Annotated in this window: 91 protein-coding genes and 2 pseudogenes (1 of these 93 running past the window's edge); 44 read left to right on the plus strand and 49 right to left on the minus strand. The window is 71.6% G+C overall.

Annotated features, from left to right (window positions below):
• From efeU to EMA17_RS25105, 4 genes are all read right to left on the minus strand, one after another.
• Positions 1–814 (minus strand): iron uptake transporter permease EfeU (efeU, locus tag EMA17_RS25090; protein WP_148112331.1); only part of this gene is annotated, 814 nt, incomplete at its 3' end.
• A gap of 224 nt (positions 815–1,038) precedes the next feature.
• Positions 1,039–2,319 carry a ribonuclease D gene (locus EMA17_RS25095; protein ID WP_126639393.1) on the minus strand — a complete coding sequence of 427 codons (1,281 nt, stop codon included), beginning with the start codon at positions 2,317–2,319 and terminating at the stop codon, positions 1,039–1,041.
• Positions 2,320–2,564: 245 nt separating this feature from the next.
• Positions 2,565–3,233 carry a response regulator transcription factor gene (locus EMA17_RS25100; RefSeq protein ID WP_078974877.1) on the minus strand — a complete coding sequence of 223 codons (669 nt, stop codon included), beginning with the start codon at positions 3,231–3,233 and terminating at the stop codon, positions 2,565–2,567.
• 179 nt (positions 3,234–3,412) lie between these two features.
• The gene (locus EMA17_RS25105; RefSeq protein WP_126639394.1) at positions 3,413–4,009 is read right to left on the minus strand and encodes a DUF3000 domain-containing protein; all 597 of its coding nucleotides are present in this window, start codon (positions 4,007–4,009) and stop codon (positions 3,413–3,415) included.
• Between the two features lie 92 nt (positions 4,010–4,101).
• Here EMA17_RS25105 and hemE point away from each other — a divergent pair, with 92 nt between their 5' ends.
• From hemE to hemQ, 3 genes are all read left to right on the plus strand, one after another.
• Entirely contained in the window at positions 4,102–5,166 is a 1,065-nt protein-coding gene (gene hemE, locus EMA17_RS25110; protein ID WP_126639395.1) for a uroporphyrinogen decarboxylase, read from the plus strand.
• A gap of 592 nt (positions 5,167–5,758) precedes the next feature.
• Positions 5,759–7,195, plus strand: coding sequence for a protoporphyrinogen oxidase (gene hemG / locus EMA17_RS25115; protein WP_126639606.1), 1,437 nt, complete (start codon positions 5,759–5,761; stop codon positions 7,193–7,195).
• 30 nt (positions 7,196–7,225) lie between these two features.
• A complete protein-coding gene (gene hemQ / locus EMA17_RS25120; RefSeq protein WP_246126881.1) occupies positions 7,226–8,023 on the plus strand; it encodes a hydrogen peroxide-dependent heme synthase in 798 nt (265 codons plus the stop codon).
• Positions 8,024–8,600: 577 nt separating this feature from the next.
• On the opposite strand, the pseudogene EMA17_RS25130 reads toward hemQ, so the two are convergent.
• The 6 genes and pseudogenes from EMA17_RS25130 to EMA17_RS25155 form a co-directional block, all read right to left on the minus strand.
• Positions 8,601–9,805 (minus strand): annotated as a pseudogene (locus tag EMA17_RS25130) (MbnB/TglH/ChrH family RiPP precursor modification enzyme).
• 129 nt (positions 9,806–9,934) lie between these two features.
• Positions 9,935–10,810, minus strand: a complete 876-nt coding sequence (locus EMA17_RS25135; RefSeq protein ID WP_126639396.1) for a TIGR04222 domain-containing membrane protein — start codon at positions 10,808–10,810, stop codon at positions 9,935–9,937.
• A gap of 133 nt (positions 10,811–10,943) precedes the next feature.
• Positions 10,944–11,354: a peptide-methionine (R)-S-oxide reductase MsrB gene (gene msrB / locus EMA17_RS25140; protein WP_126639397.1), complete on the minus strand. Its 411-nt coding sequence runs from the start codon at positions 11,352–11,354 to the stop codon at positions 10,944–10,946.
• 70 nt (positions 11,355–11,424) lie between these two features.
• Entirely contained in the window at positions 11,425–12,849 is a 1,425-nt protein-coding gene (gene murC / locus EMA17_RS25145) for a UDP-N-acetylmuramate--L-alanine ligase (RefSeq protein WP_126639398.1), read from the minus strand.
• A 59-nt stretch (positions 12,850–12,908) separates the two neighbouring features.
• Positions 12,909–13,385: an indole-3-glycerol phosphate synthase gene (locus EMA17_RS25150; RefSeq protein WP_126639399.1), complete on the minus strand. Its 477-nt coding sequence runs from the start codon at positions 13,383–13,385 to the stop codon at positions 12,909–12,911.
• A 123-nt stretch (positions 13,386–13,508) separates the two neighbouring features.
• Positions 13,509–14,249: a dihydrofolate reductase family protein gene (locus tag EMA17_RS25155; RefSeq protein WP_126639400.1), complete on the minus strand. Its 741-nt coding sequence runs from the start codon at positions 14,247–14,249 to the stop codon at positions 13,509–13,511.
• A gap of 31 nt (positions 14,250–14,280) precedes the next feature.
• Here EMA17_RS25155 and zapE point away from each other — a divergent pair, with 31 nt between their 5' ends.
• Together zapE and EMA17_RS54270 are read left to right on the plus strand one after the other, a co-directional pair.
• Positions 14,281–15,321, plus strand: coding sequence for a cell division protein ZapE (gene zapE / locus EMA17_RS25160; protein WP_126639608.1), 1,041 nt, complete (start codon positions 14,281–14,283; stop codon positions 15,319–15,321).
• A gap of 824 nt (positions 15,322–16,145) precedes the next feature.
• Positions 16,146–17,018 (plus strand): PPK2 family polyphosphate kinase, encoded by an 873-nt coding sequence (locus tag EMA17_RS54270; RefSeq protein WP_246126901.1) that lies wholly within the window; start codon positions 16,146–16,148, stop codon positions 17,016–17,018.
• Between the two features lie 51 nt (positions 17,019–17,069).
• Here the strand turns inward: EMA17_RS54270 and treZ are convergent, their stop codons facing one another.
• The 4 genes from treZ to EMA17_RS25185 form a co-directional block, all read right to left on the minus strand.
• Positions 17,070–18,830 carry a malto-oligosyltrehalose trehalohydrolase gene (gene treZ / locus EMA17_RS25170; protein ID WP_126639402.1) on the minus strand — a complete coding sequence of 587 codons (1,761 nt, stop codon included), beginning with the start codon at positions 18,828–18,830 and terminating at the stop codon, positions 17,070–17,072.
• Between the two features lie 68 nt (positions 18,831–18,898).
• Positions 18,899–21,190, minus strand: a complete 2,292-nt coding sequence (treY, locus tag EMA17_RS25175) for a malto-oligosyltrehalose synthase (RefSeq protein WP_126639403.1) — start codon at positions 21,188–21,190, stop codon at positions 18,899–18,901.
• A gap of 75 nt (positions 21,191–21,265) precedes the next feature.
• Positions 21,266–23,380 carry a glycogen debranching protein GlgX gene (gene glgX, locus EMA17_RS25180; protein WP_126639609.1) on the minus strand — a complete coding sequence of 705 codons (2,115 nt, stop codon included), beginning with the start codon at positions 23,378–23,380 and terminating at the stop codon, positions 21,266–21,268.
• Between the two features lie 185 nt (positions 23,381–23,565).
• On the minus strand, positions 23,566–23,769 hold the full coding sequence (locus EMA17_RS25185) for a hypothetical protein (protein WP_126639404.1): 204 nt from the start codon (positions 23,767–23,769) through the stop codon (positions 23,566–23,568).
• Positions 23,770–24,078: 309 nt separating this feature from the next.
• Here EMA17_RS25185 and EMA17_RS25190 point away from each other — a divergent pair, with 309 nt between their 5' ends.
• Entirely contained in the window at positions 24,079–25,497 is a 1,419-nt protein-coding gene (locus tag EMA17_RS25190) for a DUF5919 domain-containing protein (protein ID WP_126639405.1), read from the plus strand.
• A 15-nt stretch (positions 25,498–25,512) separates the two neighbouring features.
• Here EMA17_RS25190 and EMA17_RS25195 read toward each other — a convergent pair whose 3' ends face one another.
• From EMA17_RS25195 to EMA17_RS56045, 11 genes and pseudogenes are all read right to left on the minus strand, one after another.
• On the minus strand, positions 25,513–26,400 hold the full coding sequence (locus tag EMA17_RS25195) for a phosphotransferase enzyme family protein (protein WP_246126882.1): 888 nt from the start codon (positions 26,398–26,400) through the stop codon (positions 25,513–25,515).
• 24 nt (positions 26,401–26,424) lie between these two features.
• Complete coding sequence (locus EMA17_RS25200; protein WP_126639406.1) at positions 26,425–27,162, minus strand: sirohydrochlorin chelatase; 738 nt, start codon at positions 27,160–27,162, stop codon at positions 26,425–26,427.
• Positions 27,163–27,172: 10 nt separating this feature from the next.
• Positions 27,173–28,090 carry an ABC transporter permease gene (locus EMA17_RS25205; protein ID WP_126639407.1) on the minus strand — a complete coding sequence of 306 codons (918 nt, stop codon included), beginning with the start codon at positions 28,088–28,090 and terminating at the stop codon, positions 27,173–27,175.
• Positions 28,077–28,874 (minus strand): ABC transporter ATP-binding protein, encoded by a 798-nt coding sequence (locus EMA17_RS25210; protein WP_126639408.1) that lies wholly within the window; start codon positions 28,872–28,874, stop codon positions 28,077–28,079. Before EMA17_RS25210 ends, EMA17_RS25205 begins: the two co-directional genes overlap by 14 nt.
• Positions 28,875–28,956: 82 nt before the next feature.
• Positions 28,957–30,018 carry an ABC transporter substrate-binding protein gene (locus EMA17_RS25215; protein ID WP_126639611.1) on the minus strand — a complete coding sequence of 354 codons (1,062 nt, stop codon included), beginning with the start codon at positions 30,016–30,018 and terminating at the stop codon, positions 28,957–28,959.
• Positions 30,019–30,235: 217 nt separating this feature from the next.
• The gene (locus EMA17_RS25220; RefSeq protein WP_126639409.1) at positions 30,236–31,582 is read right to left on the minus strand and encodes a sulfate adenylyltransferase subunit 1; all 1,347 of its coding nucleotides are present in this window, start codon (positions 31,580–31,582) and stop codon (positions 30,236–30,238) included.
• Positions 31,583–31,584: 2 nt separating this feature from the next.
• Complete coding sequence (gene cysD / locus EMA17_RS25225; RefSeq protein ID WP_126639410.1) at positions 31,585–32,511, minus strand: sulfate adenylyltransferase subunit CysD; 927 nt, start codon at positions 32,509–32,511, stop codon at positions 31,585–31,587.
• Positions 32,512–32,566: 55 nt separating this feature from the next.
• On the minus strand, positions 32,567–33,265 hold the full coding sequence (locus EMA17_RS25230; RefSeq protein ID WP_126639411.1) for a phosphoadenylyl-sulfate reductase: 699 nt from the start codon (positions 33,263–33,265) through the stop codon (positions 32,567–32,569).
• 71 nt (positions 33,266–33,336) lie between these two features.
• A pseudogene (locus EMA17_RS25235) lies at positions 33,337–33,540 on the minus strand (hypothetical protein); the annotation flags it as partial.
• A complete protein-coding gene (locus EMA17_RS25240; protein ID WP_126639413.1) occupies positions 33,537–35,234 on the minus strand; it encodes a nitrite/sulfite reductase in 1,698 nt (565 codons plus the stop codon). The gene EMA17_RS25240 and the pseudogene EMA17_RS25235, both read right to left, overlap by 4 nt.
• A gap of 133 nt (positions 35,235–35,367) precedes the next feature.
• Positions 35,368–35,451: a putative leader peptide gene (locus EMA17_RS56045; protein ID WP_355541009.1), complete on the minus strand. Its 84-nt coding sequence runs from the start codon at positions 35,449–35,451 to the stop codon at positions 35,368–35,370.
• 227 nt (positions 35,452–35,678) lie between these two features.
• Between EMA17_RS56045 and EMA17_RS25245 the strand changes: the two genes are divergently transcribed.
• The 3 genes from EMA17_RS25245 (at position 35,679) to rsgA (ending at position 39,020) form a co-directional block, all read left to right on the plus strand.
• Complete coding sequence (locus EMA17_RS25245; protein ID WP_126639414.1) at positions 35,679–36,209, plus strand: MarR family winged helix-turn-helix transcriptional regulator; 531 nt, start codon at positions 35,679–35,681, stop codon at positions 36,207–36,209.
• 111 nt (positions 36,210–36,320) lie between these two features.
• Positions 36,321–37,688 carry a YihY/virulence factor BrkB family protein gene (locus EMA17_RS25250; protein ID WP_246126883.1) on the plus strand — a complete coding sequence of 456 codons (1,368 nt, stop codon included), beginning with the start codon at positions 36,321–36,323 and terminating at the stop codon, positions 37,686–37,688.
• A 240-nt stretch (positions 37,689–37,928) separates the two neighbouring features.
• Positions 37,929–39,020, plus strand: a complete 1,092-nt coding sequence (gene rsgA / locus EMA17_RS25255; RefSeq protein WP_218043020.1) for a ribosome small subunit-dependent GTPase A — start codon at positions 37,929–37,931, stop codon at positions 39,018–39,020.
• Between the two features lie 40 nt (positions 39,021–39,060).
• On the opposite strand, the gene yidD is transcribed toward rsgA, so the two are convergent.
• Positions 39,061–39,747, minus strand: coding sequence for a membrane protein insertion efficiency factor YidD (gene yidD / locus EMA17_RS54275; protein ID WP_246126884.1), 687 nt, complete (start codon positions 39,745–39,747; stop codon positions 39,061–39,063).
• Between the two features lie 101 nt (positions 39,748–39,848).
• Here yidD and EMA17_RS25270 point away from each other — a divergent pair, with 101 nt between their 5' ends.
• On the plus strand, positions 39,849–41,030 hold the full coding sequence (locus tag EMA17_RS25270; RefSeq protein ID WP_126639415.1) for an acyl-CoA dehydrogenase family protein: 1,182 nt from the start codon (positions 39,849–39,851) through the stop codon (positions 41,028–41,030).
• A 28-nt stretch (positions 41,031–41,058) separates the two neighbouring features.
• Here EMA17_RS25270 and EMA17_RS25275 read toward each other — a convergent pair whose 3' ends face one another.
• A complete protein-coding gene (locus tag EMA17_RS25275; protein ID WP_160161540.1) occupies positions 41,059–41,562 on the minus strand; it encodes an ATP-binding protein in 504 nt (167 codons plus the stop codon).
• Positions 41,563–41,810: 248 nt separating this feature from the next.
• Positions 41,811–42,233 (minus strand): alternative ribosome rescue aminoacyl-tRNA hydrolase ArfB, encoded by a 423-nt coding sequence (gene arfB, locus EMA17_RS25280; RefSeq protein ID WP_126639417.1) that lies wholly within the window; start codon positions 42,231–42,233, stop codon positions 41,811–41,813.
• Positions 42,234–42,338: 105 nt separating this feature from the next.
• Between arfB and EMA17_RS25285 the strand changes: the two genes are divergently transcribed.
• Positions 42,339–44,348 carry a S9 family peptidase gene (locus tag EMA17_RS25285; RefSeq protein ID WP_126639418.1) on the plus strand — a complete coding sequence of 670 codons (2,010 nt, stop codon included), beginning with the start codon at positions 42,339–42,341 and terminating at the stop codon, positions 44,346–44,348.
• Between the two features lie 73 nt (positions 44,349–44,421).
• Here the strand turns inward: EMA17_RS25285 and EMA17_RS25290 are convergent, their stop codons facing one another.
• Positions 44,422–49,239 carry an FG-GAP-like repeat-containing protein gene (locus EMA17_RS25290; RefSeq protein WP_126639419.1) on the minus strand — a complete coding sequence of 1,606 codons (4,818 nt, stop codon included), beginning with the start codon at positions 49,237–49,239 and terminating at the stop codon, positions 44,422–44,424.
• A gap of 481 nt (positions 49,240–49,720) precedes the next feature.
• Here EMA17_RS25290 and EMA17_RS25295 point away from each other — a divergent pair, with 481 nt between their 5' ends.
• The 8 genes from EMA17_RS25295 to EMA17_RS25330 all read left to right on the plus strand — a co-directional run bounded on the left by EMA17_RS25295 (position 49,721) and on the right by EMA17_RS25330 (position 62,534).
• Positions 49,721–56,827, plus strand: coding sequence for an RHS repeat-associated core domain-containing protein (locus EMA17_RS25295; RefSeq protein ID WP_126639420.1), 7,107 nt, complete (start codon positions 49,721–49,723; stop codon positions 56,825–56,827).
• 80 nt (positions 56,828–56,907) lie between these two features.
• Positions 56,908–57,492 carry a hypothetical protein gene (locus EMA17_RS25300; protein WP_126639421.1) on the plus strand — a complete coding sequence of 195 codons (585 nt, stop codon included), beginning with the start codon at positions 56,908–56,910 and terminating at the stop codon, positions 57,490–57,492.
• 295 nt (positions 57,493–57,787) lie between these two features.
• Positions 57,788–58,090 carry an urease subunit gamma gene (locus tag EMA17_RS25305; RefSeq protein ID WP_126639422.1) on the plus strand — a complete coding sequence of 101 codons (303 nt, stop codon included), beginning with the start codon at positions 57,788–57,790 and terminating at the stop codon, positions 58,088–58,090.
• A 32-nt stretch (positions 58,091–58,122) separates the two neighbouring features.
• A complete protein-coding gene (locus EMA17_RS25310) occupies positions 58,123–58,497 on the plus strand; it encodes an urease subunit beta (RefSeq protein ID WP_126639615.1) in 375 nt (124 codons plus the stop codon).
• Positions 58,494–60,215, plus strand: coding sequence for an urease subunit alpha (locus EMA17_RS25315; protein ID WP_126639423.1), 1,722 nt, complete (start codon positions 58,494–58,496; stop codon positions 60,213–60,215). Before EMA17_RS25310 ends, EMA17_RS25315 begins: the two co-directional genes overlap by 4 nt.
• A gap of 126 nt (positions 60,216–60,341) precedes the next feature.
• Positions 60,342–61,031 carry an urease accessory protein UreF gene (locus EMA17_RS25320; RefSeq protein WP_126639424.1) on the plus strand — a complete coding sequence of 230 codons (690 nt, stop codon included), beginning with the start codon at positions 60,342–60,344 and terminating at the stop codon, positions 61,029–61,031.
• Positions 61,021–61,737 (plus strand): urease accessory protein UreG, encoded by a 717-nt coding sequence (gene ureG, locus EMA17_RS25325; protein WP_126639425.1) that lies wholly within the window; start codon positions 61,021–61,023, stop codon positions 61,735–61,737. The genes EMA17_RS25320 and ureG overlap by 11 nt, the downstream gene beginning before the upstream one ends.
• Positions 61,734–62,534, plus strand: a complete 801-nt coding sequence (locus EMA17_RS25330) for an urease accessory protein UreD (RefSeq protein ID WP_160161541.1) — start codon at positions 61,734–61,736, stop codon at positions 62,532–62,534. The genes ureG and EMA17_RS25330 overlap by 4 nt, the downstream gene beginning before the upstream one ends.
• Here EMA17_RS25330 and EMA17_RS25335 read toward each other — a convergent pair.
• Both EMA17_RS25335 and EMA17_RS25345 read right to left on the minus strand, forming a co-directional pair.
• Positions 62,450–63,982 (minus strand): outer membrane protein assembly factor BamB family protein, encoded by a 1,533-nt coding sequence (locus EMA17_RS25335; protein ID WP_126639427.1) that lies wholly within the window; start codon positions 63,980–63,982, stop codon positions 62,450–62,452. The two genes, EMA17_RS25330 and EMA17_RS25335, sit on opposite strands and share 85 nt — an antisense overlap.
• Positions 63,983–64,346: 364 nt before the next feature.
• A complete protein-coding gene (locus EMA17_RS25345; protein WP_126639428.1) occupies positions 64,347–65,513 on the minus strand; it encodes an aromatic ring-hydroxylating oxygenase subunit alpha in 1,167 nt (388 codons plus the stop codon).
• Positions 65,514–65,668: 155 nt separating this feature from the next.
• Between EMA17_RS25345 and EMA17_RS25350 the strand changes: the two genes are divergently transcribed.
• Entirely contained in the window at positions 65,669–66,664 is a 996-nt protein-coding gene (locus EMA17_RS25350) for an alpha/beta hydrolase (protein ID WP_160161542.1), read from the plus strand.
• 34 nt (positions 66,665–66,698) lie between these two features.
• Here EMA17_RS25350 and EMA17_RS25355 read toward each other — a convergent pair whose 3' ends face one another.
• Positions 66,699–67,100 carry an ATP-binding protein gene (locus EMA17_RS25355; protein WP_126639430.1) on the minus strand — a complete coding sequence of 134 codons (402 nt, stop codon included), beginning with the start codon at positions 67,098–67,100 and terminating at the stop codon, positions 66,699–66,701.
• Positions 67,101–67,360: 260 nt separating this feature from the next.
• Here EMA17_RS25355 and EMA17_RS25360 point away from each other — a divergent pair, with 260 nt between their 5' ends.
• The 3 genes from EMA17_RS25360 to EMA17_RS25370 all read left to right on the plus strand — a co-directional run bounded on the left by EMA17_RS25360 (position 67,361) and on the right by EMA17_RS25370 (position 72,066).
• On the plus strand, positions 67,361–68,230 hold the full coding sequence (locus EMA17_RS25360; protein ID WP_078979138.1) for a helix-turn-helix domain-containing protein: 870 nt from the start codon (positions 67,361–67,363) through the stop codon (positions 68,228–68,230).
• On the plus strand, positions 68,227–68,496 hold the full coding sequence (locus tag EMA17_RS25365; RefSeq protein WP_246126885.1) for a DUF397 domain-containing protein: 270 nt from the start codon (positions 68,227–68,229) through the stop codon (positions 68,494–68,496). Before EMA17_RS25360 ends, EMA17_RS25365 begins: the two co-directional genes overlap by 4 nt.
• Before the next feature lie 276 nt (positions 68,497–68,772).
• A complete protein-coding gene (locus EMA17_RS25370; protein WP_218043021.1) occupies positions 68,773–72,066 on the plus strand; it encodes an AfsR/SARP family transcriptional regulator in 3,294 nt (1,097 codons plus the stop codon).
• On the opposite strand, the gene EMA17_RS25375 is transcribed toward EMA17_RS25370, so the two are convergent.
• Together EMA17_RS25375 and EMA17_RS25380 are read right to left on the minus strand one after the other, a co-directional pair.
• Complete coding sequence (locus EMA17_RS25375; protein ID WP_126639432.1) at positions 72,026–72,865, minus strand: ABC transporter permease; 840 nt, start codon at positions 72,863–72,865, stop codon at positions 72,026–72,028. The two genes, EMA17_RS25370 and EMA17_RS25375, sit on opposite strands and share 41 nt — an antisense overlap.
• A gap of 97 nt (positions 72,866–72,962) precedes the next feature.
• A complete protein-coding gene (locus EMA17_RS25380; protein ID WP_126639433.1) occupies positions 72,963–73,952 on the minus strand; it encodes an ATP-binding cassette domain-containing protein in 990 nt (329 codons plus the stop codon).
• A gap of 503 nt (positions 73,953–74,455) precedes the next feature.
• Between EMA17_RS25380 and EMA17_RS25385 the strand changes: the two genes are divergently transcribed.
• From EMA17_RS25385 to EMA17_RS25415, 7 genes are read left to right on the plus strand one after another with little or no spacing between them, the layout of a single operon-like run.
• Positions 74,456–75,766: a GlnX family signal transduction membrane protein gene (locus EMA17_RS25385; RefSeq protein WP_126639434.1), complete on the plus strand. Its 1,311-nt coding sequence runs from the start codon at positions 74,456–74,458 to the stop codon at positions 75,764–75,766.
• Positions 75,763–76,776, plus strand: a complete 1,014-nt coding sequence (locus EMA17_RS25390) for a glutamate ABC transporter substrate-binding protein (protein ID WP_126639435.1) — start codon at positions 75,763–75,765, stop codon at positions 76,774–76,776. The genes EMA17_RS25385 and EMA17_RS25390 overlap by 4 nt, the downstream gene beginning before the upstream one ends.
• Positions 76,773–78,047: a hypothetical protein gene (locus EMA17_RS25395; RefSeq protein WP_126639436.1), complete on the plus strand. Its 1,275-nt coding sequence runs from the start codon at positions 76,773–76,775 to the stop codon at positions 78,045–78,047. Before EMA17_RS25390 ends, EMA17_RS25395 begins: the two co-directional genes overlap by 4 nt.
• On the plus strand, positions 78,044–80,329 hold the full coding sequence (locus EMA17_RS25400; protein ID WP_126639437.1) for a serine/threonine-protein kinase: 2,286 nt from the start codon (positions 78,044–78,046) through the stop codon (positions 80,327–80,329). Before EMA17_RS25395 ends, EMA17_RS25400 begins: the two co-directional genes overlap by 4 nt.
• A gap of 5 nt (positions 80,330–80,334) precedes the next feature.
• A complete protein-coding gene (locus EMA17_RS25405; protein WP_246126886.1) occupies positions 80,335–81,582 on the plus strand; it encodes a PP2C family protein-serine/threonine phosphatase in 1,248 nt (415 codons plus the stop codon).
• Between the two features lie 25 nt (positions 81,583–81,607).
• On the plus strand, positions 81,608–82,906 hold the full coding sequence (locus EMA17_RS25410; RefSeq protein ID WP_126639438.1) for a VWA domain-containing protein: 1,299 nt from the start codon (positions 81,608–81,610) through the stop codon (positions 82,904–82,906).
• A 56-nt stretch (positions 82,907–82,962) separates the two neighbouring features.
• A complete protein-coding gene (locus EMA17_RS25415) occupies positions 82,963–83,673 on the plus strand; it encodes an FHA domain-containing protein (protein ID WP_126639439.1) in 711 nt (236 codons plus the stop codon).
• 48 nt (positions 83,674–83,721) lie between these two features.
• Here the strand turns inward: EMA17_RS25415 and EMA17_RS25420 are convergent, their stop codons facing one another.
• The 8 genes from EMA17_RS25420 to EMA17_RS25455 all read right to left on the minus strand — a co-directional run bounded on the left by EMA17_RS25420 (position 83,722) and on the right by EMA17_RS25455 (position 94,341).
• Complete coding sequence (locus tag EMA17_RS25420; RefSeq protein WP_126639440.1) at positions 83,722–84,429, minus strand: ABC transporter ATP-binding protein; 708 nt, start codon at positions 84,427–84,429, stop codon at positions 83,722–83,724.
• A gap of 4 nt (positions 84,430–84,433) precedes the next feature.
• Positions 84,434–86,359: a branched-chain amino acid ABC transporter ATP-binding protein/permease gene (locus EMA17_RS54280; protein ID WP_126639618.1), complete on the minus strand. Its 1,926-nt coding sequence runs from the start codon at positions 86,357–86,359 to the stop codon at positions 84,434–84,436.
• The gene (locus EMA17_RS25430; RefSeq protein ID WP_126639441.1) at positions 86,356–87,231 is read right to left on the minus strand and encodes a branched-chain amino acid ABC transporter permease; all 876 of its coding nucleotides are present in this window, start codon (positions 87,229–87,231) and stop codon (positions 86,356–86,358) included. Before EMA17_RS25430 ends, EMA17_RS54280 begins: the two co-directional genes overlap by 4 nt.
• Before the next feature lie 30 nt (positions 87,232–87,261).
• Positions 87,262–88,476 (minus strand): ABC transporter substrate-binding protein, encoded by a 1,215-nt coding sequence (locus EMA17_RS25435; RefSeq protein WP_126639442.1) that lies wholly within the window; start codon positions 88,474–88,476, stop codon positions 87,262–87,264.
• Between the two features lie 80 nt (positions 88,477–88,556).
• Positions 88,557–88,982, minus strand: a complete 426-nt coding sequence (locus tag EMA17_RS25440) for a roadblock/LC7 domain-containing protein (protein WP_126639443.1) — start codon at positions 88,980–88,982, stop codon at positions 88,557–88,559.
• The gene (locus EMA17_RS25445; protein ID WP_126639444.1) at positions 88,979–91,588 is read right to left on the minus strand and encodes a sensor histidine kinase; all 2,610 of its coding nucleotides are present in this window, start codon (positions 91,586–91,588) and stop codon (positions 88,979–88,981) included. The genes EMA17_RS25440 and EMA17_RS25445 overlap by 4 nt, the downstream gene beginning before the upstream one ends.
• A gap of 804 nt (positions 91,589–92,392) precedes the next feature.
• Complete coding sequence (locus EMA17_RS25450; protein ID WP_160161544.1) at positions 92,393–93,631, minus strand: MFS transporter; 1,239 nt, start codon at positions 93,629–93,631, stop codon at positions 92,393–92,395.
• Positions 93,628–94,341 carry a DsbA family oxidoreductase gene (locus tag EMA17_RS25455; RefSeq protein ID WP_126639446.1) on the minus strand — a complete coding sequence of 238 codons (714 nt, stop codon included), beginning with the start codon at positions 94,339–94,341 and terminating at the stop codon, positions 93,628–93,630. The genes EMA17_RS25450 and EMA17_RS25455 overlap by 4 nt, the downstream gene beginning before the upstream one ends.
• Before the next feature lie 290 nt (positions 94,342–94,631).
• Here EMA17_RS25455 and EMA17_RS51955 point away from each other — a divergent pair, with 290 nt between their 5' ends.
• From EMA17_RS51955 to EMA17_RS25480, 5 genes are all read left to right on the plus strand, one after another.
• Positions 94,632–95,171, plus strand: coding sequence for a TIGR03086 family metal-binding protein (locus EMA17_RS51955; protein WP_160161545.1), 540 nt, complete (start codon positions 94,632–94,634; stop codon positions 95,169–95,171).
• A gap of 139 nt (positions 95,172–95,310) precedes the next feature.
• Complete coding sequence (locus EMA17_RS25465; protein ID WP_126639448.1) at positions 95,311–96,246, plus strand: MBL fold metallo-hydrolase; 936 nt, start codon at positions 95,311–95,313, stop codon at positions 96,244–96,246.
• A gap of 531 nt (positions 96,247–96,777) precedes the next feature.
• Positions 96,778–97,566, plus strand: a complete 789-nt coding sequence (locus tag EMA17_RS25470) for a CoA transferase subunit A (RefSeq protein WP_126639449.1) — start codon at positions 96,778–96,780, stop codon at positions 97,564–97,566.
• Entirely contained in the window at positions 97,563–98,192 is a 630-nt protein-coding gene (locus EMA17_RS25475) for a CoA transferase subunit B (RefSeq protein WP_126639450.1), read from the plus strand. The genes EMA17_RS25470 and EMA17_RS25475 overlap by 4 nt, the downstream gene beginning before the upstream one ends.
• A 120-nt stretch (positions 98,193–98,312) precedes the next feature.
• Positions 98,313–99,287, plus strand: coding sequence for a fumarylacetoacetate hydrolase family protein (locus tag EMA17_RS25480; RefSeq protein WP_126639451.1), 975 nt, complete (start codon positions 98,313–98,315; stop codon positions 99,285–99,287).
• 53 nt (positions 99,288–99,340) lie between these two features.
• Here EMA17_RS25480 and EMA17_RS25485 read toward each other — a convergent pair whose 3' ends face one another.
• From EMA17_RS25485 to EMA17_RS25495, 3 genes are all read right to left on the minus strand, one after another.
• The gene (locus tag EMA17_RS25485; protein ID WP_126639452.1) at positions 99,341–99,985 is read right to left on the minus strand and encodes a response regulator; all 645 of its coding nucleotides are present in this window, start codon (positions 99,983–99,985) and stop codon (positions 99,341–99,343) included.
• Positions 99,973–101,253, minus strand: coding sequence for a sensor histidine kinase (locus EMA17_RS25490; RefSeq protein WP_160161546.1), 1,281 nt, complete (start codon positions 101,251–101,253; stop codon positions 99,973–99,975). The genes EMA17_RS25485 and EMA17_RS25490 overlap by 13 nt, the downstream gene beginning before the upstream one ends.
• 139 nt (positions 101,254–101,392) lie before the next feature.
• A complete protein-coding gene (locus tag EMA17_RS25495) occupies positions 101,393–102,589 on the minus strand; it encodes an MFS transporter (RefSeq protein WP_246126887.1) in 1,197 nt (398 codons plus the stop codon).
• A gap of 63 nt (positions 102,590–102,652) precedes the next feature.
• Here EMA17_RS25495 and EMA17_RS25500 point away from each other — a divergent pair, with 63 nt between their 5' ends.
• Positions 102,653–103,114, plus strand: coding sequence for a winged helix-turn-helix transcriptional regulator (locus EMA17_RS25500; RefSeq protein WP_126639454.1), 462 nt, complete (start codon positions 102,653–102,655; stop codon positions 103,112–103,114).
• 19 nt (positions 103,115–103,133) lie between these two features.
• On the opposite strand, the gene EMA17_RS25505 is transcribed toward EMA17_RS25500, so the two are convergent.
• From EMA17_RS25505 to EMA17_RS25515, 3 genes are all read right to left on the minus strand, one after another.
• Positions 103,134–103,700, minus strand: a complete 567-nt coding sequence (locus tag EMA17_RS25505) for a hypothetical protein (RefSeq protein WP_126639455.1) — start codon at positions 103,698–103,700, stop codon at positions 103,134–103,136.
• Between the two features lie 150 nt (positions 103,701–103,850).
• Entirely contained in the window at positions 103,851–104,204 is a 354-nt protein-coding gene (locus EMA17_RS25510; RefSeq protein WP_126639456.1) for an avidin-fold protein, read from the minus strand.
• 132 nt (positions 104,205–104,336) lie between these two features.
• A complete protein-coding gene (locus EMA17_RS25515) occupies positions 104,337–104,930 on the minus strand; it encodes a hypothetical protein (protein ID WP_126639457.1) in 594 nt (197 codons plus the stop codon).
• Between the two features lie 252 nt (positions 104,931–105,182).
• Here EMA17_RS25515 and EMA17_RS25520 point away from each other — a divergent pair, with 252 nt between their 5' ends.
• The 7 genes from EMA17_RS25520 to EMA17_RS25550 all read left to right on the plus strand — a co-directional run bounded on the left by EMA17_RS25520 (position 105,183) and on the right by EMA17_RS25550 (position 114,165).
• A complete protein-coding gene (locus tag EMA17_RS25520; protein ID WP_126639458.1) occupies positions 105,183–105,719 on the plus strand; it encodes a GNAT family N-acetyltransferase in 537 nt (178 codons plus the stop codon).
• Positions 105,720–105,902: 183 nt separating this feature from the next.
• The gene (locus EMA17_RS25525) at positions 105,903–107,009 is read left to right on the plus strand and encodes an alcohol dehydrogenase catalytic domain-containing protein (RefSeq protein WP_126639459.1); all 1,107 of its coding nucleotides are present in this window, start codon (positions 105,903–105,905) and stop codon (positions 107,007–107,009) included.
• Between the two features lie 100 nt (positions 107,010–107,109).
• Positions 107,110–108,060, plus strand: coding sequence for a cyclase family protein (locus EMA17_RS25530; protein ID WP_126639460.1), 951 nt, complete (start codon positions 107,110–107,112; stop codon positions 108,058–108,060).
• 334 nt (positions 108,061–108,394) lie between these two features.
• Positions 108,395–108,877 (plus strand): MarR family winged helix-turn-helix transcriptional regulator, encoded by a 483-nt coding sequence (locus tag EMA17_RS25535; RefSeq protein ID WP_160161547.1) that lies wholly within the window; start codon positions 108,395–108,397, stop codon positions 108,875–108,877.
• A gap of 168 nt (positions 108,878–109,045) precedes the next feature.
• Positions 109,046–109,900 (plus strand): enoyl-CoA hydratase/isomerase family protein, encoded by an 855-nt coding sequence (locus EMA17_RS25540; protein WP_218043022.1) that lies wholly within the window; start codon positions 109,046–109,048, stop codon positions 109,898–109,900.
• A gap of 50 nt (positions 109,901–109,950) precedes the next feature.
• A complete protein-coding gene (locus EMA17_RS25545) occupies positions 109,951–110,976 on the plus strand; it encodes a TIGR03617 family F420-dependent LLM class oxidoreductase (protein ID WP_126639462.1) in 1,026 nt (341 codons plus the stop codon).
• 1,518 nt (positions 110,977–112,494) lie between these two features.
• Positions 112,495–114,165 carry an MFS transporter gene (locus EMA17_RS25550; RefSeq protein ID WP_126639463.1) on the plus strand — a complete coding sequence of 557 codons (1,671 nt, stop codon included), beginning with the start codon at positions 112,495–112,497 and terminating at the stop codon, positions 114,163–114,165.
• Positions 114,166–114,312: 147 nt separating this feature from the next.
• Here EMA17_RS25550 and cysC read toward each other — a convergent pair whose 3' ends face one another.
• Complete coding sequence (gene cysC, locus EMA17_RS25555) at positions 114,313–114,906, minus strand: adenylyl-sulfate kinase (protein ID WP_126639464.1); 594 nt, start codon at positions 114,904–114,906, stop codon at positions 114,313–114,315.
• A gap of 250 nt (positions 114,907–115,156) precedes the next feature.
• Between cysC and EMA17_RS25560 the strand changes: the two genes are divergently transcribed.
• A protein-coding gene (locus EMA17_RS25560; RefSeq protein WP_126639465.1) for a sulfotransferase family protein crosses the window boundary here: on the plus strand, positions 115,157–115,343 show its 5' portion. Its footprint extends 1,103 nt past the window's final position; the window shows 187 of its 1,290 coding nt (coding positions 1–187); the start codon lies at positions 115,157–115,159; its stop codon lies beyond the right edge, outside the window.

Here is a 115,343-nt window from a genome sequence, read left to right on the forward strand (position 1 = left end):
AAGCCTTCTTCGGGCCGCCCTTGGGGAGGAGGAGGAAGAGTGCCATGACGGGGATCAGGTACAGGAGCCAGACGGTGGTCTGGAGGACGGTGGGGTCGGGTTGGAAGTTGAGGATGCCCTTGAGGAGGGTGCCGTACCAGGTGTCGGGCGGGATGGTGTCGCTGATGTCGAAGGCCCGGTCGTTCAGGCCGGGGAGGTAGTCGGCCTCCTGGAGGTCGTGGACGCCGTAGGCGAGTACGCCGGCGGCGACGACGACGAGTCCGGCGCCGGTCCAGAGGAAGAATCTGGCGAGGTTGATCCGGACGGCGCCGGCGTAGAAGAGGTATCCGAGCACGACGGCGGTGGCCAGGCCCAGGGCGACGCCGACCATCGGTTCGGTGTTCTCGCCGGTGGAGCGGGCGGTGCCCCACACGATGACCGCGGTCTCCAGGCCCTCCCGACCCACCGACAGGAACGCGGTGAGCACCAGCGCACCGGTGCCCATCGCCAGCGCGTGGTCCAGCCTCCCCTGCAACTCCGCCTTCAACGCGTGCGAGGTGCGCCGCATCCAGAAGATCATCCAGGTGACCAGGAGCACGGCCAGGACGGAGAGCGAGCCGCCGAACATCTCCTGCTGCTTGAACGTCATCTCGGCCGAGGTCAGCTCGAGGGTGGCCTCCAGCGCGACGCTGAGCGCGACGGCCGCGCCGATCCCGAGCCAGACGGCGGGCAGCGCGTCCCGGCGGTCGCTCTTGACGAGATAGGCGATCAGGATGCTGACCACGAGGGCCGCTTCCAGCCCCTCGCGCAGACCTATCAGGTAGTTGGCGAACACAGGCCACCCCGCAGGCTCGAACACATGGTGAGAAATTAGGCGAGCCTAACCAAACCATTCGGAGGGATCCGGCGTCAATGCGGACAAAGCAAAGCTCGGGTAAGGCGGTACGGGCGGCCGGCGGCGGCTCGCCGGTCGCCTGCGGGCACCCGAAAGCGCGCCGCGCCGGCACCGATTCGCGCGGCTCGCGGCAGTTGCTCCCAGGCCCCGGTTCCGGTGTGTGACTAGGCCCCGGCCGTGCCGTTGGCGGCGTGTGCGGCCAGGCGCAGGAACGCGCCGGACAGGGCCGGCGCGGTGAGCGCGATCTGCCAGGGCCGGGCGCCGAACACGCGCAGTACGTCGCCGACCGCGTCCGCGGTGGGGGCCGACGGCGGCGCCCAGGCCAACCGGCGTACGTAGTCCGGCGCGAGCAGGTTCTCGGTGGGCAGCGTGTGCTCGTCCGCGATGGCCGCGACCGCCGTCTTGGCGGCGGTCAGCCGCTCCGCGGCGGCCGGGTCCTTGTCGGTCCACGCGCGTGCCGGCGGCGGGCCCTCGTGCGGCAGCGTGGACATCGGCAGCTCGACCTCGGGCAGCGCCCTGGCCTGCTCGATCGCGGCCAGCCACACCCCGGCCTGGCGTCGGCTGTCCCGGCCCGTGAAGCCGGGCAGCGCGAGCAGGGCGGCCACCGACGCGGGCCCGGCCAGCGCGGCCTCGACGATCGCGGTGTCCGGGATGACCCGACCCGGCGAGACGTCCTTCTGGCGGGCGACGGTGTCCCGCGCCTGCCACAACGAGCGCACGATGGCCAACTGCCGGCGGCGGCGCACCCGGTGCAGGCCCGACGTGCGGCGCCACGGGTCGACCCGGGGGGCGGGCGGCGGCGCGGCGGCGATCGCGGCGAACTCCTGCAGCGCCCAGTCGAGCTTGCCCTGCTCGGTCAGCGTCGCCTCGAGCTCGTTGCGCAACTCGATCAGCACCTCGACGTCCAACGCCGCGTAGCGCAGCCAGGGCTCGGGCAGCGGACGGGTGGACCAGTCCACCGCCGAGTGCCCCTTCTCCAGCGAGAAGCCGAGCACGGTCTCCACCATCGCGCCCAGGCCCACCCGGGGGAAGGCGGCCAGCCGGCCCGCCAGCTCGGTGTCGAAGATGCGCCGCGGGACCATGCCGACCTCGGCCAGGCAGGGCAGGTCCTGGGAGGCGGCGTGCAGGACCCATTCGGCGTCGACGATCGCGGCGCCGAGCGCGGACAGGTCGGGGCAGGCCGCCGGGTCGACCAGGGCGCTGCCCGCGCCGGCCCGGCGCAGTTGGATCAGATACGCGCGTTGCCCGTAGCGATAGCCCGACGCCCGTTCGGCGTCGACGGCGACCGGTCCCGCTCCGGCGGCGAAGGCGGCGACGGTCTCGGCGAGCGCCTCCGGGTCCGCCACGACCGGCGGAACGCCCTCGCGAGGTGCCAGGAGCGGGACCGGCGCCGGGGGGACCGGCGCCGGAAGTTCGGATGAGGTTTCGAAGGAGGCGTCGGTCACCCCACCAAAATAACCCGCCCGCCCGGCCGACCGGGCAGGTCCCCGCCAAGGTGGGCGCGCCACGGCGGGTGTAGGGCGGTCGGAACCGCACGAAATCGCGCGCGGAAGCGGAAAGCCGGCTCCCGGAAAAGCCGAATCCCGGCGGGTGGGTTCACCCGCCGGGATTCGGCTGTACCTGATGGTGTGTCACCTGATGAGGTGTCCTGATGCTCCGCCGGCCCGGGGCCGGTCGATGCCGACCGGGGTCAGCTGATGATGCCCGCCCGCAACGCGAGGGCCACCATGCCGGCCCGGTCGCCCGTGCCCATCTTGCGGGCGATGCGGGCGAGATGGCTCTTGACCGTCAGCGCCGACAGGCCCATCGCCTGGCCGATCGCCTTGTTGGACCGGCCCTCCGCGACGAGGCGCAGGACCTCGATCTCGCGCGCCGAAAGCTCCCGGACGCCGGAGCCGGGCTCCGTCCCGCGCTGTTCCGACGGACGCATGCGGTTTGCCTGGGGCATCCCGTGGTGCATTCCGGCTTGCCGTGCGTGTCCAGGGTTCAGTCCCGCTCGCGCGCCGGTCACGACGTAGCCCCGAACACCCGCGGCAAGCGCGGAGCGAACGGCACCGATGTCGTCGGCTGCGGAGAGTGCCAGGCCGTTCGGCCACCCGGACGCGCGCATCTCGGTGAGAAGCGTGAGTCCGGAGCCGTCCGGCAGGTGCACGTCGGCGACACACAGGTCGCGCGGCGTGCCGGCGCGGGAGCGAGCCTCGGCGATGGTCGACGCCCCGACGACGTCGCGTACACCGAGGGCCCACAGGTGGCGGATGACGGCGTCGCGAACCCGGGGGTCCGCGACGACGACCATCGCCGTGGGCTTGGAAGGACGATAGGCAAGCAGGTTTGCAGGGTGATCGAGAAGTACCGACACCGGGCCTCCTGCGCAGTGATCGCGATTCCCGAAGAAGCGGCCCGACCAGCTACTCCTTCGGGGTGGTCACCCTGTCCTTCGGCACATATGGCGTCGGGCTTTAGAGGAAGATCCAAATCCGTTATGCGACGTTGACCCGGGTGTGTGACCCGGAGGTCTCGCGATGGTGATCCGGCGTGTCAGGAACCGGGTCGCGAGGGCCGGCGCGGTATGGCGACGACGCCCTCCCCGGCCGCCACCGGCGGCAAACCGGCACAGGTGCACAGCAGTTCGGTCCACGCCAGCAGATGCGGCAACAACTCGTCGTCGGCCGGCGTCCACGACGCCCTGACCTCGATCTCGGTGCGGGCGATCTGTCCGGAGAGTCCGCCGAAGCCCTGGGAGGTGCTGCGGCTGACCGTGCCGCTGGGGGCCCGATAGGTCGCGCCGACCGCGTACAGCGACTCGGTCAGCCAGGTCCAGCCGACCTCGGGCAGCAGCGGGTCCATCGCCAGTTCCGGTTCGAGTTCGGCGCGGGTCATGGTGACCACGCGGAACGTGCCCTCCCACGCCTCGTGGCCCGCCGGGTCGTGCAGCAGCACGATCCGGCCGCCGGCGAGTTCGTCCTCGTCCTCGCCGAGCGCGACCTCGGCGGTGAACGCGGCGGAGTACGGCGCCAGGCCGCGCGGCCGGGCCATCTCGTCCAGCACGATCTCCGGACGCAGGACCGCGGCCCGCCATCCGGCCAGTGCCTGCCGGAACTCCTCGGGCTCCTCGGTCTCGCCGACTCCTGCCATGCCTGGCAGCCTAGGCCGCGTCGGGGGGGTCGGGCCCGGGCGACGCGCCGGGCGGGGTGCTCCGTCTGGGCCGCCCGCGTGCGTCTGGGACGATGGCGGATGTGACCGAAACGAGCCTTCCGCACGCCACCGTCCGCGACTCGGCCTTCCTGCGCGCCTGCCGGCGCGAACCCGTCCCGCACACCCCGGTGTGGTTCATGCGTCAGGCGGGCCGTTCGCTGCCCGAGTACCGCAAGCTGCGTGAGGGCACCGCGATGCTCGAGTCGTGCATGCGGCCGGACCTGGTCACCGAGATCACGCTGCAGCCGGTGCGCCGGCACGGGGTGGACGCGGCGATCTTCTTCAGCGACATCGTGGTCCCGCTCAAGGCGATCGGGGTCGACCTCGACATCAAGCCCGGTGTCGGTCCGGTGGTGGCGAACCCGATCCGCTCGCGCGCCGACCTCGCGCAGTTGCGCGACCTCACGCCCGACGACGTGCCGTACATCACCGAGGCGGTCGGCCGACTCGTCGACGAGCTGGGCGGCACGCCGCTGATCGGCTTCGCCGGTGCGCCGTTCACCCTCGCGAGCTACCTGGTCGAGGGCGGGCCGTCGAAGAACCACGAGCGCACCAAGGCGCTGATGTACGGCGACCCGCAGCTGTGGGCCGACCTGGTGGACCGGCTCGCGGAGATCACGTCGGCGTTCCTGAAGGTACAGATCGAGGCGGGGGCGTCGGCGATCCAGCTGTTCGACTCGTGGGCCGGGGCGCTGTCCGCGGCGGACTACCGGGCGTCGGTGTTGCCGGCGAGCACGAAGGTGTTGGCGTCGGTCGAGCACTACGGCGTGCCGCGGATCCACTTCGGGGTGGGCACCGGCGAGTTGCTGCGCATGTTCGGCGAGGCCGGGGCGGACGTGGTGGGCGTCGACTGGCGCATCCCGCTGGACGAGGCGGCGCGGCGGGTGGGGCCGGGGCGGGCGCTGCAGGGGAACTTGGACTCGGCGGTGGTGTTCGCGCCGTGGGAGGCGGTTCGGGCCAAGGCGGACGAGGTGTTGGCGGCGGGGCGTGGTGCGGAGGGGCACATCTTCAATTTGGGGCATGGGGTGTTGCCGAATACGGATCCCGAGGTGCTCACGCGCCTGGTGGCGCACGTCCATGCGGCGAGCGCTCGGTAGGTCGGCTTTTTTGGCCTCAAGCGCCGGCCGGGCTGGGGGTTTGCGGTCGGGCCGGCTCGGGGGGTGGGTGGCTTGGCGTCGTCGGCGGGGTTGATGTGGTTTCTGGTCGGGCCGGCGTTGGCGTTCGGTCGGGTTGGGGTGGCCTCAAACGCCGGCCGGGCTGAATCGGGTGGGCTGACTTGATCGGCTGGGTTCGTCGGGTCGGTCGGATTGGTCGGGCTGACTCGGCCGGGCTCGGTCGGGTCGGGTTGGGCGGGCTGACTCGGTTGGGTCGGGTTGGCCAGCTCGGTCGGGTTGGCAGGGCTGGGTTGGACGGGCTCGGTCGGGTCGGGCGGGCTGACTGGGTTGGGTCAGGTTGGCCGGGTTCGGGTCGGCTGGGTCGGGCGGGCTGGGCTGGGCTGGCCGGGCTGGGTCGGTTTGGTTGGGTCGGGCGGGCTGGGCTGGGTCGGGCGGGCTGGGCTGGGTTGGCCGGGCTGGGTTGGTTTGGGTGGGGTGGGGTGGTTGGGGTGGAATTGGTGGGGTGGGGGGATTCGGGTTTGGGTGTCGGGTTGGGGTGGCTTGTGGGAGAGGGTGTGACGTGGGTGGTTCGGTGATGGCCGGCGGGCGGCATGTGGTTGTCGTGGGTGGTGGGATCGCCGGGTTGACGGCCGCTTGGGTTTTGCTGCGGGACGGGGATCCCGGGCTCACCGTCACCGTGCTCGAGGGGGCTTCCCGGGTCGGGGGGAAGCTGCGTGCCGGGAGCATCGCGGGGGTCGCGGTCGACGAGGGTGCGGAGTCGATGTTGGCTCGGCGTTCCGAGGCGGTCGAACTGGCTCGTGAGGTCGGGTTGGGCGACGATCTTCAGCCCCCGGCCACCGCGGGTGCGTCGTTGTGGACGCGTGGCGCCCTGCGGCCGATGCCGCGCGGGCATGTGATGGGTGTGCCGGGCGACCTGGAGCCGCTGGCGGCGAGCGGGGTGTTGTCGCCCGCGGGCCTGGCCCGGATCCCGCTGGACCACGCGCTGGCGCCGCACCGGTACGAGGACGACGTCTCGGTCGGCCGCTACGTCGCCGAACGGCTCGGCCACGAGGTGGTGGACCGGCTGGTCGAACCGCTGCTCGGCGGGGTGTACGCGGGCAACGCCTACGACATCTCGCTCGCCGCCGCCGTTCCGCAACTGTTGCCGATCGCCCGCTCCGGCGGCTCGTTGGTGGCGGGGGTGCGCGCCCTGCTCGACGCCGCCGCCGAGCGGCCCGCGGGGCCGGTGTTCATGGGGGTGCGCGGCGGTGTCGGGCGATTGCCGCTCGCGGTCGCCGGCGCCGTGGTGGCCGGTGGGCGCGGCAGCATCCGGACCCGGACCACGGTGCGCGAACTGGAGCGCACGCCGACCGGCTGGCGGCTGATCACCGGGCCGACCAACGCCCCCGTCCCGATCGAGGCGGACGCCGTGGTGCTCGCGGTACCGGCCGCGCCCGCGGCCCGCCTCCTGCGCCCGCACTCGACGGTCGCGGCGGTCGAGCTGTCCTCGATCGAATACGCGGGAATGGCGCTGGTGACCCTCGCGTTCCGGCGCGCCGACCTGGCGTCGATGCCCGCCGGAACCGGGTTCCTGGTGCCGCCGGTGGACGGCCGGCGGATCAAGGCGAGCACGTTCGCGTCGAACAAGTGGGGCTGGCTCGCCGAGTCGGATCCGGACCTGTTCGTGCTGCGCACCTCGCTCGGCCGGGCCGGCGAGGAGGCGGTGCTCCAGCGCGAGGACGCCGAACTGGTCGCCGACTCGCTCGACGACCTGCGCGAGGCGGTCGGACTGGCCGCCGAGCCGATCGATACCCGGGTCACCCGCTGGGGTGGCGGGCTGCCCCAGTACGCGGTCGGCCACCTCGGTCGGATCGCCTGCGTGCGGGACGCGGTCGAGCGGTTGCCGCGCCTGGCGGTGTGCGGCGCGGTGTACGAGGGCGTCGGCATCCCGGCGTGTGTGGCGAGCGCGTCCAAGGCCGCGGCCGAGGTGCTGGCGCAGCTCGCCGGGCCGTACGCGCGCCCCGTGCACTGAGCGCGCGGACGAGCCAGGCAGAATCGGACCATGACGCAAAGCACCTCGGAGAACACCCCGGAACCGGTCGACGCCGCCGCAGCGGTGGTCGACGCCGCCCTCAACGCCGACGGCCCCGAGTCCGCGGGCGAATCCGCTCCGGTCCGGCGCAAGGCCCGCGACCTCAACCAGGTGATCAGGTACACGATGTGGTCGGTCTTCCGGCTCCGTGAGCCGCTGCCGGGTGCGCGGGCCGGGCTGGCGGGCGAGGTGGAGCAGTTGTTCGAGCAGCTGCTCGACAAGGACGTGGTGGTGCGCGGCACCTACGACGTCTCCGGCCTGCGCGCCGACGCGGACCTGATGATCTGGTGGCACGCGGAGGACTCGGACGCGCTCCAGGAGGCGTACAACCGCTTCCGGCGCACCGGCCTGGGCCGGCTGCTGGAGCCGGTGTGGTCGAACATGGCGCTGCACCGTCCGGCCGAGTTCAACAAGAGCCACATCCCGGCCTTCCTGGCCGAGGAGACCCCGCGCGACTACGTCGCGGTGTATCCGTTCGTGCGTTCGTACGAGTGGTATCTGCTCGAGGACGACGAGCGCCGCCGGCTGCTCGCCGAGCACGGGCGGATGGCGCGCGGCTACCCGGACGTGCGGGCCAACACGGTGCCGTCGTTCGCGCTGGGCGACTACGAGTGGATCCTCGCCTTCGAGGCGGACGAGCTGCACCGCATCGTCGACCTGATGCGGCACCTGCGCGGCTCGGAGACGCGCCGCCACGTGCGCGAGGAGGTGCCGTTCTACACCGGCCGCCGGCACCCGGTCGCCGAACTGCTCGCCGGCCTGGCCTGAGCCCGCGCCCCGGTCGGTCGGGCAGCGGGCGAGCGATCGCTCCGACCGACCGAGGGTGCGGTGTCGAACTCGAATCCGGGTCGGACTCGAACCTAGGTCGAACTCGAACAGGATGATCCGCTCGAGCAGGACGATCCGCTCGAACACGATGAGCCGCTCGAACACGACGACCCGCAGGACGATCCGCTCGAACAGGACGACCCGCCCGAACCCGAGGAGTCGCCGCCTCCGCCCGAGGCGCAGGACCAGCCGGTGCCGCACCAGGTGTGGTGGCCGTGCCAGTGGTGATGGTGGTCGTGCGGGTCGTGACCCTGATGCCCCCGGTTCCCCTGCGGGCCGGGTGGCCACGGGCCGGGGTACGGACCGGGGTACGGACCGGGCCCGCCGCCGTAGGGCCTGCCGGTGCCGGGTGCGTGGCCGGGGGGCGGGCCGGCCGGTCGGCCGAAGGTGTGGCGGAGCCGGCGTCGGGCCGCGCGGTGGACCCGGACGGCGATCACGATCGGCAGGGCGGCGACGAGGACCGCCACCGCCACGAGCAGCAGCAAGGACATGTTGCCGACCCCCGTGTGGGTGGTGCCTACCCGTGGCCGGCCGGCGCACGGGATGCGAATCGGGTGCGCAGCCGGGCCCATCGGGACGGCTTTCGTTCGACGAACACCTCGGCCAGCGCCTTCGGCAGCGCGTCCCGCTCCCACAGATGGGCCGCGAAGGCGTGTACGTCGGCGCGGGTGCCTCCCTCGGCGGGCTTCGGGTGGACCAGGGCCCAGGTCATGAACTCGCCCGGCCAGCGCGGGCCCAGCGTCGTCGCCAACTCCGGGAGCGCGCGCAGCGCCGAGTCGCGCCGTTTGGCGGCCAGCGCGCGGGCCTGTACGCGGATCCGGTCCGGGTCGAAACCCGGCGGTGTCGGCCCGCCGGCGACCAGTGCCGTGAGCAGCGCGGTCTGCCGTGCGGCCAGCCGCTCGCGCGCGCTCATCGGCGCGCCGCCGTCCGGTCCACCACGGCGCGGATCGCGGCCAACTCGGCGGCGATCTCGCCCGCCGTCGGGAAGTCGCCGTCGCGTTCGAGCAGTACGCGCGGCGGCGGGCGCAGCGCGCACAGCGTGGCCAGCACCTCCAGGATCGGCTCGGTCACCGGGTGCGCGTGGGTGTCGTGCCACAGGCCGTCGCGCTCGACGCCGCCGGCGACGTGTACGTACTCCACCGCCTCCAGCGGGAGTTCGGCCAGCGCGGCGGCCGGGTCGACGCCGTGGTTGATCCGCTGGGTGTGCAGGTTGGCCACGTCGATCAGCAGTCGCACGCCGGTGCGCTCGACCAGTTCGGTGAGGAAGCGGGCCTCGCTCATCTCGTTGTCGGGCCAGGTCAGCAGTGTCGCCGGGTTCTCCAGGGCGAGCGGGACCGGCAGCGCGTCCTGGGCGACGCGGACGTTTTCCGTGACGACGTCGAGCGCGTCCCACGTCATCGGTGTCGGCAGCAGGTGACCGGCCTCCATGCCGCCGGCCCGGACGAACGCCAGGTGTTCGCTGACCACCGGCGAGCCCAGGGCGTCGGCCACTTCGGCCAGCCGGGCCAGCCGCGCGGGGTCGGGACGGTCCGCGCCGGCCAGGCCGAGGCCGACGCCGTGCGGGATCACCTCGACGCCGCGCTCGCGCAACACGCGCAGCGACTCGGGCAGGTGTCCGACGCACACGTTCTCCGCGACGACCTCGACGAAGTCGACGCCGGCCAGGCGCTCGACGGTCAGATCGATCTCCGGCCGCCATCCGATTCCCACCGCTGTCCGCATACGTCCAGCATGGCGGGTCCGTCCCGGACCGAAACAGGCGGAGTTCCCTCGGTTCGCCCGCCTGAGCGCGCCGGGTGGCGAGCGGCCGGCGACGCGGGCGGGTCGCGGGCCGCCCGGCGCTCGGCGCGGTCAGTTGCCGCAGCCGTCGGCGGTGCCGCCGCAGGAGCCCGCCCGGGCGCCCTGGGGGGAGGCGCAGGAAGTGCCGCCGCACCAGGTGGACTCCGGGGCGCGGCCGGCGGGGGTGGGCGCGTTGCGGCGGAAGATCTCCTTGATCACCGGGTCGGGGAAGCGGTCCAGGCCCCACAGGGCGACCGTGCCCAGGCCGTCGGCGCCGAGCGCGGCGACGGCCGCCTCGTCGCGGCGCAGCCGGATCAGCCGGCGCGTGGTCGGCGCGGTGGGCACCACCCGCTCGCCGAACACGCCCAGGAGCAGCAGGCCCGCGACGCACGCCTGGCTGCCGATCACCGCGAGCAGCAGGCCCACCCACGGCAGTGCGCCCGAGGTCGCGTCGTCGGCCCGGACGAAGCCCGCGACGGCGGTGGCCAGGCCCAGGGGGAGGGTGGCGAACAGCGCCCAGCGGGGGAGCCGGCGCGGCCCCGCGTCCGGGCGGGCGATCAGGCCGGCCGCGAACAGGTCGGCGCCGATGCCCTGGATCTCCGGGGCCGCGGCCAGCCGGGTCCGCAGGTCGCGCAGCGGCAGGCCGCCGTACTCCCGATCCAGGATCCGCAGCGGCGCGTCGCCCGTCGCGTCGGCCGCGGGTGCCCGGGCCGCGACCACCTGCCCGTCGCGGTTCAGGTGCAGCGCGCCCTCGCCGAGCAGGGCCAGGATCGACACGTCGACCGCGCGGGCCGCGCCGCCGCCGACGAACGCGTATTCGGCCGCGCCCAGTTCGGCCAGGCGCGCCCGGTCCGCCCGTCGGCCGCCGCGCCGGGCGGACCCGATGGCGACGCCGAGTACGAGCGCCGTCCAGACCGAGTACGCGAGGGGTGGCAGCCAGGGATTCATGGTCCCCAGACATAGCGGACGCACCCGCCGCGCGCGGGCTCGATGTGAGTTTTGCCGCACCGCCCGTACCGATGTTTGAACGGGCGACGGCGGCGCCGACCGGGCCGGCCCGGGGGCCGACCCGCGCCTCGGCTCAGCCCTGCGGGTCCGGCTCCAGGGTCAGCGAGATGGAGTTGATGCAGTAGCGCTGGTCGGTGGGCGTCCCGTAGCCCTCGCCCTCGAACACGTGGCCCAGGTGCGAGCCACAGGTCCCGCAGCGCACCTCGACCCGGGTCATGCCCATCGTGTCGTCCTCGATGTATTCGACCCGGTCCTCGGCCAGCGGCGCGTAGAACGACGGCCAGCCGCAGTGGCTGTCGAACTTGGTGTCGGAGCGGAACAGCTCCGCCTTGCACGCCCGACAGCGGTAGACGCCGGTCGTCTTGGTCTCGGTGTACTCGCCCGTCCAGGCACGCTCGGTGCCCGCCCGACGCAGCACCCGGAACTCGTCCGGGGTCAGCTCGGCCCGCCACTGGTCGTCGGTCTTCTCGATTTCGTAGGCCATGTGCACATCCAACACGCAACGGCGCCGCGACGTTCCCCGAGGGGACGGCACGGCGCCGGCGGGTGTCGGCTCAGCGGGCGGCGGTGCTGCGGGCGCGGATCGCGTCCAGGATCTCGGGGCCGAGCAGGGTCACGTCGCCCGCGCCCATGGTCAGGACCAGATCGCCGGGGCGGGCCAGCGCGGCCACCGAGCCGGCCACGTCGGACCAGCTGTGCTCGGTGCGCACCAGGCCGCCGTTGTCCAGCGCGGCGTGCGCGATGATGTTGCTGGTCACGCCGGGCTGCGGGTCCTCCCGGGCGGCGTAGATGTCCATCACCACGGCGATGTCGGCGGCGGCGAGCGCGCGGCCCATCTCCACCCCGAGCTGCTGGGTGCGGCTGAACAGGTGCGGCTGGTACACCGCGATCACCCGACCCGCGCCCACCGCGCCGCGGGCGGTGGCCAGATCGGCGGTGATCTCGGTGGGGTGGTGCGCGTACGAGTCGACGACCCGGATGCCGCTCTCCTCGCCCTTGAGCTGGAACCGCCGGCGCACGCCCTGGTAGTTGGCCAGTCCCTCGGCCATGCGCCGCGGCTCGACGCCGAGCGCCAGGCCCACCGCGAGCGCCATCACCGCGTTGGAGGCGTTGTGCCGCCCCGGCACCGCGACGGTCAGCACCGACTCGCCGCCCACGGCCTTGCCGTGCACGGTGACCCGGCTGCTCAGGCCGGACGCCTCGATCCGCGCCAGGCGCAGATCCGCGCCCTCGTGTTCGCCGACCGTGACCACGTTCAGCGTCGGCGCGGAGACCGCCAGCCGCTCGCGCAGGGCGCCGGCGCCGGCGTCGTCGGCGGAGAGCACCAGGGTGCCGCCGGGCACGATCCGGCCGGCGAAGATCTCGAACGCGTCGAGCACGTCGTCCAGCGAGCCGTAGTTGGCGTGGTGGTCCAGTTCCACGTTCAGCACCACGGCCACCTCGGGCGCGTACTTGTGGAAGCTGCGGTCGCTCTCGTCCGCCTCGGCCACGAAGATGTCGCCCAGGCCGTGGTGGGCGTTGCTGCCCGCCTCGTTGAGGTCGGCGCCGATCGCGAAGGAGGGGTCCAGGCCGAGCGAGGTCAGGCCGACCGCGAGCATGCTCGTCGTGGTGGTCTTGCCGTGCGTGCCCGCGACGGCCACCGAGCGCCGGCCGTCCATCAGTCGGGCCAGCGCGTCCGCGCGGTGCACGATCGGGATGCCCCGCTCGCGCGCGACGACCAGCTCGGGGTTGTCCTCCCGGATCGCCGAGGAGACCACCACGCACGAGACGTCCTCGGCGACGTTCGCCCGATCGTGGCCCACGTGCACCGTGCAGCCGAGCCGGCGCAGCGCCAGCACCTGGGTGGAGTCCTTGGCGTCGCTGCCGGAGACCCTCGCGCCGCGGATCGCGAGGATCTTGGCGAGCCCCGACATGCCGGCACCACCGATGCCGACGAAGAACGGGCTGCCGAGGTCGACGGGCTCGGCGGGGGGTGCCATGAAGCGGGCTCCTTCGCATGGGGTGGACCCGCGTTCGGCGCGGGCTCCCCGCGATTGTGTCAGCTCACGTCGTGTGCGAAGAGCTTGAGCACCGGCACGCCCACGTTCTGTCGGGCCCGCGAGGCCCAGTCGCGGTGGAAGACCTCTTCGATGAAGTGCGGGTCGGTGAGCACGATCACCTCGTCGGCGTGGTGCCGCTCGACGATCTGCTTGAGCGTGTCCAGCGGGTCCCGGCCGGGGGTGGTCTCGCCGACGGCGGTGGCGCCGCTCGCGCGCAGTGCCGCCACGCTCGCCTCCAGGGTGCGCCGGGCCGCCTCCGCGCCGTCGTCGGGGCCGGGCCGCTCCTCGATGTCGTCGGCCACCTCGCCCAGGCGTACCAGGGCCGCGTCGTCCAGCGCCTGGAGCAGCTTGCGATGGTCGGCCTTGCCGGGCAGGACCACCACGAACGAGGTCTCGACGCCCTCGTGCAGGCCGGTCACGAACGCGACGTCCGCCTCGTTCAGGACCTTTTCGACGAGCAGCACGATCGTGTACACGCAACACTCCTTGACGCATCGGTCGAGCCGGGTGTCCACGCCCCGTCTGCCCGGAGTCCACCCTCCCATTCGCACCGACCGGCGGGCGCCGGCCGGGGCCGCCGAAACGGCCCCGGCCGGGTCCTACGCGCGGACGTAGCGGGAGAACAGCGCGCCGTCCTCCTCGAGGATCGAGATCGGGCGCATCGCCTGCGCCTCGGCGAGCGCGGGGCCGGCCAGAAGCCGGTGGGCGGGTCCCGAGGTCAGCAGCGGGCTCACGGTCAGGCACAGCTCGTCCAGCCGGCCGCACGCGGCGATCTGCGCCAGTACGTGCGGGCCGCCCTCGGTGAGCTGCCGGGTCAGCCCGCGGGCGGCCAGCGCGTCGAGGGCGAGGCCCAGGTCGACCCGGTCGCGCCCGGCCAGGAGCACGTCGCCGTACTCGGCCGCCGCCGCCAGGCCCTTGGGCTGGGCCTCCTCGCAGGTGATCACGATGGTGGGGGTGACCGCCTCGGTGAACAGCGGCGTGGTGAAGTCGATGGCGAGGCTGCGCGAGACGATCGCGATCACCGGCGCGGGCAACTGTCCGGCGGCGGCCCGGGCGGCGGCGTAGGCGGGCCTGGGCCGCGGCGGCCGGTAGCCCTCCTGGCGCACGGTGGCGGCGCCCACCACGATCACGTCGGCCAGGCCGCGCAGCACACCGAAGACGCGCTTGTCCGCGGGTGAGGACAGGCCGGCGGACAGGCCGTCGGGGGCCTGCGCGGCGCCGTCCAGGCTCGTCACCATGTTCGCCCGCAGCCAGGTGCGGTCGGGGGGATAGGCGTAGGCCTCGACCAGGTCGACGTCGGGTTCGTCGGGGGTGGAGGGCACGGGAAGGAGACGGCGCATGCGATCGAGTTTCGCACGCGTCGTAGGCTTGATGATCGTGTCCGTAGCTCCCGTGTCGTTGACCACGCGCCACCCCAGCGTCCCCGCCGACCGCCTCGTCGCCGAGATGGTCCCGCCGCCGCGGTTCGGCGACGTGCGTTTCGACACGTACATCCCCGACCCGAACCAACCCGGGCAGGCCGCGGCCGTGGTCCGGCTGGAGCGGTTCGCGGCGGGGCTGAACGGGGACGGCGCAAAGCGCCGCTGGTTCCGCCGGGAGCAGGCGGCCGGGCCGAGCGGGATCTATCTCGACGGCGGCTACGGCGTCGGCAAGACCCACCTGCTGGCCTCGCTGTGGCACGCCTCGCCCGGCCCGAAGTCGCTGTGCACCTTCGTCGAGCTGACCAACCTGGTCGGCGCGCTCGGATTCCGGCGGACCGTCGAGGCGCTGTCCGGACACCGGCTGCTGTGCATCGACGAGTTCGAACTCGACGACCCGGGCGACACCGTCCTGGTGTCGACCCTCCTGGGCAAGCTCGCCGACGCCGGCGTCAAGCTCGCCGCGACCTCGAACACGCTGCCGGACAAACTGGGCGAGGGGCGGTTCGCCGCGCAGGACTTCATGCGCGAGATACAGGGGTTGTCCGCGCGCTTCGAGGCGCTGCGCATCGACGGCGAGGACTACCGGCACCGGGGCCTGCCGGCGGCGCCCGCGCCAGTGGCCGAGGACATGGTCACCGCGGCCGCCGAGGCCGCGCCCGACGGTGCCGCGCTGGACGACTTCCCCGCACTGCTCGCGCACCTGGCCACGGTGCACCCCAGCCGCTACGGCGCGATGCTCGACGGGATCACCGGCGTCTTCTGGCGCGGGGTGCACCCGGTCGAGGACCAGGGCACCGCGCTGCGTCTGGTGGTGCTCGCGGACCGGATGTACGACCGCGAACTGCCGGTGGTGGCCTCGGGCGTGCCGTTCGACGAACTGTTCACCGAGGAACTGCTCGGCGGCGGCTACCGCAAGAAGTACCTGCGCGCGATATCGCGCCTGGTGTCGATGGCCCGCGACGGCGCCGAGCGCATCCCCGCCCCCCGCTGATCCGCCGCCGCCCGGACGCCGCGCGTGGGCGATCGGCGGGTCGGTGCGGCATCATCGGAGCCGGGTCCCGACGACGCGGAGGCAGCGGCATGGCGAAGAAGGCCGACGGCAGGAGTGCAGGCAGGGCCGACCGGGGCACGAAGGGGTCGACGCCGGTGGGCCTGGGCGAGGCCCCGGACGCCGAGGCGGTCGTGCAGGGGCCGACGGCCACGAAGAAGGCGACCAAGCCCGCGAAGGCCGCGAAGGCCGCCAAGCCCGCGAAGGGCGACAAGCCCGCGAAGGCCGCGAAGGGTGACAAGTCCCCGAAGCCCGCCAAGCTCGACAAGGCGGCGAAGGCCGCGAAGGGCGACAAGCCCGCGAAGCCCGCCAAGCTCGACAAGGCCGCCCGGGCCGCGAAGGCGGAGCGGGTCGACGAGGCGGCCAAGGCCGCGAAGAAGGCCGCGAAGAAGGCGGCCAAGGTGCTCGAGGCCGAGCGCGAGGCGCAGGCCGACCTCGCCAAGGCGGCGAAGAAGGCCGCCAAGAAGGCGGACCGCAAGGCCGCCGCGGCGCTGGAGGCCGCGGCCGAGCGGGTCGCCGCCGAGGCCGCGAAGGCGGCGAAGGCACTCGCGAAGCAGACCGAGGCCGAGCGCGCGATCGCCGAGGCGCCGGCCGCGGACCCGGAGCCCGCCGTCGGCCCGGCCGTACACTTGGTCGCCGACCCGGCGGACGATCCGGCCCCCGACGCCGAGCCCGCCGTCGACCCGACCGCCCCGACCGCCGTCGAGCCGGGTCCCGCCGAGCAGCGGCCCGAGCCCGCCCCGCCCCGACTCCGGGTGCTCGTCGAGGTGCCCGCCGACAAGTACGCGCCCCCGGCCGATGTGCCGTCCGTACGGGCCGCGTTGCGGCTGCCGGGCGGCCCCGTCGACCTGGCCGCGATCGATCCGCGCGCCACGCCGAGCTTCGCGGGCGACAAGGCCGACGCGCTCGCCGACATCGGCGCGATGGGACCCAGGCTGGCCGAACTCCAGGAGCGGCTGTACGCGCAGGCCGTGGCCGGCGGGGCGCGCCGCCGGGTGCTCCTGGTGGTCCAGGGCATGGACACCTCCGGCAAGGGCGGCACGGTCAAGCACGTGATCGGCCAGTTCAACCCGTCGGGCTGCCACATCCACGCGTTCAAGGCGCCGACCGAGGACGAACTCGCCCACCCGTTCCTGTGGCGGGTCCGCGCCCAGGTGCCCGGCCCCGGTCTGATCGGCGTGTTCGACCGTTCGCACTACGAGGACGTGCTGATCGCGCGGGTGCGCGACCTGGTCCCGCGCCAGGTCTGGTCGCGCCGCTACGCCACGATCAACCGCTTCGAGCAGAGCCTGGCCAAGGACGAGGTGACCGTCGTCAAGGTCTTCCTGCACATCTCGCCCGAGGAGCAGAAGGAACGGCTGCTGGCCCGGCTCGACAACCCGGACAAACACTGGAAGTTCAACCCGGCCGACATCGACGAGCGTTCCGTGTGGCCCGACTACCGCACCGCCTACGAGGCCGCGCTGGAGAAGTGCGACGGCGACGCGGCGCCCTGGTACGTGGTGCCGGCCGACCGCAAGTGGTACCGCAACTGGGCGATCAGCCGGCTGCTCCTGGAGCACCTGACCGAGTTGGACCCCCGCTACCCGGCGGGCGACTTCGACGTCGAGGCCGAGCGCAAGCGCCTGCTCGACGCCTGAGCGTTTCCGACGGCCGAGGACGGCGGTCGCGGTCGGCGCGGCGGCACGCCCCTAACGGGTGCCGATCCGGACCACCGCGACCGACGTCGCGGGCAGCCGCAGGGTGGTGCCGACCAGGCCCCGGCGGATCTCCGCGCGGTCGTCCCAGGCCGCGACGATCTCCGCCGCCCCGGTGCCCATCGGCAGCGTCGCGGGCTGCTCGGCCAGGTTGACCGCGGTACGGAACGCGCCCCGGTGCACCATCAGCCAGCCGGCGGTCTCCTCGAAGCTGACCTGGACCCGGGTCAGGTCCGGATCGGTCAGGTTCTCCCACTCCCGGCGCAGCGCGATCAGCCGCCGGTACCAGGCCAGCAGGGCCGCGTGCGGGGCGCGGGCGGGCTCCTTCCAGTCCAGGCACGAGTCGCGCACGGTCTGCGCCGACTGCGGGTCGGGGATCTGCGCCGCGTCCCACCCGTGCGAGGCGAACTCGGCGCGGCGGCCGTTGCGTACCGCCTCGGCCAGCTCCGGGTCGGTGTGGTCGGTGAAGTATTGCCAGGGCGTGGACGCGCCCCACTCCTCGCCCATGAACAACATCGGGGTGAACGGCGCGGTGAGCACGAGCGCGGCGCCCGCCGCGAGCAGCGCCGGCGGCAGGGTCGCCGAGATCCGGTCGCCGGTGGCCCGGTTGCCGACCTGGTCGTGGGTCTGGAGGTAGCCCAGGAATCGATACGCGGGCATCCGCGAGGTGGGCACCGGGCGGCCGTGCGTGCGCTTGCGGAACGAGGACCAGGTGCCGTCGTGCAGCCAGACCCGGGTGAGTGTCTTGGCGAGGGTGCCCATCGAGCCGAAGTCGCCGTAGTAGCCCTGGCGTTCGCCGGTGAGCAGGGCGTGCAGCGCGTGGTGGAAGTCGTCGCTCCACTGGGCCTGCACGCCCATGCCGCCGCTCTCGCGCGGGGTGACCACGCGAGGGTCGTTCAGATCCGACTCGGCGATCAGGAACAGCGGCCGGCCGGTGGCGGCGGCGAGCTTGTCCACCGCCTCGGACAACTCCTCCAGGAACGGCACCGCGCGGTTGTCCGCGAGCGCGTGCACCGCGTCCAGGCGCAGTCCGTCCACGTGGTAGTCGTGCAGCCACATCAGCGCGCTGCCGACCAGGTAGGCGCGGACCTCGTCGGAGCCCGGGCCGTCCAGGTTCACCGCCGAACCCCACGGGGTGCGGTAGCGGTCGGTGAAGTAGGGGCCGAAGGCGGGCAGGTGGTTCCCGGACGGGCCCAGGTGGTTGTGCACGACGTCCAGGATCACGCCCAGGCCGCGCACGTGGCAGGCGTCGACGAACCGCTTGAGGCCGTCCGGGCCGCCGTAGGGCTCGTGCACCGCCCACGGGCACACGCCGTCGTAGCCCCATCCGTGCCGGCCCGGGAACGCGGACACCGGCATCACCTCGACGTGGGTGACGCCGAGGTCGACCAGGTGGTCGAGCCGCTCGACGGCCGCGGCGAACGTGCCCTCGGTGGTGAACGTACCGATGTGCAGCTCGTAGACGACCGCGCCCGGGAGCGGCCGGCCGGTCCAGGCCCCGTCGCCCCACGTGTACGCCGCGTGGTCGACCACGCGGCTCGGGCCGTCGGGGCCGGTGGGCTGCCACCGCGAACGTGGGTCGGGCAGCGGGTCGTTGCCGTCGATGGCGAACGCGTAGTCGCTGCCGTGTACCGCCGTCGGCACGTCCGCCTGCCACCACCCCGGCCGGTTCGCGTCGCGCATCGGCTTGCGTCGGCCGTCGACGACGACCTCCAGGGACGACGCTTTCGGAGCCCAGACCTCGAACCTGACCACGATGGTTGTGTCCTTCCGGGAACGCGTGCGAACGGATGGGAACGGCCGGGCGCCGGGCCCCGGCCGGATCAGCCCCGGGTGAGCAGGGCGACGGGCAGGTCCTCCAGGATGTGCCGCAGGCGGGCCTGGCCGGTGTACGTGCCGCCGGTCAGCGCGTCGACCCAGCGGCCTTCGGGCAGCGGGAGCAGCGCGCCGCCCCAGTGGCCCTTGGCGGCGAGACCGGCCGGCAGCCGGGTCGCCACCGTGATCGCCTCGCCGCCGCGGATGAACGCGATGGCGTGGTCCGCTTCCTTGCCGCGGGCGCGCAGCGGCGTGTAGGCGCCGGCGAACCAGTCGGGACGCGCGCGGCGCAGCCGCAGCGCGGCGGAGGTGACCCGGAGCTTGAGCGCGTCCAGCGGGCCGTGCTCGCGCCCGAAGTCGACGGGGGCCCGGTTGTCCGGGTCGACCAGGGTGTACAGCGCCAGTTCGCCGCCCTGGTACACGTCCGGTACGCCCGGCATGGTCAGCTGGACCAGCTTGGCGCCGAGCGAGACCGCGTGTGCGGCGCGGTCCACCGTGGCGACGAAGTCGGCGATGTCGGCGCCGAGTTCGTCGTCGGCGAGGACGGCGCGGACGAAGGCCTCGCTCGCCGCCTCGTAGTCCGGGTTCGGGTCGGCCCAGGTGGTTTCCCGGGCCGCCTCGCGCATCGCCTTGCGCAGGTAGGCCACCGCCCGGTCCGGGGTGAGCGGCCAGGCGCCGACCAGGGTCTGCCACAGCAGGTAGGTGTCGTAGCCGTCCGGGCCGAAGCGGAACTCGGAACGGTGCGGTCGGGACAGCTCGTTCCAGGCGTGCACCCGGTCCGCCCAGTCCTCGGGAATCTCCGCGAGCACCGACAGCCGGGCCCGGACGTCCTCGCTGCGCTTGGTGTCGTGGGTGCTCAGCGTGGTCATCGTGGTCGGGGACATGCGCCGGCAGGCGGCGTGGAACCCGGCGAGGTCCGAACCGAACGTGTCGGGCGCGCCGCCGACCTCGTTCAGCGAGCTCAGGGTGTACCAGCGGTAGAACGCGCGGTCCTCCACGCCCTTGGCCGCGAGCGCCGCCGCGACCTGGCCGAAGCGGGTACCGAACTCGCCGTCGGCGAGCGCGAGTTCGGCGATCTCGCGGGCCGCCTCGGAGACCTGTCCCGGGACCCCGGTCAGCGCCCGGGCCATCGCGGCGATCGAGCCGGGGCCGGCGCCGGGGTAGGGGCGGTAGGTGGGGAACGCGGTCAGCAGCGGGGGCAGCGCGCGGCCGACGTCGCCGGCGCCGGCCACCGGCTCCAGCCGGTCCAGGGTGCGGCGCAGTCGGGCGAACTCGGTGGCCAGGCCGCCGGCGAGGACCTCGGCCCTGGCCTCCTGCGCGAGGTAGTCGAAGCCTTCGCGCACCCCGGTTTGTTCGCGGTGCAGCGCGCGCAGCGGGTCGGCGCCCTCGGGGTCCAGGAAGAGGTTGTCCACCCGGCGCAGCGCGTCGTAGCCGGTGGTGCCGTCGCAGGCCCAGTCGGCGGGCGTCGTCTCCTCGTCGGAGAGGATCTTCTCCACCACGATCCACGCGTTCGGCGCGGCGGCGCGCAGCCGCTCCAGATAGCCGCGCGGGTCGGCGAGGCCGTCGGGGTGGTCGATCCGCAGCCCCTGGATCAGGCCCTCGTTCAGCAGCCGCAGAATGGTTCCGTGGGTGGCCGCGAAGACCTCGTCGTCCTCCTGGCGCAGCGCGATGAGCCCGGAAATGGTGAAGAAGCGGCGATAGTTCAGCTCGGTGTCGGCGCGCCGCCAGTGCGCGAGTTCGTAGTGCTGGGCGGCGAGCAGTTCGTCGAGCGCGAGCTTTTCGGTGCCGGGACGGAGCGGGAACTCGTGGTCGTGGTAGCGCAGCACGTGGCCGTCCACGATCAGCTCGTCGGCGACCTCCTCGACCGGGCCGCCGAGCACGGGCAGCAGGACGCGCCCGTCGTGCATGGTCCGGTCGATGTCGAACCAGCGGGCGAAGGGCGAGTCGGCGCCCTCGCGCAGCGTCTCCCACAGCGGCCGGTTCAGCGACTCGGGCGTGGGCACCGCCATGTGGTTGGGCACGATGTCCACCACGAGGCCGAGCCCGTGTGCGGCGGCGGCCGCCGCCAGCTCGCGCAGCCCGTCCTCGCCGCCGAGGTCGGCGGACACGCGCGAGTGGTCGACCACGTCGTAGCCGTGGGTGGATCCGGGGACGGCTTGCAGGACGGGCGACAGGTGCAGGTGGCTCACCCCGAGCGAGGCGAGGTGGGGCACGGCGGCGGCGGCCTCGGCGAACCCGAAGGCGGGTTGCAGCTGGAGCCGATAGGTGCCGGTCGGAACACGAGAAGGCGACGAGGTCATGCCGACAAGCTTCCCCGGACATCCGTGACCTACCACCCGCCGGGGTGGTGAAACCCACGCCGGCGGGTGATCGGGTCACGGTCGTTGCAGGACCACCAGCGAGCGGGACTCGACGGTCTGGGCGGCGCCGCCCTCGATGGTCGGGCGGGATCTGGGCTCGTGTATCACCGTCTTGTCGTCGGCGGTGTCGACCACCACGGTCCAGGATCGGCCCAGGTCCGCCGGGATGGTGAACTCCTCGGCCTCGTGCGAGGCGTTGAACAGCAGCAGGAACGAGTCGTCGGTGATCTTCTGGCCGCGCGGGTCCGGTTCCGAGATGGCGTTGCCGTTGAGGAAGACGGCGACCGACTTGGCCGCCGCCGCCCACCAGTCGCCGTCCGACATCTCCTCGCCCGTGGGGGTGAACCAGGCGATGTCGGTCAGCTCGTCGTGGGTGCCCTGGACGGATCTGCCGTGGAAGAAGCGGCGGCGCCGAAAGACCGGGTGCTCGGCGCGCATCCGGGTCATCATCCGGGTGAACTCGAGCAGGTCGGGGCCCTCGCCGTCGGGCCAGCGCACCCAGGAGAGTTCGTTGTCCTGGCAGTAGACGTTGTTGTTGCCCTGCTGGGTGCGGCCGAACTCGTCGCCGTGCGCGATCATCGGCACGCCCTGGGACAGCAACAGGGTGGCGATGAAGTTGCGCTGTTGACGGGCGCGCAGCGCGAGGATGTCCGGGTCGTCCGTCTCGCCCTCGACGCCGTGGTTCCAGGACCGGTTGTGGCTCTCGCCGTCGCGGTTGTCCTCGCGGTTGGCCGCGTTGTGCTTGTCGTTGTACGACACCAGGTCGTGCAGGGTGAAGCCGTCGTGGCAGGTGACGAAGTTGATCGAGGCGATCGGTCGGCGGCCGTCGTCCTGGTACAGGTCGGAGGAGCCGGTCAGTCGTGAGCCGAACTCGGCGAGGGTGCGCTCCTCGCCGCGCCAGAAGTCGCGCACCGTGTCGCGATACTTGCCGTTCCACTCGGTCCACAGCGGCGGGAAGTTGCCCACCTGGTAGCCGCCCTCGCCGACGTCCCACGGTTCGGCGATCAGCTTGACCTGGGAGACCACCGGGTCCTGCTGGACCAGGTCGAAGAACGAGGACAGCCGGTCCACTTCGTGGAACTGCCGGGCCAGCGTGGCGGCGAGGTCGAAGCGGAACCCGTCCACGTGCATGTCGGTGACCCAGTAGCGCAGCGAGTCCATGATCAGCTGCAACACGTGCGGGCTGCGCATCAGCAGGCTGTTGCCGGTGCCGGTGGTGTCCAGGTAGTAGCGCTTGTCGTCGGCGAGCCGGTAGTAGGACGCGTTGTCCAGGCCGCGGAAGGACAGCGTGGGGCCCAGGTGGTTGCCCTCGGCGGTGTGGTTGTAGACCACGTCGAGGATCACCTCGATGCCCGCCGCGTGCAGCGCCTTGACCATCGAGCGGAACTCCTGCACCTGCTGCCCGCGTTCGCCGGTGGACGAGTAGGCCGCGTGCGGCGCGAAGAAGCCGATCGTGTTGTAACCCCAGTAGTTGCGCATCCCCAGGTCGGACAGCCGGTGGTCCTGGACGAACTGGTGCACCGGCATCAGCTCGATCGCGGTCACCCCCAGGCTCACCAGGTGCTCGATCACCGCCGGGTGCGCCATGCCCGCGTAGGTGCCCCGGATCTCCTCGGGCAGGCCCGGGTGGCTGCGGGTCAGCCCGCGCACGTGCGCCTCGTAGATCACCGTGTCGTGGTATCCGGTGCGCGGCGGCCGGTCGTCGCCCCAGTCGAAGTAGGGGTTGATCACCACCGAGGTCATCGTGTGCGGCCCGGAGTCGGTGGTGCTCATCAGGTCGGGGTGCTCGAACGAGTAGCCGTACATCGACTCGTGCCAGTGCACCTCGCCGCTCATCGCCTTGGCGTACGGGTCGAGCAGCAGCTTGTTCGGGTTGCACCGGGTGCCCGCGGCCGGGTCGAACGGGCCCTGGACGCGGTAGCCGTAGCGCTGCCCGGGTTGGATCCCGGGCAGGTACGCGTGCCGGACGAAGGCGTCGGCCTCGCGCAGCTCGATGCGCCGCTCGGTGCCCTCCTCGTCCAGCAGACACAACCAGACGCGTTCGGCGGCCTCCGAGAAGACCGCGAAGTTGGTGCCGGCGCCGTCGTACGTGGCGCCCAGCGGATACGAATGACCGGGCCAGACCTGCATGAGCAACCTGCTTTGTCGCGGATCGTGCTTCGGCAGCATTTCGGCAGCTTGCAGTCTCCCGTACCGGACCCGATCCGGGGGTGCAATCCACTCCGGCGTCCCCCGGTCGGGTGGATTTCATGCCTGGGGCGGGCCGTGTGCGGCCGGCCGAACCGATCGTCGCCGATCAATTCCGGTCGGAACGATCAGATCCAGTCGAGCAGTTCGGCGGCGAGCATTTCCTCCCGGCAGGGCCAGGCGCCGCCGCACGAGCACGCCACGCCGTCGGTGTCGGGGATCGCGGTGCGCCGATGGTGCGCGAAGATCTCCGCGACCACATCGCGATACCGGGCGAAATCGTCCTCGGCGCCGTCGTGTACCGCCGGGATCCTGCTGTTCGTGGCCAACATGACGACCTCCTGGGTGCCACGGTTCCTGCCGGATGAGACGGATCGTCGATCCGTCTCGGTTGCGCCCCGGAACAGGAGGAGGGAAGACCCTCTCCCGTCCGGCAATTGTTTCGCTATGACGTTGCGCTGCTCGGCAGAAGTTGCCAGAGCGCGTCGAGTCCCCCCAATCGCCTTACGCCATCCGGGTAATGCCGGTGCATTCGTCACCCGAACGGGGCACGCCGACCGGCCCGCGCGGGCCCCCCGAGGCCGCCGGGTTTCGCTATACGCTCGTTCGGTTCCGGCTCGACGACGAACGGATGGGACGCGATGGCCGATCGGGAGTCCAACCCGCCACCCTCGACAACCGACGAGGATCCCGCGGCGGGGACGAGTACGACCGGTCTCGACGGCACGACCGGATTCGGCTCGGGCGGCGACACCTTCCCGGACCCGTACGCCCCCTGTCCCGACGGCGACCCCCCGGGCGGCACGGCCGGTCTCCCGGGCACCGTCGGACTCACCGACACCGGCTCGTTCGCCCTCGACCCGGGCAGCCTGCCCGGCCCCCGCCACGCGGCCGCCGGCACCGCCGTCCTGGACGGCTCCGGGCCGCCCGACCCGATGCCGGGGATAGACCCCGCGACGCTCACCTGGACCGAGGACGACTGGGCCGCCGCCCTGCTGCGCGGCCGCCGCGCCGGTCGGGCGTACGTGTACCTGAACCTGATCGAGCAGCGGCTGCGCGCGGTGATCAGCGCGGTGCTGGTCCCGGTCTACGGACCCGGAGAGAACCCGCACGACGACGGCGCGTGGGTGCTGGCCGCGGCCGGCAGCGTGCAGAACGAATGGGTCGAACGCGCCGAGGCGGTCCGGGAGATGAGCCGCCGGCGCGGCTACATCGTGGACCCCGCCGACGACGAGCTGATCGCCTTTTTGACCCTTCCGCAGCTGCGCGAGCTGATGGTGCGCAACTGGTGGTGCTTCGAGCCCTTCCTGCCGGACCGGCGCAAGCTGGAACGCGCCCTGGAGGAGGTCGAGATCGGCCGGCACATCGTGGCCCGCAACCGGGTGCTCTCGCCCGACGTGCTCGCCCAGGTGGAACGCGCGTGCCTGCGCGTGCTGGCCATGCTGGACGGGCCGCTCGCCGACCAGGGCGACCGACGGCTGGCCCTGGACGCGGTCGAGGAGTTGTTCGCCGGGCGCTACGCCGACGTGGTGGGCGTCTTCCAGGACCGCTCCGCGCTGCAGCGCCGGTTGCCCTTCGCCGACCTGGTGGACGGCGCGCGCGGGATCGACGCGATGGGCGTCTCGCTCAACCTGCTGTGCCAGAACCACTCGGGCCGCGATCTGGCCCGGCTCGGCGCCGGCGGGTGCGACATGCGGCTGCTCTTCCTCAACCCCGCGGGCGACGCGATGAAGCAGCGCGAGCGCGACGAGGGCATCAAGAAGGGGCTGCTGTCGCGGATGACCACGCTCAACATCCTGCACATGCGCCGCGTCCGGGCGATGCTGCGCGAGCCGCGCCGGATCGAGATCCGGCTCTACGACGAGGCGCCGCGCTTCGGGGCCTACCTGGTGGACGGGGAGGTGGGGCTGATCCAGCCGTATCTGCGGCACGCGCGCGGCGTCGAGTCGCCCGCGTTCGTGCTGCGCGCCGACGCGGCGGGCGGCTCCGGACGCGGGCTCTACCCGCTGTTCCAGGAGGAGTTCGAGCAGCTGTGGGTGGCGGGCAAGCGGACCTCGTGAGCGCCGGGGACCCGGTCAGAACGCGTGCCAGCGCGCCTCGGTGTCGCCGGTGCGCAGGGTGCGGACCCGGTGGTGGAACTCCTCCTCCGCCGCCGGGTTGCCCGGCACGTGCTGGGCCACCCAGGCGGTGGCGGCCAACTCGCGGGTGTCGCGCAGCACCGGGTAGCCGGGCCACTCGGTCACGTCGAAGCCGTACTTGCGGGCGAACCGCCGCTCCGCGCCGTCGGGCAGGCCGTAGCGGGCGGCGGCCATCGGGGTGAGCACCAGGTCGAACTCGCGCAGGTCGTGCGCGACCGTCTCCCAGTCCAACAGCAGCGCCCGGCCGCCGTGTACGCCCACGTTGCGCAGCAGCGCGTCGCCGTGGATCAGGCCGGTCGGCAATGCCGGGGTCAGCTCGCGGCGGGCCGCCTCCAACGCGTCGCGGCGGGCCGACAGATAGCGCCGATCGGCCAGCCCCACCGCCGCGTCGGCCGAGTCCAGCCAGGTCTCCACCAGCGCCAGCGGATCGCGGGCGGGCAGCGCGAACGGCGGCGCGGGCAGCGCGTGCAGCTTGCGCAACAGCCGGGCCAGGTCGGCCACGTTCGGCTCACGCTCGGCCGGCGGCAACAACTCCCAGAAGGTGACGGGGCGCCCGTCGACCAGCACCGGCCGGGCCTCGATCCCGGCCGCCGGTCGCACCGCCGGGAAGTCCTGTTCGGCCAGCCAGCAGGCGACCGCGATCTCGCGCCGGGCGCGCTCGGCCAGGTGCGCCCCCCGGGCCACCCGCGCGACCAGGCCGGGACCGGGCAGCGCGAACACCGCGTTCTCGCCGAAGGAGAGCAACGTCGCGTCGGCGGAGGGCACTTCGACCTCCGCACACGCGCGCACGAGCACCGAACGTTCGCCGGCCACCGAGTCGATCACGCCGGAGATGGTACCGGTCCGGGCTCAGGCGGAGAGCCCGGATCTCGCCGGCAGCGCCGCGTCGTAGCGATCGAGGACCAACCGGGCGATTTCGGGGGTGTCCGCGACCGGTTCGGTGACCAGCTCGGCACCGGCCGCCAGCGCCTGTCCGACGATGCGGTCCGGCAGGATCCCCGGCGCCAGCATGCAGGACGCCACCGCGATCCGCTCGGCGCCCAGGGCGCGCAACCCCTCGACCGCGGCGCCGACCGTGGAGCCCTGGTGGACGGAGGCGAACGCGGGGACCACGGCGCACCAACCGGTACGCCGCCACTCCCGCGCGACGATGGTGGTCACCGCGTTCGCCTCCGGATCGGTGGAGCCCGCGGTGGCCAGGACGACGCCGTAGCGGGCGTCTCCCGGCCGTACCCCGGCCTCGCGCATGCGCAGGTTCAAAGCGTCGAGCAGCAGCGGGGACGGGGCCAGTGTGGCCGTTTGGCGCACCGTCAATCCGCGGTGGCGCAGGACGTTCGGCACGTCCTGCTTGGCGTGGAACGCCGGGGTGAACAGCAGCGGCACCGCGACCGCGGTGTCCGCCCCCGCCTCGGCCAACTCGGCCAACCGCTCCGGCACACGCGGGCCGCAGTGGTCCAGATAGCCGATCTCCACCCGCAACCCGGGCCGCAGCGCGCGCACCCGCGCGGCCAGGGCGGCCATCGCCGCGGCATGCCGGGGATCGCGGCTGCCGTGCGCGACGGCCACAAGCGGGGGAGCGAGGTTCATGGCCGCCTTCCTACCGGCCCGCGACCAGGCCGCGCTGCCGCAGCACCAGGCGCTCGATCGGAGTGAACACCAGCATCTCGATGCCGATGCCCACGATCAGGATCATGAAGACCGCGGTCAACATCATCGGCATGTCGCCCAGGTCGCGTCCCTGGTCCATCAACTGTCCCAGACCCGAGCCCAGTTCCGGCCCCGCCGCGATCAGCTCGGCGGCCATCAGCGAGCGCCAGGAGAACGCCCAGCCCTGCTTGAGGCCGGCGATGTAGCCGGGCAGCGACGCGGGCAGCATCACGTGCCACACGCTGTTGAGCCCGCGCGCGCCGAGTACCCGACCCGCGCGCAGGTACAGCGGCGGGATCTGGTCGATGCCGGCCACCAGGCCGTTCGCGATCGAGGGCACCGCGCCGAGCAGCACCACCGCGTAGATCGCGCTGTTGTTCAGGCCGAACCAGATCACCGCCGGCGGCACCCACGCGACCGAGGGCAACGACTGCAACCCGGACAGGATCGGCCCGATCGCCGCCCGGATCCAGTTCACCCGGGCCACGATCAGGCCCAGCGGGGTGCCGATGGCGACCGCGATCAAAAAGCCCAGGATGCCTCGGGAGAGGCTGGTCCACAGGATGTCGAAGACGGTGCCCTTCTTCCACTGCACCATGAACGCGTCCCACACGTCGGCGGGGCTGGGCAGCGCGTAGCGGGGCTTGATCTCCATGGAGTAGGCGATCTGCCAGGCGGCCAGCACCAGCACGATCGCGACGACCGGCGGCAGCACCTTCTCCAGGAGCACCCGGTGCGGGGGCTTGCGCTCCTTGTCGTAGGTCTCCAGCGCGTCCAGGCCGGCTTCGAGCCCGGCGAGGTCGTCCGCGTCGGTCTCCGGGGCGGCGTCCGCCCCGGGGGCGGGCTTGGTCAGATCAGGCGCGGCCATGGCGGCGGATTTCCCCTCGCAGGTGGTCGGTGATCTCGACGGACAGATCCGACACGCCGGCCGATTCGATCCGGCGCGGCTGCGGTATGTCGATGGTCCACTCCCGGGCGATCCGACCCGGGCGCGAGGACATCAGGACGACGCGCTGGGCGAGCCGCACGGCCTCGCGCACGTTGTGGGTCACGAACACCACCGAGCGGCCGGTCTCCGCCCAGATCCGGGTCAGTTCGTCGTGCAGCACGTCGCGGGTGATCGCGTCGAGGGCGGCGAACGGCTCGTCCATCAGGAGCAGGTCGCCGGCCTGGGCCAGCGCCCGGGCCAGCGCCACCCGCTGGCGCATGCCGCCGGACAGTTCGTGCACCCGCTTGCCGTACGCGCCGCCGAGTCGGACCAACTCCAGCAGCGCGTCGGCCTCGGCGCGGCGCTGCTCGCGCGGCACCCCGCGCAGTTTCAGGGCCAGTTCGATGTTCTTGCCCGCGGTCAGCCACGGGAACAGCGCGTGGTCCTGGAACATCAGCGCGGGGCGGTCGCCGGAGACCTCGATGGTGCCCGAGGTGGGCCGGTCCAGGTCGGCGATCAGGTTGAGCAGGGTGGACTTCCCGCAGCCCGACGCGCCCAGGAGGCAGACGAACTCGCCCGGGCCGACGGTCAGGTCGATGCCGTCCAGGACGGGGGTGCCGCCGCGTCGGCCGAAGATCTTGGTGACCTGGTCAAGGCGGACCGCGAAGCCGGTGTCGACGGGGGTCGTGGCCGTGGGCGTGGCCTCGCTGATGGTCTGGGTCATGTCCGGATCACCTCTCTCGGTGGCGCGTCGGGCGGGAAGTGCGCCCCGGGCGCGGTGGCCCGGGGGGAGAACGACGAGCGGATTACTTCTTCGGGCCCAGTCCGGCGTCGGCGACCGCGGGCTTGCCGGCGGCGGCGAGGACCTTGTTCAGGATGGTCAGGTCGTAGATGCCGTGGATGTCGAGCTTCTTGGTCACGCCGACCGCGACCCCGTCCTCGGACAGCTTCACCAGCGACGCCGCGAGCGGGTCGTTGGTGATGGCGATGTTCGGCCAGGCCGCGTCGAGCACGTTCTGCGCGAGCGGCTTGCCCGCGAACTCGGTGATCTTGGCGTTGACCGCGGCCTTGGCCTTGTCCTGGTTGCCCGCCGCCCAGTCGTTCGCGGCGACCTGCCCCTTGATCAGGGCCTCGACGGTGTCCGGGTGTTCCTTGAGGAACTTGGTGGACACGATCAGGTCGGTGGTGACGAACTTGCCCTCCGGCCACAACGTGCGCTCGTCCACGAGCACCTTGGCGTTGGCCTCGAGCACCAGCCGGGTGGCCCACGGCTCGGGCAGCCAGGCGCCGTCCAGGTCGCCCTTCTGGAACGCGGCGAGGGTCTGCGCGTTGTCGGTCGGGACCACGCTCACGTCGCCCTTGCCCGAGGTGTCCACGCTGTAGCCGTTCTTGGTCAGCCACGCGCGCAGGGCGACGTCCTGGGTGCCGCCGAGCTGCGGCGAGGCGATCTTCTTGCCCTTGAGGTCGGCGGGCCCGTTGATGCCCGGCTTGACCACCAGCGACGCGCCGCCCGAGGTGGCGCCCGCGACGATCCGCAGGAGTTCGCCGTTGGTGCTGGTGAACCCGGAGATCGAGGGGTTCGGACCGATGTAGGTCGCGTCGATCGAACCGCCCTTGAGCGCCTCGATCGCGGCCGGACCGGCGTTGAACACCTGCGGCTTGATCTCGGTGGTGCCCAACTCCTTCGCGAAGAAGCCCTCGTTCAGCCCGATCAGCGGCGTCGCGTGGGTGACGTTGGCGAAGAAGCCGAGTCGGATCTGCGAGGCCGACGTACCCGCCTTCGCGCCGCCCGTCGCCGGACCCGCGCCCGCGGCCGGCGTGTTCTTCTTGTCGTCCTTCTTGTCCGAGCCGTAGCCGCACGCGGACATGGCGAGCAGCGGCAGGAGGAGGGCGGCGGCGAAGCCGGTACGGATGGATCTGCGGCGGTATTGGCCGGATTGCGTCCCGAAAACGGACATGCGGGGACCTTCCCTCGGGCCCGCGCCGTCGGGCGCGGGCCGGGATGACGAATGTGATGGGCGACGGGCGATGCCACGAACAGGGCTGACGGAGCGTCAAAAGCGGGTGGTCAGACCCGCGTTCGGATCAGCCGTGACATCGGCCCGGCGCGGCGAACGCGGCGCCGGCCATGCCGGCGGTGAGCGTGGAGCCGTCGGCCTCGTCGATCAACAGGAAGGAACCGGTACGGCGGCCGACGGCGTAGTCGTCGAGCGCGAGCGGCTGGGCGGTGCGCAGGACCACGCGCGCGATGTCGTTGGCGCGCAGTTCGGTCGGGTGCTGCTCGTGACCGAGTTCGCCGTCGATCGGCGCGTTCAGGTCGAGCCGGTAGGCGATGTCCTTGACGATCGCCTTGACCGTGCGGGTGGTGTGCTTGAGCAACACCCGGTCGCCGGTGCGCAGCGGCCGGTCGGCGACGTGGCACACGGTCGCCTCCACGTCCTGGGTCGGGGTGGGCGCCTCGTCGATCGGCGCGATCAGGTCGCCGCGCGAGACGTCCACGTCGTCGGCGAGCCGCAGGGTGACCGACTCGCCCTGCCGGGCCCGCCGGACGGGGACGCCGAGCCGGTCGATGCCGGCGATCGTGGTGCGCTGTCCCGACGGCAGCACCACCACCTCGTCGTCCTCGTGGAACACGCCGGAGGCGATCTGCCCGGCGTAGCCCCGGTAGTCGCGGTACTCGTCGTCGGACTGCGGCCGCAGCACGTACTGCACGGGGAAGCGCGCGGGCTCCTGCGTCGGGTCGGTCTCGACCGGCACCGTCTCCAGGTATTCCAGCAGCGTCGGCCCGGAGAACCAGTCCATGTGCGAGCTGGGGTCCACCACGTTGTCCCCGCGCAGCGCGGACACCGGGATCGAGCGCACGTCCGGCACCCCGAGCGCCTTCGCGTATTCGGTGAACGTGTTGGCGACCTCGGCGAAGCGCTCCTCGCTGTAGTCGACCAGGTCCATCTTGTTGACCGCGAGCACCACGTGCGGCACCCGCAGCAGCGCCGCCACCGCCGCGTGGCGCCGGGTCTGCTCGACCACGCCGTTGCGCGCGTCCACAAGCACCACGGCCAGCTCCGCCGTGGAGGCGCCGGTGACCATGTTGCGCGTGTACTGCACGTGTCCCGGGGTGTCGGCGAGGATGAACCGGCGCCGGGCGGTGGCGAAGTAGCGGTAGGCGACGTCGATGGTGATGCCCTGCTCGCGCTCGGCCCGCAGGCCGTCGGTGAGCAGCGCGAGGTCCGCCTCCTCCTGGCCGCGCTCGTTGCTGACCCGGGTCACCGCCTCCAACTGGTCGCTCAGCACCGACTTCGAGTCGTGCAGCAACCGGCCCACCAGGGTCGACTTGCCGTCGTCGACGGAACCCGCGGTGGCCAGTCGGAGCAGGCCCACACGATCGTCGACGGTCACGCCGGCCGTCGGGGAAATCTCGGACGTCCCACTCATGACTAGAAGTACCCCTCGCGCTTGCGGTCCTCCATCGCGGCTTCGGACATCTTGTCGTCCGCGCGCGTGGCACCTCGTTCGGTCAGCCTGCTCACCGCGATCTCGGCGATGACGTCCGCCACCGTGGCGGCGGGGGAGTCGACGGCACCGGTGCAGCTCATGTCGCCGACCGTGCGGTAGCGCACCACGCGCCGCACGACGGCCTCGTCGGCCCGGGCGCCGCCCCACTCGCCGGGGGAGAGCCACATGCCGTTGCGCTCGAAGACCTCGCGCTCGTGCGAGAAGTAGATCCGCGGCAGCGCGATCTTCTCCCGCTCGATGTACTGCCACACGTCCAGCTCGGTCCAGTTCGAGATCGGGAACACCCGCACGTGCTCGCCGACGCGGTGCCGGCCGTTGTACAGCTGCCACAACTCGGGGCGCTGGCGCCGCGGGTCCCACGCGCCGAACTCGTCGCGCAGCGAGAACACCCGCTCCTTGGCCCGGGCCTTCTCCTCGTCGCGTCGGCCGCCGCCGAACACCGCGTCGAAGCGGTGCGACTCGATCGCCTCCAGGAGCGGCACCGTCTGCAGCGGGTTGCGGGTGCCGTCGGGGCGCTCGCGCAACCGGCCGTTGTCGATGAACTCCTGCACGCTCGCCACGTGCAGCCGCAGATTGTGCTCGGCCACCACGTTGTCGCGGTATTCGATGACCTCTGGGAAGTTGTGCCCGGTATCGACGTGTAGGAGCGCGAACGGCACCTGCGCCGGCCAGAAGGCCTTGCGCGCCAGGTGCAACATCACGATCGAGTCCTTGCCGCCGGAGAACAGGATCACCGGCTTCTCGAACTCGCCCGCCACCTCGCGGAAGATGTGCACGGACTCGGCTTCCAACGCGTCCAGGTGGGTCAGGGCTCCGGGTGCGGTGCCCTTGTCGATCGTCGTGGTCACGCCAACCCCTCCTTCGTCTTCGTCGAGCACGGTGCCGTGGTGCGTATCGGGCCGGTCATGCGTGGATCCCGCACTCGGTCTTGCCCAGGCCGGCCCAGCGGCCGGCGCGGGCGTCCTCGCCGGGAGCGACCCGGCGGGTGCAGGGCGCGCAGCCGATCGAGGCGTAGCCGTCCATCAGGAGCGGGTTGGTCAGCACGCCGTGCTCGGCGATGTAGGCCTCCACGTCGTCCTGGGTCCAGCGCGCGATCGGGGCGACCTTGACCTTGCGCCGACGCGCGTCCCAGGAGACGACCGGGGTGTTCGCCCGGCTCGGCGAGTCGTCCCGGCGCAGGCCCGTGGCCCACGCGCGGTAGTCGGTCAGCGCCCGCTCCAGCGGCGCCACCTTGCGCATCGCGCAACACGCGTCGGGGTCGCGATCGTGCAGCGCGGGGCCGTACTTCGCGTCCTGCTCGACGACGGTCAGCTCCGGGTGCACGGTGATCACGTTCACGTCGTAGACCGCGTCGACCGCGTCGCGGGTGCCGATGGTCTCGGGGAAGTGGTAGCCCGTGTCGAGGAAGACCACGTCCACCCCGGGGGCGACCTTCGAGGCCAGGTGTGCCACCACGGCGTCCTCCATCGAGGAGGTCACGCACCAGGCCGGGCCGAACCGCTCGTGCGTCCAGGCCAGGATCTCGGACGCGGTCGCGTCCTCCAGTTCGAGCGCCGCCCGGCCGGCGAGCGCTTCGAGGTCGGTGCTCTCGGTGACGGTCATCGGCCCTCCTCCTGTGCGATCGACTGGTGCGTGTGGCCGGCGAGCGGCTCGGTGCCGGGCCCGTCGGGGCCCCGCTGCCCGTCGCCATGCTTCTCGGGGCTGTGCCGTGTGGGGAAGACCAGGCCGAGGAACTTCAGCGAGAACGCCCGCCGGCAGGCCGAGCACAACCAGGTGCCGTGCCCCTCCTCGTGCGGGCGCAGGTCCTCGTCGCCGCAGAAGGGGCAGTAGAACGGCACGGCCCGTTGGCCCGGCTCGGCACCGCCGGCGGCGCTCACGACAGGTCCGTGTCGGTCGCGCGCACGGCCCACTGGGCGAAGCGCTCGCCCTCGCCGCGCTGTTCCTCGAAACGACGCAGCACCCGCTCGATGTAGTCGGCCAGCCCGGCCGAGGTCACCTTGAGACCGCGGATCTTGCGGCCGAAGCCGGGGTCGAGGCCCAGGCCCCCGCCCAGGTGCACCTGGTAGCCCTCGACCTGCTCGCCGCTCTCGTCCAGGACCAACTGGCCCTTGAGGCCGAAGTCGGCGACCTGGATGCGCGCGCAGGCGTTCGGGCAGCCGTTGATGTTGATCGTGATCGGCTGGTCGAACTCCGGGAGCCGCTGCTCCAGTTCGTCGATCAGCGTGATCCCGCGACCCTTGGTCTCCACGATCGCCAGCTTGCAGAACTCGATGCCGGTGCAGGCCATCGTGCCGCGCCGGAAGGGACTCGGGTCCACCCGCAGGCCGAGCGCCTCCAGACCCTCCTTGAGCGAGGCCACCTTGTCCTCGGCGACGTCCAGGATGAGCATCTTCTGCTCGACCGTGGTGCGCACCCGGTCCGATCCGTGCCGCTCGGCGAGGTCGGCGATCTTGCCCAGCGTGGCCCCGTCCACCCGGCCCACGCGCGGGGCGAAGCCGACGTAGAAGCCGCCGCCCTTTTGCGGACGCACGCCGACATGGTCGCGCCACACTTGCGCGGGCGCGTCCGGCGCGGGGCCGTCGATCAGCTTGCGCTCCAGGTATTCGCTCTCCAGCACCTCGCGGAAGCGCTCCGGCCCCCAGTCGGCGACCAGGAACTTCAGTCGCGCGCGGTTGCGCAGCCGGCGGTAGCCGTAGTCGCGGAAGATCGAGATGACGCCCTCCCAGACCTGCGGCACCTCCTCCAGCGGCACCCAGGCGCCCAGTCGCACCGCGAGCTTGGGGTTGGTGGACAGCCCCCCGCCGACCCAGACGTCGAAGCCCGGACCGAACTCGGGGTGCACGACGCCCACGAAGGAGACGTCGTTGATCTCGTGCGCGACGTCGAGCAGCGGCGATCCGGAGATCGCGGTCTTGAACTTGCGCGGCAGGTTGGAGTATTCGGGCTTGCCGATGTAGAGCCGGTTGATCTCGTCGATGGCCCAGGTGCCGTCGATGATCTCTTCCTCGGCGATGCCCGCCACCGGGGAGCCGAGCACCACGCGCGGGGTGTCGCCGCACGCCTCGGTCGTGGACAGGCCGACGCCCTCCAGGATCCGCCAGATCTCCGGGACGTCCTCGATCCGGATCCAGTGGAACTGCACGTTCTGCCGGTCGGTGATGTCGGCCGTGCCGCGCGCGAACCGCTCGGAGACCTCGGCGACGGCGCGCAGTTGGGCCAGGTTCAGCCGGCCGCCGTCGACCCGCACGCGCAGCATGAAGTATTCGTCGTCCAGCTCGTGCGGCTCCAGCACGCCGGTCTTGCCGCCGTCGATCCCGGGCTTGCGCTGCGTGTACAGGCCCCACCACCGCATGCGTCCGCGCAGGTCGTTGGGGTCGATCGAGGCGAAGCCGCGGTGGGCGTAGACGTTCTCGATGCGGGCTCGCACGTTGAGACCGTCGTCGTCCTTCTTGAACTGCTCGTTGCCGTTGAGCGGTTCACGATGGCCGAGGGCCCACTGACCCTCGCCGCGATGGCGAGCGGTCTTGCGGGCGCGGGGACCGCTGCCGGCGGTGTCGGTAGTGGCGGCCATGGGGAGCGTCCTCCGGGCGGATCGGTGGGGGACGCACGGTGGGGCATCCGGCCGCACCCTCGCCGGACCGGCCGTGAGAGTCGTGGTGCCGGTGCGACCGCGCGCCCGGCAGGCTGATGCGGCGGGCGGGTCGTCAGACCGGCGAACAGACGGCGCTGGACATGCGTCCGAGGTCGACGTGGAGTCGACCTACGAGAGCGATACCGGCGCGAGACATGTCGCAAAGATTGACATGGAGCCAGATAGCCGTCCATCGGTGTCCGGGATGCGAACGGTCATCTCATATTTCGAACACCCATGCCCATAATGTGGGATGAGATGATCTTTTGCCGTCGGCCGCGGCATGGATCGTCGCCGCGGTTGGTTACGGTACGGGTGGTCGGATCACGCACCCCCGGGCGGTATCACGACCCACGCACCACAGTGGACGAGGAGCTGATCGGTATGCCAGGCGAGGTTCTGGGTGTGCCTCGGCGCAGAACGCGCTCCGTTTGTGTGGTCGAGGCCGGCCCCGCGCCCGCCGCCGAGCGGCCCGAGCCGCGGCGCGAGGAGGCGGTCGAGACGCTGCGCTACGCGCTCAACGGATTCCTGTCCGCGATCCGCGCCGACCGCGCCGGGCGGGCCGATCCGGTCGACGCCGACGCCGCCCGCCATCGCCTGCTCGCGACGCTCGCCGACGAACTCGACCTGGACAACGAGCGGCTGGGCCGGGTGCTCGGGCTGTCCCCGGCCGCGGTGCGCGACCTGCTGGACGTACACGGGCGCGAGGGCCTGGTCGAGGCGGTGCGGGCCGGGCGCGGGCGGGGCGGCTCGGTGGCTCGGCTCACCCCCGCCGGGCGGCGCGAGCTGTACCGGCTCGACGCGCTGTTCCGGGAGAGCTGGGAGAGCGCTTTCGCCGACCTTCCGGCCGAGGAACTGCGGACCGCGGCCAGGGTGCTCAGCCGGCTTTCCGGGGTGCTGATCCCGAGCCGCTGACCAGCGCGGACCGGTCCGCGCACCGGTCCGGCGCGGCACCTCGCGCCGGGGGCGATTCACCCGGACGACGACTTGGCGAATGGCGGGCCTCCGGCCGGATACCTTAAAGGGGTGGCAGCGGACTACCAACAACGACCTCGCCTGCGAGGGGCCGGTCGCATCCGGTTGCGGAGCGCACTGTGGCGGATACTCCGCGAAACGGTGATCTCCTGCTTCAACCACCGGGTGACCGGCCTCGCCGCCGAGGCCGGGTTCTTCATGCTGCTGTCCCTGCCCCCGCTGCTGCTCGGCCTGGCCGGCACCGTCGGCTACCTGCACGGCCTGATCGGCGGCAGCACCGTCAACGACCTCAAGGCCGACATCGTCAAGGCGGCCGGGTCGGTGCTCTCCGACAAGAGCATCGACCAGGTGGTCGTCCCACTGGTCAACGACGTCTTCGACTCCGGCCGCGCGGACATCATCTCGGCCGGCTTCCTGATCGCGCTGTGGTCCGGCTCGCGCGCGCTCAACGTCTACGTCGACACCATCACGATCATGTACGGCCTGTCCGGCAAGCGCGGCATCGTGCGCACCCGGTTGTTGTCCTTCACCCTCTATGTGGTCGGGCTGCTGCTCGGGATGTTCCTGATCCCGCTGCTCGTGGCCGGCCCGGAACTGGTGGTCAAGGCCTTCCCGCACTTCGCCGGGACCGTGCACATCCTCTATTGGCCGGTCCTGGTGGTGCTCTCGGTCTGCTTCCTGACCTCGCTCTACCACGTGTCGGTACCGGTGCGGACGCCGTGGCGCGAGGACATACCGGGGGCGCTGGTCGCACTGCTGCTGTGCATCGTCGGCAGCTTCCTGCTCCGGGTGTACCTGGCCACCACCATCGACGGGCCCACCGTCTACGGCTCGCTCGCGGCCCCGGTCGCGGTGATGGTGTGGATGTACTTCGCCGCCATGGCGGTATTGATCGGCGCCGCCGTCAACGCCGCGATCGACCAGGTGTGGCCGAGCCAGGAGACCGCGCAGGCCCGGGCGGAGCGGGACAAGGAGAAGGCCGCCGAGGAGATCGCCGCGGCGATGGAGCACCTGCGCTCGGGGCGGCACCGGGGCACTCCCGGCGACTGGACGCCCGGGGGCGAGCACGACGAGATGGAGGACACCGTCATCCACGGCGAACTCCCCGACCTCGGCGAGCCGCCGTCGGAGTTCCCCGAACGCTGGGCGATCCACGCGCGCGACGCCAAACGCGGCGACGCGGGCACGATCAACGGCCGGGCCAACGGCGCCCGGCGGGCGGGCGAGCCGCAGAACCGCATGCCGTCCCGGCCGCCGCGCCCGCCGGGGCCGCCGCCCACCAACGGCCAGCCGCCCAGCCTGCACATGCCCGCCGGTCAGGAGTTGCCGGGCCTGCCGCTGGACGACACCGCGTGGCCGCCGCGCCCGACCCGACCGGTGGTCGGCGAGCAGGAACACGCTCGACGCGAGCGCCCGTGATGGCCTAGGATTTTTCGAGCGGCCCGAGGGCCGTACGAAGCGGAGCCCGGAGCGCGGCCCAGAGCCGCACGAGACAGGTGGGAGGTGGATGTCGTGACCACGACCTTGATGACGGTCGCCCGGACGGGCTGGACCTCATACCCCACCCCCATCCTCAGGGTCCGCACCGCGTAGCCGCGCCACGTCGTTCGTCGTGACGGCGCGCAGGTCGGCGGATCCGCCCCTCGAAGGGCCACCGGCTTGTCTTCCCAGCAGCACACCCGTTCCACCTCTTCTTCCTCCTCCTTCCCGACCTCCGACGTGCTCGCCGCCTACGGCTGGGACGCGGAGCGGGACACCGAATTCGCCCCCTACCTCGGACACGGCCTGATCCCCGGCCGGATCGCCCGGGTGGACCGCTCGTTGTGCGAGGTGGTCACCGCCGACGGCACCGTGCGTGCCGCGCACGGCGGCGGCGACCTGCCCTGCACCGGTGACTGGGCGGTCCTGGAAACCCCCGACGACGGTCGCGAACCGTTCGTCGCGGCGCTGTTGACCCGGCGTACGTCCCTGGTGCGCTCGCAGGCGTCCGGGCGCTCGGCGGGTCAGGTCCTCGCGGTCAACGTCGACCTGATCGGCGCCGTCGTCCCGCTGGACACGCCCCCCGACCTCGGCCGGCTGGAGCGGTTGCTCACCCTCGCGTGGGAGAGCGGCGCCCGGCCGCTGGTCATCCTCACCAAGGCCGACCTCGCGGCCGACGCCGACGATCTGCGCGCGGACGTCGAGGCGGTCGCGATGGGTGTCGACGTGGTCGTCGCCAGCGCCGTCACCGGCGAGGGCCTGGACGTCCTGGACGCGTACACCGCCGGGCAGACGGTCGCCCTGATCGGCACCTCCGGCGCGGGCAAGTCCACCCTCACCAACGCGCTCGCGGGCACCGAGGTCACCGCGGTCCAGGCGGTGCGCGGCGACGGCAAGGGCCGTCACACCACCACCTGGCGCGAGTTGGTGCCGCTGCCCAACGGCGGCGTGCTCGTGGACACCCCGGGGATGCGCGGGGTGGGCATGTACGACGTCGGCGAGGGGCTGGATCGCACCTTCTCCGACATCGACGCGCTGGTGGCCGACTGCCGGTTCGCCGACTGCACGCACGACAGCGAACCGGGCTGTGCGGTGCTCGCCGCGATCGAGGCGGGCGAACTTCCGCAGCGCCGTCTGGACAGCTATCGCAAGCTGCTCCGGGAGGCCCGGTGGATGGCCTCGCGCGAGGACCACCGCATCCGGGCCGAACGCGCCCGGGAGTGGAAGCTGATCCACAAGGAGATGCGCCGCTCGCCGTCGCCGAAGAAGTGACCCCGGGTCGGGGCGGGCGCGGGCCCGCCCCGACCGCCGGTCAGCGCGGCCGCCGCGCCGGCCGCGCGGCCGGTACCGGGTCGAAGCCGCCGTTGCCCGGCCGGCAGCGCAGCAGTCGGCGGGCGGTCAGGTACGTACCGCGGAGCGCGCCGTGGCGGTGCAGCGCCCGCTTGCCGTAGGTCGAACACGTGGGCGTGAAGGCACAACACGGCGCGGTCTGCGGGCTGATCTCGGTGCGGTAGCGGTCGACGGCGGCGCCGAGGCGGCGGGCGGGCGAGCCGGCGCGCGGGCGGAGCAGGCTCGTGAGCGTGATCCACATCAGGCGGAGCGAGAGCAGGTTGAGCAGGCAGGGGTCGCAGCCGCAGCCGTCGCCCCCGCCGCTGCCACCGCGACCGCCGCCTCCGCCGCCACCGCCTCCGCCACCGCCTCCGCCGAAGCAGCCGCCGTTGCCGTCGCGGTTGCGGTCGCCGCCCCGACCGAAGCAGCCGCCGCCCCCGCCGCCGCCCCCGCCGCCGGAGCCGCCCGCGCCGTCACCTCCCCCGCCGCCGCCCCCGGGCAGGTCGCCCAGGCCCTCGCCGGCGCCCTCCGCGAGGTCCTCGCGCCGTTCACGCCGGCGGCGGTCCTCCTCTTCCTGTTCGAGTCGGCGACGGCGTTCCTCGGGCGTCTCGTCGCTCGGGCCCGTCGCCCCCGCGAACAGGGGATGCGGTTCGGGCGGCGGTTGGGTCATGGTGGTGCTCCCCCGTGTTCCGGATCTATGTTCGGGGCAATCTATCGGGGCCCGTTCGACAGCGCTCGGGTCTCCCGAACAGCACCCAGGAGGCACCAGGCATGGCCAAGGCACCCGCGTTCGACCCGGCCGACCCGCTCGGCATCGACGACCTGCTCGATGCCGAGGACCGGGCGATCCGGGACACCGTGCGGCGGTTCTGCGCCGACCACGTCACGCCCTACGTGGCGGACTGGTTCGAGCGCGGCGAGCTGCCCTCGGTGCGCGAACTCGCGCGCGGCCTCGGTGGGATCGGGGTGCTCGGGATGACCCTGGACGGCTACGGCTGCGCGGGCACCAGCGCCGTGCAGTACGGCCTGGCCTGTCTGGAACTGGAGGCGTGCGACTCGGGGCTGCGTTCGCTGGTGTCGGTGCAGGGCTCGCTGGCGATGTACGCGATCCACCGCTTCGGGAGCGAGGAGCACCGACAGACCTGGCTGCCCCGGATGGCCGCCGGCGAGGCGCTCGGCTGCTTCGGCCTGACCGAGCCCGACCACGGCTCGGACCCGGCGTCGATGCGTACCCACGCCAAGCGGGACGGCGACGACTGGGTGCTCAACGGGCGCAAGATGTGGATCACCAACGGTTCGGTGGCCGAGGTCGCGGTGATCTGGGCGCGCACGGAGGAGGGCGTGCGCGGATTCGTGGTGCCGACCGACACTCCCGGGTTCGCGGCCGTCGACATCCGGCACAAGATGTCCCTGCGGGCCTCGATCACCAGCGAGTTGACGCTGGACGACGTGCGGTTGCCGGCCGACGCGGTGTTGCCCGACGTGGTGGGCCTGCGCGGTCCGCTGAGCTGTCTGGGCGAGGCCCGCTACGGCATCGTTTGGGGATCGGTCGGCGCGGCGCGCTCCTGCTTCGAGTCGGCCCTCGACTACGCCCGCACCCGGGAGCAGTTCGGCCGCCCGATCGGCGCGTTCCAGCTGACCCAGGCCAAGTTGGCCGACATGGCGGTGGAGATCGGCAAGGCGCAATTGCTCGCGCTGCACCTGGGGCGGCGCAAGGACGCGGGCGGGGTGCGGCCGGAGCAGATCAGTTTCGGCAAGCTCAACAACGTCCGCGAGGCGATCGGGATCGCCCGCAGCGCGCGCACCATCCTGGGCGCGAACGGCATCTCGCTGGAGTATCCGGTGATCCGGCACATGAACAACCTGGAATCGGTGTTGACCTACGAGGGCACCTCCGAGATGCACACGCTGGTGATCGGCAAGGCGCTGACCGGCCTGGACGCCTTCCACTGAGCCGTCGCGCGCGGTCGCGCCGGGGCCGCTAGGCGTGTGCGTCCGTGTCCAGGGTGACCCGGATGCTCTTGCCGGGACCGCTGGGCACCACGTCGATCCGGCCGCCGAGCTCGGCCACCATCAGTTTCACGATCATCAGACCGCGCCCGTCCTCGGACTCCGGCCCCGTCTCCAGGAGCGCGTGCGGGCGGAAGGGGTGTCCGTCGGCGACCTCGAGGCGGATCTCGGCTCCGCCGTGCGCCGCGGTGATCCGGACCCGGTCGGTGCGGATCGCCGCGTGGCGCACCGCGTTGGACGTCAGTTCGGTCGCGAGCAGGAGCAGGGTGTCGATCAGCTCCTCGGCGATCCCCCAGCCGTGTAACAGGTCGCGCAGGCGGTGCCGGACCTCCGGTACGCCCGCGACGGTGGGTGCGATGGTCCAGCGCACGAACACCGGCCCGGGCGGGTGTTCGTGCTCGGGTTCGCGGTGGTGGTTCGTCGAGGTGCGCCGCTCGTGCCGAGCGCGGGCACGGGCCCGCCCGACGGCGGTCACGGATGACTCCACGAGTGGTACGCGACGGGGGGGAGCGTCGGTCGCGGTGGGTGTGGCGCACGTGCGGGGGAGGGCATCCCGGAGTCCTTCGCTTCGTTCGCTGCGGTACGCGGCACTGGCCGGCGTTCGCAGTCTGCGATGGCGAATCGTGCTCATGCGCCGGTTTTCCGGGTGTGATCCGTAATGCTTCGGTAAGCGACGCTTCATCTCGACTTTGCGTCCGCTTCGGAGCCTGTTCGGACCCGGGATCAGTCTCCGGTCGAGCGGCGCAGTCGTTTGATCTCACCGCGGTGGTGCTTGTTGCGCAGTCGGCGCTCGCGCATGCCGCGCGTGGGTTTGGTCGGTCGCCGGGGCGGCGGGGGTGGTGCCGTGGCCTCGACCAGGATGTCGGCCAGGCGCCGGGCGGCGGTTTGCCGGTTCATCAGTTGCGAGCGCTGCTCGGACGAGGCCACGGTGAGCACGCCGTCGACCAGACGCCCCTCCAGTCGGCGCAGCGCGCGCTGCTTGAGCACGTCGGGCAGCGCCGTGGTGGCGCCCAGGTCGAAGGACACCTCGGCGCGGCTGTCCGTGGTGTTCACCGACTGTCCGCCGGGGCCGGAGGAACGGGAGAACCGCCACGACAGCTCGGCGGCGGGTATCGGCACGCCGCGAATGTCGAGATCTGTCGTCATACGCACATGATCCCGCGTGCACCCGGCCGGGGTCGACCGGGTTTTCCGGGGTTTTCCCGGGGGTCGCCGGATGCTTTCCCGGCGTGGGACGGCGAGGATCGTGGGATGAGTGCCGACACGAACGCGGAACAGACGCAGGCATACGGTTCCTGGCCCTCGCCGATCACGGCCGAGCGGTTGGTGGAGGGGGCGGCCGGTCCCGGGGAGATCCGGGCCGACGGGGAAGAGGTGTGGTGGGCCGAGGCGCGGCCGACGGAGGGCGGGCGCATCCAATTGGTGCGCCTACGCCCGGGTGGGGCACCGGAGGACGTGTTGCCGGAGGGTTTCTCGGCGCGGACCCGGGTGCACGAGTACGGCGGCGCGGCCTGGACGGTCCGGGCCGGCGTGCTGGTCTTCGCGAACTGGAGCGACCAGCGGTTGTACCGGCTGGGGCCCGGCGACGACGCGCCGGTGGCGATCACCGCCGAGCCGCGGGAGACGGCGGGGCTGCGCTACGCGGACCTCACCGTCGTGCCCGCGGGGCAGTGGGGGGAGGGGGAGTGGCTGGTCGCGGTGCGCGAGAGTCACGAGCCGGCCGCGGTCGAGGCGCACGGCGAGGCGGTCAACGAGATCGTCGCCCTGCCGCTGGACGGTACGCGGCCCGCGCGGGTCCTGGTCACCGGGCCGGACTTCGTCTCCTCGCCGCGACCGGCCGCCGACGGCTCGGCGCTGGCCTGGACCCAGTGGTCGCACCCGGACATGCCGTGGGACGCGGCCGAGTTGATGGTCGCCGCGATCGAGGCGGGACCGCGCACGACCGGCGCGCAGGCGGTCGCGGGTGGTGGACGCGAGTCCGTGTTGCAGCCCGAGTGGGGACCCGACGGGGCGTTGTGGTTCGCCTCGGACCGCACCGGGTGGTGGAACCTGTACCGGGTGGGCGCGGGCGGTCAGGTGGAGGCGGTGGCGCCGGTCGAGGCCGAGATCGGCGGCCCGCAGTGGGTGTTCGGCGAGCGGTTCTACGCCTTCCTCGACGACGGCCGGATCGCCTGCACGGTCAACGCGGGCGGCTTCGTGCACCTGGGCGTGCTCGATCCGACCCGCCCGGAGGAGCCGCCGACGCGGGTGGAGACCGGGCTGACCTGGTTGTCCGACCCGGCCGCGGTGGCCGGCGGGGTGCTGGTGATCGGGGGTGGTCCGGACGACGAGGACGCGCCGCGCCGGGTCCGGCTCGCGCCCACCGGGGGTACCGCGCTGCAGATCGAACGGCTGCGGCCGGCCCGGGACTTCGGTTTCGACGCCCGGTGGTTCAGCCCGCCGCGGCCGATCGAGTTCGACTCGGTGGCCGGGCGGACCGCGCACGCGCTGTTGTACCTGCCGAAGAATCCGCACGCGCAGGCGCCCGCCGGTGCGCTGCCGCCGCTGATCGTCTCCATCCACGGCGGCCCGACCGCGCAGGCGCCGGCGGTGCTCAACCTGCGCATCCAGTACTGGACCAGCCGCGGCTTCGCGGTGGCCGACGTGAACTACGGCGGCAGCACGGGATACGGCCGGGAGTACCGCAACCTGCTGTACGACTCGTGGGGCATCGTCGACGTGGAGGACTGCACGGCGGTGGCCCGGCACCTGGCCGACACGGGTGTCGTGGACGGCACGAAGCTGGCCATCCGGGGCGGTTCGGCGGGCGGCTACACCACGCTGGCCGCGCTGGTGGGCAACGACGTCTTCACGGCCGGCGCCAGCCACTTCGGCGTCGCCGACATCGCGGCCCTGGCCCGGCACACGCACAAGTTCGAGTCGCGCTACCTGGACCGGCTGGTCGGCCCGTACCCGGAGGCCGAGGCGGTGTACCGGGCCCGCTCGCCGATCAACCACACCGACCACCTGTCCAGCCCGCTGGCGGTCTTCCAGGGCCTGGAGGACGAGGTGGTGCCGCCGGCCCAGGCCGAGATGATCGTGGCGGCCCTGAGGGACAAGAAACTCCCCTACGTCTACCTGGCGTTCGAGGGCGAACAACACGGCTTCCGTCGGGCGGAGAACATCATCCGCGCCCTGGAGGCCGAACTCTGGTTCTACGGCCGAGTCTTCGACTTCACCCCCGCCGACCCGATCGAGCCGCCCCCGGGCGGCGGTTTCTGACGGAGCGCGACGGGCCGCCGCCGAACCGCGTGGTGCGGTTCGGCGGCGGCCCGCGCGTGGTGCGGCTCGCCGGCTACCAGGTGCCGGGGGCTGTCTGCCAGGCGGCTTCGCCGCCGTCGAAGCCGCCGTCGGGGCGGGCCTTGAAGACGAAGGCGGTGGTGGCGCCGTTGGCGTAGTTGTACATGATGGAGATGTCGGTGCGGCCGTCCTTGTCGTGGTCGCCGGAGACGGGTTGACCGGTGTTCGAGCCCCACCACCAGCCGTCGGGGGTGTCGCGGGACTTCAGGTGGTCCTGGAATCCGCCGCTGCCGTCGGGCTTGGCGAGGAAGGTGAACATGGCGGAGTGGCCGGCGCCGTAGTCGTAGATGGCGACGATGTCGGCTTTTGCGTCGCCGTTGTAGTCACCGGCGGTGAGTTTGACGTCGGACCAGTTCCAACTCGCGGGGGGTACGCGCCAGGACAGGAGGGGCGCGGTGAGCTTGCCTTCCGGGTCGGCGAGGAGGGTGTGCAGGCTGACGCTGGTGTCGGACCAGCCGTACATGGCGCCGATGTCGGTGCGTCCGTCGCCGTTGAAGTCGCCGGTGACGTATTTGGCGGACTTGGCGTCCCAGGTGTTCGGAGCGCCGCGCCAGCCGAGGAAGGAGTCGTTGAAGGTGCCGTCGGGTTTGGCGATCCAGGTGTAGGTGCCGATGGAGTTGTCGCCGTGGTCGTAGATCATGGCGGCGTCGGTGCGTCCGTCGCCGTTGAAGTCGCCGGAGAGCAGGCGGGCGTTGTCCCAGGCCCAGTTGCCGGGGGCGACGTAGGCGCTGTCCGCGCCTTCGGTGAAGGTGCCGTCGGCTTTGGACAGGAAGGTGAACAGGCGGTTGCCGCCGTCCCAGTAGCCGTAGAGGGCGGCGACGTCGGTGCGTCCGTCGCCGTTGAAGTCGCCGGTCGTCCATTTCGAGCGGTCGTAGTCGAACCAGCCGATGTGGGCGGTCCAGGCGTTGCGGGGCGGGTCGTATCCGCCGGTGGGTCGGGCGATGAGGGTGTGCAGGGCGCTGGTGCCGGAGCCCAGGTTGTAGACGGTGAGCATGTCGGCCCGGCCGTCGCCGTTGAAGTCGCCGGACAGGTCGGTGCGCAGGTGGGCGGTGCGGTCGTCGGGGTGGTGGTCGGCGGCGCCCGCGGTGACGGGGTCGTAGAGGATGTAGCCGCCCTGGAAACTCGTCCGGGTCGAGCCGTTGGCGACGGTGAACTCGTCGGAGGTGGGGAAGCCGAGGTAGCCCTGTTCCCAACTGCGTTCGGCCCAGCGGGTGCGGATCGCGCCGCGAACCGACCAGGTCTCGCCGGTGCCCGCGTTCCAGTAGACGGAGGCGCTGTTGCCGGCGTCGGAGAGCTTGCGGAAGTGGTTGTAGCGGCCGACGTTGTTCGGGAGACCGGACTCGTCGGTGGTGGGGAAGCCGAGTGCGGCGGGGCCGCCGAGCGCGGTGTACTTGTCGTAGATGTTGCCGTGTACGGACCAGGCGTCGTATTCGGGCGTCCAATAGATGGCGCCGTTGCCGCCGGTGCCCCGGAAGGTGTTGACCCAGGCGTCGCCGATGCCGACGAGGGTGTCGTCGGCGGTGGGGTAGCCGAGGATGCTCGTCTCCCAGCCGAGTGCGGCCCACTTGAGGCGGATGCCGCCGCCGATCATGGTGGCGCCGGTGGTGGGGTGCCAGTAGATCGACCAGTCCAGGCGGTTCGGCGCCCTGAAGTGCGCGTAGCGGCCGACCTCGTCGGGGGCGATCTTCATGTCGTTGATGGGGTAGCCGTTGGCCACGCCGCCGGCCGCGCGGAACTTGGCCAGCACCGGACCGCACAACTCGTGCCGCCCGGTCGCCGCCGACTCGAACGACTCGCACTCGCTCCACGGCGTGCTGCCGAGGGCCAGTTGCCGCGCCGGGCCGAACGCGGAGCCGTTGGACGGGGCTCGGCCGGGGAATTCGACGATCCTGCCCTCACCGTCGCGTGACCAGAGGTCGGCGAAGCCGTCCTTCTCCAGGTCGCCGTCGCTGGTCAGGTGCGGGTATGCGGCCCCGGTGAAGCCGGTGCCGATGGCGGCGGCGCGCACGGCCGGGTCGCCGTAGACGGTGAGATCGAGTGCGGTGGGGTTGCCGTCGCCGTCCGGCCCCGGGGCGGGCTTGGCGCGGCTGGTGTACTGGTGGATCTTGCCCGAGGCGGTGTCCCGGGACCAGATCTCCGGCAGCTTGTCGCCGTTGAGGTCGCCCGGGGACATCAGGGTCATGTTCTGCCAGTCGGCGTTGCCCAGGGCGATGGCGTCGCCGCGCGTGTCGATGAAGCCGGTCGGGCTGCCCAGGTAGAGCCAGAGCGCGGCGCCGGTCTTGACGAGCAGATCCGGGTAGTCGGCCTCGTCGATGACACCGTTGCCGTCGTCGTCGTTGACGCTGCCGATCGAGACGATCTGGTCGGCGTCGGCCCAGTGGTCGTTGGTCTCGCGGTCGCGTACCCGCAGCTCCCGGCGTTGGCTGTCGGCACTCTCCAGGGAGCCGTCGCCGCGTCCCGGGTAGACGTAGAGGCGGTTGCGCAGGCCGTCCGGCGCCGGGCGCAGGGTGACCAGGTCCTCGTAGTAGTCCGCGGTCCAGGTGCCCCGGTGGGTGAGCGAGCGCACGTCGGCGAAGGAGCCCGCGACCGGTAGGGGCGCGCCGAAGACGCCGTTGCCCTGGCCGGGTCGGGTGAGCAGTTTGCCCGAGCCCGGATCGATGTTCATCAGGTCGGTGTGGCCGTCGCCGTTGAGGTCGCCCGGGGCGTCCCGGTTCGGGGAACGCTTCGCGTAGTACAGGTAGTTGCGCACGTCGGAGCGGTTTCCGGCGGCGTCCAGGCTGCGTACGTAGAGGTAGTTCGAGCCGGCGACGGTGGGGGTGAAGGAGACGGTCGCCGGGCCGCCGACGTTCGTCGCCGGGACGTCCCGGACCCTGGGATCGCTCTCGGTCCACCACTGGTACCGGGTGACGTCGGCGACGCCGTTGGCGGTGAAGGTGAAGTCACCGGGGGTGCGCACCTGGGCGGCCTGGTCGGGATTGCCCGCAGGGAACTGCGGCGAGGAGACGCCGGGGAGTTCGGCGGGGCGGCTGCCGTCGATGGTGAACAGGCACTGGCCGGCCCACGGGCTGAACACGCGGCCGTCGAAGATGCGGACGTCCCAGCGGTAGGTGCCGTCGAGCGCACTCGCCGGGATCTCGGCCCGGGCCACCGTGCCGCGCGAGATGTCACGGTAGATCCTGGTCGGACCGTCGGTGGAACCGTCCTTCCAGTAGTGGAATTCGGCGGTGAGGTTGTTGTCCTCGGCGTCGTCCGCGCGCGCGAAGAGCACGACCTGGTCGGTCCGGCCGATGATGCCCCCGGTGCACGGCGTCGAGGGGTCGGTCGCGCGGTTGGCCGGCGTTTCCGGCGGGGTGTTGTACTCGGTGCTGATCCGGACCGAGTCGGGCTTGAACTTGCGCCAGGACACGTCGATCGTGTCCTTCTGGCTCTTCAGGCCGAGCGTCCAGTTGCCCCAGTGGCTACGGGCGGCCTGGTCGACCGCCGAGGTCACGTTGACCTCGATGGTGTCGTTGGCGCCCGGGCAGTTCCGGCCGCCGTAGGACTCGTCGATGCTGCCGACCATGCGGTCCCAGCTCGGCTGGTTGTTCCAGGTGGTCGCCTTGCTGATGCTTGCGGTGTCCCAGACCTCGAGTTCGCCGGACCGGCAGTTCCAGGCACCCGCGTAGGGCTGCTGGAGGCGCAGCACGGAGTTGATGATCTGCTTGTCCCAGAGGTCCGTCATGCCGACCTGGAAGAACGTTTTGGCGCAGACGGTCGCGCCGCCCCGGTCGGCGTCCTTCGCACAGCCGACCCGGCCGTACTTCTCCGTCATGGTGCCGCCGTTCCAGTAACTGGTGTTGGCGGAACCGGCGATGGCGTTGTGCTTGTAGGCGAGTGCCCAGGCGAACTTCCAGTCGTCGCGCCAGACCGGGTCGACGACGACCGGGAACTTGGTGTCGGGTGCGGTCAACAGGGCCTGGTCGGTGGTCAGTTCGAGGGTCTGACCGGTGAGCTTGACGCCGAGGTCGGCGTGCTTGGCGCCGGGGTCGTAGCCGTCCGTGGGGTCGGCGGGCGCCGTCGTCGCGGCGCCGTCCGCGGTGAGCGCGCGTGCCGCCGGATCCAGGCCGGCCGTCGCGTTCGTGCCGGCCTCCCACATCTGCGGCTTGGGGGCGGTGAACACCGCTTGGCCGGTCGGGTCGAGGGCGCGCAGTTCGCCGCTCTCGTCCCTGGTGATGTCGAGTCCGGTGGTCTTCAGGCCGAACTTCAGCGTGGCCAGGGCCGGGTTCCGGCCGGCCTCGGGGGTCTTGATGACAACGTAGTGGGCGAAGTCGTCGACGTTGGCGACGACTTTGAGGTCCACGCCGGGCAGGACCTCGGGGTAGGTCGCGGAGTCGGCCTCGACGATCGGCTTCGGGAGCGTGCCGGGCCAGGTGAGGGCGATCCTGCGGTCGTTCTTGGCGAGTTCGGCCAAGGGGCCGTTGCCGCCGGCGGAGAACGACATCCCGATCCTCGCCGCCCTGGGCGCGAGCCGGCCGTCCTTGCGCGCCGTGAGGGTGTCGTCGGCCTTGACGAGGTTGCCGTCGCGCCAGACCCGGACGGGGCTCAGCGCGCGTTCCGAGGTGAACGTGCCCGAGGGGTTGGCCCAGACCTCGTCCGTCTCGGTGCGCAGCGACACCACCTCGACGCGGCGGCCGGTCTTCTTGGCCTCGGCGGCTGCCCCGGCCTGGTCGTCGGCCTGCTTGGCCGAGGCCGTTTTCGCGCCGGCGGATGTTTCCTTGTCGACTCCGGCGGCGGGTGCGGCCGATGCGGAGCCGGTCGGTACCGCGGTGATCAAACCGGCGGACAATGCCGCCGCAATCACCCAGATCGACGCCCTTTTCGGGCGATAAATGGGTGTGGGCACGGGTTTTATCAAGGGTTTCACGATGCTTCCGGGGAGAGAAGGAATGGGCTCGAAGAGCACGGCGCCGAAGGAGCGGATGCGGCACTGCCGTGGCTCGAAAACGACTGGTCGGTCCGGTGCAAAGCACCGCACTTGGCGTGAGTTTTAGCAGGTCACAGCCCTGCTTGGCGAGCTTGTCGCCTTACGGACATTACGACCAAGTGGTTGGTATCCAGTTTATAGATCCTGATTTCCGACCCTGTGGATATTCGTTTATGAATGCCGGATCGACGGCCGGAGAATAAAAATCGATAAAGTCGCCGTAACGGTTCTGCGACTGCTAGCTTCACCGCCATCATTGGGTGACGTGGATCTTGGGGGGCCCACGTCCGAATCCTTGGGTGGGGTTGTGCGCAGACGCAGAGCCCGTGCGATGAGCACGGTGGTCAAACGTCCGTGGCGATGGCCGGTGCCACTGGTGGCGGCGGTACTGGTCGGGTCGAGCCTGACCGTGATGCCGGCCGCCGCGGAGCCGACCGCGAAGCCTTCGTTGCCGGAGTTGCAGCAGTTGACCCGGGTGCCGGGTGAGCGGGCGTCGACGAAGCGAACCGATCCTCCGCCGGCGGAGTCACAGCTGAGGACCTGGCGGGGCGCGCCCGGCGTGGCCTGGCCCGCACCCGGCTCGGCCGAGGTGGAAGTCCCGCGCGCACAGGGCATGACGGCCGCGAAGTCGGCCGCCGCTCCCGCGGGTGTCCCGGCCGGCGCGTTGCCGATCCGGGTGGGTTCGCCGTCGGTGCCCGGAGCGGTGGGTCGATCCGCGCAGACGGCGGTGGACGCACCGCCGGTCAAGGTCAAGGTGGACCTGCTCGACCGGGCGACCGCGACGAAGGCCGGCGTGGGCAACGGGCTGGTGCTGGGCGTCAAGCGCACCGACGGTGGCGTCGAGACGGCCCCGGTGTCCGTCGAGCTCGACTACAGCGCGTTCAAGAACGCGTACGGCGGCGGCTGGGGTTCCCGGTTGCAGTTCGTCGCGATGCCCGAATGTGCCGTGACCACACCGCAGTTGCCCGTGTGTCAGACTCGCACCCCGGTCGAGACGCGCAACGACTCCGGCACGGGGAAGCTGACCGCGACGGTGCAGCCCGCGGCCGCCGGCGTGGCGGGCCTTCAGGCCCGGACGGCCGGCGCGCCGGCGCAGGGCATGCTGCTCGCGGCCACCCCCTCGGCGAGTGGGCCGAACGGGACCTACAAGGCCACGTCGCTGAGCGCGTCCGGGTCGTGGCAGGCCGGTGGCGCCGCGGGTGACTTCTCGTGGTCGTACCCGCTGGAGTTGCCCGGCTCGCTCGGCGGCCCCGCCCCCTCGCTCGCGCTCGGCTACTCCTCGGCGAGCATCGACGGCCGTACCTCGGCCTCGTTGCAGCAGAGTTCGTGGGTCGGCGACGGCTGGGACCTCGGCTCGAACTACATCGAGCGCGCCTGGGTGCCGTGCAGCCAGGACAAGAAGGACGGGTCCGGGTTCAACAACCCCAAGGACGACACCGGCGACCTGTGCCACGGCGCGCCGATGATGACGATGTCGCTCAACGGCGGATCGACGCCGCTGGTTCGCGACGACGCGTCCGGCGCCTGGCGGCCCGCGAAGGACGACGGCTCGCGGATCGAGCTGATCACCGGCGCCCAGGACCTCAACGGGGACAAGGAGGGCGTGCACTGGCGGGTGACGAACCCGCAGGGTGTGCAGTTCTATTTCGGCCTCAACAAGCTGCCGGGGTGGCAGAGCGGCAAGCCCGTCACCAACTCGGCCTGGCTGGTCCCGATCTACAACAACCAGCCCGGTGAGCCCTGCTACCAGCCGGACTTCGCCGACTCGGCCTGCGACCGGGCCTGGCGCTGGAACCTCGACTACGTCGTGGATCCGCGCGGCAACGCGATGACCTATTGGTACAACAAGGAGGTCAACCACTACGGCGCGAACTTCAAGTTCGCCGGTGGTTCGACCAACCGGGCCTACGACCGCGGTGGTTGGCTCGACCACGTCTCGTACGGCCTGCGCGGCGACAACCTCTTCACGAACGCCCCGGCACAGGTGGACTTCACGGTGGCCGAGCGCTGCCTGACCTCGCCGACGTTCGACTGCGCCGAGAACAAGCTGGGCCCCGAAGTCGACTGGAACATCGCCAAGATGTGGCCGGACACCCCGGGTGACCAGCTGTGCGCGGCGAACGAGGAGTGCAAGGCGCGGTTCACCCCGACGTTCTTCACCCGCAAGCGGCTGACCGAGATCAACACCAAGGTCTGGACGGGCGCCGCCTACCAGCCGGTCGACACCTGGGCGCTGACCCAGGACTTCCCGATGACGGGCGACGGCACCGACTACCCGCTGTGGCTCGCGTCGATCCAGCGCACCGGGAAGAACGGTACGCCGATCACGCTGCCGCCGGTCACCTTCCGCGGCAAGCAGATGCCGAACCGGGTGGACAAGGACGGCGACGCGCTGCCGCCGTATCTGCGGTACCGGATCGAGAACATCGACACCGAGACCGGTTCGATCGTCTCGGTGAAGTTCAAGGACACCGAGTGCTCGGCGGTCGACCCGGTGAAGCTGCCGACGGCGGCGGAGTCGAACGCGCTGCGGTGCTATCCGGTGATCCAGGAGATCCCGGACCCGACCGACCCGGACCACAAGCGCAAGCTCTACGTCACGGACTACTTCCACAAGCACGTGGTGGAGCGGGTCCAGGAGCAGGACGCGATCGCCGGTACGCCGACCCGGGTGACCTCGTACGACTACCTCGGCACTCCGGCGTGGGCGTACGACGAGGAGAACGAGCTCACCGAGCCGAAGACGCGCACGTGGTCGCAGTGGCGCGGCTACGAGCGCGTGCGCACGCTGATCGGGCAGGCCCCGGATCGGCGCACGCAGACCGAGACGTTGTTCTTCCGCGGTCTGGACGGTGATCGGGCGTCGCCGACGTCGAACACGCGGCGGACCGTGAAGGTCAAGGACTCCGAGAACGGCGAGATCGCCGACCACAAGCTCTTCGCGGGCCAGACGCGCGAGGTGCTGGTCTACGACGGCGAGGGCGGCGCGCTCCAGGCGGCCACGACGTATACGCCGTGGTTGTCGGGTCCGACCGCGACGCGCGTGCGGGCCAACGAGACACCGCCGTTGCAGGCGTTCGTGCAGCAGACGACGAAGACCGCCTCGCGGGTGTTGCTCACCGACGGGCGGGGCTGGCGCCGTACGGCGACGGAAAGCACGTTCAACGCGCGGGGGTTCATCGAGACGACGTCGTCGCTCGGCGACATCGCGGATGCGAACGACGACTCGTGCACGCGGTACTGGTACGCCCCGGACGAGGCGAAGTGGATGATCGACCGCCAGTCGCGGATCGAGTCGGTCGCGAAGGCGTGTGACGCGCAGAACGTACAGCGGCCGGAGGATGTCACTTCCGACGCGAGGATGTTCTACGACGGGGTCGGCAACCTGGAGCGCACGGAGTCCCTTTCGGACTACGTGGGTGGACAGCCGGTGTATGTGCTGGACGGCACGGCGACGTTCGACGCGTACGGCCGGCCGAAGTCGGTGACCGACGTGTTGGGCGCGGTCAACTCGACCGAGTACTTCCCGGCCGCCGGGCAGATCCCGACCAAGACCACGATCACGAACCCGCTCGGCCACCGGCAGTCGGTCGAGACCGACCCGGGACGCGGCGCGACGCTGGTCCAGGAGGACGCCAACAAGCGGCGCAGCGTGATGCGGTACGACGCGCTGGGTCGTCTGGTCAAGGCGTGGTCGCCGGACCGCAACCCCGATCAGAAGTCGGCGGACGCCGAGTTCTCGTACACGGTGCGTCGTGACGGGCCGGTCGTCATCACCAACAAGAACCTGTTGGACGACGGCAGTTACCGCACCAGCTACGACATCTACGACGGCAGTCTGCGCATCCGGCAAACCCAGATGGAGGCGCTGGGCGGCGGTCGGATGGTGACCGACACCTTCTACAACAGCCTGGGCCAGATCTGGAAGTCGAACGGCGGCTACTACGCCGACGGCGCGCCCGAGGGGGCGATGTTCGCGCCGTTGGACACCAAGGTCCCGGCGTCGACGATGACCGAGTACAACTCGACGGGTCAGCCGACGGTCCAGATCTCGCGCAAGTTCGGGGTCGAGACCTCGCGCACGACGACCACGTACGGCGGCGACTTCGTCACGGTGGACCCGCCGACGGGAGAGACGCCGACGAAGGCGATCCTGGACGCGGTCGGCCGCAAGACGGAGTTGCAGTTCTTCAAGGGCACGGATCCCAGCGGCGCGCACGATACGACGCGCTACGCGTACAACCGACGCGGGCAACTGTCGTCGGTGGTGGACGAGGCCGGCAACACGTGGGGCTTCGAGTACGACCTGCGGGGTCGTCAGGTCAAGGTGACGGACCCGGACAAGGGCACGTCGACGATGACCTACGGCGCGGGTGACCGGTTGGCGACGACGACGGACGCGCGGGGCAAGACGATCGCGCCGGAGTACGACGTGCTCGGCCGGGTCAAGGCCACGCACGAGGGTTCGATCACCGGCCCGAAGCTGACCGAGTCGGTGTTCGACACGCTGCCGAACGCCCTCGGGCTGCCGGTGTCGTCGACGCGGTTCGTGAACGGCAACGCGTACAAGCAGGAGGTCACGGGCTACGACACGGAGTACCGCCCGAAGGGTACGAAGATCACCATCCCGCCCTCCGAGGGCAAGTTGGCGAAGACGTACACCTTCTCCAGCACCTACTCCGAGACCAACGGTCTGCCCGAGACCAGCACGTTCCCGGCGGTGGCGGGTCTGCCGATCGAGGACATCACGATGTCCTACAACCGGTACGAACTGCCCACCGTGATGGGCATCAACGGGGACACGTTCGTCGACCGGGTGGACTACTCGCCGCTGGGCGACGTACTGCGCACGCATGCCGGACCGGCGCCGAAGCAGGTCTGGTCGACGTACGAGTACGACGAGCAGACGCGGCGACCGACGCGCACGGTGAACGACCGGGAGACCTCGCCGTCGCGGATCAACGACGCGCGAACCGAGTACGACACGGTCGGCAACATCACCAAGATCACGGACGCGTTCGGGTCGAACCCGACGCCGTCGACGACGGACACCCAGTGCTTCGTGTACGACTACATGCGCCGGATGACGGAAGCGTGGTCGGCCACGGACGACTGCGCCGCGAAGCCGGGCCAGGTCGGTCCGAGCGGCGGCCGGCCGAATGTGGGCGGACCGGATTCGTACTGGTCGTCCTACAGCTTCGACGCCGCGGGCAACCGCAAGACGGAGACGAAGCACGACCCGGCGGGTGTGGCGGGCCAGGACGTCAACCGGACGTACACGTACGGCACTCCGGGCACGGCGGGCGCGAACTACCTGAAGAAGGTCGACACGGCGGGCCCGGGCGGAAGCCGGACCGAGTCGTATTCCTACGACGCGGCGGGCAACACGGCGACGCGGACGGTCCAGGGGGATACGCAGAACCTGGAGTGGGATGCCGAGGGGCATGTCGCGAAGGTCACCGAGGGCACCAAGGTCACGTCGTTCCTGTACGACGCGGGCGGCGAACGGCTGATCAAGCGGGACCCGTCGGGCACCACGTTGTATCTCCCGGGAACCGAGGTCCAACTCGACCCGGCGGGCAACATCGTCAAGGGCACGCGCTACTACGCGCACCCGGCGGGCCCGACGCTGGTCAAGACGGTCGAGAACGGCCAGACCAAACGTTCGTACCTGATGGCCGACCAGAACGGCACCGCGAACACGGCGGTGGACGCGGACACCCAGGAGGTGACGCGTCGAAAGTTCACTCCATTCGGTGATGTTCGCGGGACCAAGCCGTCGATCTGGCCCGGGAACCAGGGTTTCGTAGGCGGGACGAACGACGAGTCCACGGGGCTCGTCCATCTCGGCGCGCGTGAATACGACCCGGCGATAGGCCGGTTCCTGTCCGTCGACCCGGTGGTCGACTACAGCGAACCGAAGCAGATGAACGCGTACGTGTACGCGGCCAACTCCCCGGTGACGTTCAGCGACCCGTCGGGTCTGGCCATCAGCATGCCGGTGATGCCGATCAAGGACTTCTCGGACGCCGAGTTGGCCTGGGCGCACTGGGCCAAGGGCCGCAGCCTGATCGACGTCGCGATGGAGGCCGCGATGTCGGCCCTCAAGGACGCATCCGGCTACAACGACATCCGCGACTGCGTCAGCGGCGACGGCTGGGCCTGCGCCGGCATTGCCGCAGACGCCGCTTTCTCCTTCTTCGGCGGCGGCGGCGCGGCCAAGCGAATAGCCAAGGGTCTGAAGCGCGCCTACGACGCGATGAAGAAGTGGGCCGGCGTAGTCCAACGCGCCCTCGACATCATCGCGAGAGCCGAGCGCTACCAGCAGGCAATGGCCAAGTACGCCGAGGACCTGGCGGCATGGCAACGAGAACAGGAAGCAGCAGCAGCGGCAGCAAGAAAGCTGGAGGAGGAGGCCGCCGCAGCGAAGAAGGCTCAAGAGGAAGCTGCTGCGGCTGCGGCCAAGAAGGCCGACGAGGCAGCGGCGTCCGCGGCCAAGCAGGGCAAGGAATCCAGCACCAAGGCCAAGAGCGCGGACGGTGACGGCAAGGCATCGAAGTCAACCGAGGGCAAGAAGGCGGCAGACAAGCCGGCTAAGGAGACCTCATGCCCGACGAACAGCTTCGTCCCGACCACCAGAGTCTTGATGGCCGACGGTTCGGTGAAGCCGATAGCAGAAATCCAGCTTGGTGATTCGATCCTGGCGGATGATCCCGAGTCGGGCCGCAGCGGTCAAGAGACGGTCGTCGCGCTGATCCAGGGCGAGGGGGCTAAAAACCTCGTAGAGATTACTGTCGATACGGATGGGGAATCCGGGCCGGCAACCGAAAAGATAATTGCGACGGACGGTCACCCGTTCTGGCTGCCGGAAGTTCAGGAATGGACGCGTGCGGATCGAATCGTGCCTGGTGCCTGGCTCCGGACGTCTGCTGGGGTCTGGGTGCAGGCTGTTTCGGTCAGGTCGTGGACACAAACCCAGAGCGTTCGCAACCTCACTGTATCCAACCTGCACACGTACTATGTGCTCGCGGGCGCCACTCCCGTTCTTGTTCACAATTGTGGTGAGGACAACAAGAGCAAGTGGACTCCTGATGAGAACTATTCGGACAAGGCTATTTCGGATAGAAGCGCCGCGAACAAAGCCTTCTACGATGTTCATCCGGAAACCCACGATCTGGTGAGGAGGGTGACCGCGAATCCGAACATGCCGCCGCGTCCTACTCCGAGCGGCGGTGTAGACAGGTTTCGAGGGACCGGACTCAGCGGCAGGGATGAAGCATTTTGGGGGCCTTGGAGAGGATCTCCGATCTACTGGAATGGTAAACCGGGCAGCCAGATCAGAATTATGATCAATGAACAAACTGGTCAGATCGCCCATTTTCCTCTGAAGGGAAATGGTGAGCACAACTACAACTCACCGCAGCTCTATAAGTGGTAGCTGTAGACCATAGCGGAAGCAGTGCACGGTACTCTCGATGGGTGCCGTGCGCTGCTTCTTCGGCGTATCTGCGGATCTTCATGATGCTTTCCAGAAAGGCCGAATCAATGGATTACGTTGAACGACTTGCTTCCAGTGGCCTTGTCTTCCTGAGGTTGGTGAGTTCGGAGAGGCCCCTCATTCCACCGACGCTCGCTACTTTGGCCTCGGGGTATTTGCCTGAGGAATGGCCGAGGTCGATCGTGGACAGCGGTGACCCGGATTTTGTCGGCAAGGCCAACAAAGGTTGGTTCGATCTCTCTCGTGAGGGTGGACTATTCGGTGACGATCGAGAATTCCTGGTCGCCGTCGAAATCCATGACAGCGAGGATTCCTGGTGGTGGGCGCATGTCAGGCTGGCCGAAGTTTGGGATATCGTGGGTGCTGGTTCGGCTGCTGCACTCGGGAACGATTTCGGCGCACCGGAATTTGCTATGCTTTCATTGACCGGAGATGTTATCGTCTGTGGCGTGACAGGGGAGTCCTCGATCGGCACTGTTCTGGTCAATGGATTCCGGGATCTCGCAGGTCTTCGAGAACTCGCCGACTGGCAAGCGGGTTGGCTGGGAACACCCGAGCAGGAAAGGATAGCCACCCGGAGATGGCTTGAGTGTGGCGACTCCTGAACATAATTGCGTTCTCGGTCCTCATGTGGTCAACGAGAAAACTGCCGATTTTGTTTGGATGGTCATCCTTCGTTGAGCCCCGAAAAGTCGGCGGTCTATAGCCGGCTCGCTACCGCCGCCCGGATGATGCTCAAACTGTATATAAGTACAGGCATATCGACTGTATGGCGTAGGTATCCGTTGTCCTGAGTGTGAGAATTTGGATACCCTTAGTTAACATGCAGCGTTTCGGTGGGAAACACGGGGTGGTCAGGCTTGGGCAACGAGTCGGTGCGGTCCTGGAGGAGGTTGCCGCGTGTTGTTGACGCCGCATGAGCAGGAGCGGTTGATGGTGTCGTATGCGGCTGAGCTTGCGCAGCGGCGTAGAGCGCGTGGGCTGCGGCTGAACCATCCCGAGGCTACTGCTGTGTTGGCTTCGTTTTTGCTGGAGGGGGCTCGGGATGGGCGGTCTGTGGCGGATCTTCAGGAGGCCGGGCGGCATGTGCTTGGGCGGGACGATGTGATGGACGGGGTGCCGGAGTTGGTGGCCGAGGTGCAGGTGGAGGCTACCTTTCCGGATGGGACGAAGCTGGTCACCGTGCATCGGCCGATTCCGTGAGTGGGGGTAGGGCCCGGCGGTCGTTGGCTGCTGTGGTGCCTGGTGAGGTCTTGTTGGGCTCGGGCGAGATTGTGCTCAATCCCGGGCGGGCTGTGGTGACGTTGATGGTGTTGAACGCCGGGGATCGGCCCGTGCAGGTGGGGTCGCATCTGCATTTTCCGGCGGCCAACGATGCGTTGGAGTTCGATCGGGTCGCTGCCTGGGGGCATCGGTTGCATGTGCCGGCCGGGACCGCGGTGCGGTTCGAGCCGGGGGTCGGGCGTGAGGTGGAGTTGGTGCCGATCGCGGGGGCTCGGGTGGTGCCCGGGCTTCGGGGCGGGCGGGGTGGGGTTCTCGACGAGGTGCCCGGCGAAGTGGTGACGGGTGCGGCTTCGGGAGTGGTTGTTCCCGAGGAGGGCTCTCGGTGACGACCGTCGATCGGCATCGGTATGCGCTTCTGTACGGGCCGACCACCGGGGATCGGATTCGGTTGGCCGATACCGAGCTTTTGGTGGAGGTGACCGAGGATTTGACTCGGCCGCTCGGGGCTGCCGGGGACGAGGTGATCTTCGGTGGGGGCAAGGTGATTCGGGAGTCGATGGGGCAGTCGCTTCGGACTCGGGCCGAGGGGGCTCCGGACACCGTGATCACCGGGGCGGTGATCCTGGATCACTGGGGCATCGTCAAGGCCGACGTCGGCATCCGGGACGGCCGCGTGTGTGGCATCGGGAAGGCCGGCAACCCCGACACGATGGACGGGGTGCATCCCGATCTGGTGATCGGGCCGTCGACCGAGATCGTCGCGGGCAACGGGCGCATCCTGACCGCCGGCGCCGTGGACTGCCATGTGCATCTGATCTCGCCGACGCAGTTTCCCGAGGCCTTGTCCGCCGGGGTGACCACCATGGTCGCCGGCGGGACCGGTCCTGCCGAGGGGTCCAAGGCGACCACCGTCACGCCCGGCGCGTGGCATCTGGCCCGCATGCTCGAGGCGTTGGACGGCGTACCGATCAACTTCGTGCTCCTGGGCAAGGGCAACACCGTGTCCGAGGAGGCCCTGTGGGAGCAGATCCGGGCCGGCGCCGGCGGGCTCAAGCTGCACGAGGACTGGGGATCGACCCCGGCCGTGATCGACGCCGCGCTGCGCGTGGCGGACCGGGCCGGCATCCAGGTCGCGCTGCACAGCGACACGCTCAACGAGACCGGCTTCGTGGAGAGCACGCTGGCCGCGATCCGCGGGCGCACCATCCACGCCTACCACACCGAGGGCGCCGGCGGCGGCCACGCGCCGGACGTCATCACCGTGGCCGGACTGCCCAACATCCTGCCCTCGTCCACCAATCCGACCCGGCCGCACACCGTCAACACGGTCGAGGAACACCTCGACATGCTGATGGTCTGCCACCACCTGAATCCGGCCGTCGCCGAGGACCTGGCGTTCGCCGAATCGCGGATCCGCCCCTCGACCATCGCCGCCGAGGACGTGCTGCACGACCTCGGCGCCATCTCCATGATCGGCTCGGACAGCCAGGCGATGGGCCGGGTCGGCGAGACCGTGCTCCGCACCTGGCAGACCGCGCACGTGAACAAGGTCCGGCGCGGTTCGCTGCCCGGCGACGGGGCCGCGGACAATCTGCGGGCCCGTCGGTATGTGGCCAAGTACACGATCTGCCCGGCGGTCGCCCACGGACTCGACGACGAGGTCGGCTCGGTCGCCGTCGGCAAGCTCGCCGACCTGGTGTTGTGGGACCCGAGGTTCTTCGGCGTGCGTCCGCATCTGGTGGTCAAGGGAGGGGCGATCGCGTGGGCCGCGATGGGCGACGCGAACGCGTCGATCCCGACCCCGCAACCCGTGCTGCCCAGGCCGATGTTCGGCGCGGCGGCGCGCACCGCGGCGGCGACCTCGGTGCACTTCGTGGCGCCGGCGGCGTTGGAGGACGGGCTCGCGGGACGGCTGAACCTCGATCGTCGACTCGTGCCCACCGGCGACGTGCGGGGTCGGGGCAAGTCGGCCATGCCGCTCAATGACGCCATGCCGCACATCGAGGTCGATCCCGAGACGTTCTCCGTCCGGGTGGACGGCGAGAAGGTGGTCGCCGCGCCGGCCGGAACCCTGCCGATGGCCCAACGTTATTTCCTTTTCTGATTGCGCACGCTTGCTTCTTGACGGAGGGTCAGGGAAAGCTGACTCACCGTCAGGGGAGAGAACTGTGACTGCGGTGACCGGCCGGGACCGACATCGACACGTTACGACCAGTAAGAGGTGGTACTCATGGGTGCTGGACTGCTCCTGCTCGGGGACTCACGCTTGCCCGCCGGCGGCTACGCGCACTCCGGCGGTCTGGAGAACGCGGTCCTGCGCGGCGAGGTGCACGACCTCGACACGCTCACCGAGTTCCTGCTCGGCAAGCTCTACTCCACCGGCGCGGTACAGGCGGCCTTCGCCGCCGTCGCCGCGCTGACCGCGGGCCCGTACACGCTGCCCGAACACGGCCCCTGGGCCGAACTCGACGCCGAACTCGACGCCAGGACCGCGTCGGCGCCCGCCCGGGCCGCCTCGCGCGCGCAGGGCCGGTCGTTGCGCCGGGTGGTCAAGGCCGCCTGGCCCACGGAGCCGTGGACCGCGCTCGGGGTCTCCCCGCACCACGCGATCGTGCTCGGCGCCGCGGCCACCCGGGCCCGGCTGGACGCGCGCGAGGCGGCCGTGCTGGCCGCCACCAACGTGGTCAACGGACCCGCCTCCGCCGCGGTGAAACTGCTCTCCCTCGACCCGATCTCGGTCACCGTCGTGCTCGCCGAGATGGCCGGGCACTGCGACCAGGTGGCGGAGGAGGCCGCCGACGCGGCCCGCACCGTGTCCACCGACGGCGACTGGGACCGGCTGCCCTGCTGGTCCGCCGTGGGCCTGGACGTCTGCCACGAACTGCACGTCCAGGAGGAGGTCGTCCACTTTGCATCTTGACCACACACCCGGCAACGGCGGGCCGTCGGCGCACCCGGAGCCCGCGGCGCCCGGTACGCGCGCGTTGCGGATCGGCGTCGGCGGTCCCGTGGGATCCGGCAAGACGGCGCTGGTCGCCGCGCTGTGCCGGGTCCTCGCGGGGCGCTTCTCGCTCGCCGTCGTCACCAACGACATCTACACCACCGAGGACGCCGACTTCCTGCGCGCGGCCGGGGTGTTGGCGGCGGACCGGATCGCCGCGGTGCAGACCGGCTGTTGTCCGCACACCGCGGTGCGCGACGACATCAGCGGCAACCTCGACGCGGTCGAGGACCTGGAGGCGGCGCATCCGGACCTGGACCTGGTGCTGATCGAATCCGGCGGGGACAACCTGACCATGACGTTCAGCCGGGGACTGGCCGACGTGCAGATGTTCGTCATCGACGTGTCCGGCGGCGACAAGGTCCCGCGCAAGGGCGGCCCCGGAGTGAGCCGTTCCGATCTGCTGGTGATCAACAAGACCGACATCGCCCCGCAGATCGGCGCCGACCTGGCGGTGATGGACCGGGACGCGGCCCGGATGCGCCCCGGCACCCCGGTGGTCTTCCTGTCCCTGCGCGAGACCCCGGACGCGGATGTGGTCGCCGCGTGGGTGCTCGACCGGATCGCCGCCTGGCGGGCGGGCGTCCCCGCCCCCGCGACGTACCCGGCCCCGGTCGGCGGGTGAGGGCGAGCGCCCTGATCCGCGCGGAGGTGCGGCACGGCCGCTCGGTGGTGACCCGGCTGCGCGGACAGGTGCCACTGGCGCCGCGCGAGGTGGCCGTGCCCGGGCCGATCCCCGAGGTGGTCCTCGTCGGCGGCGCGGCCGGCCCGATCGGCGGCGACGACCTGGCGGTGCGGGTCGAGGTGGGGCCGGGCGCCGGGTTGCGGATCCGGACCGCCGCCGCCGCGGTGGTGCTGATCGGCGACGGCACCCCGGCCCGGCAGCGGGTCGACCTGGTGATCGCCGCCGGCGGTGTCCTCGACTGGTCGCCCGAGCCGGTCGTGGTCGCCGCGCGGGCCGCGTTCCACACCGTCGTGCACGCCGAACTCGCCGAGGGCGCGCGTTTGTTCGCCCGGGAGACGCTGATCCTGGGCCGGGCCGGCGAACCCTGCGGCGACGTGCTCTCGCGCTGGGACGCGGTGGTGGCCGGGCGGCCGGTGCTGCGTCAGCAGAGCGGATACGGCCCCGCCGCCCCGCCCGGGTGGCGGGGACCGGCCGGCACCGCCGGCGGAACCGTGGTGGCCGCCCGGCTGACCCTGCCCGCACCGGCCGAACCGGCGTCGAGCGCCCCCGGGCGCGCGGTGTGCGCGTTGGCCGGGGGCGGCCGGCTGATCACGGTGACCGCGGCCGACGCGCCGGCCGCCCACGCCGCGCTCGCCGCCGCGACCCGGGCGGATCAGATTTCGAGCGCGACCAGTTCGGACCCGGCCGTACCGAGGAGCAGCACCTTGCCGACCCCCGCCGGGGCGGCGGTCAGGTAGGTCGGCAGCCCGTGCCGCCAATGCCGCCCGCCGGTGATCGGGTCGAACGCGTACAGCGCGTCGGTGCCGCCGGCATAGGCGGTCCCGTTCACCAGGGCCACCGGACTGGGCACCCGCGCGCCGGTGGGCTGCCGCCAGCGCTCCCGGCCGGTGCGGGCGTCGAGCGCGTACAGCGCGCCGACGTCGGTGGTGTAGACGAGGTTCTCGGTCACCACCGGGACGGTCATGTCCGGGGCGCCCTGGAAACGCCACCGCACCTCGCCGGTCGACACGCTCAGCGCCACCAGCGTGAAGCCCGACACCACGTAGACCAGATCGCGCATCGCGCGCGCCGGGCGGGCGATCGGCGAGTCGAGCCGGGTCGACCACCTCGGCTTCCCGCGATCGTCGCGGATCGCGCCGACCGTACCGTCGCTGTAGGTCAGGTACAGGAAGTCGCCGCCGGTCTCCGCGACGGCCGGCATCACCCCGCCGTGTGGCATCCCCTCGCTCCACTGCCAACTCTGCGCGCCCTGGGTCATGTCGATGCCCACCACCCGGTCGTCCCGGGTGCCGACCACCAGGGACGAGCCGTACAGCACCGGCGCGCCGAGGATCCGGTCGCCCGCGTGCTGCTGCCACAGCCGCTCGCCGGTGCCCGGATCGAGCGCGGAGACCTGTCCGGCCACGCAGGCCAGGAACATCGCGGTGCCGGAGACCACGGGCTGGGACCACACCATCGACTCGGTCCGCGCCGTCCACAGCGCGACCCCGGTCTCGGTGCCGACGGCCATCACCACGTTGTCCGTCGTGGTGCAGTAGGCGACGTTGTCGAAGACCTGAAGGGTGGTCACCCGACCCTCCACCGAGCGCCGCCACCGGACCCTGGGACGCGAGCGACCGTCCCCGGCGTAGCGCGCGAAGGCGACGCCGGCGGAGGTCACGGTGGCCGCGGTGAGCGCGAACCCGCCCCCGACGAGCAGGCGCCGACGGGTCAGCCCGCGCCCGGTCGGCGGATCCTGCGCGCGTGCCTCCTGCGGTACGTCGGCGCTGTCGTCCACCACCCCCGCGGGCAGCGTCAGCACGGCCGGCCTCGGGGTGAGCACCCGGTCCACGTCGACCGCCGTCGGGCGCCGCCCGGGATCGGGGTCGAGGCAGCGGCGCAGCAGCGGGCCGAGTTCGCCGCAGGACGCCCCGCCCCCGGCCAGGGTGATCAGCGTGCCGAAGGCGTACACGTCCTCCGACGGATCGCCGCCGTCGTCGGTGTCGGCGCGGCCGGCGAACCCGGTCACGCGCGGGCCGTGAGGGGTGAGCAGGACCTGGTCCGCACCGAGCCGGCCGTGCACGAGACCGATCGCGTGCACCCGGGCCAACGCGTCGGCGATACCCGCCGCGACCTCGCGTAACGGCCCCTCGGCGAGGGGGCCGTCGTGGTCGAGCACTTCTTCGAGCGTGCGCACCCCGGGCATCGCCCACGCCCCTTCGGGACCCGTCGACGTGCTTGCTGGAGAGCAGAGTAGGACCTGCGGCACGACACGGGTAGAGCGGGGAAAAACGATCCGGAAACGGTTCGCGCGCCCGCGCCGCGCAGACCCGCCGCGCGGGCGCGGGACGGAGCGGGATTCGGGCAAAGAAAAGGAGGCGCCCGGCCAAAGGCGCCTCCTTCGCGAACCGCACAGCGTTTCGCGAGCGGGACGATCATAACCCGACGGTCCCCGGAGTCCCGCCCGCCGTCCCGTCCGCCCGCCCCGCCCGGTGCCGCGCCCGGCGCTCCGCCCCCCGCCCCGCCCGCCGCCCCGCCCGGCGCTCCGGCCCTCGCCCCGTCCCGAGCCGTCAGTCCCCGGCCGTGGCGAGCGCGTCGTCCCACACCCGGTGCCAGTGCGCCACCGCCGACTCGCCCATGCCCACGACCATCGTCGGCAGCCCCCCGTCGAACCCGCGCTGGCAGGACTCGGCCCCCGGGAAGTCCTCGGTGACCAGCACCCGCTTGTTGGTCTCGTGGTTGGCTTTGGCGCCGGCGATGCTCCGCTCGCCGAGCGGTTCCCACGTGCCCTCGGTCATGTGCACGACCGAGCGGTTCGGCCGATCGCCCGGGTAGATCCGCAACATCGTGGTGCTCAGCGGGCTCTCGATCAGCACGGTCGAGGGCAGCACGGTCTGGACGTTGACCATCGGCAACCGGGCGGGCCAGGACTCCTCGGGCACCTCGGCCAGCCGCTCGAAGCCGACGATCGGCACCGCGAAGCGGGTGTGCGGTCCCCACGTGTCGACGATGCCGTGGTTGAGCACGATGCCGTCGATCGTCGCGGTGTGCAGGAACGGAACGTGGTAGGCCTCGACGTTGACGTCGACGGTGAGCTTCCAGTTGCAGTCGAGTTCGAACCGCTCGCTCACCACCGCCCGGGTCCGGTCGTAGGGGAAACCGGCGTAGGCGTCGGCGAGTTCGTCCAGCGCGCCGGCCACGTCGACCTCCGGCCGCAGGCCGACCACGACCAGGCCCGCGGACAGCGCGACCGGAAGCCGGCGCAGACCGAACTCCTTCGGGTCGATGCCGGGGAACTGCGGGCGCGAGGGCAGGCCGGTGAGCTCGCCGCCGTTGCCGAACGTCCACCCGTGGTAGCCGCAGCGGAATCGCCGCGCGCTGCCGCAACCGGTCCCGGACAGCCCCTCCGGCTCGGGCGTGTCCCGGCTGACCCGCATCCCCCGGTGGGTGCACGCGTCCAGGAACGCGTGCAGCTCGCCGTCCCGGTCGCGGGTGACCAGGACGGGCACGCCGTCCACGTCGCGCGCGATGAAGTCGCCCGGCTCGGCCACCTCGCCCGCCCACCCGATCACCTGCGGCGTGCGTCGGAACAACACCTCGCGCTCGCGGGCGTGCCGGACCGGATCGGTGAAGGCCGAGCCGTCCAGGACGACGGGGGCCGCGCCCAGGTCGAGCGTGCGGTGGGTGATGTGCTCGATGATGCGCCGCCCGGTGGCGACCACGTCCCGGTGTTTCAAGGGGTGACTCCGTTGTCCCGTAGGGGTGAATGTCCGCGACGGGTGGGCGTCCGTGCTCCGACCTCGTCTCTGTTACACCGTTACATTGTTGGTCGGGGGTGATACCCCGTCAATGTCCGGCGCGGCGATGTGGTGTCATCGGGGGGCAACCGCACGTGGAGGTCAGCACCATGCCCGGCCGGGTCGAGAACGTTGGCTATGACATCGCGGGTACGACCCTGTCGGGTCTGCTCGCCCGACCCGAGGCCGGCGTCCGCCCGCGCGGGCTGCTCCTGGCGATCCACGGCGGCGGCTCCCGCGCCGCCTACTGGCATCGCGACGCCGCCCCCGACGGCTCGCTCCTGCTGCTCGGCGCGGCGCTCGGCTGGACCGTGCTGGCGATCGACCGCCCCGGGTACGGCGCGTCCGCGGGCCTGGACCGGGCCCGCCAGGGACTCGACGCGCAGGCGGACGCCCTGTTCGCCCTCGTCGAGGGGTTGACGACGGGGGCGCTCGACGCGACGCCGGATCCCGGGCAGGCCCCGATCCCCGACGGCGACCCCGACCCGTCGGCCGCCGCCGGGCCCGCCGAGCCGGCGCGCCCGCCCGTGTTCGTCGTCGCGCACTCGATGGGCGCGGTCCTGGCGCTGCGCATGGGCGCCGACAAGCGTGGCCGCGATCTGCTCGGCCTGGCCGTCGCGGGCGTGCCGCTGCGGTACACCCCGGCCCGGCTCGCCGAGTTCGCCGCCGTCCCCACGGACGGCGACTTCGTCCCCTCGACCGGCGGCGCCGCCCCGGACGCCTTCTTCGGGCCACCGGGGTCCTACGATCCCGCGTTGCTGACCCGGGCGGGCCGGGTGGTGGCGCCGGTGCCGATGGCCGAGTTCGTGGATGTGCGGGAGAGCCCGAAAACGCTGCCCGACGTACTCGCGAGGGTGACGCCGGCGGTGCACTGGACCGTCGCCGAGTTCGAGCGGTCCCACCCGTCCGGACCCGAAGTACCCTCCCTGGCACGGGAGTCGCTGCGCCGGGCGCGCACGGTGGAGACGCACATCCAGCGCGGCGTGGGGCACAACATCAGCCTTCACCACGCCGCGCGCGCCTATCACCTGCGGGTGTTGACCTTCGCCGAGGAGTGCCTGCTCGCGGTCGCCGGATCGACCGCCCCCTGAGCGGGCCGGGGCCGGTTCGCGGCCCGGATCCGCCCTACGGTGCGTCGGGCAGGGTGAACCACACCACCTTCCCCGGGGGGAGCCGGTCGGCGCCCCACGCGTGCGCCAGACCGTCGATCATCCGCAGCCCTCGGCCCGATTCCTCGTCCCAGTCGCCGACCCGGGCGATCGGCATGCGCGGCGACGAGTCGCGCACCTCCACCCGCAGCAGGTCGCCGTCGTGCAGCAGGGTGAGCGCGTGCCAGGCGCCGGGCCCGACGTGCACGAGCACGTTGGTCAGCAGTTCGGTCAGCAACACCTCTGCCACGTCGACCAATTCGGCCAGGCCCCAGTCGTGCAGGACCTTGCCGGTGGTCCGGCGGGCACGGCCCACCGCCGGTGCCGAGGCGGCCAGTTGGACGCAATAGTGACGGACGTCCTCCGCCATCACCGGCATGTCGACCTCCGGACGTGCGGCAGGGGGTCGCACGATCCGGAAACATGCACCCAGAGCGACCCGTGGACAACAGTAAGTCATGGCCGGTGTGGAGCGTGCCCGGTCGACAATGAGTGTGCAACTCCCACTCTTGGATGCACGGGAAGATTCCGGTAGTAACCACACTTCCGCGCCCAGTAGGGCACACTGTCCCCCGATCGGACGCGCCGACGTTCCGGTTCGGTGCGTCAACAGCGTGTACATGGAGGTGCGGCGTGGCCATGGCGCCCAATCCGACCGTTCGGCAGCGCAGGCTCGGGACCGAGCTGCGCCGGTTGCGCGAAGCGCGCGGCCTGAGCCTCGAGGACGTCGCCGTACGCCTGGAGTGCTCGGATTCCAAGGTCAGTCGGATCGAGTTGGGGCGCAGCGGAGTACGACCGGTGGACCTGCGGATCCTCCTCGACCTGTACGAGGTCGCGGACGAGCGGGAGCGGGATTCGCTGCTCACCCTGGCCCGCGAGGCCAAGAAGCGCGGCTGGTGGCACAGCTATTCGTCGATCCTGCCCAGCTCCTACGCCGAACTGCTCAGCCTGGAGGCCGAGTCGTCGGGCATGCGCGGATTCGAACTCTCGCTCATTCCGGGCCTGTTGCAGACGCCCGACTACGTGCGGGCGGTGATCGCGGCGGTCCGCGACGACATGCCGGCCGAACAGGTGGACATGCTGGTGCGGGTGCGTCAGGAGCGGCAGGCGGTGCTCGACCGGGTCGGCGCGCAGGGCGAGGCGACGTTTCGGCTCAGCGTGGTGATCTCCGAGTCGGTGCTGCGCACGGTGGTGGGCGGGCGGGAGACGATGCGGGCCCAGTTGGAGCACTTGATGGCCGCCGCGGCCCGGCCGCACGTGCGGTTGCAGATCCTTCCGTTCGCCGCCGGCGCACACCCCGCGATCGAGGGTTCATTCGCGATCATCGGATTCCCCGAACTTTCCGATCTGGATGTGGTCGTCCTCGACACGCATACGAGTAGCCTCTATCTCGAGGAGCCCGAACACGTCAGTGTCTATGAGCGGATGTTTGAGGACATCCGCGCGGCCGCACTGTCGTACGGTGAATCGTTGTCCATGATCGAGCTCACAGCAAAGGAATTGTCTTGAGCAACACAAAGCAGGGATCACATTTCCCGTCCGTTTCCCAAGATGCTGCGATCGATTCCCACTCCGGCGGGAAAGTCGCAGGTCACGAGGCTGCTGTCGGCCACGCCTGGCGGCGCAGCACCTACAGCGGGGCCACCAGCAATTGCGTCGAGACGGCCCCCGACACCGACGCCGTCCTGGTGCGCGACTCGAAAGTTGCCGCCGGTCCGGTGCTCGAACTGGAATCCGGTGCGTGGCAAACGTTTATCGGTCGTGTCGGCGCCTGAGTCGGCCCCGATCCGATACCGAACGGTTGATTTGTTCGGGGTGCTCACTCCCACGAGTGGGAATTAATCCCACGAAAGAGTGAATTCTCCAGATGATCGTCCCGGGTTCCCGTGCCCCGGGGCGCTCCCCAATGCGCAACTCTCCGTCGCCGACCCCCACCGCGCGCCGCGCGCCGCCGGCCGACACCCCCGGGCGACCCGTCGGGGTGGAAGAGTGGTGGGGTGTACATCTCGGTGCTTGGCCCGCTCCAGGCGTGGGACGACGACGGTCGATCCGTGACGATCGGCGGCGCGCGCCTGCGCGCGCTGCTGATCCGCCTGTCCCTCGACCCCGGCAGACCGGTCTCCGCCGACCGGTTGATCACGGCCGTGTGGGGTGAGGACCCCCCGTCCGGCGCGGGAAACGCGTTGCAGTCGCTGATCTCCCGACTGCGCCGGCAACTGCCCGTCGGGCTCGAATCGGGGCCGGCCGGCTATCGGCTCGACATCCGCCCCGACGACCTGGACGCGCACGTGTTCGCCGAGTCGGCGGTGCGCGGACGCCGGCAACTCGACGGGCGCGACCCCGCCGGCGCGGCCGAGACGCTCACGCGCGCGCTCGCGATGTGGCGCGGCCCGGCCCTGGTCGACGCCGCCGACGCGAGCTTCGCGTCGGGACCCGCGGCGCGGCTGACCGAGCAGCGGTTGGGCGCGATCGAGGACCGGGTCCAGGCGCAGCTGATCCTGGGCCGCAGCCAGGGGCTGGCCGCCGAATTGGAGCAGCTCACCCGCGAGCATCCGCTGCGTGAGCGGCTGTACGGCCTGCTGATCCGCACGCTGCACGAGGAGGGCCGCCGGGCGGACGCGCTGACGCTGTATCAGGACCTGCGCGAGCGGCTGGCGGACGAGTTGGGCATCGACCCCTCGCCCGACCTGGAGGCCGCCTACCTGGCCGTGCTGCGCGGCGGCGACTCGCGGCCCGCGCCGGTGCCCGCGCCCGTCGCCGCCTTCGCGTCGCCCGCGCCCGCCCCGCCGGCCGTCGCCCGCCCGGCCCCGGGCAATCTGCCCGCCCGGCTGACCACCTTCGTCGGCCGCGAGGACGAGGTGGACCGGGTCGACCGGCTCCTCGGCCAATCGCGCCTGGTCACCGTCGTCGGCCCCGGCGGCGCGGGCAAGACCCGACTGAGCACCGAGGCCGGCAGCCGGATCGCGACCCGCGGCGTGGGCGTGGACGGCGGCATCTGGTTCGTCGAACTCGCCCCCGTACTCGACCCGTTGGACGTACCGCAGGCCGTCCTCGGGGCGCTGGGCCGTCGCGAGGTGGGCCTGCTCGATCCGCATCTGGCCGGTGCGCGCGACCTGATCGACCGGATCGTCGACGCGTTCACCGGCCCGCCCAGCCTGCTGATCCTGGACAACTGCGAGCACCTGATCGCCGCCGCCGCGAGCTTCGCCGGTCGACTGCTCGCCCGCGCGCCGTCGCTGCGCATCCTCACCACCAGCCGCGAGCCGTTGGGCATCGACGGCGAGATGTTGTACCCGCTGGGCCCGCTGGCCCTGCCGCCGGTCGGTGTCGACGCCGCGGACGCGCTGGGCTACGCCTCGGTGCGGCTGTTCGCCGACCGGGCCCGCGCGGTGCGGCCGGGCCTGGCCGTCGACGCCGACACGATCGGCGCGGTCGGCGAGATCTGCCGCCGGCTCGACGGCCAGCCGCTGGCCATCGAACTGGCCGCCGCCCGCACCCGCTCGCTCACCCCCGCGCAGATCGCCCACCGCCTCGACGACCGCTTCCGGCTGCTCACCGGCGGCAGCCGTACCGCGCTGCCCCGCCACCAGACGCTGCGTGCGGTGGTCGAGTGGAGTTGGGACCTGCTGGAGGAGCGCGAACGCACCGCGCTGCGCCGGTTGTCGGTGTTCGCCGGCGGCACCACCCTGGAGGCCGCCGAGGCGGTGTTGCCCGGCGACGACTTCGACCCGGCCGACGTGCTCGACCTGCTCGCCGGACTGGTGGACAAGTCGCTGGTGGATGTGATGGGCAGCACCGAGACCCGCTACCGGCTCCTGGAGACCATCCAGGCGTACGCGAGCGAGAAATCGGCCGAGGCGGGCGAGGCCGAGGCGACCTCCGCGCGGCACGCGCGCTGGTTCATCGATTACGCCGAGGCCGCCGGCGCCCGGCTGCGCGGCCCGGAACAGATCGAGGCGATCGGCCGGATCACCGCCGAGCACGACAACCTCGCCCTCCTGCTGCGCTACGCCGTCGACCACGCCGACGCCGGGCTGGCCACCCGATTGGTCGACGCGCTCTCCTGGTACTGGGCGATGCGCGGCACCCACGCCGAGGCGTATTCCTGGGGCCACGAGGCGCTCGCCCTGCCCGGCCCCGTGCCGCAGGCCCGCCGGGCCACCGCGCTCGCCTTCCACGCGCTGCACTCGTTCTCCGCGGGAGAGCGGGGCACCGCGCTGCGCTCCTACGCCCGGGCCCGGCTGATCAGCCGTCGGCTCGACCCCGGCGAGGTGCCCGAACTGCCGGTGTTCATGGAGTTGTTGGCGTCCATCATCCGCACCGACCAGGCGGCTCTGCGGGCTGCGTTGCAGGACGCGGACGACATCGACGATCCGTGGGTCCAGGCCATGGCCCGGCTCATGCGCGGACACTTCGCGGTCAACCTGGGCAGCCCCAAGGAGGCGGTGACCTTCCTGACCGACGCCCGGGATCGGTTCGCGGCGATCGGAGACTGCTGGGGCCGGGCCTCGGCGATCTCGGGACTGGCCGAACTGTTGATGTACACGGCGGACTACGACGAGGCGCTGGCCGCCGTGGACGAGGCGCTGGGTCTGCTGGGCGCGCTCCAGGCCGAGGACGAGATCCCGCAACTGATGGTGCGGCGCGGGATGATCCACGCCCGGGCCGGCGACATCGCCCTCGCCCGGCAGGTGATGGAGGACATCTCGCGCCGCCCCGGCGCGCCCGGCACCTCGCTCACCACCGGTCTGGGCACCACCCTGGGCCTGGCCGAACTCGCGCGCTTCGTCGGCGACTTCGACGAGGCGGGACAGCGCTACGACCAGGTGCTCGCGGCGCTGCCGCCGACGCCGCGACTGCCGCAGTTGCCGCCGCAGTTCATCTGCAGCCTGTACGTCGGCCGGGCGCACGTGGCGTGTGCGCGCGGCGACGCGGCGGCGGCGCGCGCCGACCTGCGCACCGGGCTGCCGTTCGCGTTGGAGAGCCAGGACATGCCGGTCCTGGCGGGCTGTATCGAGGGATTCGCCGCACTGGCGCTGGTCTCCGGCGAGCCGGAGCAGGCCGCGACCCTGCTCGGCGGGGCACAGGTGGTGCGCGGCCATCCCGATCTGGGCGACGTCGACGCGGACCGGGTGGCCGGGCGCGTCCTGGAGCGGCTGAGCGTCGAGGAGTTCGACCGGGCCCGGGCGATCGGCACGGCGATGACCCGCGAGGAGGTGGTCGCCCTGCTCGCGGCCGACATGCCCGTCGCGCCGCCACCGCTGTGGGTGTCGGGCGACGGGTGGTCGACGCAGGAGCGGAGGGTCAGGCCCGACGGTTGTACTGACGCACCGTCAGCGGAATGAACACCAGCATCAGACCCAGCGCCCACAGCAGCGCCACCATCGCGTGGTGCGCCACCGGGCCCCCGGTCAACAGCCCGCGCGAGGCGTTGGTGACCGCGGTGACCGGGTTGACCTTCACCCACGCCTGCAACCAGCCCGGCATGGTCGAGGTCTTGGCGAACAGGTTCGAGCCGAAGGTCAGCGGAAACATCATCAGGAACGAGACGCCCTGCACGGTGCGCGGCTGCTTCATGCTCACCCCGAGCAGTGCCACGACCCAGCAGAACGCGAACGCGAAGATCAGGACCAGACCGACCGCGGCGGCCACCGCGAGCACATTGGTGTGGAACCGGAAACCGATGATGGTGCCGAACACGAACACCGACGTGATGGCGACCAGGAAGCGCAACACGTCGCCGAGCACGGTGCCCGCGAGCGGCGCGAGGCGCGATATCGGCAGGCTGCGGAAACGGTCGAACACGCCCGTGGACATGTCCGTGCACAGCCCGACACCGGTGCCCACCGACGCGAACACCACGGTCTGCACCATGATGCCGGGCAGCACGAACTGCAGATAGTCGTGCGTGCTGCCCTCGATCGCGCCGCCGAACAGGTACACGAACATCACGATGAACAGGATCGGCTGCAGCGTCAGGTCGATCAGCTGCTCGCTCTGCTTCTTCAGCTTTACCAGGCTGCGCCAGGTGAGGGTGAGCGTGTGCCGCACCACGGCGCTCGGGTCGTTGCGGTGTGCCGCGGGCTTGTGCGCGGGGGGTGGGGTGGCGCTCGGGTCGGCCGGGCGGACGGTGGTCGTGGTCATCGGGAGGCTCCAGGGATGAGGGCCAGGTGGGAGACGATCGTGAGGAGCAGGGCGAGCATCGGCATCACACGTGTGCCGTAACGGTCCGGAAGTCGGTTCACGCGGCCTTCCTCTTCGGGTCCGCGCCGTCGTCCCGCTCGGCCGATTCCTGGCTGCGGTGCCCGGTGATGGTCAGGAACACCTCGTCCAGACTGGGCAGTTGCAGGGTGAACTCGTTGACCCGGATGCCCGCCTCGTCGAGCCGACGGACCACCACCGGCAGCACGTCCTCGTCGCTCACCGCGACGGTGGCCTGACCGCGCTCGTCTTCCACGAACGGCTCCCGGCCGGCGATCTCGCGCAACAGCTCGACCACGTCGGGCAGTCGGGTCGGGTCGACCGGCCGCACCTCCAGGCTCCGGCCGCCGATCTGCGCCTTGAGCTCGTCGGAGGTGCCGTTCGCGATCACCCGGCCGTGGTCGATCACCACGATGTCGTTCGCCAGATGATCGGCCTCGTCCAGATACTGCGTGGTCAGCAACACGGTCACGCCCTCGTCGCGGACCAGGTCGCGGATCATCTGCCACACGTCGCCGCGGCTGCGCGGGTCCAGGCCGGTGGTCGGCTCGTCCAGGTAGAGGAAGGACGGGCGTCCGACCAGCGAGGCGGCCAGGTCGAGGCGCCGCCGCATACCACCCGAGTACGTGTCGGGGCTGCGCCCGCCCGCCTCGGTCAGGTCGAACCGGGCGAGCAGTTCGCGGGCCCGCGCCTTGGCCTCGGCACGGGGCAGGTCGAGCAGTCGGCCGAGCAGCAGCAGGTTCTCGAACCCGGTCATCTCCTCGTCCACCGACGCGTACTGGCCGGTCAGACCGATCAGCCGGCGCACGTCCTGCGCCTGGCGCACCGTGTCGAACCCGCCGACCCGGGCGATCCCCGCGTCCGGCTTGATCAACGTGGCCAGCGCCCGCACCATCGTGGTCTTGCCCGCGCCGTTGGGGCCGAGCAGGCCCAGCACGGTGCCCGCCTCGGACCGCAGATCGATCCCGGCCAACGCGGTGGTGTCGCCGTACCGCTTGACCAAGCCCTCGGTCTCGATCGCGTATGTCATGGGTTGCTCCCCGTGGGTGTCCGTCACATTCGTCCGGCGGGCGCTCGTCGACCGATCGACGCGGCTCGCCTCGTATGGAACCCAGCGTCGCCCGGGGCGCCGGCATCACACGCACACGCCGCCGGCATCGCCGGCAGCGGGCTGATCCACCGGCCCGCCGCCCGGCCGATCGCAACCGGCGTCGCGGTCACGTGGGTCGCCGGCAGCGGTAGGGTCCTGGCCCTGAGGGTCTTGTGGGGAGAACGAGGGAAGACCATCGGGAGCCGTGACACGCTCGCGATAACTTCTGGGTGACGGCGTTCACCGGGCACCTCGGCGGTCGATGTTCGGCGTTCGACGAAGACCAGCAGGGTGTGTCGGGTCGACCGGCAGGGGGCACACGCGACAGTGGGGGAGGCAAGGCGTTGGCGGCAGCCGTTCCGATTTCGCAAGCACCGGGTCCGGGGACGCCCGCACGGGCGGCGGGCCGTTCTCCCCGTGCGTTCCGACCCCGTCGGATATCCGTGGGCCGGCTGATTCGCGTCGGCAACACCACTCCGGGGCTGATGCTCGTCACGGGCGTGGCCCTGGTCCTGATCAGCCTGCTCGCCGGACTGTTCGCGGTCCTGGCGGTGGACCGGCGCGCCGACGCGGCCAAGGCGGTGGCCACCGGCAGCGAACCGCTCGGGGTCAAGACCCAGGACATCTACCGGGCCCTCGCCGACGCCGACGCGACCGCGGCGGCCGGCCTGCTCGAAGGCGGCGTCGAGTCGGCGGACGTGCGCGAGCGCTACCAGCAGGCGATCGAGACCGCCTCACGCAAGCTGATCGAGGCCACCGCCGCGGGCGCCTCCGGCGAGGTGGCCGACAAACTCGCGGTCATCGGCGTGCAGTTGCCCGAATACGCGCGCCTGGTCGAGCGGGCCCGGGCGGAGACCCGGCAGGGCAACACCGTCGGTGCCGCCTACCTGCGCTCGGCCTCCAAGAACGTGATGCGGGCCAAGATCCTGCCCGCCGCCACGGCCCTGCACGACATCGCCGAAAAGCGTCTCGCGGGCGACCACCGCGACGCGACGTCGACCCCGTGGGCCCCGCTGTCACTGCTCCTGGTCGCCCTCGCGGCCTGCGCCGGCGCCCTGTGGTTCTTCGCCCGGCGCACCCACCGCCGGATCAACATCGGCCTGCTGATCGCGGGCCTGGCCACCCTGGTGTCGATCGGCTGGTTGTGGGCGGCCACCGGCACCTCGCGCGACCACCTCGACCGCAGCCGCAGCGACGGCTGGGGACCGGTCGAGACGCTGGCCCAGGCCCGCTTCCTGACCCTGCAGGCGCACGGCGACGAGAGCCTGACCCTGGTCATGCGCGGCAGCGACAACGGCCAGTACGAGGCCGACTTCAACGAGGTGTGGGGCAGGCTCGTCGGCGTCGACGCGCGCGACGGCCGACCCGCGGTCACCGGCATGCTGGCCACGGCCGAGCGGGTCACCCGCTCCGACGCCGGCACGCTCGCCAAGGTCAAGGCCGCGCGAGCCGCCGCCGCCGACTGGAAGAAGGCCCACGAAGAGGTCATCACGCTCTACGGCAACGGCCAGTTCGAACAGGCCGTCGCCAAGGTGACCAAGGCCGACGGCGCGTCGCGCGCGGCCTTCACCCGGATCGACGAGGCGCTGGCCGCCGCGGTCACCGAGGACCAGGGCGACTTCGCCCGCTCGGTCCGCCGGGGCCGCGACGCGCTCGGCGGCCTCGGCGTCGGCATGGGAGTGTCGGCCCTGATCGCCGCCGCCGCGACCGTGGACGGCGTCCGTCGCGAGGTCGGGAGGTACAACCGGCCATGAGCACCCGCATCGCCCTGCCCGCACTGGTGTGCGCCCTCGCGCTGACCGTCGCCGGATGCGGCGCCGGGTCGGCCGAGCGCGCCCTCGGCCGCCCGGCCGCGCCCCCCGCCGGCGCGCCGCGCGCACCCGCCGAGGCCGTCCCGGGACCGGACACCTCGTGCCCGAACGTGCTGGCCAGCCTGCGCCCCGGCGGCTCGCTGCCCGCCCCCACCGCGCTCCCCGCCGGCAGCACCATGGACACCCTGCGCCGGCGCGGCTTCCTGATCGCCGGCATCGACCAGAGCAGCTTCCCGTTCGGCTTCGTCGACCCCAGGAGCAACACGCTGCGGGGCTTCGACATCGACCTGCTGCGCGAGGTGGCCAAGGCGATCTTCGGCGACGCCGGGCCCAACCGCGTCCAGTTCCGGGTGGTGCGCAACGAGGACCGCACGGTGGCGATCGCGCGCGGCGACGTCGACATCGTCGCGGAGACCATGACGATCAACTGCGAACGTCGGCAGAGCGTCGAGTTCTCCTCGGTCTACTTCCGGGCCGGCCAGCGGCTGCTGGTGCAACGCGACGGCACCGCGGACCGCGCCGACTACTCGGGCGGACTGGCCGCCCTGCCGCGCGGCATGCGGGTGTGCTCGGTGCCCGGCTCCACCTCGATCGGCCTGTTGCGCCGACAGGCCCCGCAGGTGAGCGTGATCGAGGGCGACACCTGGGCGGGCTGCCTGGTCCTGCTCCAGCAGGGTCAGGCCGACGCGGTCACCACCGACGACACGATCCTGGCCGGACTCCAGGCGCAGGACCACGTCTTCACCGTCGTGGTCGGCGACAAACTCACCTTCGAGCCGTACGGCATGGCGATCGCCAAGAACCGCGGCGACTTCGTGCGATTCGTCAACGCGGTGCTCGAACAACTGCGCCGCAACGGGCGATGGGGCGAGCTGTACCGGGAGTATCTGGGCACCTCGCTCGGGGCCGACACGCCCGCGCCGCCCGAGGCCGAATACCGGGACGCCACGTGAACCGAGCCCCCCGCGTGCTCGGTCGCGACGAGATCGACGAGTCGATCGTGCGTCACGAACGCGAGTACGACGGCATCACCGCCGGCCTGATGGAGCTGGAGAGCCACCCGGGCCGGCAACTGCTCGAAGGCGGCACGCTGACCGGACGCACCGCCGAGCGCTGGGAGGTCGGCCGCCGGGCGATCGCGCTGCTGTGGGGACACCGCGAGGCGTACGGCGCGGTCCTCGACCGGGCCCGGACGCTGCGCGGACGGCGCGGCAAGCCGCAACGGCCGGAGCTGGAGGAGCTGTCCTTCCTGCTGCTCGGACAATCCGCCGAACTCGCCGCGCGCGACGTGCCGATCGGGCAGCGCGGCCTGCTCGACCCGGCCATGCACGTACACCGGATGAGCCTGGGCGAACTGGTCGCCGACATGGCGCCGGCCTGGAGCGAGGCGACCGCGGTCGTGGAGGCCGCGGACGCGGTCTGGACCCGCCTGGTGCCCACCCTGGACCGGGTCGACGCGGGCATCGCCGCCGCCGAGGCCGGGATCGCCGAACTCGGCGGTCCCGACACGATGCCGGAGCAGACCGCCGCCCTGGACGGGGTTCGCCGTCGGCTGGAGACGGCCCGTACCCTGGTGGCGAGCGACCCGCTGGCGCTGACCGCCGGCGACGACCGGCGCATCGGCGGCGTGGACGTCGCCGCCCTGGAGGCGGAACTGCGCCGAGTCGCCGACGAGGTGCGGCACCTGACCATCGTCCGGGCCCGCTTCGAGGAGCGGCTCCGGCGACTCGCGGGCGTGCTGGAGGAGTTGGACTACCAGGAGGGCGACACGATCCGGCGGCGGGCGCACGTGTTGACCCGGATCAGCGACAAGCGGGTGCCGGAGGTACCACTGCGCGCCGCCACCCTGCGCGAACGGTCGACCACCGTGTCCGGGCTCGGCACCCGGGGCGACTGGGTGCGCGTCTCGCGCGAGCTGAGCGCCCTGGAGAACGACGCGCAGGGCGCCCGGGAGCGACTGGCCGCCACGCGCGCACACATCGACGCGCCGCTGGCCCGGCGGGACGAACTGCGCGGCCTCGTGCAGTCCTACCGGGCGATGGCCGCGCGCGGCGGGCTCGGCGAGGAGGCCGTGCTCGAGTCGCTGTACGACCACGCCAAGGAGTTGTTGTGGCGAGCACCGTGTGAACTCGACGTGGCGGTACGGGTGGTGACCCGCTATCAGGAGGCGGTCATCGCCGCACAACGCAAGGATCGTCCGGACGACAAGGGGGACCAGAGATGATCAAGTGCAATCGCCCGCCTTGCCCGGGCGAGATCGACGACGGCTTCTGCAACGCGTGCGGCAACGAGCCGCTGCCGACCGGCGCGCCGGTGCCCGACCCGAAGACCGGGCGGTCCGGGGTCTCCGGGACGGCGGGCACGTCGGGCACGGCCGGCACCGCCGGTTCGTCCTCCTCGCGCAGCGCCTCCGGGCGCAGTTCGCGACGCGGCAGCACCGGGACCAGTCGGCGACTGGGCGGCGGTCTGGTCGAGATGCCGAACGTGCCGCGCCGCAACCCCGAGAGCGCGCTGGCCCGCAATCCGGTCATCCCGGAGGAGAAGCGCTTCTGCCGCAAGTGCGAACAGCCCGTCGGGCGCGGACGCGGCGGGCGGCCCGGGGTGGCCAACGGCTTCTGCCCGCGCGACCGCACGCCGTTCTCCTTCGCGCCCAAGCTCCAGCGCGACGACATGGTCGGCCAGTACCGGATCATCGGCTGTCTCGCCCGCGGCGGCTTCGGCTGGGTCTACCTCGCCCAGGACACCGCCGCGCACAACATGTGGGTCGTCCTCAAGGGCCTGCTCGGCAGCGACGACCCCGACTCGCGCGCCGCGGCCCTGGCCGAACAGCGCATCCTCACCCAGATCCAGCACGCCAACATCGTGCACATCCAGACCGTCGTCCAGCACCCCGACCCGCTCACCGGCCAGGACGAGACCTACCTGGTGATGGAGTACGTCGGCGGTCTGTCGCTGATGGACCGGCTCAAGCAGATGCGCGAGGTCGACGCCAAGGCGGTGCTCCCGGTCGAGCAGGTGCTGGCCTACGCGATCGACATCCTCCCCGCGTTCGGCTACCTGCACCAACAGAACCTGGTCTACTGCGACTTCAAGCCGGACAACGTGATCCAGACCGAGGACCAGCTCAAGCTGATCGACCTCGGCGCGGTGACCGACCTGGCCCGGCCGGGCAAGTTCACGTACGGCACGGTCGGCTACCAGGCACCCGAGATCGAGACCGTGCGGGCCGAACCGTCGGTGGAGTCCGACCTGTTCACCATCGGTCGCACGATGGCGGTGCTCAGCTTCTACTTCGCCGGCTACACCCGCAAGTACAAGGCCTCCCTGCCGCCCGCCGGCGACGTGCCGTTGTTCACCGAATTCGAGTCCTACCACCGCCTGTTGCTGCGGGCCACGCACCCCGAACCGGAGCAGCGCTTCGCCTCCGCGGCGGACATGGCCGAGCAGTGCGTCGCGGTGCTGCGCGAGGTGGTCGCGATGCGCTCCGGCGAGCCGCGCCCGGGCGTGTCCGGTCTGTTCGGGCCGGAGACGCGGGTGGTGCACGCCGAGGTGGCCGCGCGCAACACCGAACCCGGCCTGCTCGCGCCCGCGCCCGACCCCGCGGTGATCGCGGGCGCGCTGCCGGTGCCCCGGGTCGACCCCCTCGACCCGGCGGCCAACCTGCTGGCCACGGTCGCCACCACCGACCCCGACGAACTGCTCTCCGCGCTCACCGCCGCGGGCATCTCCTCGGCCGAGGGCACGCTGCGCCTGGTCCGGATGTGCATCGAACAGGGCGACGTGGTGCGGGCCCGGGCGTTCCTGGCCGACATCGACGCCGACGACTGGCGACTGCCCTGGTTCGAGGGGCTGGCGGCGCTGTCCCAGCACGATCTCCCGCGCGCCCACGAGTTCTTCGACGGGGTGCGGGGCGCGCTGCCCGGTGAGCCCGCGCCGCGTATCGCGCTGGGTGCCTGCCGCGAACTGATGGGCCGTCACCAGGAAGCCGCCGCCGAGTATCGCGGCGTCTGGTCGACCGACCACGCGTACGTCTCGGCCGCCTTCGGCCTGGCCCGCTGCCTGCTGGCCACCGGCGACCGGGCGGGCGCGGTGCGCATCCTGGAGAGCGTGCCGGACACCTCGGCCAACCATGTCGCGGCGCAGACCGCGGCGTTGCGTACCCGGATCAGCGGCCGGGCCGCGGCCGAGCCGCTCGGGGCGGATCTGACCACCGCGTCCGATCGACTCGCCGCGCTGCGGCTGGAGGGCGAGGCGCACGACCGGCTCGCCGTGGAGTTGCTGGAGACGGCCCTGGAGTGGGTGAAGGCGGGAGCGAACGGGGGAAATTCGGGCGCCGGGGGCGCGAATGGAACCGCGAAGGTGCTCGGCAGCGAGTTGAAGGAAAAGCCTCTGCGGTTCGCCCTGGAAAAGTGTTACCGCGATCTGGCCCGGCACGTGACGACGCATGCGGAGCGCATCGCGCTCGTCGACCGGGCGAACGAAGTGCGACCGTGGACGTGGGTGTGATCAGAGTGGCTGGATATGGACGACTGGACGCGACCGGGCTCGGGGGCGCCCCGAACGGGGGCGAGGCCGCCCCGCCGCCCGAGCCGCCCGTGACGGCCGTCCCCGACGGGTGCCCGTCCTGCGGTCTGGCCGGCGACGCCGACGACCGCTACTGCGAGTCGTGCGGCTACGACCTGGACATCCCCGCGACCCCGGTGGCCGAACGGCCGCCGCCGCGGCGGGTACCCACGCCCAGCGGACACGGACCGGTTTGCTCCGCCTGTGGCACCGCGACCATCGGCTCGGACGGCTGGTGCGAGGCGTGCGGGCGGCCGTTCAACCCGCGCGACCACGTGGAGAGCGACCTGAGCGGCCTGGTCGCGATGGTGAGCAACCGGGGCCTGCGCCACCGGCGCAACGAGGACTCCGCGGCGCTGCGCGTATTCGAGATGCCCGACGGCAGCAAACGGGTGGTGGCGGTGGTCTGCGACGGGGTGTCCTCCTCGCCGCGGCCCGACGAGGCGTCGGCGACCGCGGCCACGACCGCGTGCGCGACGATGGCGGCGACCCTGATCGAAGGATGCGCGCCGGCCAAGGCCACCAGTGCCGGGGTGGCCGCCGCCGCGAGCGCGGTGGCCCGGATGCCCGGCATCGAGGACCAGGGCAACGCGCCCGCGTGCACCCTGGTCTCGGCGATCATGACGCCCGGCGAGATCACCGTGGGCTGGGTGGGCGACAGCCGCGCCTACTGGCTGGCCGACCCGGACAGTGGGGCCGACGACCCGGCGGACGGCGACGACACGCTGCCCGGCGCGAGCACGCTGCCACGCGGGGCGGGCGGCGAGCCGGACGGATCCGACGACGAGCAGGGCCGGCGTACCCCTTCCGCGCTGCTGACCGAGGACGACTCGTGGGCGACCCGGATGATCGCGCTCGGCGCGATGACCGAGGCCGAGGCGTACGCGGATCGGCGCGCGCACGCGATCGTGTCCTGGCTCGGCGCCGACGCCGGCGAGGTGCGGCCCCGGGTGACCAGCGTGCGCCCGACCGGGCCCGGGGTGTTGCTGCTGTGCAGTGACGGGTTGTGGAACTACCTCTCGGTGGCGCCGACGCTGGCCGCGATGGTGCTCCCGGACGCGCTGGAACAGCCGTTGGCCGCGGCCCGGTTGCTCACCGGATTCGCCCTGGACCAGGGCGGCGCGGACAACATCACCGTCGCACTCATCCCCTACCTCCCGCCCGGGGACGCGGCGCGCGACCCCCACCACGACTGACCCGAGACGCGAAGGAGTCGGATTCATGTCAGGCGCCCCCGAATTCACCATCGAGATCAACCAGAACGCCTACCTGCCGATGGGTGGACACGAGGTCCACGCCGTGGCGCACATCAAGGCTTCCGGGTTGCCGACGGGCATGGCCTCGGCCAGGCGCGGCGCAGAGGTGATCATGGTGGACACCTCGGGCTCGATGGACTTCCCCTCCAGCAAGCTCAAGGCGGCCAAGCAGGCCACCAAGGCGGCGATCGACACGCTCCGCGACGGCACGCTGTTCGCGGTGGTGTCCGGGACCGGCATGGCGTCGATGGTCTACCCGTTCGACGAGGTGCTGGTGCCGGCCGACGACCGCAGCCGCAAGGAGGCCAAGCGCGAGGTGGACAAGCTCCGCGCGCGCGGCGGCACCGCCATGGGGCAGTGGTTGCTGATGGCGCGTCGGCTGCTCGAACCGCACCGCGACGCGATCCGGCACGCGATCCTGCTCACCGACGGCAAGAACGAGAGCGAGCGCGAGCAGGACCTGGCCGAGGCGATCGCCTACTGCGAGGGCGTGTTCGTCTGCGACTGCCGCGGCATCGGCCTGGACTGGCGGGTGGACGAGGTGCGCAAGATCTCCAACGCGCTGCTCGGCGACATCGGCCTGGTGAGCGAACCGGCGGACCTGGTCGCGGACTTCACCAAGATGATGGAGAACGCGATGGGCAAGGCCGTGGCCGACGTGGCCCTGCGCGTGCGCACGATCAACAACGCGCGGGTGAAGTACGTCAAGCAGACCTACCCGGTGATCGACGACCTGACCGCCCGGCGCAGCGAGGTCGGACCGAACGCCGGCGACTACCCGACCGGTTCGTGGGGCGGCGAGAGCAAGCACTACCACATCTGTCTCGAGGTCGAGCCGGACGAGGTCAACCCGGGTGGCAAGCGCCGGCCGTGCCAGGTCTCGGTGGTCCTGCCGGACGGCTCGGGCGGGCTGGAACTGGCCAAGGCCGGCATCTTCGCGCAGTGGACCGACGACGAGGAACTGTCCACCCGGATCAACCAGGAAGTCGCCAAGGTCACCGGCCGGGAGAAACTGGCCAATGCGGTCCAGGAAGGCTTGGAGGCGCGTACGCGGGGGGACGAGACCACCGCGACCGCACGCCTGGTCCAGGCCCTCGAACTGGCCGACGAGGCGGGCGACGAGCACACCGCGAAGCTGCTCCGCCGGGTCGTCGAGGTCGAGGCCGACGGCACCAGTCGGCTGCGCAACGACGAGGAGGGCATGATGATCATCGACGTCGAGTCGCACAAGACCGCCCGCGTCGGACCGCCCACCCGGGACTGAGCTTGGCCGCTCCGCAAGCGTCGGGTCGGGTAGGGGAACAGGAAGGAGGTCCGCTCATGCACATCTGTCCGGTCGGCCATCAGTCCACCGCCGCGGACTACTGCGACGAGTGCGGGCGCACCATGACCGTCGCGGCGGATCCGCAGCAGCACGGCGGCGGCGACTGGGGCCCGGAGCAGCCGCCCGCGGGCACGCTGATCTGTCGGATCTGTGCCACCGAGTACACGCCCGACGACCAGTTCTGTGAGGGCTGCGGGCACGAGAACCCCTCGACGACGATCGTCGACGAGGGCGTCGCGAACGTGACGCCCACGGACCCGGAGGACGAGTCCGGGCGGCGGGAGACGAAGGTCTCGACCGCGACCCGCACCCTGTGGACCGTGCGGGTCGTGCCCGATCACGACTACTTCCTGCGGGTGCTCGAATGGGACGGCCCGGACGCGCACAACATGCACTTCCCGCATGAACAGGAGTCGTGGACGCAGGAGTTGACCGGCGAATCGATGCGGATCGGCCGGCGCAACGCCAGCACCAGCTCCGCTCCGCCCGAGATCCCGATCACCGACCCGGGCGTCTCGCGTCGGCATGCGATGTTGTTGCGCTGCGGGGACGGGACATGGGAGGTGATGGATCTCGGGTCCGCCAACGGGACCACCATCAACTCCGGTTACGACCGGGTCCGCCGCGACCCGGTGCACCTGAAGGACGGCGACCGGGTGCACGTGGGGGCCTGGACCACGCTGGAGATCCGACGCGTGGACCTGTGAGGCCGCCGGGGCGCCGGTCGGGGTGAATCCCGACCGGCGCGACGTGGTTCAGCCCACGTGGGCCACACCCGGCGCCAGCGCGGCGAGGATCGGCTCCGGGTCGGCCTCCGCCTCGGCCGCGGTCATCCGTGCGGTGACCCGGCCCGTGGACAGCACGGTCAGCCGGTCCGCGATGCCCTGCACGAAGCCCAGTTGCGGCGCCGCGATCAGGATCGTCAGGCCCTCGCCGGCGAGGGTGGTGATCAGTTGCCGGATCTGCTCGGCGATCACGGGGGACAGGCCCTCCGTCGGCTCGTCGAGCAGGACCAGCCGCGGACCGCCGAGCAGCGCTCGGGCGATCGCCAGCATCTGCTGTTCCCCGCCGGAGAGTTGCGAGCCGCGGTTGCCGGCCCGCTCGCCCAGACGGGGCAGCAGTTCCAATATCCGCGCGGGCGTCCACGCGGCGTGCTTGCGGTGGGCCAGGCGCAGATGCTCGGCCACGGTCAGGCTCGCGAACACCCGCCGGCCCTGCGGCACCAGGCCGATGCCGGCGTGCGAGACCCGGTGCGCCGGGCGCCCGGTGAGGTCGACGCCGGCCAGTTCGACCCGCCCGCCCGAGGGCTTGAGCAGGCCCGCGACGGTATGGATCAGGGTGGACTTGCCCGCCCCGTTGGCGCCGAGGAGCGCGTGTACGGTGCCCTCGGGCACGCTCAGGTCGACCCCGTGCAGCACCGAGCCGCCCTGGTAACCCGCCGTCAGTTCGCCGATCTCCAGCACGATGTCAGCCCACTTCCTGGTGCTCGGGCTCGGACGCGCCCAGATAGGTGTCGCGCACCGCCCGGTCCTCGGCGATCTCGTCCGGAGTGCCGGTGGCGAGCAGTTGCCCCGAGGCCAACACCGTGACGGTGTCGGTGACCTCGCGCACCAGCGCGAAGTTGTGCTCGACCAGGACCATGGTCACCTCGGCGGGCAGCGCCTTGAGCACGTCGGCCAGCAACTCGATGTCGGTGTCGGTCAGACCCGCGGCCGGCTCGTCCAGGAGCAGCAGCTTCGGATGCCCCGCCAGCGCCATCGCGATGTCCAGCAACCGACGGGACCCGTGCGAGAGTTCGCCCGCGATCTCGTCGGCGCGCGCGGTCAGGCCGACCGTCTCCAGGTGGATCGCCGCCTCGCCCGCGAGGGAGCGGTAGCGGCTCGGGCGCCACGCGATGCCGCCCCGTCGGGCGTGCCGCCAGGCGGCCAGCGTCACGTTGTCCAGCACCGACAACGAGGGCACCACCGCGGGCTGTTGGAACGCGCGCGCGATGCCCAGGCGGGAGCGCCGGGCCGGGGCCAGGTCGGTGACGTCGCGACCGTCGAAGACGATGCTGCCCGAGGTGACCGGGTTCGCGCCCGCGATCATCGCCAGCACGGTCGACTTGCCCGCGCCGTTGGGACCGAGCAGCGCGTGCCGGGCGCCGCGACGCACGGTCAGATCGAGGCCGTCCACCGCGGCCAGCGCGCCGTAGCGCCGGGTCAGACCGGTGATGGTGAGCAACGCGTCGGGGTCGGGGGCGACTTCGGCGCGCGCGCCGGCCTCGTCCGAGGCCCGCTTGGCGAGGTCGGGCCCGTCCGCCGCCGCCGGCTCGCTCGCCGTCGTCTCGTCCGCTTCCGGCTCGTCCGTGTCCGCCGTGGACTTCCCGGCCGGTCGGATCACCTTGGCCAGACTTCGCCACGCCGCGCGCGGTCCGCCCGCGACCACCCCGGCCAGCCCGCCCGGCAGCGTGTACACCGCGATCAGGAACAGCAGGCCGAGCAGCAGCGGCCCGTGCCCCGGCCACGGACCGGACAGCCAGTCCCGGGTGAACACGATCAGCGCCGCGCCGATCATCGCGCCCACCAGCGACGCGCCGCCGCCGATGACCACCGCGAGCAGGACCAGCGAGGAGGTGTCGAAGCCGATGTGCGCGGGGGAGATGTAGCGCTGGATCGAGATCAACAGGGCGCCCGCGACACCCGCGATGGCGCCGACCCCGATGTAGGTGACGGTGAGATAGCCGGTCACCGGGTGGCCCGTCGCACGCATCCGGGTCTCGTTCTCGCGCGCGCCGTCGAGCAGCAGCCCGGCGGGCGAGCGCAGCACGAGCGCGGTGAGGGCGATCACCACGAGGGTGGTGAGCAGTACGTACCAGTAGGTGTCCACGTCGTCGACGAGGTCGCCCATGCCCCAGAACGGCTCGATCGGCGGGATGCCGGACTTGCCGTCGGTACCGCCGGTGACCGACTTCCACTTCTCGGCGGCGGTGCGCACCAGTTCGCCGACGGCCAGCGTGATCATCAGGACCGTGACACCGCGCGTGCGGACCACGATCGGTGCGGTGAGCGCGTTGAACAGGGCGCCCGCCGCGGCCGCCACCAGGGTGTGTACGACGCCGATCCGCATGCCGTGGTCGGCCAGGATCGCCGCCGTGTAGCCGCCGACCGCGTACGGCGCGACCTGGCCGAGCGAGGGCAGCCCGGCGCCGCCGCCGAGCACCGCGACGCTGACCGCGAGCAGGCCCAGGGACAACGCCTGGGACAGCAGGATGATGGTGAACAGGTCGACCATGTACGGCGCCGCGATCAGCCACACGATCGCCGCGACGGCGAGGATCCGACCCGCCAGGATCCCGCGCGGCGAGTGCAGCGCGGTACGCGCGCGCAGGGCCGCCGTTGCAAGGGTGGTCATACTCGGCTCCCCGTCGGGCCGAAGCGCGCGGTCCGCGCGATCAGCATCACGGCCATCGTGGCGTACATCAGATACGGCGCGAAGTCGGGCATCAGCGTGACCCCGAGGGTCTGCACCTCGCCGACCAGGATCGCGGCGAGCAGCGCGCCGCCGACCGAGCCGAGGCCGCCGATCACCACGACCAGCAGGGACTGCAGGAGCACGGTGTTGGCCACCGACGTGGACGGGCCGATGATCGGCGCGCCCAGACCGCCCGCGAGACCGGCCAGCGCGCCGGCCGCGATCAGTACGCCCGAGCGCACCCGGGCGGGCGAGATGCCGCCGGCCGCGAGCATCTCGGGGTCGTCCACGGAGGCGCGCACGGCCGCGCCGATCCGGGTGCGGGCCAGCACGTACCAGCCGACCACGCCGAGGGCGATGGCGACCCCGATGAACGCCAGCCGGTAGCCCGGGTAGTTGTGGCCCAGGATCGATACCGGCTTCTCCAGCGCGCTCGGCACCGAGACCTGCGGGTCGTCCTTGCCGAACACGGTCATCAGCAGGTCGCCCCCGACCAGGGCGACACCGAAGGTCAACATGGCCTGCGCCATGTGTCCTCTGCCGGCGATCGGCGCGGTCATCACCGCGAGTACCCCGCCGCCGGCCGCGCCCGCCGCGATTCCCGCGAGCACCGCGAGAGCCAGGCCCGGCCAGGAGCCGTCGGCGACCTCGGTGGCGGTGTAGGCGGCGAACGCGTAGAGCGTGCCGTGCGCGAGGTTGAGGACCCCGCCCGAACCGAAGGCCAGAGTCAGGCCCGCGGCCACGACGAACAGCAGCAGCCCGTAGGCGACTCCGTCCAGGGCCGGGATGAAATTGTCGTCGAACCAGCCCACGGCACGCTTCCTTTCGCTCCCGATCCGCCGTCAGCCCAGGGTGCCGAGTTCGCGGACCATCACGTTGCTCAGCGCGGTGCCGTCCTGCTTGACCTCACGCAGGTACCACTTCTGCACCGGGGCGTGCGACTTGGTGTTGAACTCCCAGGGCCCGCGCGGGCTGTCCACCTTGCCGGTGTTGGCGATCTGGGCGTTGACCGTCTCCGGGGTGACCTTGTCGCCGGCGGCGGCGATCGCCTTGTCCAGCACGGCGGCCGCGTCGTACATCGTGGCCGACATCATCGTCGGCAGCGCGTTGTACTTGGCCTGGTAGGCCGAGACGAACGAGCGGTTGGCCGGGATGTCCAGCGTGGGCGTGTAGTTGAGCGAGGTGAACACGCCCTTGGCCGCGTCGCCCTCGGCGCCGAGCACCGCGCCCTCGGTCAGGAAGCCCGCCGCGTACAGCGGGATGTCCTTGATGTCGGACTGCTTGTACTGCTTGACGAAGTTCACCGCGGCGGTGCCCGCGTAGAACGTGTAGACCGCCTTGGCGCCCGAGTTCTTGATCTCGTTGAAGTACGGCTGGAAGTTGTTGGTGGCCGGGAACGGCGTCCACTTGGTCTTGCCGTCCGGGTTGGCCAGCTTGCCGCCGAGCTTGTCGAACGTCTCGGTGAAGCCGCGGAGCTGGTCGTATCCACCCTGGTAGTCCGGGCCGATCGCGTAGACCGGACCCTGCACGGCCTCCTTGATGTACGGCGCCGCCGCCACACCCGGCTCCTCGGAGAGGTAGCTGGTGTGCCAGACGTAGTCCTGCCGCTTGATCTCGCCCGGGCGACCGACGGCGCCGATCATCGGCACCTTGTTGTCGTTGACCAGGTCCACGTTGGCGGCCACCGTCGCGGCGTTGGACAGACCCACCACCGCGGTGACCTTGTCCTGCTTGATCAGCTTGGTGACCGAGGGCACCGAGGTCTGCGGACCGTCGCCCTCGTCGGTGATCACGAGTTCGACCTTGTGCCCGCCCAGCTTGCCGCCGTGCTGGTCCAGGTAGGTCTGGAAGCCGTTCTGCAGGTCCGGGCCGAGCGCCGCGTACACACCGGTGAGCGGGATCGTCAGGCCGATCTTGAGCGTGCCCGAGGACGAGCCGCCCTTCTTGTCGTCGGCCGCACTGCCGCTGCACGCGGCGGTGAACGCGAGCGCGCCGGCGAGCAGTCCCGCGGCGGATACGCGGAACGAGCGACGGGATATGGGACTTGCCGGGGTCATGACGTGCTCCAGGGTTCGGACGGGTACAGCGGTCGATCGATGGGATGGGTCGCGTCGGGAGGGACGCGGGGATGCGTCGGTCAGCTCAGCGCGCCGCGCTGCACGTGCAGGAAGCGCTCCCGTGCCGCGGGGGTCAGGGCCGGGCCGACCTGGTTGATCAGCTCGGCCATCTCGAACGAGACCTGACCGATGTCGCACTCGCGCGAGGCCAGCACGAGCAGCGACGCACCGTCGCTGACCTGCATCGAGAACATGAACGCGCCGTTCATCTCGGTCAGGTTGCTGGCCACCGGGTCGGTGCCGAACAGCCGTGCGGCCCCGGCCAGCAGGCTGACCAGGCCGGACGCGACCGCGCCGAGCTGGTCGGCGCGGTCCTGCGGCAGCGAGCTGGTGTTGGCCACCACGAGGCCGTCCGCGGAGACCGCGACGGCGTGCAGCACATCGGGCACCCGCGTGGCGAAATCGTTGAGCAGCCAGCTGAGATCGGCTGCGGTGGGGTGGGTCACGATCTCTCCTTGGGATCCGGTTCGCCGCCGTCGGGACGGGGCGAGGGGGCGCGTCGGGCCCGGCTGTGCCCGATGCCCTGGGCGAAGGCGGACATCGCCGCGGACACCTGGCGGGCGTCTCGGCGGTCCGGCGTCGTCGGGTTCGCCCGGGCGGGTGCCCCGGCCGAGCCGACCAGCGGCGCGGCGGGTGCGGGGGGCGTGCCGGGGTGCACGGTCGGGGTGTCCCGGCGTACCCGCAGCGGCAGGCCCTTGTTGGTGGTGCGGCCGGACTCCGAGGGCTCCGGGGTCGAACGCGGGGGCAGGGGTTCGGCCCCACGGCCGGCGGACCGATCCGGCGTCGCCGGGGTCCCCGGGAGTGCCGGGTTCGCCGGGCCGGCCGGCGTGCCCGGGTTCGCCGGTGCCGCCGGGTTCGCCGGCGTGCGTGTCGGCGGGGCGAGTGTCGGCGGGGTGGGCGCCGCCGGAGCGGGCGGCCGGGAGCCGGTGAAGCGCAGGCCCGACGGCGCGGGCTCCTGCGGTCCCGGGGCGCTCGCGTCGCTGACCGGTTGCGGCTTGACCGGCGTGAACACGTTCTGCACCGGCTCGAACGGACCGGGGTCGGGGTGACCGCCGGCCCGTACGCCGCTGTCGATCGCGCGCGTGGGAGTCGGCTTCGGCAGCGCCGGCGCCTCGTTCTTCGGCGCGCCCGCGCGGTGCCGGCCGGGGCGATCGCGGAAGACCACGATCGTCTCGGGCAGACCCACCTCGGCGACGGTGCCGCCCTGGGGTCCGGGTGTCAGGGTGATGGTGATGCCGTAGCGCGAGGCGAGGTGCCCGGCCACGGTCAGACCCATCGTGCGCACCGCGTGCACGTCCAACTGGGCCGGCGAGGACAGGCGTTCGTTGAACGCGGCCAGTCGCTCGGGGGTGATGCCCACACCGCTGTCGGTCACGGTCAGCACCGCGCCGTCGCCGCGCCGGTTCGCCTGGAGCACCACCCAGGTCTCCGGGCGGCTGAACTTGGTCGCGTTGTCCATGAGTTCGGCGAGCAGGTGCGCGACGTCGTCGCGGGCCCGACCGGCGATCAGGATGCGCGGGTCCACCGCGCCGGGGTCGACCCGGGTGAACCGTTCGATTCGGCCGACCGCCGCGCGCGCCACGTCCAGGAGCAGGGCGTCCTCGCGCACGCGCGCGGTGCCCTCGCCGCCGAGCACGAGCAGACTGGTGTTGTTGCGGCCCATGCGCTGGACCAGGTGGTCCAGCGAGTACAGCCGCTTGAGCCGGTCCGGGTCGTGCTCGTGTGCCTCGGCCTCGTCCAGGACCTTGACCAGACCGTCGGTCAGACGCTGGTTGCGGCGGGCGAGGGCGACCAGCACGGTCGCGATACCGGCGCGCAGGACCGCCTGTTCGGCGGCGATCTTCACGGCGGAGGTGAACATGGTGTTGAACGCCGAGCTGACCTCGGCGATCTCGTCCTTGCCGCGCACCTCGATCGGGGTGCCGGCGCGTTCGGCCATCTCCTCGGCGGTCGCGCCGTCGAGGGAACGACCCTGTTGGAGCTTGGCGACCGCTTCCGGCAGACCGGTGTAGGCCACGTCGTGCGCGGTGTCGCGCAGGCGTACCAGCTCACGGGTCATCGGCCGGCCGAGGCGGAGCACGAGCAGCACGGCGGCGATCAGCGCGAGCAGCACCGCGCCGCCCTGGCCGATCGCCCACCAGCGGCGGGAGTCGCGCTCGTCGGTGACCGAGGACAGCACCGAGGCGTCGACCTTGCGCTCCACGTCGCTCATCTTGGCGATGCGGATGTCGGTTGCCCTGGACCAATCGTCCTGGGTGATGGTGAGGGCGCCGTCCGTGCGGACCCGGGAGACGTTGTCCTCGAGGCGGTGCACGTTCTGGATGTCGGTCCCGGTCTGGGCCTGTTCCAGCCAGGGGATCCAGTCCGAGTCGGCGAGCGACTCGAACGACGACTCGCTCTCGTCGTAGCCGGTGCGGGTGGCCAGGATGTCCTGCTGTTGGGCCGGCGAGACCGACTTGGCGGCCAACGCACGCAGCACCGCGCTCTGTTGCTGGCCGAGCCACTCGGTGGCGTGGGACAGTGCCGCCGCCGCGCGCAGTCGGTCCGAGTTGTCGGGGCCCGCGCCGCCGGCCTGGGCCACGCTGTCGCGGTAGTCGAGCGTGGCGGCGATCAGGATGCGGTAGCGGAAGGCGACGGCGGTCAGCGAGGTGCCCTTGGGCGCCTGGACCTGTTCGCGCAGCGCGGTCAGGTCGGTCAGACCCGCGTCCAGCCTGCGCAACCGTTCCTTCGTGTTGCCGGGGATCGAGCCGAGGTCCTTGCGCAGCTTGCGGTAGCGCGCGGCGCTCTCGTCCGTTGCGGCGGTGCGCTGGTGGTACGCCGCCAGCGCGCCGGGGTCGGGCCACAACACTGCGGTGGCCGCGGCGCGTTCGCTCTGCAGCCGGTGCGCGAGTTCGCCCGCCTCGGCGGACACCTTGGTCAGCGAGCGCAGGCGATTCGCGTCCAGGGCTTCGCCGGTCGTGGTGGACACGGCGAGGCCCGCCGAACCCACCATCACGGTGAGCGGCACGGCGACGAGCAGGACGAGTTTGCGAGTGATGTTCAGTTTGTCCACCACCCGATCGGTGCCGAGAGGAGGGAGGGGGCGGGGGATGCGGAGTCAATTATTCCGCTTGTCAAGTACGTCATTTTCCCGATGATTCGCACTTTCCGGTCTTGCCTTTTCGGTGACGCGGATCGCGTCCTATTCCGTGCACGACGGGCAGAGCCTAGCGGCATTCGCACGTGTGCTCGCAGTGGCCGGTGGGTAATGCGCTCGTCGCCCCGCATACGGTGCCGAATGTTGACACGCGTAAGTTAACTATGCGAAGGAGAACGGATTGTGCCGCATGGCAATACAGGTCACGATATCAAGCGATTTGGGGTCGGGCGTCGGCTGTCACGGGTCTATATCCGGATTTCTGCACCCGGGCGAGGGTGCCCGTTTGCCAACCATTCGTTGGGATTTACCGGATCGTTGTGCTCCGTTTATCCGGAGACCGCGTGGGCGTGGCGCGGCGGGGGTGGCCGGGGGCCGCCCGGGTGGATTCGGCCGGGGGGCGGGGGGTCGGGAGAGTCACATGTCGGGTGGGCGCGTGGGACGGTCCTCGGGCGGACCGGGGGTGCGCGCGGGCCGTGATCCCCCGACGTCGCGGACCGGTCCCGCCCTCGCGCGCACCGGCCGCGCGTCGACTGTTCGACGGCCATTAGTCGACCTGTGCCTACATCGATCAAGTGCCGTGGCGGCCTGTCGCGTTGCGCCGCCGCGCTGCCGCAGGCATGCCGGTCCGGGGCCGGTCGGCGCCGGGCCGATGGCGATTCGGCACCGAACCTGTCCCGTTCGGGCATGACTTGCCCCGGTTCGGTGCCGAACTCCGGCTCAGCGGCGGACCGCTCCCGCGGTGAGGGCGATGACCGCCACGAGTACCGCCGGGATGGCCAGGGCCGTGGTCAGGCTGGTGTGGTGGGCGATGAAGCCGATCACCGGAGGGCCGGCCAGCAGGCCGATGTACGCGATGCCGGTCACCCGGGAGATGGCCCATGCGGCCGGAACCCCGGGGGTGTTGCCGGCCGCGCTGAACGTCACCGGGGCGACCGGGGCCACGCCGATGCCGAACAGGGTGAAGCCGAGCACCGATACCGCCGGCCAGGGGGTGACCAGGGCGATCGTCATGCCCAGTGCGGCGATCAGCGCGCCCACGCGCAACACGCGCACCGGACCGAAGCGTTCCACCACGTGGTCGCCCGCGAAGCGGCCGGCCGCCATGGCCACCGACATGCCCGCGAAGCCGAGGCCGGCGACACCCGCCGAACTGTCCAGCGTTTCGCGCAGGTGTACCCCGCTCCAGTCGGCGACCGCGCCCTCGCCGACGAAGGAGCACAGGCCGATCAGCGCGAGCAGGACGACCGCACGGTAGCCGGCGAGCAGTCGGCCCAGGCCGCCTTCGGCCGGGGCGGGTGCGCCGTCCGCGTCGGTGGTCGTGTCCGGCGCGCGTGCGGTCTCCGTCGCGCGTACATGGGGGTCGTCCGCGGGACCCAGAAGTGCCCGCGACCCGACCCAGACCGCGACCGCGAGTACGCCGGCCATGATCGACAGGTGCACCCGGGGGGTGATGCCCAGCGCCGCGGCGCCGGAGCCGACCAGGGCCCCGAACAGACCGCCCAGGCTGTAGCCGCCGTGCAGGCTGTTCATGATCGGGCGGCGCAACTGCTGTTCGATCGCCACGCCCTGGGCGTTCGCCGCGACGTCGGTGAAGCCCATCAGGCCACCCAGGACCAGCAGGCCGACCGCGAGCGAGGGCAGGTCCCACGCGAACGCCGGCAGCAGCAGGGACAGGCAGCCGCCGATCACCGACACCCGGGCGACGCGTCTGCTGCCCCAGCGCCCGGCGGCGGTGCCCGCGAGTTGCACCGCCACCAGCGCGCCCACCGGCGAGCCCAGCAGGGCCAGACCCAACTGGGCGTCGTCCAGGTCCAGATCCTCCTTGAACTGGGGGATCCGGGCCAGGAAGTCGGCCACCGCGGCGCTGAACGCGAAGAAGACGAACAGTGCCGCGAACCGCGCGCGACGCAACCGCGCGACGGACGGTGTCTCGGCCCGTTCCCCCAGGGTGCTCACACCGCGCAGGAGCCGTCGGCGCACGCGTCGCCGCCGGCCGGCTCCGGGGCGGCGGACGAGGAGACATCGCGCTCGCGCATTTCGGCCCGCACCTGCTTGAGCACCCGCAGGAAGGTGGTGGACTCCTCCGCGCCCTGGACCGCCCAGGTGCCCTCGAAGACGAACGTCGGCACCGCCGTGACGCCCATCTCCCGCGCCTCGTCGATCTCCCGCCGCACCTCGGCGACGCCCTCGTCGGAGGCCAGGTAGGCGACCACCCGATCACGATCCAGACCCGCCTCGACCGCGAACTCGGTCAGACGGGCGTGGTCGGCGACGTTCTCGCCCTCGGTGAAGTACGCGGCGAGCAACCGGTCCTTGAGCGCGGCCTGGGCCGTCGGGCCGTACTCGGTCAGCGCGAGCCGCAACACCCGGTGCGCGGTCAGCGTGTTCACGGCCAGCGCGTTGGCGAAGTCGAAGGCGATGCCCGCGTCCGCGCCGACCTCGGCGAGCCGGGCGTTCATGGCGTCCAGGTTGCCCGCGCCGAACTTCTCCGCCAGTCGCTCGCGCAGCGGGGCCGGTTCCGCGGGAGTGGTCGGGTCCAGTTCGTACGGGCGGTACGTGACCTCGACGTCCTCGCCGCCGGGGAACACGGCCAACGCTCGCTCGAAGCGGCGCTTGCCGACGTAGCACCACGGGCACGCGATATCGCTGTATATCTCGACCTTCACTTGCTCTCCAGCCTTCCGGATCGGGGGCCCGGGGTCGGCGCGCGGCGTCGGGCCGCGACGGCGCGCCGGGACGCGGGAAGTTCGGGCGGTGTACGGGACGGGCGCGGGTCGGGTGTATCGGCGGGCACGGCGTCGGACACACCCGAGGCAAAACATTCGTGCGGGCGTCATCATTCCCCAACCGCGACGTATCGCGGCTTCGGGGCCTGGGCGTAGCCTGTCCGCTGCTCGTCTCCCGTCACCCGGACATCACGCCGCGTGGGCGCGGCGTCACCCCCCGAGGAGCCTTCGTGGACCAGATCACCCAGTACCGGCGCGCCGTCGAGAGCTTCCGCCTGCTGCTGGCCGAGGTCGGCGACGCGGAGCTGACACTGTCCTGTCCGTGTTCCGAATGGGACGTCCGGGCCCTGCTGGCGCATACGACCGGCGCGCAGCGCGGCCTGGCGTCGGCGCTGACCGGGCCGAGCGAGCCGGTGTCCGAGGACCCCCGCGAGGACTTCGAGGCGGCGGTGGAGACGATGGTCGCGACCTTCACCCCGGAGCGGATCGCCGCCGCCATCAAGACCCCGTTCGGCGAGCGGACCGGCGGCTTCCTGCTCGGCATGGCCACCGGCGACATCTTCGTACACGCGTGGGACCTGGCTCGGGCGCTGGGCCGGTCGAGCGACCTGGACCCCGAACTCGCCGAGGAACTGCTCGAGCGCATGCGGCAGACGCTTCCGGACGCCGCCCGCGGCGAGGGCCGCGCGTTCGGCCCCGTGCAGCCGGTCGCCCCGGACGCGCCGGCCGCGGACCGGCTCGCCGCGTTCACCGGACGCGCGGTCAACTGACCGCAAATCGCCGATCGGGCCCGGGACATCCCGGGACAAGACCTCCCGGACGCGGCAACTGACGGTACGTCAGGCTGCGCGGAGGGCGGTCGGCGGTGTAAGCACGTCAACGCACACCCCCAGTCGATCGGGAGTATCGATGAGCACGTCGCAGCACGATCACGGCCGGATGGATCCGCCTCGCGTCCAGGAGGTGGCCGACGGAGCGTACGCGTACATCCAGCCGGACGGCACCTGGTGGATCAACAACACCGGGTTCCTGGTCGGTCCGGAGGGCGTCGTCGCGATCGACGGCTGCGCCACCGAGGCCCGCACCCGGACCTTCCAGGAGACGATCGCCAAGCACACCGACGCACCGGTGCGCACGCTGATCAACACGCACCACCACGGGGACCACACGAACGGGAACTACCTGTTCGAGACGGCCACGATCGTCGCGCACGAGAAGACCCGGACCGAGATACTGAATCTCGGGATCATGGAGGTCGAGTCGATCTGGCCGGGTGTCGGCTGGGGCGGCGTGCGGGCGGTGCCGCCGTTCCTCACCTTCACCGAGGGCGTCACCGTGTACGCGGGCGATCTGCGGGCCCAGGTCCGGCACTTCGGTGCCGCGCACACCTCGAACGACTCGGTGGTGTGGCTGGAGGAGCAGAGTGTCCTGTACACGGGCGACCTGATCTTCAACGGCGGTACTCCGTTCCTGCTGATGGGTTCGCCCGCCGGCTACCTCGAAGTGCTCCGGAAGGTGAAGGAGTTGGGCGCGACGACGTTGGTCCCCGGGCACGGCGAGGTGTGCGGTCCGGACCAGATCGACTACGCCATCGGGTACACCGAATTCGTGCTGGAGACCGCGCGCAAGGGTCGTGAGGCGGGTCTGGACCCGTTGAGCGTGGCGCGGGAGACGGATCTGGGCGAGTACGCGGCGCTGTCCGACTCGGAGCGGATCGTGGGCAACCTGCACCGGGCCTACGCGGAACTGGGTGGGGTGGAGCGGGCGGGGGCGATCGATGTCTACGCCGCGCTCGGGGACATGGTGGCGTTCAACGGGGGCAAGCCGCTCTCGTGCTACGCGTAGTTGCGGTTGGTCGGCCCGGTGGTCTGGCCGGCCCCATGCGCTCGGGCCGTGCGGCTGCCGGGTGGCCTCATGCGCCGGCCGGGCTGCTTGGCCTCAGGCGCCGGCCGGGCTGATGGGTTCGGCCTTGGGTCGGGTGGCCTCAGGCGCCGGCCGGGCTGATGGGTTCGGCCTTGGGTCGGGTGGCCTCAGGCGCCGGCCGGGCTGATGGGTTCGGCCTTCGGCCGGGTGGCCTCAAACGCCGGCCGGGCTGATCGGTTCGGTCCTCGGCTGAGTCGCCTCATGGGGCGGCCGAGCTGATCGGTTCGGCCTCGGCTGCTTGGTCTTATGTGTTGGTCGGGCTGATCGGTTCGGTTCTCGGGTGAGTCGTGTCATACGCCGGCCGGGCTGGGGGTTTGGCCCGGTCGGCGTTGTTGTGTGGTGGGTTGGCTTGGTTGTTGCCTGCTCCTGGGCTTCCGGTGAGTGGAAGGGGTTTGCCGGGGGGCCGGGGATCCGGGGCTAGCGTCCAGGGGCGGGTCGGTGATTGGAGATGGCGTGGACAAGGTGGTCGGGGCGGCCGCTGACGCGGTTTCGGATGTGTGGGACGGGGCCTCGATTGCCGTCGGGGGGTTTGGCCTCTGTGGGATTCCCTCGGTGTTGATCGGTGCCCTGCACGCGCAGGGAGCCACCGGGCTGAGGGTGGTTTCGAACAACTGCGGGGTCGATCGGTGGGGGCTCGGCGTCCTGTTGCATGCCGGGAGGATCGCTCGGGCGACCGGTAGCTACGTCGGGGAGAACAAGGAGTTCGCCCGGCAGTACCTCTCCGGGGAACTGGAGCTGGAGCTGACCCCCCAGGGAACGCTGGCCGAGCGGTTGCGGGCCGGCGGTTGTGGGATCCCGGCGTTCTACACGCCGGCCGGGGTCGGGACGCAGGTGGCCGAGGGCGGACTCCCCTGGCGCTACGACTCGGCGGGCAACGTGGTGGTGGCCTCGCCGCGCAAGGAGGTCCGCGTCTTCGACGGCGTCGAGTACGTCCTGGAAGAGGCGATCACCACCGACTTCGCCCTGGTCCGGGCGGCCCGCGGCGACCGGCACGGCAACCTGGTGTTCGACAAGTCGGCACGCAACTTCAACCCGCTCGCGGCGATGGCCGGTCGCATCACCGTCGCCGAGGTCGAGGAACTGGTCGAGCCGGGCGGGATCGATCCCGACGCGATACACCTGCCCGGGGTGTTCGTCCAGCGCGTGGTGGCGCTGACCCCGGCCCAGGTCGCCGAGAAGCCGATCGAGAAGAAGACCACGAACGGCGCGCCGGCGGTGCGCGGAACGGTGCGCGACCGATGACGCTGACCAGGGACGAGATGGCCGCCCGGGCGGCGGCCGAGCTGACCGACGGCTCCTACGTCAACCTCGGGATCGGCCTGCCCACCCTCGTGCCCAACCACATCCCGGCCGGCGTACACGTCGTGCTGCACTCGGAGAACGGGCTGCTCGGCGTCGGGCCGTACCCGACCGAGGACGCGGTCGACCCGGACCTGATCAACGCCGGCAAGGAGACCGTCACGGTCCTGCCGGGCGCCTCCTGCTTCGACTCGGCGCTCTCCTTCGGGATGATCCGAGGCGGCCACATCGACACCGCGATCCTGGGCGCGATGCAGGTCAGTGTGGTCGGCGACCTGGCGAACTGGACCGTCCCCGGCAGCATGATCAAGGGCATGGGCGGCGCGATGGACCTCGTGCACGGCGCCCGCCGGGTGATCGTGCTGATGGAGCACGTGACCAGGAAGGGCGAGCACAAGATCGTCGACGAGTGCTCCCTGCCGCTCACCGGGAAACGCTGCGTGCGTCGGATCATCACCGACCTCGCGGTGCTCGACGTGACCGATCGCGGCCTGCTCCTGGTCGAGACCGCCCCCGGGGTGACCGAGGACGAGGTGCGCGCGAAGACCGGGGCACGACTGCTGACCTGACGCCGATCGCCGAGGTCGCGGCGGGTGCGCTCGGGATCGGCCGGCGCCGATGTGATCATTTAGCGATACCGACGCATCGTCGCCGGTCCTCGGCACGTACCGGAACAAGGAGCACCAATCGTGAAGTTCGCGACCTTCGACCTTGATGGCTCGATCCACGCCGGAGTGGTGTCGGGCGAGGACGCGGTACATCCGCTGCCGGCCGGCGAGACCCTGCTCGGCCTGATCGAACGTGGTGCCGAGGCCCTGCGCGCGGCGGGCGAGCGGGCCCTGGCCGGTCCCTCGGTCGCGCTCGCCGACGTACGCCTGCTGCCGCCGCTCCAGCCGCCCACGGTCCGCGACTTCGTGGCGTTCGAGGAGCACGTCGAAGGGGCCATGATCACCGTGCAGGGACCGGGCGCGGTCGTGGTTCCGGAGTGGTACGAGCTGCCCACCTTCTACTTCACCAACCCGTACGCGATCATCGGCCCGAACGACCCGGTCCCGATGCCGCCGGGGTCGGCCGTGCTCGACTTCGAGTTGGAGGTCGGCATCGTGATCGGCCGGGCGGGTCAGGACCTGACGGTGGATCAGGCCGCCGAACACATCATCGGCTACACCATCTTCAACGACTGGTCGGCCCGTGACCTGCAGTCCCGGGAGATGCGGGTCGGCCTCGGCCCGTGCAAGGGCAAGGACACCGCGACCACGCTCGGCCCGTGGCTGGTGACGGCGGACGAGTTCGAGGAATACCGGGACGCGGACGGCTTCCTGGACATCGCCATGCGCGCCTCGGTCAACGGCGTCGAGGTCGGTCGGGACTCGCTGGTCAACATGGGCTGGCCGCCCGCCGAACTGGTCGCCTACGCCTCGCGCGGCACCTGGATCCGGCCCGGCGACGTGCTCGGCACCGGCACCTGCGGCAACGGTGGTTGCCTGGGCGAACTGTGGGGCCGGGGGCGGGAGTTGCCGTCGCTGCGCCCCGGTGACACGGTCTCCCTGACGGTCGAGGGCATCGGTACGGTGGCCAACACGGTGGTCGAGGGCGCGGCGCCGCGACCCATCCCGGCGGCGCGCAAGCGCCCGCGCACCCGCAGGGACTCCTTCGACGCGTGAGCCGGCGACGCCCGGCCGGCGGCCCCGCTCGGGGCCGTCGGCCGGGCGCGGGTTCAGCCGTTCAGGTAGGCCAGTACGGCGAGCACCCGGCGATGTCCCGCCTCGTCGGGGGCCAGACCCAGCTTCGCGAAGATGTTCCGGATGTGCTTGTTGACCGCGCCCTCGCTGATCACCAGGAGCCGGGCGAGATCGGTATTGGATCGGCCCTCCGCCATCAGCGCCAGCACCTCGCGCTCGCGCGGGGTCAGCTCGCGCAGCGGGTCGTCGGAGCGCCGCCGGACCAGGAGTTGGCCGACCACCTCCGCGTCCATCACCGTGCCGCCCGCCGCCACCCGGCGCAGCGCGTCGGCGAACTCCTCGACGTCGCCCACTCGTTGCTTGAGCAGGTAGCCGATCGCGCCGCGGCCGTCGGCGAGCAGTTCGGCGGCGTACCGGTCCTCGACATAGGCGGACAGGACCAGCACCGGCAACCCGGGTCGGCGCCGCCGGGCCTCGATCGCGGCGCGCAGCCCCTCGTCCCGGAAATCCGGCGGCAACCGCACGTCGACCACCGTCGCCTCCGGCGCGTGGGTGTCCACCGCGGCCAGGAAGTCGGTGCCGTTGTCGACCGCCGCGACCACCTCGAAGCCCTCGCCGGCCAGCAGCAGGGTCAGCCCCTCGCGCAGCAGCGCGTCGTCCTCGGCGATCACCACCCGCACGGCAACTCCGCCCGCAGTCGGGTCGGTCCGCCGGCCGGACTGCGCAGCGTCACCCGGCCGTCCAGGGCGTCCGCACGGCGGCGCATGCCCACCACGCCGCTGCCGGCGCGCTCGTCGGCGCCGCCGCGTCCGTCGTCCTCGACCTCGATCACCAGCGTGCCCTCCTCGTTCGCCAGCCGTACCCCGACGTGCTCGGCCCGACTGTGCCTGGCCACATTGTTCAACGCCTCGGCGACGATGAAGTACGCGGCGGTCTCCACGGCGGCCGGTGCCCGGCCGAGGCAGGCGGTGTCCACCACGCAGGGCACCGGGGAGCGGGCGGCGAGCGCGGCGACGGCGCCGTCCAGGCCGCGTTCGTCCAGGATCGGCGGATAGATCCCGCGCACCACCTCGCGCAGTTCGTCCAGGGCACCGGTCGCCGCCTGCCGGGCGCGGCGTACCAGCGGCGGCGCCTGCTCCGGGTCGCGCTCCAGGGCCCGTTCGATCAGCCCGAGATGCATCACCACCGCGAGCAGCCGGTTCTGCGTACCGTCGTGCAGGTCCCGCTCGATCCGCCGCAGTTCGGCGGCGTGCGCGTCCAGCGCGGCGGCCCGACTCGCCGTCACCTCGGCCAGCCGCTCGGCGACCGAACGATTCGCCGGCGGCGTGAGCAGCCTGCGGCTGAGCCGGGCCTGGCCGCGCAGCAGCGGCGGGATCAGCGCGCAGGCGAGCACCGCGACCAGCACGCCGATCGGCAACATGACCGCCGCCCGCCCCCACGAGTCGACGGCGAAGCCGACACCGGACGGCGACCGCCCGGGGATCGCCCACCACCACAGCGGCATGGTCACGTCGTTGACCGCGGCCAGGGCCAGGCCGAGGCCCAGCGAGGCGGCGAGGGTACCGGTGAGCGCGTGCACCGGAAGCCAGCACAGATCGCGCATGCCCGCCCGGTCGGTGAGCAGGCCGCGGGCGCGGGCGACCGGCGAGCCCTCGACGGGGCGATAGCGCTCGGGCACGGGCGGCCCACCGAGCACCGCCCCGACCCGGCGGCGCTCCATCCCGGCCAGGCGGCGCACCCCCCGCATCAGCGGCGGGAGCAGCGGCACACCGAGGCCGGTGAGGCAGAGCACCCCGACCACGACGACCGCGGGCAGCGCCGACAGGGCGAGCAGGCCGCCGGCGCCGGCCCGCGCGAGCAGACCCGACTGCGTGGGGAGGCGCCGGAGCGCGGGCAGGAGGCCGGGCAGGGCGAGCGGGCGGCGCGGCTCGCGGGTCGTCGGCACCATGGCGGACCTCCTTGCGCGTTCGTCGTGGTGCCCGCACCGTCTTCGGGACGCGCGCATGCGGGTCGTCGCCGGCCCGCTCCCGGATCCTACGTTCGTACGGGTCGACGACCCGCCCCCGAACCCGTCGACGCGATCCGGCTCACGCCGTGACCGGCGCGGGCCGGTCGCGCCGCGTCGGGTCCACCACCCACAGCAGCAGCGCGAGCGCGCCGAAACCCGCGCCGAGCAGGCAGACGGCGGTCCAGCCCGCCGCCGCGTACAGCGCGGTCGAGGCGATCGCGCCGCCCGCGCTGCCGATCGAGTAGAAGATCATGTAGCCGCCGATCAGCCGACTGCCGGCCTCCGGACGGAGCGGGTAGATCAGGCTCTGGTTGGTGACGTGTACCGCCTGGACGGCGAGGTCGAGCACGATCGTGCCCACCACCAGGGCCCACAACGACTGGCGGGTGAACGCGAGCGGCAGCCAGGACACGGTCAGCAACACCAGCGCGACCCCGGTGACCCGGTGTGCGTGACCGAGGTCGCCCAGCCGCCCGGCCGGGATCGCGCCCAGCGCGCCCGCCGCGCCGGCCAGGCCGAAGGCGCCGATCGCGGTGTGCGACAGGGACAGCGGAGGTTCGCTGAGCGGCAGGGCGATGCTGCTCCAGAGCGTGCTGAACGCGGCGAAGATCAGCAGGGCGAAGCCGGCCCGCACGCGAAAGACCGGTTCCTCGACGAACAGCCGCACGGTCGAGCCGAGCAGTTCGCGATACGACAGCGGGGGAGTGTCGACGCGCCGCCTCGGGAGCACGCGATACAGCGTCGCCGCCAGGACCAGGGTCAGCGCGGCCGAGCACAGGTACACCGCGCGCCAGCCCGCGAGGTCGGCCAGCAGGCCCGAGACCGTGCGGGCGAGCAGGATGCCGAGGACCACGCCGCTGGTGACCGCGCCGACCACACGCCCTCGTTCGGCGGGGGCGGCGAGCGAGGCGGCGTAGGCGACCACCGCCTGGGTGACCACGGCGAGCAGGCCGACCGCGATCATCGCCAGGAACAGCGGGGCGGCTCCCCGGGCCGTACCGACGGCCACCAACGCGACGGCGAGCAGGGCGAATTGACCCACGATCAGGCGGCGGCGGTCGATCAGGTCGCCCAGCGGGACGAGCAGGAACAGGCCGAACCCGTAGCCGACCTGGGTGAGGGTGACCACGACGCCGACGGTTCCGGGCGCGAGGCCGAGGTCGTGGCCCATGGTCACCAGGAGCGGCTGGGCGAGGTAGACGTTGGCGACCGCGACACCGGCGGCGATCGCGAAGAGCAGGGTGAGGGCGCGAGATATCTGGTTGCAAGTTGCCACCAGGTGACCATAGGCAACCTTGGTAGCATGTTGCAACCGGAGGGGTGAGCGAGAGGACGGGCCATGGTGCAGCGCACGCGGTTGGACGAGGACAGTTGTCCGGTGGCGCGATCGGTGGACGCGATCGGTGACTGGTGGTCGCTGCTGATCGTGCGCGACGCGTTCGACGGAAGCCGCCGGTTCGGCGAGTTCCAGCGCAGTCTCGGGGTGGCCAAGAACATCCTGACCGCCCGACTGCGGGCCCTGGTGGCCGGCGGGATCCTGGAGACGGTGCCCGCGTCGGACGGCAGCGCCTACCGGGAATACGTGCTGACCGTGAAGGGGCGCGACCTCTTCCCCGTGGTCGTCGCGCTGCGGCAGTGGGGCGAGGCACACTGGTTCGGGCCCGGCGAGCCGATGTCCAGGCTCCTGGACCGACGCGACGGCCGCCCGCTGCGCACCCTGGAGGTGCGTGCGGCGGACGGCCGCGCGATCCGGCCGGAGGACACCGAGGTGGAGCGGGTCGGCGAGGTCGGCGAGGACTGACCGACCGGGCGAACCCGCCCTACTCGCCCGGGACTTCGGCGAGCCCGAGGTGGTTCAGCAGGGTGAAGAACAACTGCTCGACGAACGGATCCCGGCGCAGGCTCAACAACTCCAGGATCGGTTCGGGCCGCACCTCGTAGCCGGCCGCCGCCGCCCACCGCACCGCCGCCTCGGCCACTCGCGGCCGATCCTCCTCCAGCCACGCGGCGGCCTCGCCCCGGAACCGGGCGAGGTCACCCCGGTCCCCGCCCCGGTGCCACCGGTTCCGCGCCAACCGCGAGGCGGCGGTGCCCGGGTCGAGCCACCCCTCCCAGAAGTCCGTCCCGCTCAGTCCCTGGACATGCGCGACGTCGCTCTCGAACACCCCGCACACCAGCACGGGGGAGCCGGTCCGGGCGGCCAGGTCGGTCAACCACGGGCCCTGGAAGGCGTACGGATCCTCGAAGTGGCGCACGTGCACCGCGCGCCAGCCGTCGCGGTAGGCCCACTCGGCGTAGACCGGATGGCCCTCCCCGCCGACATACGGCGCCAGGTCGGCCAGCGGCGTGTCCGCACGTAAAACGACGATGTCCCCGTTGAACCCCATGGCCACCCCTTCGGTCGCGATGTCCGTTGCGGCCCAACGTAGATACCGCGTCCGACAACCGACCGGGTGCCGGGGACGGGGGTGTGCCGGGGTCTTCGCGCGACGGCTCCGGGCGACTCTCCCGTCGTGGCCCGGATCCGCCGTCGGCGGTCAGTTCCCGGTCTCGGCGACCTGCTCCACCGCGCTCGTCCCGTTGCCTTCGCGGGACTCCCACTCCCAGGTCTCGTCCAGCCGGATCCGACCGTCCGGCAACACGACGACGGCGCTCACGCAGTGCCCGGACGCGGTACCCCCGGAGCGGTTCAGCTGCACATAGCGGAAGTCCAGCGTGTCCCCGTCGCGGGTACCGACGAGGTGACCGTGCACGATGTCGCCCCCGTCGTACTCGGCCCAGATCCGGCCGTCCGCCTCGTGGTACGCGAACAGCGTGGACGCGTCCACCTCTCCGTGCTCGGGGCGGCCGAGCGGGGCGAATCGAAGTCCATCCAGGGAAGGTGCGGTCATCGCGGGCTCCTTGGGCGAAGGCGAGGCGCGTCGGCGCTTGGTAGCCCGCAGCGTAGGTGGCGTGTCCGGGGGCCCGATTTCGGGGTCGGGGCGTCGACCGGGGAAGATTTCCGCGCTCGAAGGATTCCCGCTCTACTCGTCCGGGGTGCCCTTCCAACGCCACTTGCCCACCCGGCGCGGATGGCCCGGCAACTCGGCGCGGCCGGTACACCACAGCAGGGCCGGCCAGGGCTCGAAGCCGGCGGGGGCGTCGGGGAACATCCGGGCCAGTACGCGGGCGCAGATCTTCGGGTCGGGCCGGTAGTCCAGGCCGAGCCCCGCCGCCATGTCGTGCGTGTGGACCATCACCTCGACCATGCCCATCGCGGCGAAGCCGTCCGGGTCGGAGACGCCGTACGGGTGGTAGGCGCGGTTCGAGTCCGGGTGCGTGGTGACCACCGACGCCAGGATCGTGCCGCCGGCGCGGACCGCGTGCAACATCTGGGCCGGCGTCGGGTCGTCCTCGGCGTGGATGTCGACCGGGACGTAGTCGTCCATCCGACTCGACGCGACCTGACCCGCGTAGGCGTACAGATCCCCGACCACGTGGACCAGCGTGTACCAGCAGTCCCATTCGAGGTCCCCGGCCGGCCGCGACCAGTCCCGATCACCCACGGTGGCCTCGGCCAGGACCGCGACGGCGTGCGCGACCGTCGCCTCCACATCCCGCGCTGCGTGTGCTCCCATCCGGCGAGTTATACCGGCGCGGCCACGGGAACGCACGCGACTATCGCGGGCGCCGCCGCGACCGTGTCGTCGCGGGTGCCGAGCGGTCGACGAGAACGCGCCGGGTCGACCCGGTGGGCCCGGCGGCCACCCCCGTGTGGAGCCCGTGGGGGCGCGGGTGAGGATGGAGACGTGCCCGTGGCTCCGCTCACCGTCCCGTCGATCGCTGCCGACGGCCGTGTTCGCCGGATCGTCCCGTCCTCGGAGAACGCCATGACCTCGACTGCCCCAGCCCCCGACGGCCGCGATTTCGCCGCCGTCACGATCGTGCCGATGCGCGCCGAGCACGCGGAGTCGGTGCTCGCGATCTATCAGTTCGGCATCGACACCGGCAACGCCACGTTCCAGGAACACGCGCCCGACTGGGCCGAGTTCGACGCCGGCAAGCTGCCCGACCACCGCTTCGTCGCGCTCGACGGGGCCGCCGGCGCGGTGCTCGGCTGGGTGGCCGCGAGCGCCACCTCGCGCCGCCCGGTCTACCACGGCGTGGTGGAGACCTCGGTATACGTCCACCCCGACGCGGCCGGCCGGGGTGTCGGCCGCGCGCTGCTCGGCGCTCAGATCGCCTCGACCGAGGCGGCCGGCGTGTGGACCATCCAGGCCGGCGTCTTCCCCGAGAACGCCGGCAGCCTCGCCCTGCACGCCGCCCTCGGCTTCCGCACCATCGGTGTGCGCGAACGTGTCGGCCGCCACCGCGACCGCTGGCGCGACGTCACCCTCCTGGAGCGCCGCAGCCCCACGGTGGTCTGACCCGGCGATCCGACGGCCCGTCAGATCCCACCTCGGTATGCCTTGACCTCTCCGGGCACCGATGAATAATCGAGATCGGTTGTAGTGACCAAGGATGTGAGTGTTCGGCTTGGGGTGGGCCGGTCCGGGGCGCGGCGAAAACACCTCGCGGCGGGCCGTCCGCCCGGAACGAGGAGACGGTACATGCGCGCGATCCTGCACACCGCCACGGGCGCCGAGATCCGGGACGACGTCACCGTACGTGATCCGGAGGCCGGTGAGGTCCTGGTGCGGATCGTCGCCACCGGCGTCTGTCACAGCGACGTCAGCGTGCTCGAAGGCGTGATCGAGTGGCCCACGCCGGCCGTGCTCGGCCACGAGGGCGCGGGCATCGTGGAGAAGGTCGGCGCGGGGGTCGGCGCGGTCGCGCCGGGCGACCACGTCGTGATCACCACGATCGCCGCGTGCGGGATGTGCCGGCACTGCCAGACCGGACACCCGAACCGCTGTCGGCAGACGCTGGGCAACCGCGGTACGCCGTTCGCGATCGGCGACGAGCCGGTGTGGAACTTCGCCGGCGCCTCCACCTTCGCCGAGCTGACCCTGGTCAAGGAGATCCAGTGCGTGACCATCCCCAAGGACGTGCCGCTGACCTCCGCGTGCCTGGTCCCGTGCGGCGTGGTCACCGGCGCGGGCGCCGTACTCAACCGGGCCAACGTGCTCCCCGGGCAGACCGCGGCGGTGATCGGCCTCGGCGGCGTCGGCCTGTCCGCCGTCCAGGCGCTGCGCCTGAAGGGCGCGGGCCGGGTGGTCGGCATCGACACCGTGCCCGGCAAGTTCGAACCGGCCGGCGCGTTCGGCGCGACCGACTTCGTCAAGTCCGGCAAGGGCGTCGACGTCGCCGACGAGATCCGCACCCTGTTCCCGTACAGCGACGAGGTCAAGGTCGGCGTGTTCGGCGCGGGCGGCGTGGACTGGATCTTCGAGTGCACCGGCATCCCGGCCGTGCTCGAGAACGCCATGGAGGCGCTGGACTGGGGCGGCACGCTGATCGCCGTCGGCCAACCGGCGCAGACCGCGACCGCGAACATCCGGATCGCCAACCTGCTCCAGTGCGACCGGGGCATCCTGGGCACCCGGGCCGGCGGCGTACGTCCGCACGAGGACATCCGGACCATCATCGAGCTGTACCGCCAGGGCAAGTTCGACCTGGACGCGCTGGTGTCCAAGGTCTATCCGGCGGAGGGCTTCCACGACGTCCTCGACGACATGCACCACGGACGGATCGCCCGCGGGGTCATCGCGTTCTGACCGATCACCCGACCCGGAACGCCGAGCCCGGCCGGATCGCCGATCCGCCCACCCGCCGATTTGTTCACCCGTTCACCCGTTCGAGAGGACCGCGGCAGGCATGACGGAGACTCGCTCGACCGAAGGGGCCACGTCGTCCGTCGCCCCACCCCCCGCCGGCAACTGGGGCCGCTGGGGCGCGGAGGACGAGCGCGGGGCGCTGAACCTGATCGAACCGGAGGGGGTGCGAACGGCCGCGCACGAGGTCCGGACCGGGCGGACCTACTCCCTCGCGCTGCCCATCGCGCGCGGGAACCAGCCGGCCTTCGACTTCCGAGGCTCGCCGCAGCGGTTGACCCTGGTGAGTCAGACCGACGCGATGTACGACGGCTTCGAGGGCGGCGGCGACGTCGGGTCCAACGAGGACGTCCTGATCATCCCGTCGCACAACCTCACCCACATGGACGCGCTCTGCCACGTCCAGGCCAAGGGCCGCTTCTACAACGGTTTCCCGGCCGACACGTTCCGCTCGCACACCGGTGCGGGCCGCTGTGGAATCGACAAGCTGGGCGCGTTCGCGACCCGGGCGGTGCTGCTCGACCTGCCCCGCCACTTCGACACGCCGCATCTGGAGGGCGGCTACCGGATCACCGCCGCGGATCTGGCGGGTTGCGCCGAGCGGCAGGGGGTCGAGGTGCGATCCGGTGACGCGTTGCTGGTGCGGACCGGCTACCTCGACGAATACCGCGCGATCGAGGCGTCCGGCCGCGAGCCGTCCTTCGCGCAGCCCGGTCTGTCGCTCGACGCGGTCGACTACGTCCGGGCCCGGGAGATCAGTGTGGTGGGCGCCGACAACAGCGCGATCGAGTGCATTCCGTTCGACGATCGGTTCCTGTCGGTACATATCGCGTTGCTGGTGGAATCGGGTGTACCCCTGCTCGAACACCTGTGGTTGACCGATCTTGCCGAGGGCATGGCACAGGCGGGTACCTATTCGTGCCTGCTGTGCGTATCCCCGCTTCCGGTCACCGGTGCAACGGGCAGTCCCATCAATCCGGTTGCCATTGTCTGATCGTCGGACGACTGACATAGTCCATGGGCAGGTCGTCTCGGTCTCGTTTCCTCCGTCGGGACCGAGGCGACCGCTCGGATCGAGCCCGCAGCCCTCGCCGATCCACACCAATCCCCCGGCAATTCCCGGCAAATCCCCGCCTCCGGTACGCCTGTGCGCACCCGTACGCACGCCCGTGCATCCGTCGAGGCGCCCACCCGCAATGCGCGGCATTTGCCGAGGCGCCCGGCGGGCCGATCCGCCCCCTCGGCGCGGAATCCGGAATCCGATACGGGTAATGCACGTTATCGCACAGTATTAAATTGACGTAGTCAAGGACTGCTATCATGGCGGGGTGAACTCCACCGAAAACGTCGAAGCGATCCAGCGGGCGCTGGAGGCCCTGCTTCGGCGCCACGCCAGCCGCCGAGTGTACGCGGGCCAGGCCGCCGCGGCGGGCGCGACCATCTCGCAGCCCGCCTATGTGCTGCTGCGCCGAATCGAGAAGCAAGGCCCGCTCCCCATGGGGGAGTTGGCGCGCATGACGAACATGGACCCGGGCGCCACCGCGCGTCAGGTCGGCCAGTTGGAGCGGGACGGCTACGTCCGGCGCTCGCCCAGTCCGGACGACGGTCGGGTCAGCCTCGTCTCGCTCACCCCGCGCGGTGACTCCGTGCGGCGCCGGTTGAACGACGTCATGGATCGACGGATGAGCGAGATGCTGGACCGCTGGAGCGACGAGGATCGCGAGACGTTCGCCACGCTGCTGCAGCGATTCGTCGAGGAGATGGCCCAGGGTGAGATTCCCGCGGCCGAGGTCGAGGACAGCGCGGTCTGAGCATCAGACTATTCGTCATATTCCATATCGATTGCCGGGGTCGGCCGTCCAGGCGTTCGCAGCAGCTGCGTTCGTGACATTCGACGGCGGGCCCCGGCAATTTTTGTCGGGAATCGAATGCGCGAGGCATCACTTGATTTGGTCAAGGATTCCGCTTACCGTCCCAGGGTGATCAAGTTCGACATCCGCGACGGGGTCGCCGTCGTCACGTTGGATCGGCCCGACGAACTCAATGTGTTCTCCGGGGGCATGGGTTCGGCCCTGGGGGACGCATACGCGCGGTGTGACGCCGACGACGCGGTGCGCGCGGTGGTACTCACCGGCGCGGGGCGGGCGTTCTGCGCGGGCGCCGACATGTCGCCGGAGGCGGACAGCTTCGCGGGGCCGGGAGAAACAACGGCGCGGTCGCGGGAGTTCAGCGCGTCGCCGGTGCGGCCGGCCGCCTGGGAGGTGCGCAAGCCGGTGATCGCGGCGATCAACGGGCATGCGATCGGCATCGGGTTCACGCTGGCGATGCAGTGCGACATCCGGCTCGTGGCCGAGGACGCCAAGCTGGCGATTCCGCAGGTACGGCGCGGCATGGTCCCCGACGCCCAGTCGCACTGGACGGTACCGGCGGCCACGTCACGGGCGGTGGCCGCCGACATCCTGCTGACCGGGCGCACCTTCCGCGGTGCCGAGGCGGCCGTACTCGGCCTGGTGTCCCGGGCGTTGCCCGCCGACGAGGTACTGCCCGCCGCGCTGGAGATCGCGCACGACATCGCGACCAACGTGCACCCGGTATCGGCGGCGCTCACCAAACGACTGCTGTGGGCCGACGCCGGGCTCGACGAGGTCGAACGCCTGGAAACCGCCTACCACCGGGTGCTGATGGGCACCGACGACGCACGTGAGGGCCCGCGCGCGTGGTCCGAACGGCGCACCCCACGCTGGACCGGCACGGTCACCGGCGCGTGGGACGGTGTACTGGCGGCGGAATCGTCGCAGCGGCCGGCCCCCTCGGTACGACAGGAGCACCAGTGACCCCCTCTCCGCCGACACCGCGTCGCCTGACACCCCCTCAGCTCGATGTCATGGCAGCCGGTCTCACCCTCCGCGACATGCAACGTGCGGCGGCCGCCACCGAACACGCCGGGTTCGACGGCCTGTGGCTCACCGAGGGCGGTCGTACCGCGTACACCGCCGCGACGGCCGCGGCGCTGGCCACCGAGAACCTGACCGTCGGGACGGGCATCGCGGTCGCGTTCGCCCGCAGCCCGATGGTCACCGCGTCGGCGGCCTGGGAGTTGGCCGAGGCGACCGGCGGCCGGTTCGTCCTGGGCCTGGGCACCCAGGTGCGGCCGCACATCGAGCGGCGCTACTCGGCCGAGTTCGACCGGCCGGGCCCGCGACTGCGCGAGTACGTCGGCGCGCTGCGGGCGATCTGGGCGGCCTTCCGGGGCGAGGAACGGCTGCGATTCAAGGGTGACTTCTACCGGTTCACCCTGATGACGCCGGAATGGACGCCGGGCGGCTCGATCGCCGACCCGCCGATCTACCTGGCCGGGGTCAACCCGTGGATGTTGCGGATGATCGGCGAAGTGGCCGACGGCCTGCACGTCCACCCGCTGCACAGCGTGCGCTACATCGAGGAGGTGGTCCGCCCCGAACTGGCCGCCGGCGGCGCGGCCGACGACTTCGCGCTGGTCTGCCCGGTGATGACGGCCACCGGCGACACCGACGAGGAGATCGAGACCGAACGCGAGAAGTTGCGCCTGCGGTTGGCCTTCTACGGCTCGACCCCCGGCTACTCGAAGGTCTTCGAAACCCACGGCTGGAACGATCTCCAGCCCCGCCTCAACCGCCTCTTCGCCGCCAAGGACCGCACCGGCATGGCCGCCGCGATCCCGGACGAGGTCCTCGACACCCTCACGGTGAGCGCCCCGTGGGACGACCTGGCCGAGTCCCTGATGACCCGCTACCGAGGCGTGGCCACCCGGGTGGTGGCCTACTCGGCGGTGAGCAACTGGCGCGAATCCCCCGACGTGGTCGAGCGCTGGGCGGGCGTGGCGAGGGCGTTCCACGCACCGGGTCAGCGGAAGGGGACGCCTGCCGGCTGATCCGGGCGGGCGGCGGTGCGGGATTGCCGACGCCGTCACGGGGCGCCGGGATGGGGTCGGTTTGGTGATGTGGAGCGGCCTCTCCTCCGCTTCGCTGCGCTCCACAGTCCGGCCGGCGCGAGATGGCGATGGTGGGCGCGTCCGGTCCGGTGCCGGGGCGGTCGGGTCTCCGGGTCCCGGGCGTGGGTCGAGTGTCGGGGCGGAGTCTGGGCGCGACGGAGTGGATTGCGGCTCCGCTGCGCTCCACCGCCGGCCGGGATGGGGCGCCGAGGGGCGGGTCGCGGTCCCGCCGGGCACTTTCGCTCTCCGGCGGCTCAGCCATGACCCGGGATGCACGAAACCGGCACTCGGCACCCACTCCTGCCGCTTCGCGCGGCAAATCCGCAGGTCGCAGGAGATGAGGGGCCGGTCCTGGCTCTTCGGGATCCGGTGTGGTCCCTTACTGGGCACTTTCGGTTTCCGGCGGGCTTGGCCGTGGCCTGGGATGCACGAAACCGGCACTCGGCACCCACCCCTGCCGCTTCGCGCGGCGAATCCGCAGGTCGCGGAAGGCGAGCGACCGGTTCGGGGGCTTCGGGATCCGGTTGTGATTTCGCTGGGCGCTTTGGTTCTCGGTGCGGTCGGTTGGGCCCGGGATGCCTGAAATCGACACTCGGTGTGCTCATCTCAGCCGCCCCACCCCGCATAACCGAGGTCACGGAGACGCGAAGTCTCGAAAATGCGTACCGCCATCCGGGATCGGGGTCGGACCGTCGGGCTCCGCAAGCCGCCCGCCGTCCCCCGACCATCCACCGCAACGACTCGGGCCCGTTGGGGGAGCCTGCGCGGCGGACCCGACCGCACCCGACCCGTGTCCTCCACCCCAACCGCGCCCGGAAACCGCATGCCCGCCGCCCCCGATCCCTGGCCGATCCACTCGACCCTGACCACCTCGCCCTGGCCGGGCGGTGGAGCGCGGCGGAGCCCTCATTCCCCGCTTTCGCCCCCGACGGAGCGAAGCGGAGGAGAAACCTCGCCATCTCTTCGAATCGCCCCCGCCCACCCCACCACCCACACCACCCCGACCCGGACAGGCGGTGGAGCGCGGCGGAGCCGCAACGCACTGCACCGCCGCCGCTACGACCCGGCTCGACTCCCCACCCGTGTTCGGAAGCCCCACGGCCGGTCGCCGACCCCGGCCCGCCCCCACCCCGGCGCCCCCGGATTGCCGGCAGTCACCCGCTATCCCTCGATCCACCCCGACATTGAACTGACGGTCCGTCAGGGAATTTCCCGGCCAAAGTGGAACCAAAGCCTCATTCGCCCCGCCTCCACCCTTCCCCGCATCCCCGCGTCGTGCTAAACACTGTCAAACAGTTTGGCCGGTGAGCACCGATCCGGTTGGCGATGTCCACGAGACATGCCGACCTCGTCGCGACCGAGTGGCGTTTTGCCCCGCATATTCCGTACAAAACCGGGCGTGTCGCCCTAGTGACACGTGTCCGGTGCGCGTCCCTGCACAGAACGGAAAGTACCGGTATGTCTGCGACCGTTGAAGTATCCGCGAAGCCGCCGGAGCCCGGATCCGACCCGTCCTCGGTCGACACCGGTCGGCTGGAAGGGGTCTCCAAGGGCCGGGTGTTCGCCGTCCTGGCCGTCGTGGTGATGTTCTCCGAGGTCGTACCGCTCCAGTACGCGATGATCTCCTCGGCCGTGCCGGAGATCGCCCCGTCGTTCCGGTCCGTCGGCGAGAGCATTTCGTGGATGGTGGTGATCCTGGGCCTCGTCGGCGGCGCGGTCAGCCCGCTGATCGGCAAGCTTTCCGATGTCTACGGGAAGAAGCGGCTGCTGCTCGCGACCAGCGTGTCGTTCCTGGTCGGGTCGTTGATCTGCGCGGTGACCGGTTCCTGGCCGCTGTTCCTGGTCGGCCGGGCGCTTCAGGCGGTCGCCTTCGGCATGACCGCCGTGGTGTACGGGCTGATTCGTGACCTGATGCCGCGCAAGTTCATCCCGGTCGCGATCGGTGTCTCGGCCACCGGGCTCGGATTGTCCGCCGCGCTCGCGCCGGTCGTCGGCGGGCTGCTCACCGAGCACTACTCCTGGCGCTCGTTGTTCTGGTTCCTGGTCGTGTACATGGTCGTGCTGATCCCGCTGCTGATCATCGTGGTGCCCGAATCCAAGCTGCGGGTGCCGCAGAAGGTGGACTACGTCGGCGGCGTCATCCTCGGTGTCGGGCTCGCGCTGATCCTGCTGTACATCAGCCAGGGGGAGGCCTGGGGCTGGGGCAAGCCCTCGGCGTTCGGGTACGCGCTCGCCGGCGTGGCCGTGATCGGGCTGTGGGTGCTGTGGGAGAAGCGGGTGGAGAACCCGATCATCGACCTGAAGCTGCTCACCGCGCCGCGTGTGGCCCTGGTGCTCGGGATCGCGTTCCTGGCCAACATGATCATCGGCATCCAGAACTACCTGACCAGCTACATGGGCCTGACCCCGGACAACGTCAAGCAGAGCACGCTCGACAAGTACGGCGACGGCGCCGTCCAGGGCGCCAAGGCCATGGGCGCGCCCGAGGCGATGTGGGCCGGTATCGCCGACCAGGTCAAGGCGGCGGTGTCGTTCAACGACTCGCTCGACTACGCGCTCGGCTTCACCCTCCTCGGTCTCGCCCTGCACGTGTTGATCTGGCAGTCGATGTCCAGCATGATCGCGGGCCCGCTGGCCGGCCTCTGGGGGCAGCGCAGCGGGTTGCGGATGCCGATGATCGTGGGCGTCACGACCCTCACCCTGGCCGGCTTCATGTACGTGTTCATGCACGACTCGTGGCAGCTCATGCTGATCTGCGGCGTGGTCTACGGCATCGGCTTCGGGATGTACTACGCCGCCGCGCCGAACCTGATCATCGAGGCCGTGCCGCAGGAGCAGCAGGGCATCTCGTCCAGCATGCTGGTCGTCGCCCAGTCCTTCGGCGCCTCGGTCGGCGTCGCGCTGCTGTCGCCGATCTTCACCAACAACCGCCTGCGGATCACCGGTCCGGCGCCGAGCGGCCAGGGCCTGGCCACCCAGGACGCCTGCGATCCGCGCGGCTGCACCTACACCACGGACGCCTTCACCACCGGCTTCTGGATCCTGATCGTGTGCGGTCTGCTGGCGCTGGTGATCGCGCTGGTCATGCGGCACGGCCGCAAGCCCGCCACGGGCGGCCTGCTCCACTAGGCCCGGTCCGGCCGCTCGCGCGAGCGGCCGCGCACCGCCGATCGCACACCCGCTCGTGGTGTGTGACGCGGCGTCAGGACCCGTGGATCCGAGGGGGATTCACGGGCCTGACGCCGCGTCGGCGCTCCCCGTCGGCGATCCCGCCGACTACCCCTCGCCCAGCATCGTCTCCAGCAGCGCCAGCAGCCGCTCCGCCTGCTGCTCCGGGTCGCCGTCCGCCGGGGTGAGGCGCAACTCCGGCCTCTCCGGCGCCTCGTACGGGGCGGAGATGCCGGTGAAGTCGCCGATTTCCCCGCGCCGGGCCTTCGCGTACAGGCCCTTCGGGTCGCGGCGTTCGCACTCCTCGATCGGCGTGTCGACGAACACCTCCAGGAACGGCAGACCGTCCCGGGCGTGCAGGGCGCGGACCCGGTCGCGGTCGGCGCGGTACGGGCTGATCACCGGGACGATCGCGACCACGCCCGCGTCGGCGAACAGCCTGGCCACCTCGCCCACCCGGCGGATGTTCTCGGTCCGGTCCGCGGCGCCGAAGCCCAGGTCGCCGTTCAGGCCGAGCCGCACGTTGTCGCCGTCCAGGCGATACGTGGTGACCCCGCGCTCGACCAGCAGCCGTTCGGCGATCACCGCGACCGTCGACTTGCCCGAACCCGACAGGCCGGTGAACCAGACCGTCGCCCCGAGCGACGGGCGCTGCTCGCGTGTCACTCCGCCCTCGTGCCAGACCACGTTGCGCTCGCTCACGACTCTCCATCCACCCGTTCGCATCGATCCGAGGATTCGTACCGTACGGGGCGACCCGGCGCGACCCGGCCCCGGGCCGGCACCCGGACGCCGAAAAGCCGGACGGCGCATCTGACGCCTCTTCAGATTTACCTTCACAAAGAGCTAACCTGCGCCCGGGGCCGAGCCACACCCGCCCGGACCCGAGACGTGAGACCCAAGACGCGAGTCGCGAGCCGCGAGACCCGAACGTGAGGGAGGCCGACCGGCCATGGCCTGGACACCACCACAACGCGCCGCCTGGACCGAGACCCTGGCGGCCGGCGCCATCCCGCCGCTCACCGACGACCTCGACCGCCCGTTCGACGCCGACACCCTCCTCGGCGAGGCCCGGGCCCGGGCCGGCGACGCGGCGGACCCGGCCGGTGGCCCGGAGACCGCCGACCTCGCCCTCGCCG

Origin of the sequence: Embleya hyalina, from assembly GCF_003967355.1 — a bacterium.
In the GTDB taxonomy this organism is placed as follows: domain Bacteria; phylum Actinomycetota; class Actinomycetes; order Streptomycetales; family Streptomycetaceae; genus Embleya; species Embleya hyalina.

Bases quoted from the DNA above. Each gene is read 5' to 3' on its own strand.
- EMA17_RS25210 (WP_126639408.1), bottom strand. From the start codon at position 28,874: ATGACCCAGACCATCAGCGAGGCCACGCCCACGGCCACGACCCCCGTC.
- EMA17_RS25135 (WP_126639396.1), bottom strand. From the start codon at position 10,810: ATGAATCCCTGGCTGCCACCCCTCGCGTACTCGGTCTGGACGGCGCTC.
- EMA17_RS25105 (WP_126639394.1), bottom strand. From the start codon at position 4,009: ATGGCAGGAGTCGGCGAGACCGAGGAGCCCGAGGAGTTCCGGCAGGCA.
- treY (WP_126639403.1), bottom strand. From the start codon at position 21,190: ATGACCTCGTCGCCTTCTCGTGTTCCGACCGGCACCTATCGGCTCCAG.
- EMA17_RS25415 (WP_126639439.1), top strand. From the start codon at position 82,963: ATGCACATCTGTCCGGTCGGCCATCAGTCCACCGCCGCGGACTACTGC.
- EMA17_RS25240 (WP_126639413.1), bottom strand. From the start codon at position 35,234: ATGGCCGCCACTACCGACACCGCCGGCAGCGGTCCCCGCGCCCGCAAG.
- hemE (WP_126639395.1), top strand. From the start codon at position 4,102: ATGGCGGATGTGACCGAAACGAGCCTTCCGCACGCCACCGTCCGCGAC.
- EMA17_RS25155 (WP_126639400.1), bottom strand. From the start codon at position 14,249: ATGCGCCGTCTCCTTCCCGTGCCCTCCACCCCCGACGAACCCGACGTC.
- EMA17_RS25230 (WP_126639411.1), bottom strand. From the start codon at position 33,265: ATGACCGTCACCGAGAGCACCGACCTCGAAGCGCTCGCCGGCCGGGCG.
- EMA17_RS25475 (WP_126639450.1), top strand. From the start codon at position 97,563: ATGACGCTGACCAGGGACGAGATGGCCGCCCGGGCGGCGGCCGAGCTG.
- EMA17_RS25220 (WP_126639409.1), bottom strand. From the start codon at position 31,582: ATGAGTGGGACGTCCGAGATTTCCCCGACGGCCGGCGTGACCGTCGAC.
- EMA17_RS25355 (WP_126639430.1), bottom strand. From the start codon at position 67,100: ATGCCGGTGATGGCGGAGGACGTCCGTCACTATTGCGTCCAACTGGCC.
- EMA17_RS25505 (WP_126639455.1), bottom strand. From the start codon at position 103,700: ATGGGGTTCAACGGGGACATCGTCGTTTTACGTGCGGACACGCCGCTG.
- EMA17_RS25490 (WP_160161546.1), bottom strand. From the start codon at position 101,253: ATGGTGCCGACGACCCGCGAGCCGCGCCGCCCGCTCGCCCTGCCCGGC.
- glgX (WP_126639609.1), bottom strand. From the start codon at position 23,380: ATGCAGGTCTGGCCCGGTCATTCGTATCCGCTGGGCGCCACGTACGAC.
- EMA17_RS25300 (WP_126639421.1), top strand. From the start codon at position 56,908: ATGATGCTTTCCAGAAAGGCCGAATCAATGGATTACGTTGAACGACTT.
- EMA17_RS25320 (WP_126639424.1), top strand. From the start codon at position 60,342: ATGGGTGCTGGACTGCTCCTGCTCGGGGACTCACGCTTGCCCGCCGGC.
- hemQ (WP_246126881.1), top strand. From the start codon at position 7,226: ATGACGCAAAGCACCTCGGAGAACACCCCGGAACCGGTCGACGCCGCC.
- EMA17_RS25190 (WP_126639405.1), top strand. From the start codon at position 24,079: ATGGCCGATCGGGAGTCCAACCCGCCACCCTCGACAACCGACGAGGAT.
- EMA17_RS25200 (WP_126639406.1), bottom strand. From the start codon at position 27,162: ATGAACCTCGCTCCCCCGCTTGTGGCCGTCGCGCACGGCAGCCGCGAT.
- zapE (WP_126639608.1), top strand. From the start codon at position 14,281: ATGATCGTGTCCGTAGCTCCCGTGTCGTTGACCACGCGCCACCCCAGC.
- EMA17_RS25245 (WP_126639414.1), top strand. From the start codon at position 35,679: ATGCCAGGCGAGGTTCTGGGTGTGCCTCGGCGCAGAACGCGCTCCGTT.
- hemG (WP_126639606.1), top strand. From the start codon at position 5,759: ATGGCCGGCGGGCGGCATGTGGTTGTCGTGGGTGGTGGGATCGCCGGG.
- EMA17_RS25435 (WP_126639442.1), bottom strand. From the start codon at position 88,476: ATGACCCCGGCAAGTCCCATATCCCGTCGCTCGTTCCGCGTATCCGCC.
- EMA17_RS25185 (WP_126639404.1), bottom strand. From the start codon at position 23,769: ATGTTGGCCACGAACAGCAGGATCCCGGCGGTACACGACGGCGCCGAG.
- EMA17_RS25375 (WP_126639432.1), bottom strand. From the start codon at position 72,865: ATGACCACGACCACCGTCCGCCCGGCCGACCCGAGCGCCACCCCACCC.
- EMA17_RS25285 (WP_126639418.1), top strand. From the start codon at position 42,339: ATGAGTGCCGACACGAACGCGGAACAGACGCAGGCATACGGTTCCTGG.
- EMA17_RS25530 (WP_126639460.1), top strand. From the start codon at position 107,110: ATGACGGAGACTCGCTCGACCGAAGGGGCCACGTCGTCCGTCGCCCCA.
- arfB (WP_126639417.1), bottom strand. From the start codon at position 42,233: ATGACGACAGATCTCGACATTCGCGGCGTGCCGATACCCGCCGCCGAG.
- EMA17_RS25400 (WP_126639437.1), top strand. From the start codon at position 78,044: ATGATCAAGTGCAATCGCCCGCCTTGCCCGGGCGAGATCGACGACGGC.
- EMA17_RS25215 (WP_126639611.1), bottom strand. From the start codon at position 30,018: ATGTCCGCGTGCGGCTACGGCTCGGACAAGAAGGACGACAAGAAGAAC.
- EMA17_RS25550 (WP_126639463.1), top strand. From the start codon at position 112,495: ATGTCTGCGACCGTTGAAGTATCCGCGAAGCCGCCGGAGCCCGGATCC.
- EMA17_RS25500 (WP_126639454.1), top strand. From the start codon at position 102,653: ATGGTGCAGCGCACGCGGTTGGACGAGGACAGTTGTCCGGTGGCGCGA.
- msrB (WP_126639397.1), bottom strand. From the start codon at position 11,354: ATGGCCTACGAAATCGAGAAGACCGACGACCAGTGGCGGGCCGAGCTG.
- EMA17_RS25295 (WP_126639420.1), top strand. From the start codon at position 49,721: ATGAGCACGGTGGTCAAACGTCCGTGGCGATGGCCGGTGCCACTGGTG.
- EMA17_RS25270 (WP_126639415.1), top strand. From the start codon at position 39,849: ATGGCCAAGGCACCCGCGTTCGACCCGGCCGACCCGCTCGGCATCGAC.
- EMA17_RS25360 (WP_078979138.1), top strand. From the start codon at position 67,361: ATGGCGCCCAATCCGACCGTTCGGCAGCGCAGGCTCGGGACCGAGCTG.
- EMA17_RS25205 (WP_126639407.1), bottom strand. From the start codon at position 28,090: ATGGCCGCGCCTGATCTGACCAAGCCCGCCCCCGGGGCGGACGCCGCC.
- EMA17_RS25335 (WP_126639427.1), bottom strand. From the start codon at position 63,982: ATGCCCGGGGTGCGCACGCTCGAAGAAGTGCTCGACCACGACGGCCCC.
- EMA17_RS25510 (WP_126639456.1), bottom strand. From the start codon at position 104,204: ATGACCGCACCTTCCCTGGATGGACTTCGATTCGCCCCGCTCGGCCGC.
- EMA17_RS25410 (WP_126639438.1), top strand. From the start codon at position 81,608: ATGTCAGGCGCCCCCGAATTCACCATCGAGATCAACCAGAACGCCTAC.
- EMA17_RS25525 (WP_126639459.1), top strand. From the start codon at position 105,903: ATGCGCGCGATCCTGCACACCGCCACGGGCGCCGAGATCCGGGACGAC.
- yidD (WP_246126884.1), bottom strand. From the start codon at position 39,747: ATGACCCAACCGCCGCCCGAACCGCATCCCCTGTTCGCGGGGGCGACG.
- EMA17_RS25390 (WP_126639435.1), top strand. From the start codon at position 75,763: ATGAGCACCCGCATCGCCCTGCCCGCACTGGTGTGCGCCCTCGCGCTG.
- EMA17_RS54280 (WP_126639618.1), bottom strand. From the start codon at position 86,359: ATGACCACCCTTGCAACGGCGGCCCTGCGCGCGCGTACCGCGCTGCAC.
- EMA17_RS25520 (WP_126639458.1), top strand. From the start codon at position 105,183: ATGACCTCGACTGCCCCAGCCCCCGACGGCCGCGATTTCGCCGCCGTC.
- murC (WP_126639398.1), bottom strand. From the start codon at position 12,849: ATGGCACCCCCCGCCGAGCCCGTCGACCTCGGCAGCCCGTTCTTCGTC.
- EMA17_RS25515 (WP_126639457.1), bottom strand. From the start codon at position 104,930: ATGGGAGCACACGCAGCGCGGGATGTGGAGGCGACGGTCGCGCACGCC.
- EMA17_RS25545 (WP_126639462.1), top strand. From the start codon at position 109,951: ATGGCAGCCGGTCTCACCCTCCGCGACATGCAACGTGCGGCGGCCGCC.
- EMA17_RS25380 (WP_126639433.1), bottom strand. From the start codon at position 73,952: ATGACATACGCGATCGAGACCGAGGGCTTGGTCAAGCGGTACGGCGAC.
- EMA17_RS25465 (WP_126639448.1), top strand. From the start codon at position 95,311: ATGAGCACGTCGCAGCACGATCACGGCCGGATGGATCCGCCTCGCGTC.
- EMA17_RS56045 (WP_355541009.1), bottom strand. From the start codon at position 35,451: ATGTCTCGCGCCGGTATCGCTCTCGTAGGTCGACTCCACGTCGACCTC.